Source organism: Mesorhizobium sp. M1295, from assembly GCF_040318135.1.
Lineage (GTDB): Bacteria > Pseudomonadota > Alphaproteobacteria > Rhizobiales > Rhizobiaceae > Mesorhizobium.
The window spans coordinates 1-113,956 of sequence record NZ_JAMYLU010000001.1 but is presented as its reverse complement, the minus strand read 5'-3'; the positions used below and the strand labels follow the sequence as shown (position 1 = coordinate 113,956).

Below are 113,956 nucleotides of genomic sequence, written 5' to 3'. Positions count from 1 at the left end.
CGCTGATCGACCTGCCGTTTTCGGTCTCCCCGGTCATTTCCGGCCTGGTCTATGTACTCCTCTTCGGCGCGCAAGGCCTGCTCGGTGCCTGGCTCAAGGCGCATGGCATCGTCATCCTGTTTGCCGTGCCGGGCATCGTGCTGGCCACCATCTTCGTCACCTTCCCCTTCGTCGCCCGCGAATTGATCCCGCTGATGCAGGAGCAGGGCAATGGCGACGAGGAGGCGGCCCTGTCGCTCGGCGCCAATGGCTGGCAGGCGTTCTGGTACGTGACGTTGCCTAACGTCAAATGGGGATTGCTCTACGGCGTACTGTTGTGCAATGCCCGCGCCATGGGTGAGTTCGGCGCGGTCTCGGTGGTGTCCGGCCACATACGCGGGTTGACCAACACCATGCCGCTGCATGTCGAAATCCTTTATAACGAGTACAATGCCGCCGCCGCCTTTGCCGTCGCTTCGCTGCTTGCCGGCCTGGCGCTCGTCACACTGGTCTTGAAAACACTTCTCGAGATGCGCTACGGCGCCGAGATCGCCGCGACGCGCGGACACTGACAAAATGCATGTCGCCCAAAAGTGGGAACCGGTTTTGGGATAACGACATGCATCAACTACAAAAGGGATTTGTATGGAAGTTCGCGTTGCCAACGTGCGCAAGGAGTTTGAGCGGTTTCCGGCCCTTCACGACGTTTCGCTCGACATCAAGTCGGGTGAGTTGATCGCGTTGCTGGGGCCATCCGGTTCCGGCAAGACGACGCTGCTCAGGCTGATTGCCGGGTTGGAGCGGCCGACCCGCGGAAAGATCTTCTTCGGCGAAGAGGATGCCTCGCAAAAGTCGATCCAGGAGCGCAATGTCGGCTTCGTCTTTCAGCATTACGCGCTGTTTCGCCATATGACGGTCGCCGACAATATCGGCTTCGGACTCAAGGTCCGGCACGGGCCGTCACGCCCGTCGGCGAAGGAAATCCGCCGCCGCGCCTCGGAACTCCTCAACCTCGTTCAGCTTTCCGGTCTGGAAAAACGCTATCCGGCGCAGCTTTCGGGCGGCCAGCGCCAGCGCGTGGCGCTGGCCCGCGCCATGGCGATCGAACCGGCCGTGCTTTTGCTCGACGAGCCGTTCGGCGCGCTCGATGCCCAGGTGCGCCGCGAACTGCGCCGCTGGCTGCGCGACATCCACGACGCCACCGGCCACACCACGGTCTTCGTCACCCATGACCAGGAAGAGGCGCTGGAGCTTGCCGACCGCGTCGTGGTGATGAGCCAGGGCCGCATCGAGCAGGTTGGCACCGCCGACGAGATCTACGACACGCCGAACTCGCCCTTCGTCTATGGCTTCATCGGCGAATCGAGCTCGATCCCGGTCAAGGTCGAGGACGGCCAGGTCTGGATCGCCGACCGGCCGATCGGGCTTTCCGCGCCGCACGCACCGCAAGGTGAAGCGACGCTGTTCTTCCGCCCGCACGACGTCGATCTGGTGGAAGAATGCAACGGCTGCATCGCCGGCACGGTTGTCGCCAGCCGCCGCGTCGCCGGCACCAGGCGGGTCGAGCTCGAAATCGGCGGCGAACGCCAGCGGGTCGAGATCGAGTTGCCAGTCGACCATCCGGCGGCGCAGAAAAGCCGGGTGGCTTTCAGGCCGCGGCGCTGGAAGCTTTTTCCGGCTGCTTGATCCTCTTTTAGGCGCTACACCAGCCAGTTCTCGACCTTCAGGCCTTTGATCCGGTTGAACTCGCCGGTGTTGGCGGTCACCAGGGTAGTTCCCAGTGCATAGGCGTGGGCAGCAATAAAAAGGTCGTTTTGGCCGATGGTCTGGCCCCTGCCTTCCAGCTCTGCGCGAATCGCGCCGTACTCGGCATCTACCGGCACATCGAGCGGCAAGACAGGAATCTCAGCCAGCAATTCCTCGACCTTCTTGAGCAACTTGGCCGACTCTTTCCTGGCGCAGCCATATCGCAGTTCCGAGGCGACCACGATGCTGGTACACACGGCGGCGTCTCCCACGCGCAGGGCGGCGGCGGCGGCTTTCCCGGCCGGATTTCGGATCATGTCGCTGATAATGTTCGTGTCCAGCATGAACCGCATCAAAAAAATTCCTCGGATTTGACAGGCATATCCTCGACTTCGGGAAAGTCCTCCTCGGAACCGGGGGGCGGCTCTTTCGCCCATTGCGCGAGCAGCGCCGTGAGGCCGGGTTTGCGAACCGGCTCGATGATCAGGCGGTCGCCTTCACGACTGATCAAGACCTTTTCGCCGGGAAGTTCGAACTCGACAGGAATGCGCACCGCCTGACTGCGATTGTTACGAAACAGCTTCGCCTCTTTCGGCGGGGTTGTTGAATGGCGGCGTTGAGGCATGACGATAGCTCCTTGTATATACCATTTGTATATGCCAGACCGCGCGGCGATGCAATCGCCATCGCGTTGGCCGGCCGGGAACCATCGTGCACGCCGACGGCATCGGCACCGCTGCCAAGCTGCCCGGAAGACTCTGCCTGAAAGAAAAAACTAGAAATCCTCCACAGCGGGAATATTTCTTCTATCGACAACGTGGAGCGGCCGCTCTGCCTGCCTCGTCGCGCACAATGCCTTGCCGCTATAGTCCGGCAATAAGCGCACGCATTGGAGCCTTGTTTTCATGAAGCGATTTTTGCTTGGCGTCGCCACATTGGCCGGCCTGTTCCTCGCATCCTCCCAAGCCTGGTCGGCCGACAAATTGCTGAACGCTTCTTACGATGTCGGCCGCGAGCTGTTTGCGCAGGTCAACAAGGCGTTCGTCGCCGGCCACCCAGGCGTCACCATCGATCAGTCGCATGCCGGGACGTCTGCGCAGGCACGTGCCATCGCCGAGGGCCTCGGCGCCGATGTGGTCACCTTCAACCAGGTCCTCGACATCGACTTCCTGGTCAGGAAGGGTCTCATCTCCGCGGATTGGCAGAAAGATTTTCCCGACAACGCCTCGCCCTTCTATTCGCTGCCCTCCTTCCTGGTGCGCGCCGGCAATCCGAAGCACATCAAGGATTGGAACGATCTCGTGCGCGACGACGTCCAGGTGATCTTCCCCAATCCGAAAACCTCCGGCAATGCCCGGTACACCTACCTTGCGGCCACCGCCTACGCCAAGGAAGCCTTCAAGGGCGACGACGCCAAGGTGAAGGAATTCGTCACCAAGCTGTTCAACAACGTACCGATCTTCGACAGCGGCGGACGCGCCGCGACCACCACTTTCGTGCAGCGCGAGATCGGCGACGTGCTGATCACCTTTGAGTCGGAAACGCGCGGCGTCCGCAAGGAGTATGGCGAGGACAAATTCGAGCAGGTGACGCCCTCGGTCAGCCTTTTGGCCGAGTTTCCGGTGGCGATCGTCGACACGATCGCCGACGAGCATGGCACGCGCGACCTCGCCAAGACCTATCTCGACTTCCTTTATACGCTGGAGGGCCAGGACATCGCCGCCCGCAACGGCCTGCGGACCCGCGACGCGACGGTCGCCGCCAAGTACAAGGCTGAGTTTCCCGATGTCCGCCTATTGACGGTGCAGGATGTCTTTGGCGGCTGGGCCAAGGTCCAGGCCGAGCATTTCGCCGCTGGCGGCCTGCTCGACCAGACTTACGGCAGCCGCTGACGTCTGCAACCTCGTGAACTGATTGAAAGCGGGCGTTTGCCGGCTTTCTTCATTTGCTCGCCGAAAACGTGGCCTCCGCCCGTTCCGGACGCCCGCCCTCCAAAACGTTACGAAGAATCAACGCGTTTGCGCGCAATATGTCTTCGGGCGGCCTGTCTGCGCGAACGGCATCGCACGGCCAAACCGTCATTATTTGCACACAAACAGCCGCCAGATGCGGGTGGTTGGGGCTTAATGGGTTGACTCGGGCATGCTTACCAAAAAAGGCAAATACGGCCTCAAGGCTCTCGTGCATCTGTCCGGCCTGCCGGTCGGCCAGCTCGCATTCGTCAACGACATTGCGGTCGCCAACAACATCCCCAAGAAATTCCTGGATGCCATCCTGGGCGAGTTGCGCAATGCCGGCTTCGTCCAGAGCCGCAAGGGCAAGGAAGGCGGTTACCGCCTCGCCCGTCCCGCTTCCGAAATCAAGATCGGCCATGTCGTGCGTGTCCTCGACGGGCCGCTGGCGCCGATCCCTTGCGCCAGCCGCACACAATACCAGCGCTGCGAGGATTGCGACGAGGCGACCTGCCAGGTCCGGCACATGATGCTGGAGGTGCGTCAGGCGATCGCAGAGGTGCTGGACAACCGCAGCCTCGCCGCCATGCGCGACGCCGACAATGACGATTTCCCGGTCGAGCTGACGTCGCAGATTTAAATCTAGCATCAGGCCGGGCGCTTCACCGCCCCTAGCGGCGAGCGTGCCACTACCGGCGTCGACTGGATGATCGCCGTATTGGTCATCGCATGGGGAATGATCCGGTCGATCACCCGCTCGAGCTCGGCGACCGAGCCGACATGCGCCAGCGCGATGAAACAGTCTTCGCCGGTGACCCGGTCGCATTGGGCGATTTCCGGCAGGTCGCGGATGATTTCGGCCACGACGGCGAGTTGCCCCGGCACCGGCCTGATGCGCAGCCATGCCGACAGCTTCATGCCGAGCGCGGCCGGATTAATCCGCACCGTATAGGCCTCGATCACGCCGCTTTCCTGCAGCCGCTTGATGCGCTCGGCGACGCTCGGCGCCGACAGGCCGACTGAGCGCGCCAGTTCGGCAATACTGGTGCGCGCATCCTCCTCCAGCAGGCGCAGGATTTTTAGATCCGCCGGATCCAGATCGGTATTTTCATTTCGAAGGCGTTTCAGCGGAATACTCCTTGCTTTCGAAAAGGGAATAGCCGCAATGCCCGGCCATCATCCATATCAACGGCAAAAATCGCCTGCGATACTGACCCCATGGAAGATCGGACGCAAGCCCCAGCAGCAAGTCCGGCACTCGCCGGCCCGGCTTTTACCTTGGCAAGCTCGGTGCCGCCCCATCTGTGGTTCGGCGTCAGCGCCGTGTTCCACTATCTCGGCCCCGCTTTCGCAGTCCTGCTTTTCTCGCATGTCGGCGTGCTCGGCATGGCGTGGCTGCGCATCGCCACCGCGGCACTGGTCTTTGCCCCGCTGACCCGACCATGGGCGGTCTTCGCCCGCGCCGATCGCTCGACGCGGTTGTTGCTTGTGGGTTTCGGCGTCTGCCTTGGGGTGATGAATTGCTCGTTTTACCTGGCGCTCGACCGGCTGCCGATCTCGCTGGTAGCGGCGATCGAATTCGTCGGCACCATCGGCGTCGCGCTTGTCGGCCTCAGAAGCCCGCGCAATCTCGCCGCCCTTGCAATCGCCGTCGCCGGCACCTTGCTGCTCATCGACGTCAAATGGTCGAGCGATCCTGTCGGCCTGTTCTGGGCCTTCCTCAATGGCGCGCTGTTCGTCTTCTATATCGTGCTCGGCCACCGCGTCGCGCGCGCCGACGCTGGCGATGGCATCGCCGGGCTGGGTGCCGCCATGGCGGTCGCCCTTCTCGTCGTTCTGCCGATCGGTCTTGCCGATGCGCTGCCGGCGTTCTCGACGCCGCCGCTGCTGCTTGCGGCGGTCGGTGTCGGCATCTGCTCGTCGGTCATTCCCTATATTTGCGACCAGCTTGCCATGTCGCGGCTGCCGCGCTCCAGTTTCGCGCTGATGCTGTCATTGCTTCCGGTTACCGCGACGTTTATCGGCGTCATCGTGCTGCGGCAGGTGCCGAGCCTCACTGACTGCCTCGGCATCGCGCTGGTGGTGGCCGGCGTCGCCCTTCACAAACCGGCGCTGGCGCCCGCCTGATCAGGCCAACTTCTCCTTGAGGAAAGCGATCGTCCGCCCCCAGGCGAGGTCAGCCGCCTTCTTGTCGTAACGGGCCGCCGATGTGTCGTTGTTGAAGGCATGGTTGGCGCCTTCATAGACATAGACCGAATATTCGATATGGGCCGCGTCGAGTTCCTTCTTGAAGGCGTCGATGCCGGCATTGGTGCGGGTGTCGAGCCCGGCATAATGCAGCATGAGCGGCGCCTTGATCTTCGGCACGTCCTCGGCCTTCGGCTGCATGCCGTAATAGGCAACGGCGGCTGCAAGATCCGGCGCGTTGACGGCCAGCATGTTCACCGTGCCGCCGCCCCAGCAGAAGCCGACGGCGCCGACCTTGCCGTTGCCGTCCTTGTGGCCTTTGAGGTAGGCGACCGTTGCGACGGCATTGGTGGCGACCTGTGCTGGATCGAGCTGGGAAAACAGGTCACGTGCCCTGTTTTCATCGGCCGGCGTGCCGCCGAGCGGTGTCATGAAGTCCGGGGCAAGCGCCACGAACCCCTCCAGCGCCACGCGCCGCGCCACGTCGCGAATATGCGGGTTGAGCCCCCGGTTTTCGTGCACGACGATGACCGTGCCCAGCCTGCCGGTCTGACCCGCCGGCTTGACCAGATAACCCTTCATCTCGCCGCCGCTGCCTGGATAGCTGATGTCCTCGCCTTTCACGCGCGGATCGTTTTCCGCGACGATTGCCGCCTGGGCCGAATTCGCCGCCAGCAGCGGCGCGATCGCGGCCGCTGCCGCACCCGACCCGGCAAGCCTGGTCAACTGCTCCATGAAGCGCCGCCGGTCGAGCGTCAGATGCGTGTATTCATCATAGGCATCGATCATCGCCTGGGTAATGACAGGCTTGGCGGGGCCGGCAGGTGTTGTCATGGCGCGCTCCTAGGTCTTCGGCCCCCGGCAGCAACATAGGGTCGAAGCCTGGCTGGTCCAGTCACGGCTGAGTGAGGGCTGCCATAAGTCTCTGCACGATGGCCTTGATGCCGCGTTGGTCCAGCAGGCCGAGACAGCCGCCGGCCCGCAGCTGACCAACGAGGTACTTGCATCGGTACCCGACCTGAAAGGGCATCTCGGGCTCTGAGGAACTTCTCTATTTCGGCAGCGTATAGGCCATCACATAATCGCCCGGCTTGGTGCCGACCGAGCCGTGGCCGCCGGCAACGATGACGACGAACTGGCGTCCGTCGGCTACCGTGTAGGTCATCGGTGTCGACTGCCCGCCGGCAGGCAGCCGCGCCTGCCAGAGCTGTTTGCCGGTCGTCAGGTCATAAGCGCGCACATAGTCGTCGACCGCCGCACCGAGAAAGGCGACGCCGCCGGCAGTGATCATCGGCCCGCCAATGCCCGGCACGCCGACCTTGAACGGCAGCGGCAGCGGCGTCATGTCGTAGACGGTGCCGTTGCGATGCTTGTAGACGATCTTGCCGGTCCGAAGGTCGGCGCCGGCCACATAGCCCCACGGAGGCGCCTGGCAGGGAATGCCGAGCGGCGACAGGAATGGCTTCAATATCACTGCGTAAGGCGCACCGTCATTGCGGTTCAGGCCTTGTTCGCTGCCCTTGGTATCGCCCGGCGGCGGCACGTCGGCGCGCGGCACCAATTTGGAGATGAACGCCAGGTATGTCGGCATGCCGAACATCACCTGCCGGACCGGATCGACTGCCACGCCGCCCCAGTTGAAGGTGCCGAAATTGCCAGGATAGATCAGCGAGCCTTGCAGCGACGGCGGCGTATAGCGGCCCTCATACCGCAGCTTCCGAAGCTCGATCCGGCAGGCCAGCTGGTCGAACATGGTGATGCCCCACATATCCGCGCCGGTCAGTGGCTTCGGACTGAAGCTGAGGTCCGAGACCGGCTGCGTCGGCGAGGTATGGTCGCCTTCGATCGCGCCGCCCGGCGCCGGCACTTCCTTGACCGGAACGATCGGCTCGCCGCTGCGCCGGTCGAGCACATAGAGGTCGCCCTGCTTGGTCGGCCCGACCAGCGCCGGCACCACACCACTGGCCGTGGTTATGTCGACCAGCGTCGGCTGCGCCGGCACGTCCATGTCCCAGAGATCGTGATGCACGGTCTGCCGCACCCAGCGCAATTGTCCGGTGTTGAGATCGAGCGCGGTGATCGAGGAAGAGAATTTCTCGTCATTGGCGCTGCGTCCGGCGCCGAGCTGGTCCGGCGTCTTGTTGCCGAGCGGCACATAGAGCAGGCCGAGCTTCTCGTCGGCGCTCGCCGTCGACCACATATTGGGCGAGTTGTTGGTGTAGGTCTGGCCCGGCGGCAGCGGCGTCGTCTGGTCCGGATTGCCGGAATCCCAATTCCATAACAGCGCGCCGGTGTCGGCATCGTAGGCACGGATGACCCCGGACGGCTCCTGCGTCGAATAATTGTCGTTGACCGCGCCGCCGACGATGATCTTGTTGGCGACGATCAGCGGCGCGGAAGTCGAATAGTAATAGCCCGGCTTCGGATATGGCATGTTGGCGAGCAGGTTCAGCGTGCCGCCCTCGGCAAATGTCGGACAGACCTGGCCATTCGCCGCGTCGAGCGCGATCAGCCGGGCGTCCGATGTCGGCAGATAGATGCGCGTGGCGCAGGGCTGGCCGGCGGCGATCTTGGCATCGGCATAGTAAGCCACGCCGCGGCAGGTCTGGTGCTGGCGGTCCTTGTTGAGCTTGACCTGCGGATCGAAACGCCATTTCTCCTTGCCGCTCGCGGCATCGATGGCGATGGCGAAATTATGCGGCGTGCAGATGTAGAGCGTGTCGGCGATTTTCAGCGGCGTCACCTGATAGGTCGTCTCGCCGATGTCGTCGGGCCCTTTCACGTCGCCGGTGCGATAGGTCCAGGCCGGCTGCAGATTGGCAACGTTTTCGGGGGTGATCTGGTCGAGCGGCGAATAGCGCTGGCCATATTGCGTGCGACCGTAATAGTGCCATTCGCCGGCCGGCACATTGCCGCCGAGTTCGGCCGTCGGCGTCACCTTGTCGGTGTTGAGTTGGCCGGCAATATCCTTTGGGTCCGTCGTCATCGAATAACCGGCGACGCCGAGCGATGCCAGCACCGCGAGGATCAGCGGCGCTCGTCCGTCGGGACCGGTAAGCCCGCGCCGCGCCCATGGCGTCAATAGCCACAGCGCGACAAGCACGATGATGCCGCCGCGCGGGCCGAGCTCCCACCAGTCGAAGCCGGTTTCCCAGACAGCCCAGGCGAGCGTGCCGAGCACGATCGCCGCGTAGAGCCACAGCGCCGTGGATCTGCGCCTGTAGAGCAGCCAGGCAGCGATCAGGAAAGCTATGCCGGCGATGACGTAATACCAGCTGCCGCCCAGCGTCACGAGCCAGATGCCGCCGCCGCCAAGCGCCAGGCCGATGAGGAAAAGGATCAGGGAGGTGATGACCACAGCCAAGACGGTGCTCCTTCGACTGGTGCGCTCCGCGACGCGTCCATGGGCAACCCCGCATTGCGTGCCTGCCCCCACGCAACTTTCTCCGGCCCGCTTCCCCTGTCAAGCAAGCTCGGCGTTTTACGGCGTCGACCCACGGCAAGCTCGGCGTTTTGGTTAGCGGACCCATTCAGATTGTGAGTCTACCGACTGGACAGAGAACAAAACGGAGACACTTCTGGCCTTTCGCTGCCGAATCACTACATTCGGGGAGAGATGTCCGGCTTTTCGGAAGACATGCCCTTTTTTGACGAACCGAACGCGCGGCCCGTGGCCCCGTCGGGCATCGCCGCGCGCGCCATGGCTGCCCGCAGCAATCAAAACAACGCGCCCGATTATCTCAACGGCCTCAACCCCGAGCAGCGGCTGGCGGTGGAAACCACCGAAGGCCCGGTGCTGGTGCTGGCCGGCGCCGGCACCGGCAAGACGCGCGTCTTGACCACCCGCATCGCCCACATCCTTGCCACCGGCAAGGCCTTCCCTTCGCAGATCCTCGCCGTCACCTTCACCAACAAGGCGGCGCGCGAGATGAAGCAGCGCATCGGCCTGTTGATCGGCGAAGGCAATGTCGAGGGCATGCCGTGGCTCGGCACCTTCCACTCGATTGGCGTGAAGCTGCTGCGCCGACATGCCGAGCTGGCCGGGCTCAAATCCGACTTCACCATTCTCGACACCGACGATGTCGTGCGGCTGATCAAACAGCTCATCCAGGCGGAAGGGCTGGACGACAAGCGCTGGCCGGCCAAGCAGTTCGCCCAGATGATCGACGGCTGGAAGAACAAGGGCCTCGGTCCCGCCGACATCCCCGAGGGCGATGCCCGTGCCTTCGCCAACGGCAAGGGCCGCGAACTCTACAAGGCCTATCAGGAGCGGCTGCAGACGCTGAATGCCTGTGACTTCGGCGATCTCCTATGTCACCCGATCCGCATCTTCCGCGCCAATCCGGACGTGCTGAAGGAATACCACAAGCGCTTCCGCTACATCCTCGTCGACGAGTACCAGGACACCAACACCGCACAGTACATGTGGCTGCGCCTGCTGGCCCAGCGGCCTCAAGGCAAGCCAATCTCCCCCCTCGCGGGGGAGATTGGGCGCTCTTCGGCCGAAGGCCGCAAGCCCGACCGGGCGTCGGCCGGCCAGGCCGCCCCCGCGGAGGCCAGCGAGCGAAGCTCGCGCGCGGCCGTGAGCGAAAGCAAAGTTAACATCTGCTGCGTCGGCGACGACGACCAGTCGATCTATGGCTGGCGCGGCGCCGAAGTCGACAACATCCTGCGCTTCGACAAGGATTTCCCCGGCGCCACCATCATCCGGCTGGAGCGCAACTACCGCTCGACCGCGCACATCCTCGGCACCGCCTCGCATCTCATCGCCCACAATGAGGGCCGCTTCGGCAAGACGCTGTTTACCGAGAAGATCGCCGAGGACGACGAGAAGGTGCATGTCCACGCCGCCTGGGATTCCGAGGAGGAGGCCCGCGCCGTCGGCGAGACCATCGAGGCCTACCAGCGCCAGAAGCACAATTTGAACGATATGGCGATTCTCGTCCGCGCGTCTTTCCAGATGCGCGAATTCGAGGACCGCTTCGTCACGCTCGGCCTCAACTACCGCGTCATCGGCGGCCCGCGCTTCTATGAGCGGCTCGAGATCCGCGACGCGCTGGCCTTCTTCCGCGTCGTCGCGCAAGGCGCCGACGACCTCGCTTTCGAGCGCATCGTCAACGTGCCGAAGCGCGGGCTTGGCGAGGCCACCATCCGCCAGATCCATGATACCGCCCGCGCCCTTCGCATCCCGATGCTGGAGGCGGCGGCAAAACTCGCCGAGAGCGACGAGCTGAAGCCGAAGCCGCGCGCCGCACTTCGCGAGGTCGCCGCCAATTTCGAACGCTGGCAGAAGGCTCTGGAAACCACCCCGCATACCGAGCTCGCCGAGACCATTTTGGAGGAGAGCGGCTACACCGACATGTGGAAGAACGACCGCTCGGTGGAAGCGCCCGGCCGGCTCGAGAACTTGAAAGAACTGATCCGCTCCATGGAGGAGTACGAATCGCTGCGCTCCTTCCTCGAACATGTCGCACTCGTCATGGACGCCGAGCAGAACGCCGAGCTCGACGCCGTCAACATCATGACGCTGCATTCGGCCAAGGGCCTCGAATTCGAGACCGTCTTTCTGCCTGGCTGGGAGGAGGGCCTGTTCCCGCATCAGCGCGCACTCGACGAGGGCGGCCGCTCCGGCCTGGAGGAAGAGCGCCGCCTTGCCTATGTCGGGCTGACCCGCGCCAAGAAGAACCTGCATTTGTGGTTCGTCTCCAACCGCCGCATCCATGGCCTCTGGCAATCGACTATCCCGTCGCGCTTTCTCGACGAACTGCCGGAAGCCCATGTCGAGGTCGCCGAAAGCGGCAACTCCTATGGCGGTTACGGCAACGCCTATGGCGGTGGTTCTTTCGCCTCCGGTCGTGGTGGCCAAGGGGCAGGAAGACAGAACCCCTACGGGGCGTCGCGCTTCGACAACATTGGCGGCAATTCCGGCGCCGAGAAATCCGGCGCTTTCTCCAACACCTATGCGACGCCGGGCTGGCAGCGCGCTCAAGCGAACCGCACCGAGGCGACCGACCGCAATTGGGGCACGCGCTCCGGTCACCAGGTCGAGCGCATCGGCTATGGCGAAACCGACTCGGGCTACGGTGCCGGCCGCACCTCGATCAAGGGCCGCACCATCGACGGCGAGCTGGTCGCCAAATCCGTCGCCGACACGCCCTCCCCCTTCAGCGTTGGCGACCGCGTCTTCCACCAGAAATTCGGCAACGGCAACATCTCGGCCATCGAAGGCAACAAGCTGACCATCGACTTCGACAAGGCCGGCCAGAAACGCGTGCTGGACGGGTTTGTCACGGGGGTTTGAGGCCGCCGGTCACCGATACCGCGCTTGGTTCCACTTATGGCCGAGCAGCGACAGGATAATGATCAGCCCGTTGAAGAACTGGACGTAGAAGCCGCTCAGTCCCGCCGCGACGACGCCGGTCTGGATGAAGGACACCGTAACCGCGCCGATCGCGCCGCCGACGACGGTGCCGATGCCGCCCCAGGTCGGCGTGCCTCCGACGAACACCGATGCCAGCACCGGCAGCAGGTATCCGTCGCCCGCCGTCGGCCACCAGGTGAAGTTGATCATTACCGAGAACGTGCCGGCGATCGCCGCGCCGATACCGACGAAGACGAACACTTTCACCCTGACGCGCTTGACATCGATGCCCATCTGCTGGGCGCTGTCGGGATTGTCGCCGACCACCTTGACCTGGGCACCGAAGCGATGGCGGTTGTAGAGCAGCGCCGACAGCACGACGAAGGCGATGGCCCAGAATATCTGCACCGGGATGCCGTAAAGCTGGCTGGAGAAGATCTTGTAGGCCCAGCTGTCGGCAAGGCCGGTCAGCGCGGTCGACCTGCCCTCGTTGATGATCTGGATCAGGCCGCGCAGCAGGAAATTCATGCCGAGCGTGGCGATCAGCGACGACAGCCCGCCATAGACGACCAGCGAGCCGACCAGGAAGCCGAGCAGCATGCCGGTGACGATTGCGGCGGCGATGCCGAGGAACGGGTCGTAGCCGGCCTGCACGACCAGCGCGAACACCCATGAGGCAAAGCCCATCGTCGCCGGAAACGACAGGTCGATCTCGCCACAGGTGACGACGAAGACCAGCGGCACCACCACGAACAACGCCACCGGCAGCGTGGTCAGCACGGAACTGTAAAGATACCAGGTGGTGAAGACCGTCGGATTAGCGATCATGAACACCGCCATCATAACGATGAACACGGCCAACGTGCCGAGTGCGGCGCGGTTGTCGAGGATGAACCCGCGCAGCCAATTGTCGGACGGGTGTCTCCACTCTTTCCCGGCGGTTTCGCCATGCGTGGTGCCGAGGGGGCTCTGCAGATCGGGTTCCATGGTCTTGCTCATCGTGCCGCCCTCTCCGTATCGCCCGCGTCGTGCAATCCCGGCAATCCGCTGGGGTGGGCGACGTCTTCCATGAAATTGATCAGATCCTCGGCCGACTTGACCTCGCTCCGGTCGGCGGTGAGCGCGACCTTTCCGCGGTCCAGCACCACGAAGCGATCGGCGATGTCGAAGACGTGGTGGATGTTGTGGCCGATGAACAGGATCGAGCGTCCGCTCGCCCGCACCTGGCGCACGAAGTGGAAGACCTTGGCGGTCTCGGTCAGCGATAGCGCGGTCGTCGGTTCGTCGAGGACTATCAGCTCCGCCTTCTTATAGATGGCCCGCGCGATCGCCACGCCCTGGCGTTCGCCGCCCGAGAGCTGGCCGACGATCGACTGTGGCGTGAACACTTTCGAGGTGAAGCCGATCTCGCGCATCAGCCGGCTCGCCTCCGCGATCTCCTTGTTGACCTTCAGCCAGCCAAGCCAGCCGGTGAGTTCGCGGCCCATGAAGATATTGCGCACGATCGTCTGCTGCACGGCGAGCGCCCGGTCCTGGAACACCGTTTCGATGCCGGCGTCGCGCGAGCGCGCAGGGTTCCATCCGGTCACCGGCTTGCCGCGGACGAGAATCTCGCCGCTGGTCGGCTTGACCACGCCAGACAGGATCTTGATCAGCGTCGACTTGCCGGCGCCATTATCGCCGATCAGGCCGACCACCTCGCCGCGATCGACGCTAAGATTGACCCCACCCAGCGCATAGACCTGGCCATAGGACTTGCTGATGTCGCGCAGTTCTATGATGCGTTCGGCCATGGCGATCCTCGCTTGATTTTCGCGTGCCGGCCTTTTCGCCGGCGGTCCCGCCGGCCGGGCTCGATCCCGGCCGACGGCTTGGGAGGTCAGCGCAGCGCCTGCTTGGCGAGCTCGGCGACGATCTCGTAATTCTGTGGCGTGACGAAACCGGCGCCGGTGTCGACGTTCATCGGCGCCAGACCCAGCACCACTTGCTGGCAGAGGCTGAGGATCGGCAGATATCCCTGCAGGAACGGCTGCTGGTCGGCCGTCAGTTGCACCCAGCCGCCCTTGAAGCCCTCGACGATCTGCGGGCTGGTGTCGAAGCCGAAGTTGAAGATATCGCCCGGCTTCCTGCCCGCCGCCTGCATGTAAGTCGGTACGTTGCCCAGCATCTGCCCGCCGGGATAGCCAACCGCCTTGACGTCGGGATTGTTGAGCAGTGCCGCGGTGATCACCGGAATGGCCAGATTGGGGTCGGAAGCCCATTCGCCGCTTGGCGGCGAGGAGAGCTGTATGACCTCGACGCCCGCTTCCTTGAGGGCAGCGACAGTGCCGCGCTCGCGCGCGCCGCGGCTCTCGTTTTCGAACGGGCCGATCATGATCGCCTTGTCGCCGGCCTTGAGCCCGGCCAGCTTGACCGCCTCGGCGCCGAGCGCGCGGCCCTGCTGCTCCTGCTGGGCGCCGACATAGCCGCCGCCGAACGCCGCCGTGACCGTCGGCACCGGCACGTTCTGGTACATCATCTTGATACCGTCCTTGTGTGCCTGTTCGGCCAGCGGCATGATCGAAGCGTCGCCGGGGTGGCCCATCATGGCGATGCCTTGGGGCTTGACCGCGACAGCCTCGCGCAACTGCTGCACCATCTTCTCGACATCCCACTGGGAAAAGATGTAGTCGACCTTCGGCCCGAGATCGGCCGCCGCCTGCTTGGCACCATTATAGACGATCGTGCCGAAGGCATCGCCCTCCGCCCCGCCGACGAAGAAACGGATATGGACATCCTTGCACCACTGGGCATCGAGCGCCTGCGCCGGCAAGGTCGAGAGTGCGGCGGCGAGCGCCATCGCGGCCGCCGCGACGGTCGAGCGCAGAACTGTCCTTCTCATCGTAATGCTCATGCACTTATCCTCCCTTTGTTCCCTCGCTAACCGAGGGGTTTCGACGATCGCTTCGGCAAGGCGCCGCAATCTTTCCCTGGCCGGCACCTCCCGCCGGCCGAGTTCTCACACCGGGTTCGGCAGGTAGCTCGCGCCTCCCCGGCATTGTTGGAGATAATCCAGCGCACGCGCCTGGCCGGTGATCTCGAGATCGCCGCGATAGACCGGGTCGTGCCAGCCCTCGATGTCGATGGCGCCCTTGTAGCCGGCCAGCCGCAGCTCGCTGATCACCCTTGTCCAGTCGCTGTCGCCGAAGCCCGGCGTGCGCATCTGGACGAACGGCAGGCGACCGAACACGCCATGTTCGCGGATCACGTCCCAGCGCACCGTCGCGTCCTTGCCATGGACGTGGAAGATGCGCGGCGCCCATTTGCGGATCTGCGGGATCGGATCGATCAGGTAGACCAGCTGGTGGCAGGGCTCCCACTCCAGGCCGAGATTGTCGTCCGGCAACTCGTTGAACATCAACTCCCAGGCGTCCGGATTGTGGGCGATGTTCCAGTCGCCGCTGGCCCAGTTGCCGTCCATGGCGCAGTTCTCGAACGCGATGCGCACGCCCTTGTCGGCGGCGCGCCTGGCCAAGGGTCCCCAGACCTCGCGGAAACGCGGCAGGCTGTCGGGCAGCGGCTTGCCGCGAATGCGGCCGGTAAAGCCGCTGACCATATTGGTGCCGAACAGATGGGCGTCGTCGATGATCGTTTCCCACGCCTGGAGCACGCCGCGATCGATCTCGCCGCTCTCCAGCGGATTGCCGAACACGCCGATCGACGAGACGATGACATCGGCATCGCCGATCGCCTCGCGGATCTCGCCCGCCAGCCGCGGAATGTCCTTGCCGCCCAGCGTCTGCCAGAAGAACGGCTGGATGCTCTCGAAGCCGAGCGGCAGGATCTGCCTGACATAGGCGGCCGGGTCGTCGAGATTGGCCCGCACCATTGTGCCGATCCTGATGTCGAGCAGCGGGTTTGGCATCATGATCCTTCCTGTGCAGCGATGGCGACCCGGCGCCCGGTCTCGGCGCTCTCGATCGCAGCGAAAACCATGGCCAGGCTCTTGATGTTGTCGGCGCCGCGCGTCTCCGGCTCGGTGCCGGTTTCGACGGCGCGGACGAAATCCTGGATGATGCCGAGATGGCCGCCGACGCGATCGGCCGGGTCGAGCGGCGGCACGGCGATCGGTTCGGTGCGGTCGAACAGGCCTTCACGGACCGGCCGCACGACTTCCGCCTTCAGCCCATCCTCGCCGTCCCAGACAATGCTGCCGCGCTCGGCGACAATACGCCATGTACTGTCCCAACTGGTACGGAAGCCGGCCGCGCACCAGCTGCCGGCATAGGTGAACAGCTTGCCGCCGCCGAGGTCGAAGCTTGCGGTTGCCGACGACCCTTGCCGATACCAGGAATTGGCCGGCTCCCACTCCTGGCAATGGACACCGGCCGGCTCGCCGGCCACCATGTAGCGGGCGGCATCGAATGTGTGGATCGCCATATCGAGCAGCAGCACATGGCGCATCTCTTCGCGAAAACCGCCGAAATGCGGCGCAACGAAGAAATCGGCGTGGATGCTGGTCGCAGCACCAATGACGCCGGAAGCGAGAAAGCGCCGGATGCGCCTGACATTGGCGACATAGCGGCGGTTCTGCACGACGGCATGGATGCGCCCGGCGCTGCGGGCGGCCTCGACAATGGCACGCGCATTGCCCGGGCTGTCGGCCAGCGGCTTTTCGGTCAAGAGGTGGCAATGATGGGCAAAGGCGGAAAACGCGACCTCGCGGCGGGCGGCGGGAACCACCACGTCGAATACCGCGTCGGGCCTGGTCTGGTCGAGCACGGCGTCGAGGTCGGTTCCGATGACAGCGCCGGAAAGCTCGTATTCGCGCGCCCTCGCCCGCGCCCTTTCGGCGTCGATATCAACCAGGCCTACAATGGCGAGCCCGTCGATCTGCCTGGCCGCATCGAGCCAGGCCTTGCTCATCGCTCCGCAGCCGACCAGGACGACATTGATCATCCAGTGTTCCTCCCTCTCGGCCCCCTCCAGACCGATCCTCACGGCATTCACGGCAGGGCCGTGAATGTTTTTCCGTAAACGTTTACGAGAACACACCCGATGGCGTAGAATGTCAATTGGCCGGTTGCGAAAAATCGTGGTGTCGGCTTGGCCCGGAGAGCAGCCGGTGCTAGCCAAGCAAGGGGGAGAACTGTCCTTTGGCGTCCAGCATTCACGACCTTGCGCGTCACCTGAACATTTCGATCGGCACGGTGTCGCGCGCGCTCAACGGTCGCGCCGACGTCAATGCCGACACACGCCAGCGCGTGCTCGATGCGGCCAAGAAACTGAACTATTCACCGAACCAGTCCGGCCGCAGCCTGCGGCGCGGCGCCACCCATTCGATCGCCTTCATGCTGCAGCCGCATCCGGGCGACCAGGAGTATGGCGAGCCGTTCTTCATTCCATTCCTGACCGGGCTGCAGGCCAAGCTCGCCGAAAGCGGGCTCGACCTGATCGTGGTGATGGGCGCGCCAGGCGACTATCAGCAGGAGCGCCTGCGCCGTGTCGTCGAGACCCGCCGGGCCGATGCCGTGGTGCTGGCCTGGACGCGGCGCGAAGACGAGCGCATCGACTATTTGACCCAGGCCGGTTTCCCGTTCGCGACGCTCGGCCGCAGCCGTTCCGGCGGCGATGCCTACCCCTCGCTCGACCTCGACTTCGAAAAAGCCGGAGCTGACGCCGTCGATCGTCTCGTCGCGCGCGGCCACCGGCGCATCGCCGCCATCCGCCCGTCGCTCGACCTCAATTTCGGCTATCTGTTCCTCGCCGGCTATCGCAAGGCGTTGCGGCGGCACGGCATCGAATTCGACCCCGAGTTGATCGCCGACGGCTTCATCAACGAGGCCGGCGGCTACGCGGTGACACCGAAGGTCATGCGCTCCAAGGACCCGCCGAGCGCCATCATCTTCAACAACGACGCGATGGCGCTTGGCGGCTGCAAGGCTCTGGCCGAGGCGGGAATCAAGCCCGGCCACGACATCGCGGTGATCGTCATCGTCGACACGCCGCTCTGCCGCTATTTTTCGCCGGCGCTGACCGGCTTCCGCCCGGCGCTGGAGCCGATGGGCGAGCGGCTGGCCGAAATGCTGCTGGCATCGATTCCGGCCTTCGCCGGCACCGAAGGCGCCCGCATCATCCGCGAAGTCTGGCCGCTGGAGCTTATCGCGCGCGACAGCGATTGAGCGCGGCGGTCACCGAGCAGGTTCAGATTGATCAAGGCCCGCCGCGCTCGCGCTCCGGCGTTGCAACCAGCAAGGCCGCTGCGGCATTGGCGGCGGCAAGTGCCGCCTCGACAGGCTGCCCACGCGCAAGCCCCGCCGCGAAGGCGCCAACGAATTCGTCGCCGGCACCGTGGGTGCTGATGACCTTCACCGGCATCGCAGGCAAGGCGAACGCCTGGCCGTCGCGGTCGCGATAGGCGACCCCCTCCCCGCCGGCGGTGACGATGGCAGCCGGGTAGGAGCCGACGAGCATACCGGCCGCATTCGCAGCACCCTCGAGCGTGTCGACGACCGGAACACCGGCCAGGAATTCCGCCTCGATGGCGTTGACGATGACGATGTCGGTGAGCGCGATCAGCTCGGCGGACAGTTTCCGGGCGGGTGCGGCGTTGAGGAGGACGCGGCCGCCTTGCGCCTTCACCGCCCGCGCCGCGGCGATATTGGCGGCTTCCGGCACCTCGTTTTGCAGCAGCAGCACCGCCGTTTGCGCGATCAGCTCGGCCGCCTCCGCAATGTCCTTTTCGCTGAGAGTGAGGTTGCTGCCCGAGACGATCACCGCGCCATAGTCGCCGCTGTCGTCGAAAATCGCTACGCTCATGCCCGAGCCGGCGCCGGAAGCCTCCCGCACGGAGCGCCGGTCAACGCCCCAGCGATCGAGATTGTCGAGAAGCGTGCGGCCGAAATCGTCATCGCCGACAGCTCCGATCATTGCCGCACGCACGCCGGCCCGCGCTGCCGATACCGCCTGGTTGCCGCCCTTGCCACCGCATTTTGGATGCCAGGCATGACCGGTCACCGTTTCGCCCTTGCGTGGGCGATCGGGGGCTTCGACCATGATGTCGTAATGCAGGCTGCCGAATACGGTGACCAGCGGCGGGGAAGCCGTCATGTGCCCTTGACTTTCACGAGCCGCTGCCTTTCATGAGTTCTTGTCTTTCCGTTTCGACGTCACCGCGGACATGGTGCGGCCGAGATTGCGCTCCGCCGCCTGGTAGTCGCGTTGCGCCACCGCGACGAACAGCGCGTCGAGGATGTTGAGCTGGGCAATGCGCGCCGCGGCGTTCTCACCCATCAACGGCGAGCCTTGCGCGGTCGAGCAGAGCACGATGTCGGCGACGGCTGCCAATGGCGAGTTATCGTAGTTGGTGATGGCCAGCGTGCGTGCGCCGCTTTTGCGCGCAAGCTGTATAGCGTCGATGACGGCGCTGGTGTTGCCGGAATGCGAAAAGCCGACGGCGATGTCGTCGGCGCCGAGCAGCGAGGCCGACATCAGCATCATGTGCGAATCGTCGTAAACGGAGGTGCGGATGCCGATGCGCAGGAATTTGTGCGAGACATCGCGTGCGATCTGCGCCGAACCGCCGACGCCGTAGAAATCGCGGTTCCTGGCGCGGTAAAGCAGATCGGCGGCGCGGTCGAAATCGTCCATGTCGAGGATGGCGAGCGTCTCCTCCAGCGCCTGGATGGAGGTGCGGAACACCTTCTGCACGATTTCCGCCGAACTGTCGTCCACCGACAGTTCCTGATGCATCTCGGCGGTCGGCAGGCGGCTGTATTCATAGACCGCCGTGCGAAAGTCACGATAGCCGGAAAAACCCAGCTTCTTCGCGATCTTGACCACCATCGCCTCTGAGACGCCGGCCTCCTCTGCGATCTGCTTGAGCGGGATAGTCTCGTCGAAGCCGCGCCTGCCGAAGACGGTTTCCACCACCTTCGCCTCGAGCGGCGTCAGATGCGGCATCATCATGCGGATGCGCGGCCCTACTGCTTTCAGATCCAGCCCGGTCAATGTCATCCACGTCCCCTCGTCACGCGATCGATAAGCATCGCGGCGAGGATTATAAGGCCAGTTGCCAGGAGCTGATAGAAGGACTGCACGTTCATCAGCGTCAGGCCATTGCGCATGCTGCCAAGGATGACGGCACCCAGGATTGTGCCGACGACGCTGCCCTTGCCGCCCATCAGCGAGGCACCGCCGATCGCCGCCGCTGCTATGGCGTCGAGCTCCCAGAGATTGCCGAGAATGGGTTCGGCCGCACCCAACCGGCCGATCAGGATCTGTGCGGCAAGCGCCGCCAGCAGGCCCGAGATCATATACGCGGCGATCTTGGTGCGGGCGATCGGCACGCCGGCTATATAGGCCGCTTCCTCATTGCCGCCGACGGCGAGCAGATATTCGCCGAACGGCGTCTTCTTGAGGATGATCCAGGCAATCAGCGCGACCACGGCCACGATAATGACCGCCAACGGCAATCCGAACAGCGAGCCATTGAAGATGGCACGGAAGCCGGCAGGCAGGCCGAGCACCGGATTGCCGCCGGTATAGATCAGCGCCAGCGCCCGGTAGGTGCTGAGCGTTCCCAGCGTGACGATGAAGGGCTGCAGCCCGACATAGGCGACCAGCACGCCGTTGAGCAGGCCGCAGGCGAGGCCGATGGCAAAGCCGGCGGCGATGGCCAGAGGAAACGGCACGCCGGCAACCAGCATCGAGGCCGAGATGACGGCCGAAAGGGCTGCCGTCGGCCCGACGGACAGGTCGATGCCGCCCGAGATGATGACCAGCGTCATGCCCAACGCCAGGCAGGCATTGATGCTCGACTGCTGCAGGATGTTGATCAAATTGCGCTCGGCAAAGAAGCCGGGGACCAGCGCCCCGAAGACAGCGAGGATCACCACCAGGCCGATCAGCGTGCCAGCGTCGCGCACCGAAAACCGGTGCAGGAAATCTGCGCTTGGGCGCGCTGCTGTGTGTTGGGTTATATCGGTCATCCGCTGGTCCTGTCCGTTATGCACCGGCCCGACGGCCTTGCGCCTTGCCGGCCTCAATCTCCGTTTGGGGTATGGCGTGCGCGGCGATCGCCTGTTCGCTGAGACTTGCGCGGCCCAGTTCGGCGGCGACCGTGCCGTCACGCATGACCAGCACCCGGTCGGCGAGCCGGATCACCTCGGGCAACTCGGACGAAACGACGATTACCGAATGGCCTTCGGCGGCGAGCTCCTCGATCAGGTGGTAGATCTCCGCCTTGGCGCCGACATCGATGCCGCGCGTCGGCTCGTCGAACAGAAGGATCCGCGTTCCCGCCGCCAGCCAGCGGCCGATGATCGCCTTCTGCTGGTTGCCGCCGCTGAATAGGCGGATCGGCCGGTCGAGCAGGAACGGTCTGAGATTGACGCGTTTCATCTTCTCGGCTGCCACGCGCTTCAGCCGGCGGTGGTCGATGACGCCGCGCGGCGCGAACACGCCCATCGACGCCAGCGCCATGTTGCTGGAGATCGACCGCAACGGCACGATGCCTTCGCGCTTGCGCTCCTCCGGCACAAGGCCGATGCCGGCGGCGATGCCGTCGCGCGGACTGGAAAGTTTTATCGCCTTGCCGTCGATCTCCATTGTGCCTGATGACGCCCGGTCGGCGCCGGCCAGCAATCGCAGCAGCTCGGTGCGGCCCGAGCCGACCAGGCCGGCAATGCCCAGCACCTCGCCGCGATGCAGGTCGAACGAAACGTCACGGACCTTGGTCGCCGAGGCGAGGCCACGCACGCTCAGCCTGATCTCGCCGGAAGCATGCGAGCGGTGTTGTTCCTGCGCAAGCTCGCGGCCGACCATCATCGAAACGACGGCCTTTTCCGACACCTGCGCGAGATCAACGGTTTCCACCACGGCGCCGTCGCGCATGATGGTGGCGCGCTGGCAGATGCCGAACACCTCGTCCAGCTTGTGCGAGACGTAAACGACGGCGACACCGTCGCGCGCCAGACCGGCAATGACTTCCGCCAGCCGTTCGAACTCGCTAGGCGTGAGGCTCGATGTCGGCTCGTCCATCGCCACGATCCTGGCGCGGTCGAGCAGCGCCCGGGCAATCTCGACGATTTGCCGCTGCGCCACCTTCAGGCTGCCAAGCGGGGCTGCCGGGTCGATGGTCGGATCGATGGCGGCGAGGGCTTCCGCAGCGCGGCGTTCCTGCTCGCGCCGGTCGACGAAGACGCCGCCGCGCATCAGCGGATGGCCCAGGAACATGTTCTGGGCAACGCTGAGACGTGGCACCTGCTGTAATTCCTGATGGATCATCGCGACGCCCGCGGCGCGTGCCTGGACCGGGTTGTTCAGCGTCACCGGCCTGCCGTCGATGAGCACGCTTCCCGCTGTCGGCCGGTAGACGCCTGACAGGATGCGCAGCAGCGTCGACTTGCCGGCGCCGTTCTCGCCAAGCAGGCCATGGATTTCGCCGGCGCCGACCGAAAAGGACACGTCGCTCAGCGCCCGCACGGCCGGAAACAGCTTGGAAATGCTATCGAACTGCAGCCGGGCTGACATTGCTTCGGTTCTCCAGGCAAGGTGCCAACCCAAGGCCGGCACCCGCCGCCCTGCTCTATTGGCCTGCTGCCGCGTCCTCGAGCAGTGCCTTGCGCACGGCGTCGCCGCCGCCGGAGTAACGGTCGGCATTGTCCTTGGTGATCAGCGCCTGCGGCGTGGCGACGACGCGCGGCAGCTTCTGCCCGGCCACCAGCCGCAGCGCCGATTCCAGCGCCACCTCGCCAGTCAGCACCGGGAAGCTGTCGACGGTACCGGTCAGCTCGCCGGCCCGGATCGAGGCATAAGCGTCGGAAATCCCGTCGGTGCCGAAGACGGCCACCTTGTCCTGCAGACCGGCCGCCTTGACCGCTTCGACGATGCCCAGCGGCATGCCGTCATTATTGGCATAGAAGCCGATCAGGTCGGGGTGCTGCTGCAGGATGTTGGTGGCCGCGTCGTAGGAGGTCTGGCGATCCCAGTTGCCCGGCACGCTGGCGACGACCTCGAACTTGCCGGTTTCAGTAATTGTGGTCTTGAAGCCGTCGGTGCGCTGGACGGCGGCGTAGACGCCAGCCTGGCCTTCGACGATGGCAACCTTGCCGCCATCCGGCCGGTTCTTGATGAACCATTTGGCGACACGCACGCCATTGTCGCGCTGGACATTGCCGACATAGTACTCGGCCTGCGGGATGACCGCGTCATTGACGTTGACCACCGGCACGTTGGCGGCCCTGGCCTGTTCCATGATCGGCTGCAAATTGGAGTCGGTCTGCGGTGAAACGAGCAGCACGTTGTAGCCTTGCGTGACCAGGCCTTCGGCGATGGTGAGCTGGCCGAGCTGGTCGCCCTCGCTCTGCGCCGCCTGGTAGACGACGGGCACGCCGATGCGGTCGCCGAACGACTTGTAGCCCTCACCCAGCGAGCGCCAGTATTCGTTGGTCAGCGTCTTGGAGACCGCACCCGCCTTGGTGCCCTCGGGCAGCTTGGGGAAAGCCCCGAACTTGGCCTCGAGCTGCGACCAGTCGATGCGATCCTTCTCGGTGTCGGAATTGAGCGGCGCGAGATCCGCGGAAAACACCGAGCCGATGGACAGCGTCATCAGGGCAGCGGTAGCGGTGACGAGCAGAAATTTCATGGTCTTTCCTCCCTTGTTGAAAAACGGTGATGGCGCCGGCCTCAGCTGTCCGGCCCGAGCATGGCTTCCTGGATGATGGCCTGCGACGCGACCGCGTCCTGACGATCGACGGCGGCTGACAGGCGGTTGTCCTTTTCCAGCCGCTCGACGACGCGCAGCATGCGCTTGACGGTGGCGATGTTGACTTCGCATTCGTGGACGGGATCGAGCCCGGTCATGTCGGGGAACGTGTCGAAGTAGATGGCCCCGGCATAGCCGTCGCGGCGGATCTGCCTGAGCAGCTCGATCGTCTGCAGCGTGTGCACGGCACCGACCATCAGGCCGTCGTCGCGCTTGGCGTAGCCGTCGTTGAGGTGCACGCCGAGCAGCTTGCTGTGCCGTGCTATGAGGGCGGCAGCGAAAGCCGGCTGCTCGTCGGCATAGAGCACGTGAGCGAAATCGAGCGTCACGCCGAGATTGGGCAGGCCGATCTCGCGGATCGCCAGCAATGTCGTCGCCGCATCGGGCATCAGGCTGTAGGAGCGCGGCTCGTTGGGTTTGTATTCAAGGCTAATCTGGCAGCCCGGATCATGCGCCGCTACTTCACGAATGCCATCGATTTCGTGCTGCCAGAGTGTTGCGTAGTCAGCCTGGAAGGCGTAGTCGAAGCCATCCTGCCCGAGCCACAATGTCATCAGGCTGGCGCCGGCCTCGCGCGCGGCGTCGATGCCGGCCTTGGTCAGGTCGATGGCCTCGCGGCGAACGGAAGGATCCGGATTGGTGAAGGCGCCGAGCTTGAAGGCCGGATTAGAGTAGTAGCGCATGGCGAAGCCATTGATGGAAAGCCCGAGATCGCTGAGTTTGCGCGCCATTTCCGCAGGTTTTTCATCGACATGGTCGGGGAAGTTGAGGTCGAGATCGGTCAATTCCGCAACCTTCGCCGCACGTGCCGCCATTTGCAGCATGGACGGTTTACCAACAAGATCAGGCCACTCGGCCTGTGGCCGCGAGGCAAAGGAATTGAGGCGGGTGGCGAAACGACAGACTGTCATCGGTGACCTTTCATTGTCATAACTTCACCCAAGAATGGTTATTTGTAAAGTTGTTAATTGCTCTTTCGATAGCAACGATTCGCCATGCACAGGCCAGTTGCGACCACACGAGGCCAGGCAAGCGCAGCACTGTCACGCAAGTATCATGTTCGCGTCCTAGATCGCTTCTCCGAAGGCTTTCGCGGCATTCTCGATGCGACGCGGCGCTTTTCAGATCCCGGCAGCTTTGTCTCAAAGAGGATATCCATGAAAAACCTGCACCGAACCGCGCCCCTCGCTGTCGCGCTCGCGATGTTCACCGCCTTGAGTCCGGCCTTGGCAGAAAACGCCGCGACCGTCGGCGGCGCCAACTTCGTCAACAAGGGCCTGGTCGGCGTCGGCCGCATCCCGGCCAGCCAGAAAGACAGGTTCGGCGAGACGTTTGGCTCCGGCTCGGGCATGGCGATTGACGCTGCCGGCTGGACGCATGGCGCCGATGGCTACAAGGGCTCGCTGTGGCTGCTGCCGGACCGCGGCTACAATGTCGTCGGCACCACCGATTACCGTCCGCGCCTCAACACGATCGCCCTCGAGTTCGCCCCGATCGCGCCGGGTGCAGTGCCAGCCGCCGGCCAGGAACAGTCGGGCCTCAAGGCAACGCTAGCCGACACCATGCTTTTGACCGACGACAAGGGCATCGATGCAACCGGCCTAGATCCGCTCAACGGCGTGCGCGCAGCGACCGACGACATGCCGATCCTGCCCGAAGCCAACGGCAAGCTCGCGCTCGATAACGAGGCGATCGTGCGGCTGCCCGACGGCACCATGTTCATCTCGGACGAATATGGTCCGAACATCTACCACTTCTCCGCCGATGGGCGTCTGATGTCGGCAACGCAGCCACCGGCGGCGCTTGTCCCGATGCGTCATGGAACGCCGAACTTCGCGTCCAACAATCCGGGACCTGGCGCGGCAGACCCAGATCCGAAGGATCCCGAAACCGGCCGCCAGAACAACCAGGGCCTCGAAGGCATGGCACTGACGCCCGACGGCAAGTTCCTGATCGCGGTGCTGCAATCGGCCCCCAGGCAGGATGGCGGCGATTCCGCTTCGACGCGCCAGAACACGCGCGCGCTGGTCTACGATGCCTCGGATCCGGCCCAACTCAAGCTTGCGCATGAATATGTTGTGCCGCTGCCGGTGTTCAGCGATGCCAAGGGCAAGACCAAGATTGCCGCGCAGAGCGAAATCGTGGCTCTGTCGGACAAGACCTTCCTGATGCTGGCGCGCGACAGCGGCAACGGCCAGGGGGTGAAGGGCGACACCTCGCTCCATCGCGAGATCAGCGTCGTCGATGTGTCGGCGGCAACCGACATCGCCGGCACCGAGTTCGACAAGGACAAGCCGGTTGCGCCCAAAGGTGAGCTCGATCCCTCGGTGACGCCGGCCAAGCTGACGCCGTTCATCGACATCAACGACAAGACCGAGCTCGGCCGCTTCGGGCTGCACAATGGCGCGCCCAATGACCGCAACAACCTTTCGGAGAAGTGGGAGGCGATGTCGGTGGTGAGCGTCCGCGATCCAACACGGCCCGACGACTATTTCCTGTTCGTCGCCAACGACAATGACTTTCTCACCCAGGACGGCTTCCAGGTCGGCGCGGCCTACAAGGCCGAAGATGGCGCCGATGTCGACACGATGTTCCTGGTCTATCAGGTCACGCTTCCAGGCCTCGCCGGGAAGTAGCGACACCCCCAGGCAGGCGGACGCGCCGAACGCGTCCGCCTGCCTGGCACGATCGAACGGTCGGGCCCTTCAGTTGCGGCTCGCGGGCACAAGGATTGTGTTCTAGTGGGTTTGCAAAACCTAAGACTGACGATCCGTCGAAGGCACTTACCTCAACATCTCCGCGTCCTTTGGCACGCCCGCATCGATCGGCTCGGCCGTCCTGTCCGACACGGCGGCGATCTTCCCGGCGGCCGACAGGTTCGGGCGCACGAAGACCGGCGCGACGCCGTCGACGCGGCTGTAGAGGTCGATAATGTCCTGATTCATGAAGCGCACACAGCCGGAGGAAGCGTTCTTCCCGATGGAATCCCACTCCGGCGTGCCGTGCAGCCGGTACATCGTGTCCTTGCCGTCGCGGAAGAGATATAGCGCGCGTGCGCCCAGCGGGCTGTGCGGGCCGGGCGGCATGCCGTCCTTGTATTTCGCCAGTTCCGGCCGGCGCTGGATCATCTCCGGCGGCGGCGTCCAGACCGGCCACTTCTTCCTCGCCTGAACCACAGCGCTGCCGGTCCATCCGAAACCGGCCTTGCCGAGGCTGACGCCATAGCGAATTGCCTTGCCGCCGTCGCGCACCAGATAGAGGAAGTGCTCGGAGGTATCGACGACGATCGTGCCGGGTTTTTCTCCGGTCGGATCGGACACGATTTGGCGCACGAATTTCGGATCGACCTTGGCTACCGGGATTGCCGGCAGTTGATAGCCCTCGTCGACGCGCGCCGCATACATACTTGCGGCATCGCCGAAAGCCGGATCGCTTGGCGCCGCGGTCACTGGCGGCGCCGCTACGTCCGTCGTGGTGCACGCCGAAAGAGCCACGGAGGCCGCGCCCAAAGCGGATGCACCAAGAAACGCACGCCGGTTCAGGCGCTCAAAAAACAGCGGAATATCGGACATGAACCCCCAGCTTGCCCATGAGATCCAGGAAAGATGCGGCCCCACGCGTGCAGGATCAATATACGATTCCGGAAGCTTTGAGAACATGATTGGATCAAGGCACGCCAGGCGGAATTCGCAACGCTGCGTCGACCTGTCTCGTTAAATCGGCAATCATTGCGGACCGGACTCAAGATAAGCCTTCGCCGAGTTGCCTGCCATGGACGACAAGATGCCCGCACGCCGGCGGACCAGCGACCTCACCAGTGGACCTATCCCGCGTACATTGCTGCTGTTCGCCCTGCCGGTGCTCGGCTCCAATGTTCTGCAGTCGCTCAACGGCTCAATCAATGCCGTCTGGGTCGGTCGTTTCCTCGGCGAAGCGGCGCTGACCGCCACGTCCAATGCCAACCTCGTGCTGTTTCTCATCCTCGGCACCGTCTTCGGCATCGGCATGGCGGCGACCATCCTGGTCGCGCAATCGGTCGGCGCCCGCGATCTGCCCGAAGCCCGCCGCATCGTCGGCACCAGCGCCACCTTCTTCTTCCTTGTCTCGGTGGTGTTCGCGGTCTGCGGCTGGATCTGGGTCGATACAATCCTCAATGCGCTCGGCACGCCGGCCGATGCGTTGCCGCTGGCGCGCTCCTATCTGCGTATCATTTTTCTCGCCGTACCGATGATGAACCTGCTGTCCTTCGTCATGACGGTGCTGCGCGGCGCCGGCGATTCGCGCACGCCTTTCCTATTCATGGCGCTGGCCGTCGTGCTCGACGTCATTTTGAACCCGTTGCTTATTCTCGGCATCGGCCCGTTCCCCGAACTCGGCATCGCCGGCTCGGCCACCTCGACGCTGATCGGCCAGACGGTAAGCGTGCTTGCCATCCTGATCGTGCTTTATGCGCGCAAGCACCCGCTGCGGCTGGCCGGCGCCAATCTTGCTCTGCTGCGGCCGGACCCGGCGCTGCTGCGCATTGTCGTCTTCAAGGGCGTGCCGATGGGCCTGCAGATGATCGTCGTCTCGTCCGCGGCGCTGACTGTGATGGGCATGGTCAATGCCTACGGCTCGCAGGTCGCGGCTGCCTACGGCATAGCCGCCCAGCTCTGGACCTATATCCAGATGCCGGCGCTCGCCATCGGCGCCGCGGTCTCGTCCATGGCGGCGCAAAATGTCGGCGCCGGGCGCTGGGACCGGATCGGCCGCATCGCCGCGTCCGGCGTCGGCTTCAACCTTGTGCTTACCGGCGTGCTTGTCGCGCTGCTGTTCGTATTCGATCGCGCGGTGCTCAGCCTCTTCCTCAGCAGCGACAGTGCAGCGATCGACATCGCCACTCACATCAACAAGGTCGCATCCTGGTCCTTCATCCTGTTCGGCATCACCATCGTGCTCTTCGCCACTGTGCGTGCCACGGGCGCGGTGATGCCGCCGCTGATCATCCTGGTGATCTCGGTACTTCTGGTGCGCACCAGCTTCGCCTATTTCTTTCGAAGTGCGATCGGTGAGGAAGCGTTGTGGTGGAGCTTTCCGGCCGGCTCGATAACCTCGCTCGTGCTGGCCACGGCCTATTATCGCTTCGGCGGTTGGCGCAGCGTGCACATGATCGAGAGCCGGCCGGCTGCCGGCGAACCGCCGGATACCGGCCTCGGCGTGCCGCGCCAGCGCGCGCATCTTTCGCCCGAGACGCCGAACGGCTGAAAGGCCGGCTCAGCGCGCGTATTTCGCGCCAAACCCGAGCGCCACCAGGGAAAAGACGACAATCATGCCGGCAAAGGCCAGGCTCGCCACGGTCGCGCTTGCCACGGTCGACAGGATGCCGATGCCGATGACCGGCAGCGCGTTGCCGCAAAAACAGCAGATGAAGAAGGCCGAGACCACTTCGGCGCGCCGGTCCGCCGGCGCGATCTCGTTCACCACTTGCAAGCCGCCGCGATAGCCGAGCGCTGCCGACACGCCACACAGAGCACTTGCGGCGACCATGATGGCCATCGAGGCGAAGACCTGCGCCGCAACGATCAGTGCGACGCTGGGGATCATCAGCGCAAGTGCCGCAAACATCGCGGCCCGGCTCGAAAGACGCGTCGTCGCCACAATGGTGCCGGCCGCCACGATCGACAATTCAAAGAACAGAGCGCCGGCTACCGCATGGTTGGCTACCTGCAGTTGCTGCGCCAGGACGCTCGGCGCGAGTGCCGCATAAAAGCCGACGAGCGCCATCGCGCCAAAGCCGGTCACCGCCGGCGCAACAAAATTTGCGCGGATGTCATCAGGCACGGAAAGCCGCGGCCGCATCGAGACGTCAGCCAGTTTTCCCGGCCGCGAAACGGTTTCCTGCGTACGCCAGATCAGCAGGGTTACGATCGCTAGCATCGCCAGGTGGACGACGAATATCAGCCTGAGCGGCCAAGGTGCGTATTCTGCGAGCAACCCGGCCCCCAGCGCACCAAGGCCGAGGCCGAGAAAATTGGTGCTGGTGGCAATCGTCGCCGCCTGTGACTTGTCGTTGGCCGAGAGCAATTCGGCGAGCCAGGCCGTCCCAGTCCCGGCGCCGACGCCAATTCCCAATCCGCTCAAAATCCGGGCGATGTCGAGCCACGCGACATTTTCTGCGAACAGGAAAAACACCGCGCTGACGACGGCCACCGCCATCCCCGCCAATGCCATTGGACGGCGCCCGATAACATCGGACACACGCCCTAACATCAGAAGCGCTGCCAGATTGCCGATGACATAGACGGCGTAGACCAGCGTCAAAGTGATCTGTGAGAAGCCAAAGACCTGCTTGTAGATGATGTAAAGCGGCGTCAGCGCCGTGCTGCCGGCGAAAAGAGCCGCGATCATGGCAGCCACGGCAGCCGCTGCGGCGCTGCCGCCGAGTTCGTGATCGCGCGTCATGACTTGAGCGTGAGCTGTCATTTTTTCGACCTTTTGCTGTTCGGGATCTGACACCAAACGCCTTTTTCGCGTCAGCCGTTCCCCCTTCCCGACTTGCTCCTGACAAGTTTGGCAGCTTTGCCGATGGCGCTGAGCGAGATCCTCTTTTAACCTCAGAGGATTGTCAGGAGATTCATGGGCAAGGGACGGGTCGAGGCATTCACCGATGGCGTGGTCGCCATCATCATCACCATCATGGTGCTGGAATTGAAGGTGCCGCATGGCGAGGATTTTTCCGCGCTGGCACCACTCTGGCCGATATTCCTCAGCTATGTGCTGTCCTTTATCAATGTCGGCATCTACTGGAACAATTTGCACAACATGTTCCATACCGTGCAGCGGGTTGACGGCCGCGTGCTGTGGGCGAACCTCAACCTGCTGTTCTGGCTATCGCTGATGCCGGCGACGACAGCCTTCATGGGTGAGAACCATTTCGCGCCCGTGCCGGTCGCCGTCTATGGCGTCGACCTGGCGCTCTGCGCCATCGGCTTCAACATCCTCACCATGGCCCTGCATCGACTGCACAGCAGCGAAACCCTTTTCGCCAGGGCATTGGGCAATGACCTCAAGGGAAAGATCTCGCTGGCCCTCTATATCGCCGCCGTCGCACTGACCTTCGTCAATCACTGGATCGGTGTCTCGATCTATGTCCTGGTAGCGCTGATCTGGTTAGTGCCGGACAGGCGCTTCGAGCGGCTAATCGAGAAATAGACAGACCATGATCCCGAACCGAAGGACCGCGTCAGCGAAAAGAGGATGCCGGTTTTCGGAAAAGATCATGGTCCAACGAGAAGATAGAGCCCATCCCGAATTTTATCGGGATGGAACAGGCTCTAGCCTCGCATTTCCTTCAGCTTTTCCGCTACCGAGGCGGCAAGGTCGGCGTAGCGCTCCTCCAGCCGCTCGGCCGCCTTGATCACTGAAAAATCATGGCCGAACTTTTCCAGCGCCATACGCAGCTTTTCGACGAACTCCGCCTGTTTTTCGAGCGCCGAAAAAAGCGTTTTCACTTGCGCTTCGCTGATGTCGGGATTGGCAAGCATTTGCGGCACTTCGCGGCTCATCTGGTCGCCGGTTGCGGTCTGTTCTTTCAGGATCTCGATCCAGTCGGTCAATCGTCAGTCTCCTTTTTCGATATCAGCATGCGCAGCGCCCGCCGACGCGGTCAACCCGAAGATACCGGCATCGGCTTGCGCGAGCCTCGTTCCGCGCTAAGTTCGCCGCGGCCAGAACAGGAGAAAATCATGACCACCAACGCCGAGATCCAGACCGCCCTGCCCGCACTTGCCTCCGGTAATGTCGCCGTCATCACCGGCGCGGCCAGCGGCATCGGCCTTGCCGCGGCCAAACGGCTAGCGGCGATGGGCATGAAGATCGTGCTGGCCGACATCGGCGGCGCACGCCTCGATGAGGCCCGACACGCCGTCGCCGCCATCGCCGGCGAGAGCGCCGTGCTTGCTGTTGCAACTGACGTCTCGAAAGCCGACGAGCTCGACCGACTGGCCGAACGGACATTCGGCGCCTTCGGCGACGTCTCGCTGCTGATGAACAATGCCGGCGTCGGCAACAACCCCGGCAAGCCCTGGGAGAACCGCGAGGCCTGGAAGCAGTTGCTGGACATCAATTTCTGGGGTGTCATCCATGGCGTCGAGGCCTTTGCGCCGCGCATGCTGGCGGCGGGAAAGCCGGGTCTGATCGTCAACACCGGCTCCAAGCAAGGCATCACCACGCCGCCCGGCAACCTCGCCTACAACGTCTCCAAGGCTGGCGTGAAGACCTATACCGAGGGCCTTGCACACGCGCTGCGCAACGAGCCCGGCGCCAATGTCGCGGCGCATTTGCTCATTCCCGGGTTTACCTTTACCGGCCTGACCGAAGGTGCGACCGAAAAGCCGGCCGGCGCCTGGACCGGCGAGCAGGTCATCGACTTCATGCTGGCCTCGGTGCTGCGTGGCGATTTCTACATCCTGTGTCCCGATAACGAGGCGACCCGGTCCATGGACGAAAAGCGCATGGCTTGGGCGATTGGCGACATCATCGAGAACCGCCCTGCCCTGTCGCGCTGGCACCCGGACTACAAGGAAGCCTTTGCAGCATTCATGAAATGATCCGGCGAACGTCGCGCAGGAACCCGGACAACAGGCTCCCTCACGCCGAAGCGTGCTTCTTCGCGTTGCGCTTCTTGGCCACGGCTTTGGGTGCGGCCATGTCGGCAACCTGTTCGTCGTGCCGCTTCGCCGCGCGTTCACATTTGGCCCGGATTTCCTCGACTTCGGATTCGGTCAGGTGCTCGATGCCGATAAAGGTATTCTTGGCTTTGCTGACGCGGATCAACTCGTCGAGCTTGGCCTGGATCGCTGCACTGTCGCGGTTCTGGGTGTTCTGGATGAGAAACACCATCAGGAAGGTGACGATCGTGGTGCCGGTATTGATGACGAGCTGCCACGTGTCGGAAAAGCCGAAGACCGGACCGCTTGCCGCCCAGACCACAATGATCAGGAAACAGACGGCAAACGTCGGCGGCAGACCGGCAAGATGGGCGATATGGTTGGCGATCCTGGTGAACAGCTTTTCGATCATGGCAGGGAGAAACAATCGGCAACTGCTTCGAGTTCCCTGCGAGGAGGAATTCACGGTCAAACAGCGCACGCGCCGCGCTCGCAACGATCAGGCGGCGTCGTTTTCCCAGCGGTCGAGGAAAGCCTCGATAGGCAAGGCCTGCATGTCGGGGACTGCCCTGGCCAGTTTCTCGACCGGCCAGTCCCACCAGGCAAGACGTTCGATCCGTGCCGCAGTTTCCGCGCTGAAGCGCTGGTACAATGGCCTGGCCGGAACGCCGGCGACGATTGCATAGGCCGGCACGTCGCGCGTCACCACCGCGTTGGCACCGACGATCGCGCCGTTGCCGATCACTATGCCAGGCATGATCACCGCGCCATGGCCGATCCAGACATCATGGCCGATGCTGACGGCTTTCGCCCGCCGTCGGTTGCGGAACGCCTGATCGACACCCAGCCAGCGGAAGTACTCGTTGGGCCGGTAGCTGATCTTGTGTTGCGTCAGCCGCTCGACCGGATGTTCCAGCGCATTGATGCGGCTGTTGGCGGCAATCGAGCAGAATTTGCCGATCGTCGTATAGATCGCTTCAGCGTGGCGCTCGAAGTAGGAGAAATCGCCGACCGTCACCTCGCGTAGGATGACCCGCTCGCCGATCGACGCATAGCGTCCAAGCTTGCACGCCTTCAGCTCCGCCGTCGGATGGATGCGCGGCTCGGGATCTTTCAGGACAAGGTGTTCGGGACGGTCCATGCGCGCGCTTTACGCCGGCACGCATAGTCTCGCAAGCCGAGTGCAGCGCCGCGCATCCGTTTGGATGCGCCAAGGACCCTGTAGCACCTTCAGTCTCTATTTCGGCTTGCCGCTGGTCCACACCACGTTCTGGCCGTAGAGCGGCACGGTGGTGACCGACATTTTTGCCGAGCCATCCTGCACCTGGCGCGAATGCGAGAGGTAGATCAGCGTCTCGTTGGCCTTGTCGTAGATCCGGTTCACCACCTGCTTTTTCCAGATCAGGATGATGCCTTGCTTGAACACCTCCTCGCCGGCCTCGCTCATGTCGATATCGCCAATGGTGATCGGCCCGGTCTGGCGGCAGGAGATCGAAGAATCGGACGGGTCCTCGAACCAGTTGCCTTTCTGCAGGCGGTCGATCATGCCACGGTCGAAATAGGAGACGTGGCAGGTCACGCCCTCGACCTTCGGATCCTTGATCGCCTCGACGATGATGTCGTTGCCGAGCCAATCGACGCCGACCTTGCCGACTTCCTCGGCGACGGCCGCGCCGGCACCAATGACCAGGCATGCGGCCAACGCGCCGCCAATCAATTTTCGCAAAGAGGCCTCCTGCGGTTCGAATTTTGCCGACCTCAGGTGGGACGAACGGCAGCGCTTTGCAAGCAGATCGCCTTCCCACTGGATTGCCGGTTGCGGCAACGCGACATCTTTGCGTCGGCGCGACCGAACCGCTAAGAGTGTTCGCCAAGCCAGGGCCTTCACGGCGCCAATATGGCGGCCGATGGAAATCACGACGGACTTTCACTGATGATGCGTTCAATTCTGGTCGGCATTCTGCTCTTGATGGCCGCAGGCATCGGCTGGCTCACCTTCGACTGGTACCGCGGACATTATGGCGGCGAGCCGTTCGGAGCGCCGTTTACGCTGGTCGACCAGAAGGGCGCGCCGGTCACCGAAGCCGCCTTTCGCGGCCACCCCAGCGTCGTCTTCTTCGGCTTCACGCATTGTCCGGAAGTCTGCCCGACCACGCTTTTCGAGTTGGCCGGCTGGCTGAAGACGATGGGCGACGACGGCAAGAACCTGCGCGCCTATTTCGTTACGGTCGACCCGGAGCGCGACACGCCCGAAATCATGAACACCTATGTCAGCAATTTCTCCGATCGCATCCTCGGCATCACCGGCGATCCCGACAAGGTCCACGCCATGGCCAAGTCCTTCGGTATCTACTGGAAGAAAGTCGACACGAACGACGGCGACTACACGATGGACCACACCGCTTCGGTGCTGCTGCTCAATGCCAAGGGCGATTTCGCCGGCACCATTGCCTATGGCGAAAGCCCGGACGCCGCCATCGCCAAGCTCAAACGGCTGGTGGCGGAAGGTTGACATATCCGGTAATGACGCAGACGCGTTTGTATTTCACCGCGGGCAAGATCGAGGCTGATCGCATCTTCGCGGCGCTCGGTGCGGCGTTCGACGATGAGGGCCTGCCGGTTGCGGTGCTCGAGGTCGACGAGGACCGCGACATCCACGAAGTATCGCTCTATGCGGACGACAACGTCGATGCGGTCGAGGCGCGGCTTAGGGACATCCTTGCCGGACTGTCGCTGTCGAAATCGATAGAGCGCGAAGCGCTGCCCGACATCGACTGGGTGGCGCGCTCGCTGGAGGGGTTGAAGCCGGTGCGGGCCGGGCGCTTCTTCGTCCATGGCGCGCATGACCGCAGGAAGCGCCACAGCGGTGAGCTCGCCATCGAGATCGAGGCCGGCCTTGCCTTCGGCACCGGCCATCACGGCACCACCGCCGGCTGCCTCGAAATGCTGGAGCAGGTCATAGAGCGCGAGCATCCGCGCAACGCGCTCGACCTTGGCACCGGCAGCGCGGTGCTCGCCATCGCGGTGGCCAAGCTCGCTCATATTCCAGTGCTGGCGACCGACATCGACCCGGTCGCCGTCAAGGTGGCCGCCGCCAATGCGCGGCTGAACCATGTCAAGGCGCTCATTGAAACGGTGGCTGCACCCGGTTTTCATCATCCGATCTTTGCCGCGCGTGCGCCCTTCGACCTGATAATTGCCAATATATTGGCGCGGCCGCTGATGCGGCTGGCGCCGCAAATGGCCGGGCATATCGCGCGCGGTGGCTCGATCGTTTTGTCAGGCATTCTCGAGCGCCAGCGCGACGCGGTGATCGCGGCCTATGTCGGCCAGAAATTCCGGCACGTCCGCACCTTGCACCGCGAAGGCTGGGTGACGATCCATCTCAAGCGCTGAGGCGCCGCGCCTTCAACGCATCCGCTCGGACCTAGCGAGAGTTCGCCGCTTTCTTCAGCTCTTCGCGATCGTAGCCGTGAGCTTTCAGCGTTTCGTCATCAAAGCCAAGCAAAACGCCGCTCACATACCGGCTCGCTTCGCGCTGGCGAGCTTCGATCAGCGCGTTCACAGCGCTTCTGAAAAATCCGCGTCTGGCTGAAATCGTGGACATGATGGTCTCCTTTGCAGGCAATAAGACACGTTCCTCCACGCTAAGAAGGTAAGCCTTGCTGACGCTTTTTGAAATCGCCGATTCTGCATGGCCTCCATGCGCAAAAAGAGGCTGTCGCGACCAGGCATGATCGTTCCGAAAATCGATTCCGATTTTCGAGGTCATGCGCTACGGTCGCGCCAGCATTCGAGGAGAGCCCACATGTTCCAGACCTTCGATTCCGCCGGCGATCCGGCCGTTGGCAAGCCGCGCGTGGCAATGCTACGCCAATGGTTGGCGGCGAATGGGCTGGACGGCTTCATCGTGCCCCGCGCCGATGAGCACCAGGGCGAATATGTCGCCGACCGCTCGGCACGGCTGAAATGGCTGACCGGCTTCAGCGGCTCGGCCGGCGTCGCCATTGTGCTTGGCAAGCGCGCCGCCATGTTTGTCGACGGGCGCTACACGCTGCAGGTGCGCCAGGAGGTTGATCTCGACATCTTTTCGATCGAGAGCCTTGTCGACAACCCGCCGGCCAACTGGATCAAGGACAATCTCGGCAAGGGCGTGCGGTTGGGCTTCGATCCATGGCTGCATACGATCAGCGACGTCAAGGCGCTGAGGGCCTCGGCCGTCAAGTCCGGCGCGATACTGGTGCCGCTCGAACAAAATCCGATCGACGCCATTTGGCAGGACCAGCCCGGGCCGCCACTGGCGCCGGTCGAGATCCACCCGATCGGCTTTGCCGGCGAACTGGCCAAGGACAAGTTGGTCCGGCTGGCGGCAGCCATCGAGAAGGAGGGCGCCACCCATGCCGTATTGACCGACCCCTCCTCCATCGCCTGGGCCTTCGACATCCGTGGTGGCGACGTGCCGCACACACCGCTGGCGCTCGGCTTTGCCGTGCTCGCCGCCGACGGATCGCATCTGCTTTTCATGGACCAGCGCAAGTTCTCACGCACCGTCGCAGCCTATCTGACGCAGCTCGCCGAATTGCACGAACCCGGTGAATTCGAAACAGCGATCGTCACCCTGGCCAAGGGCGGTGCAAAAATCGCGCTGGACCCCGCTCTGGCGGCGGAGAAGCTCAGCATGCTGGTCGAGGACAATGGCGGCACCGTCACTGCCGCACCGGATCCGGCCCGCATCCCACGCGCAACGAAGAACAAAGCCGAGATCGCCGGCGCCCGCGCCGCGCATCGCCGTGACGGAGCCGCCGTCGCCAAGCTGCTGTGCTGGCTCGACCGTCAGGAACCCGGCACGCTCGACGAGATCACCGTTGTCACCAGGCTCGAGGAGACGCGCCGGCAAACCGGCGACGAAACACAGATGCCGCTGCGCGACGTCTCGTTCGACACAATCTCCGGCGCTGGTCCCAACGGCGCCATCATGCACTATCGCGTCTCCCGCGCCACCAATCGCAAACTGGAGCATGGCGAGCTGTTCCTGCTCGATTCCGGCGGACAGTACCAGGACGGCACCACCGACATCACCCGCACAGTGCCGATTGGCGCGCCGACGGAAGAGATGCGCGAGCGCTTCACGCTGGTGCTGAAAGGCATGATCGGCATCTCCATGCTGCGCTTTCCACTGGGCACGCGCGGCTCCGAACTCGATGCCGTAGCGCGCCTGGCGCTATGGAGACACGGCTGCGATTTCGCCCATGGCACCGGGCACGGTGTCGGCTCCTATCTTGCCGTACATGAGGGCCCGCAGCGTATCGCCAAGACCGGCACCGAAAAGTTGCTGGCCGGCATGATCGTCTCCAATGAGCCCGGCTATTACAAGGAAGGTTCTTACGGCATCCGCATCGAAAATCTCGTCCTGGTCACTCCGGCTGAGATGGTCGAAGGCGGTGACATCGCCATGCATGGCTTCGAGACGCTGACGCTGGCGCCGATCGACAAGCGGCTGATCCGGTCGGATCTGTTGACGCGTGACGAGTTGCATTGGCTCGACGAATACCACGCGCGGGTGCTGGCCGAGATCGGACCGATGCTCGACGGCGAGACGCTGGCCTGGCTGGAAAAGGCAACCGCCCCGCTGCCGCACGACTTCAAGCAATAGCGGCGGCGGCAACGCCGGTTGACAGGCTTTGCTCCGCAAGCAGTTCTTGCAAAGCCGTGACGTTGGGAGAACCGGCTCCCTTGCGCCAGAACAACACCGTGACGGCGTTGTCTTCGTCAGAGGGCAGTTCGTGCAGCTTTAGCCAGCGGCTCTCCGGGAAACCCGAAAGCACACTTTTCGGCATCAGCGCTATGCCCATGCCAGCCACCACGCAACTAAGGATGGCATGGTATGAACCAAGCTCGATGGTTTTCTCGGCCATGAACCCTCTGCGCGCGTACCATTGTTCCAGCCGCTTGCGGTGCGGGCAGCCGTGCTCGAAGGCTATCATGGTTTTGGGCATGTCCAGGCGGTCGTCGATCGAAACGCGCGATGCCGCCGAGACAATGATCAGCTGCTCCTGGAATGCGGGCAGCTTTTCGAACGGAGCGTCGGCGATGGGCTCGGCGGCGAACGCCGCATCGAGCTCGCCGGCAAGCATGGCGGTCGCGAGAACCTGAGGATTGCCGGTGCGCAACTGGATTTCCACTTCGGGATAACGTGCGTGATAGTCGGCGAGCAGACTTGGAAGCCGGGCCGCGGCGGTGCTCTCCATGGCACCTAGGCGAAGCGTTCCGCGCGGGCGTGGATCGAGCATCGCCGTTCGCGCCTCCTCTGCAAGCGCCAGCAGCCGATCCGCATAGCCGATCAATTTGTGACCGGCGGGCGATACGTGCAGGCGCTTGCCCTCCCGGATAAACAGCTGCACGCCGAGATCCTCCTCGAGCTGCCGGATGCGTGTGGTCACGTTCGATTGCACTCGAAACAGTTTTTCCGCTGCCCTGGTGATTCCGCCCTCGCGCACCACCGTGCGGAAGATGCGCAGATCGGCCAAATCCATACATCTCTCCTGGAGAACGTAACGATCTTAATTATTCATTTTAGCTGATTAGCCCTTTCCCGTAAATCGTCGGTGTAGCTGCCTATCAACACGGCAAACCAGGGGGAGATGGAAATGTCGCCCGAGCCCTTCGGCATCCAGCCGATCGATCTAAGCGCATTGACGCCAAAGCAACGTGAAGCGCTCTATAGCGGCGCCGTGCGGCGCGCCCACCAGGAGAGAGCGGAGGCGATCCGGCTGAGCCTGTCGCAGGTCGCGTCGATATTCAAGAAACCTGCTGGCTGGGCAGGAGCTATTGTTTCGTTCGCTGGGCTTATGGGCGCTGCGGCGAAGCGTACGATCAGAAGTGGTGATTTTCGCAATGGCGGTGGGTCGGCTATCGACCGGACCGCAGCATCACCCTGAGTGCGAAGCCGACCTGGCTTGTGCTGCCCAACAACTGCGTGACCGACATCACACAGACGACGCCAATCTGCAGGGGATTGACCGCAGCCTTACTGCTGCCAACCGGCTTTCTTCAACAGATCCGCCATCTGGTCTGCCCAATGTGGATTGCGCAGCCTGAGCGGCGCCAAGGCATCGCCTGTAGGGTTCTCCATCTCCCGCATCAGTTCGACGCAAGATCTTGCCTCCGGCAGACGGCCAAGCGAGACGTAGCAGCAGGCGAGTGTTTCATGGGTGGGTCGCCACGTGGGACCGACCTTGCGAGCCTCAATCGCCGCGACGAGCCCCTCGTTTGCCTGCCCCGCAAATAGATAAGCGAGCGCCAGGACATTAAACCAGACGAAGTTCTGCGGATCGTACCGGTTCAACATAAGGCCGTGTTCGAGCGGCGCTATCGCTTCGGATGCGCTGCCGCGGAAAAGCTGCCCCATTCCCATAGCCAGATGACCAAGAGCGAAACTTGGGCTGATCTCGATCGCTCTTTCCGCAGCAAGAACGGCTTGTTCCTGCGCATTGGCATAGATGCTGCAGATGGCGAGCGCATAATGCGAATAGGGATTTTTCTCGTCGAGCCGAACCGCCTTCAGGGCTGCATCCAGGCCTTCTCGGATATCCTGTGCCGGCTTGTCGCTTCAGCCGTAAGCGACGATGCCGGGGCTCACCCGACCGAGCCAGAGATGGGCCTCTGCGAGTTCAGGATCGAGCTTGCACGCCAGCCGAAATAACTCGCGGCCACGCAAGTGAGTTTGACGGCCGACGTGGTGAAAATGCCAGGTACCTTGCCGCACCAGGTCCCAGGCCGTCGCATTTCCGCTGTTGCGTCCAACGGCTGGGAGCGACTCCGTCTTGAGCAGTTCGGGTTCGATCGCACCAGCCACCCGCTCGGCTATGGCATCCTGGACGGCGAACGCCTCCGTCAGTTCCATCTCGTATCGTTCGGCCCAGATCTGATTGGCCGAGGCGGCATCGACCAGTTGCGTCGAGACCCGGATCTGCTGGCCGGACCGGCGCACACTTCCTTCCAAGACATAACGGGCGCCAAGCTCGCGGGCCACCTGTTTGGAGTCGACCGACTTGTCCTTATAGACGAAGCTGGAATTGCGCCCGATCACCCGGAACCATCGGAACCTCGTCAGCGCGGTGATGATGTCCTCGGTGATGCCGTCAGCCAGATAGGCCTGTTCCCTGTCGCCGCTGACATTGGCGAACGGCAACACCGCAATGGACGCCCTTTCGGAGAGACCCGCCAGTTGGCTCGGAAGCGCATCGTCTGCAGCGGGGTCAAGCACATGAACACTGCCGGCGAAGCGATATCCGGTGCGGGGGACGGTGGCGATCCATTCGCTGCCGTCCGGCTGCGGGCCGAGTAGCTTGCGCAGGGCGGCAATCTGCACCGAAAGATTTGCTTTCCTCGACGACGGCATCGGACCAGGCGGCCTCCATGAGGGCCGTCCTGCTCAGCGCCTGCGTCGGTGCCTCCACCAGGGCCTGAAGCAACGACAAGCCTTTTTGCCCGACCGCAACTGGCTTGCCCTCGCGAACAAGCGTCCCGCGCAGCAGGTCGAGCACGAACGGCCCGAACGCGAAGCGTCGCGGTGCTGAAGCATCTCGCTTTCCGGCTTCGGAAGAATTCGGAACTTTTCGCCTCCTGTTAAGGACTTCGGACGGGGGACTGATCATTCTGGCCGTCCTTCGCACAGACTAACACAAATGGAGGTTCAAGATGATGATGTTGAAACAGCCGGCCGCAATGGACAGTGCTGCGCCCAGCGAGGGAAAGGCTTTGGTTGTTAGGGGCGGCGAGGCTTATCGGGCCGAACAGGGGTCGGACTATCTGCCGGGAATAAGTGCTGAGACCGTCGGAGCGAAGGCCCTTTGGCTGGGCGTCGCCTCAATCCCGCCGGGCAAGCGGACCAAAGCCCATGTCCATGCGCGCCACGAAACAGCATTTTGTATGCTGAGCGGAGACGAGTTGGAGATGTGGAGCGGGGACGAACTGCAGTTTCGCGACCTCGTGCATCCCGGCGACTATCTCTACATTCCCGCCAACGTGCTTCACGTTGCCGTGAACCGGGCAAGCACGCCGGCCACCTTTATTGGCGCCCGCAACGAACCGACCGCACAGGAGAGTGTCATTCTCTTCCCGAAGATGGACGGCAAAATACCATAGAGCGGCGATCTGGCAGGAAGACAGGCGTACTCCGTCGGTCCACTACCCGACGAGCTGCCGCGCAAGGATCAGCACGGCAGCACCCGCCAGGAACATCGCCATCAGCCCGCCGCGCAGCGAGACCAGGCCGGCAACAATCAAGGCTGCCCATTCCGCCGGTCCGGCGCTGAGCGCCGCCGGCGCCACCAGCGTGGTCAGCACCGCCGCCGGCACGGCGCTGAGCCCGGCCTCGACGCGCGGATGGATCTGGTCGAAGCGTGAGATCACCAGATGACCGCCGATGCGGGTCAGATAGGTCGCGATCGAAGCGGCGACGATGATCCACAAGGTCGTGCTCATGGCCGTGTCTCCACGCCGCTGTGGCGGGGCGGCAGGATGACGGCGAGCAGCACGCCGGCCAGCGCACCTATGGAGACATGCCAGGGCGAGCCGACGGTTTTGTACGCAATGATGGAGGCGGCAGCGCTGGCGATGACCACCGGCAGCCACAGCGGCCGCTTGCGGAAGCTCATGACCAGGCCGAGAAAATAGATCGGCAGCAGGAAGTCGATGCCCAGCACATGGGTGTCGGGAATAAGCTTGCCGAACATCGCGCCGAGCGCGCTTTCGATGACCCAGAACACATAGACCGGCAGCCCAAGCCCCATATACCAGGTAAACCCGACGGTTTCGCCGGCCTCCGCCTTGCGCTCGGCCATCGCGAACTGCGGATCAGTGAGCACGAAATAGCCTATCGCCTGCTGGATCAGTGGCCAATGCGCGATGCGCCGGCCGATACCGGCCGAATAGAGCACGTGGCGAAAATTCACCGCGAAGATCGACAGCACGATCAGCCACGGCGCGACATGCTGGCCGAACAGCTCGATGCCGACCATCTGGCTGGCGCCGCCGAACACCGTTGCGCTCATCAGGAACGCTTCGAGCACGGAAAACCCGTTGTCGACTGCGAGCGCCCCGAACAGCAATGCAAACGGCGCCGATGCCACCACGACGGGCATGCTGAGCCGCACGCCGTCCCAGAAATCGCTTTTCGCACTGTTTTCGGAGATTGCTTCCGCCGACATCAATCGCTCCTCGGGACGGTCGTATGTAGGGAGGGCCGCCCTGCTTGTCACACCAATTCGCTTGAGGCAAATGATCAGCGGAAGTGATGGCTGAGGCGCGCGGCAAGGCGCTCCAGTGCCCAGTGGATAAAAATCAGACGCTTGGCACTTGGGAGGGCATATCCGTTTGCGCCCATCGGTCCTTGCCAAAAGTGGCGGCCACAGACCCAAGGCCAGAGGTGCTTCCCCAGAGGTGGTTGCAATGAGCGAATTTTTCATCGATCCAAAATTCGGCCGCCTGGCCTTCGGCGCCGATCCCGGCAGCTATCACGCAACGCGGCCTGGCTATCCTGATTGGGTATTCGAAATTCTATGTGAACGGTGCCGTCTCGCGCATGGCACGGCGACGTTCGAGATTGGCGCAGGTACAGGAACTGCTACGCGCCGCTTACTCGAACTGGGCGCGAGCCCGATGCTCGCCATCGAGCCGGATTCTCGCCTCGCGACTTTTCTTTGCGAGACTATTCAGGACAAGGCGCTCTCGGTGAGCGTCTCTGCGTTTGAGGATGCCGTCCTTGAGAAGGCCGATTTTGATCTCGGCGTCAGCGCCACTGCCTTTCATTGGCTGGATGAGGACACGGCGCTGGTCAAGGTCGCCGAGCTGCTTCGGCCGGGCGGCTGGTGGGCAATGGTCTGGAATGTATTCGGCGACAACAGTCGCCCCGATCCCTTTCATGATGCGACGAAGGCACTGCTTGAAGGGCCTTCGAGCCCTTCGGCGGGCTCAAATGGTATTCCGTTCGCCCTTGATGCCGAGGCCCGCGTGGCGGCGCTGGAGCGAACCGGCGCGTTCGATGCCATCGAACATCGGACAAGTGTCTGGTCGCTCGTCCTCGATCCTGACCAGACGGTCGCCCTCTATGCCACTTTTCCAATATCAACATTCCGCAGCGACCGCGAAGCAATCCTGGCGGAGCTGGGTCGCATCGTCCGCGACGAGTTCCAAGGCTCCATAACCCGCAACATGACCACCAGCCTCTACACTGCGCGGCGCATTTGACTGTCTGATTTATCCGCTAGCGCGGCGAAGCCTTGCCTTCGATCGCCCTGCCCCAGTCGAGCAGCGGTTTTGCCCGCATGACGAAGTCGACGAGTTCGTCGACCAATCCAGCTCCATAAATATCCGCCGGCTCGACTGCGTGCCGGACGGCAAAATGCCGATTGCGGATCGCGGCAGCGAGATCGGGCTCGGCGATATGCTCGAAGCCGCGCGGCGTGCGCTTCATGCAGCCGTCCGGGTCGAGCTCGAGGCCGTTCTTCTTCAGCGCCGCGACGAGGGTGCGGAATTCAGCCGGCCGCTTCGCGATCGCGTTGCGCAGCGCCAGCAATAGCTCCGGTCCGGGCTGCCACCAGGCAACGGCGGCAAAGCAGCGATCGAGCCCGATATGGACGTAAAACACGCCCTGTTCCATCTTGGTGCCGTCAGGCGAAAGGATCGCCGACAAATGCCGGTTATAAGGCCGTTTGTCCTTGGCGAAACGCACATCGCGATTAATCCGGAACAGCGACTTCTTGCGGTCGCCGCGCAGGCCGAGCCCCGCGGCCGTGAAGCGCTCGGAGAGCGTTTCGACCAGATCGCCGAAGGGGTCGCGCAGATCCCGTTCGAAAAGGTCGCGGTTTTCCAAAAACCACTCCCGGCTCTGATGAAAATCCAGCGCCTTGAGGAAGGGAATGGCCTTTTGCCCAAAACCGTTGAACGCAGCCGCCATCACGCGCCCTTGCCGATCCGCTGCAACCAGGTGTCCTCGTCGATCACCTCGATGCCGAATTTGGTCGCGTCCTTCAGCTTGGAACCGGCGCCCGGCCCCGCTACCAGGAGATCGGTCTTCGCAGAAACCGAGCCGGCGACCTTCGCGCCGAGACGTTCGGCCATCGCCTTGGCCTCGGGGCGCGTCATCTTTTCCAGCGTGCCTGTAAACACGATTGTCTTGCCGGCGACCGCACTATCGGCTGAGACGTTCACGATGTATGGCTTCGGGTGGACCTGTGTGAGCAGCGCTTCAAGCACGGCGTCGTTGCGTTCATTGCCGAAGAAATCGCGAAGCGCACCTATCACCGTATCGCCGATGCCGTTGATCGAAGGAAAAACGGTGTGTGGATCGGCTGCCGCTGCTGTCTCCTTGCCAATGCGGATCAACTCCTCGATCGTCGAGAAGGTTCGGGCAAGCACAGCGGCCGTCGTTTCGCCGATATGGCGGATGCCCAGCGCAAAGATGAAGCGATCGAGTTCCGGTTCGCGGCGAGCGTCGATGGCAGCGAAGAGCTTGTCGAGGCCGTCGTAGTTGCGTTCCTCGACACTGCGTACATTCTTGCGCGTCTTGCCCGACGCGGCCTCACGCTGCCTGGCCTGCTCTTCCCGCCGCTCGGCCAGCGCCTTGGTAACGGCGGGACGACGATCCCTGAGCGTAAAGATATCGGCGGCTGTCTTGATCAACCCGGCGTTGAAGAACAGATCTATGTTTTCAGCGCCCAGGCCTTCGATATCCATGGCGCCGCGTGACACGAAATGGCGCAATCCTTCCACGGCCTGCGCAGGGCAGATCAGTTCGCCGGTGCAGCGGCGGCGGGAATCCTCCTTGCCGGTCTTCTCGTTGATCTCGCGCGTTGCGGGTGAGCCGCAGATCGGACATTTGTGCGGGAATTCGTAGGGCACGGCATCTGGCGGACGCTTATCGGCTACGACGCTGACGATCTGCGGAATGACGTCCCCTGCCCGCTGGATGACCACTGTGTCGCCGATACGCACGTCATAGCCGTCGCGGATCGGCTGGCCGTTGCTGTCCAGACCCTTGATGTAATCTTCGTTGTGAAGCGTGACGTTTTCGACCACGACGCCGCCGACCGTGACGGGTGCAAGCCGGGCAACGGGCGCCAGCGTACCGGTACGGCCCACCTGAATGTCGATCCTGAGCACGGTTGTCATCGCCTGTTCGGCCGGAAATTTGTGGGCGATGGCCCAGCGCGGTTCGCCAGTGACGAAACCCCATCTGCGCTGCAATTCCAGCTGATCGACCTTGTAGACGACGCCGTCGATGTCGTAGCCCAGTGATGAGCGCTGGGTCTCGATCAGGTGATAATGCGCGACCAGTTCCTCGACCGATCTTGCCCGGACCATCAGCGGGCTGACCTTGAATCCCCACTCCGCGAATTTCTGCACGGAATCGTATTGGGTCGGAGCCGGATCCTTTGTGGTAAAGCCCCAGGCGTAGGCAAAGAACTTGAGGTTGCGGCTGGCGGTAACGGACGGGTCTTTCTGACGGAGCGACCCGGCCGCGGTATTGCGCGGATTGACGTAGTCCTGGCCGCCGAGCGCCGCCGACCGCTGCTTCAACGCCTCGAATTCCGCGTAGGTCATATAGACCTCACCGCGTATTTCGATGACCTCGGGCCAGCCCGATCCATTCAAGGTCTTGGGAATGTCGGCGATGGTCCTCAGATTGGCGGTGATGTCCTCGCCAACGGCGCCGTCGCCGCGCGTTGCTCCCTGCACGAACACACCACCTTCATAACGCAGCGAAGCCGACAGCCCGTCGATCTTCGGCTCAGCTGTGAAGGCGATGTCCAGATCCTTGTCGCGATCAAAGAACCGCCGGCCACGTACAATGAAATCGGTGACGTCCTGGTCGGTATAGGCCTTGGCGAGGCTGAGCATCGGCACCGCATGACGCACCTTGGCAAAGCCTTCCGCCGGCGGTGCGCCGACCCTGCGTGAGGGCGAATCCTCGCGCACCAAAGCGGGGAAGCGCTGTTCGATGGCGAGGTTGCGCCGCGTCAGCGCGTCATATTCCGCGTCCGTGATTATCGGCGCGTCCTCGCCATGGTAGCGCCGGTCGTGCTCGGCGATCTCCTGCGCCAACCGCTTCAACTCGCTTGCCGCCTCGCTTTCGCTGAGCGAATCGACTGGTTTTTCGTCCATACACTGCTCCCTCCACGGTGGCGCGACACAATAGAACAGGATTCTCTCATGAGGGAGAGATCAGACACGGAAATCATTCCTGAACAGCAGGATGGAGCCAGACCCTGACTCAGGTCACGAGCGCCGGAAACGAACTCGTCTAGAGCAATTCCAGGAAAAGTGTGAAACGGTTTTCCGTCCGGAATTGCGCAAAACAAAGAGGTAGAGCGGTTCGGCGTGATGAACCGCTCTACGCTGCCGCGATGTTCTCCCGCAGCAAGCGCTCGGCCGCCGCGCGCGCCTCGTCGGTGATGGTGGCGCCGGCGAGCATGCGCGCGATCTCCTCCTGCCGCGCCGCCCGGTCCATCTCGGCGATGCCGGTCGACACCCGGTCGGCCCCGCCTGACTTGGAGATCAGGAAATGCGTCGCGGCGCGCGCCGCCACTTGCGGCGCGTGCGTGACCGAAAGCACCTGCACGCGCTTTGCCAGCCGCGCCAGCCGCTGGCCGATGGCGTCGGCAACCGCGCCGCCTACCCCGGTGTCGATTTCGTCGAAGACCAGGGTCGGCGCCGAGCCGCGATCGGCCAGCGCCACCTTGAGTGCCAGCAGAAAGCGCGAAAGCTCGCCGCCGGAAGCGACCTTCATCATTGGGCCGGGCCGGGTGCCGGGGTTGGTGCGCACCCAGAACTCGACCTGGTCGATGCCTTCTTCCATGCGGCTCCCGGCATCGCTTGCGATCTCGACGATGAACTCAGCCCGTTCGAGCTTCAGCGCCGGCAGTTCGGCCATTACCGCCTTGGTCAGCCCTGCGGCCGCCGCATGGCGAAGCGACGACAGCTGGGCCGCCGTAATGTCATAGGCCTGACGCGCAGCTGCAGCCTGTCTCTCCAGCGCATGCAGGCGCTCTTCGCCAGCGTCGAGATCGGTAAGGTCGGCCGCCATGGTGTCGCGCAGTTGCGCCAGATCGTCGACAGCGACGCTGTGCTTGCGCGAGGCGGCACGCAGCGCAAACAGCCGCTCCTCGGCCTTCTCCAGCCGCTGCGGATCATATTCAGTGGCGCGAAGTGCTGCTTCCACGCCCGACTGCGCCGCGTCGAGCGACAGCATCGCCTCGTCGAGCGATTTGACGACCTCTTCAAGCAAGCCGGGCGCTTCCGTCACCTTGCGCTGCAGCCGCCTGAGCAGGCTGGCCAACTGCGGCAAGGGTGAGGACGGGCCCGAGAGCACATCCTGCGCATCGTGGATTTCCGAGGCGATCTTTTCGGCACGCATCATCGAGGCGCGCAGTTCGGCGAGCTCGGTCTCTTCACCCGGTTGCGGATCGAGCCTGGTCAATTCGGCGACCGCCGCACGCAGATAATCGGCCTCGCGGGAAGCCGCCTCGACTTTGGCCCGGTGCCGTGAAAATTCCTGCTCGCAGGCGCGCCAGTGCCGCCACGCCTCGCCTGTTGCACGCGCGGCGCCCAGATGACCGCCGAAGCTGTCCAGCAATTCCCGATGCGCACCGGGATCGACCAAAGCGCGCTCGTCGTGCTGGCCGTGGATCTCGACCAGCGCATGGCCGACGTCGCGCATCAGCGTCACGCTGGACGGCTGGTCGTTGACGAAAACGCGCGTGCGGCCGTCCGCCGTCTGGACGCGGCGCAGGATGATGTCGCCGTCGTCCTCGATGGCGTTCTCGGCGAGCAGCATACGGGCCGGGTGGTTGCGCGGCACGTCGAACACAGCGATGACCTGGCCTTGTGCCGCGCCATGCCGCACCAGCGAGGCGTCGCCGCGGGCGCCAAGCGCCAGCGACAAGGCGTCGAGCAGGATGGACTTTCCGGCGCCGGTTTCGCCGGTCAGCACCGAAAGGCCGGACGAGAAGTCGATGTCCAGCTTCTCGATCAGAACGATATCGCGGATCGACAGCCTGGAGAGCATGGTGACGCGCCGCTCAGGCGCCGGTGATCAGCTTCCCGGCCTTGGAGATCCACGATCCGGCATTCTCGCGCGGCTCGAGCCCACCACTCTGCAGGAGCTTATAGGAGTCCTTGTACCACTGGCTGTCGGGATAGTTGGTGCCGAGCACGGCCGCGGCGGTCTGCGCTTCCGACGTCAGCCCCATCGCGTAGTAGCTCTCGGTCAGACGCGCCAGCGCCTCCTCGACATGGCGTGTGTTGGAATAGTTCTCCACCACGTTGCGGAATCGTTTGACGGCTGCGATGTACTCGCGGCGCTCGAGATAATAGCGGCCGATCTGCATCTCTTTGCCGGCGAGCTGATCGTTGGCGAAGCGGATCTTCTCCTTGGCGTCGTCGGCATATTCGGACGTGGGCCAGCGCGTCACCAGGTCCTGCATCGTCTGCACGGTAAGACGCGCTTCCTTCTGGTCCTGGGTGACGTCCTTGATCTGGCGGTAGTAGCTCAGCCCGATAATATATTGGGCATAGGCTGCATCGTCGGTCGACGGGTAAAGGGTCAGGTAGCGCTTGGCCGAACCGATCGCCTCGTCGTAATTGCCCTGACGGTAGTCGGCAAAGGCGCCCATCACCATCGATTTGCGGGCGAATTCCGAATACGGATGCTGGCGGTCGACGGCATCGAATTTGCGGCTTGCCTCCTGCAGGCGCCCGGCATTCAGATTGGCGAGACCCTGATTATAGAGCACGTCGGCCGGCTCGGTCTGATCGACATAGGTCGATAGATCGACGTCCTTCTCGGACGACATGCAGGCCGACAGAAACAGCGATGGAACGACGACCGAAAGCGCCAGGAAAACAGCCCGCCGCGGCGCCTTCGATTGACCAACTCGCTTGAAAAACATGATTGGATTCCGCCCTTTCGGCGTCATTTCAGTCGACGGCAGCAGCCATAAACCATAACCGCCTTGCCCGGCAACGCTATCCCCGGCCAATCGCACATTTTTGTGGCGGTTTGGCGCCACCTGGAAAGCTGTGCGATTTGGCCGGCCAGTGATGCATCCTTGCAACACAGCTGATCGCAATAAGAGCCGCAAAAACGTTAAGAATCAGATCATCCAGGGCGCAAAGAGGGGGGCATTGACAGCGCTCATCTCGGCGGCACGGCCGCGCTCGCGGCGCGTCGTCTCGACGATCTCGAAAGCCGAACGGTCGGACAAGAGACGGCGCAGCGCCGCGGCGTTCAGCCTGTGGCCACCACGATAGGAGCGGAAGCAGCCGATAAACCGGGCACCGGCGAGCGCCAGGTCGCCCATTGCATCCATCGTCTTGTGCCGCGCGAACTCGTTGGGATAGCGCAGGCCTCCCATGTTGATCACGCGGTTGTCATCGCCGATCACCAGCGAGTTCTCCAGCGAGGAGCCGAGCGCGTAGCCAGCTGCCCATAGCCGCTCGACGTCCTTCATGAACCCGAAAGTGCGGGCCCGCGCGACGTCGCGGCGGAAAATGTCGGCATTCATATCGGATGCGAAAAGCTGGCGGCCGATCGCCGGGCTTTCGAAATCGATCTCGATCTCGAAGCGCGTGCCATCATAGGGCCTGAACTCCGCCCAGCAGGCGCCGTTCTCGATGCGAACCGGCTTGACCACCCTGATGTAGCGACGCTTGACCGGCAGCGTTTCGATGCCTGCCTGGTCCATGGCCTCGATGAACATGACCGCGCTGCCGTCGAGGATAGGCACCTCACGGCCGTCGATTTCAATGACGAGATTGTCGATCCCAAGCCCAAAGAGCGTCGCCATCAGATGCTCGACCGTGGCAATGTGCTCGCCTTGCGGATCGCCAAGCATGGTGCAGAGGTCGGTGGCACCGACCTCGGAAACGAGCGCGCGAAATTCGTGGCTTCCGCTTGCATTCGAAAGCTGGAAGACGATACCCGTATCGGCATCTGCCGGCAGGAAATGGACGGTGACCGGATTGCCGCTATGGACGCCGATACCAGTCAGCGTCGCACGCGATTTAAGTGTCGTCTGATAGTCGTGCAAAACAATCCCCATAGCCCGTACTGCCTAGGTCCGCTTCATCTGCCCTGAGGGCGCGGCTCTTGATTGATCGGCAGGCAGGGCCACTTCCCCGAGACTCCCAGCAAACCGACTTTGGTCGGTGGCGAAGATAATGGTCCCACAGGGAGACTCCAAATCACGGTTTCTTACTCTTTGTAACTGCGGTCCAGCGCGGGATTGCCCCATAAGTCCTTGTTTTAAAATCGCTTTTAATATTAACAGGCGAACAGTTTCCTGCTCGCCTGTTAACAACTGTTACGAACCGTCAACAGATCAATTGGCCTGCCGGCGCAGGAAGGCGGGAATCTCCAGCTGATCGTCTTCCTGGACAGCCCGGCTCTGCGGCGTCAGTCGGCCCTGCTCGTCCAGCTGGCCGCGGCGCGGCGCGTAAAGCTGCGGATCCTGGCTGGCTAGGCGGCGCACTTCCGCCGGCGCCTGGCGCAGTTTCGGTTCGCGCGGCTGCGCCGGCTGCAGCCGTGCAGGTTCCTCTTCGCGGCGGGTTAGGCCGTTGGTCAGGCGCTTGAGCAAGCCCATCGGGCCGCTGTTCTCGTGGTCGGCCGGGCGGGCCTTGGCTTCCACTTCAGCCTTCACCTGCGGCGGGAAATCCTCTACCCGCGGCATGCGCTGGGGTGCCGCGGCAATCGGCTGCGGCATTTCACGATGCGGAGCCGGCTGCATCGCTTGCTGAACCACTGGCTGCATCATCGGCTGCGGCTGAGCGGGAGGCGCCTGGAAGATCTTGCTCTGCGGACGGAAGTCTTCCGAATGCGCGACCGGTGCCGGGCGGGCCTGCGCCATCGCTGCCGCATTCGCCTCGGCGAGCTGAATGGCCTCGGCGACCGGATCGGCAGCACGTGGTTCATAGATCGGCTGCTGGACAGGCGCCGGGCGCATTTCCGTGACCTGAGCCGCCGGGCGGCTGACCGGCTTCGGCGGAGCCGTGCGGATGGCGATCGGCGCTGCAGCGATTTCGGCCGCCGATTTGTCGATGCCGGTGGCGACCACCGACACGCGGATAACGCCTTCGAGTTCCTCATCGAAGGTGGCGCCCAGAATGATGTTGGCGTCCTGGTCGACCTCTTCGCGAATGCGGGTTGCGGCCTCGTCGACTTCGAACAGTGTCAGGTCGCGGCCGCCGGTGATCGAGATCAGCAGGCCCTTGGCGCCCTTCATCGAGGTCTCGTCGAGCAGCGGGTTGGCGATGGCGGCTTCCGCGGCGGCCATTGCGCGGCCCTCGCCCGAAGCCTCGCCGGTTCCCATCATCGCCTTGCCCATTTCGCGCATGACCGAGCGGACGTCGGCGAAGTCGAGATTGATCAGGCCTTCCTTGACCATCAGGTCGGTGATGCAGGCGACACCCGAATAGAGCACCTGGTCGGCCATGGCGAAGGCGTCGGCGAAGGTCGTCTTGTCATTGGCCAGCCGGAACAGGTTCTGGTTGGGAATGACGATCAGCGTATCGACACATTTCTGCAGTTCCTCGATACCCATGTCGGCCGTCTTCATGCGGCGCTGGCCTTCGAAGTGGAACGGCTTGGTGACGACGCCGACGGTAAGGATGCCCTTTTCGCGGGCAGCGCGCGCGACCACGGGCGCCGCCCCGGTGCCGGTGCCGCCGCCCATGCCGGCGGTAACGAAGCACATATGCGTGTTCGAGAGATGATCGATGATCTCGTCGATGCACTCTTCCGCCGCCGCGCGCCCGACTTCAGGCTGCGATCCGGCGCCGAGACCCTCGGTGACATGCGCACCGAGCTGGATCAGCCGCTCGGCCTTCGACATCGTCAGTGCCTGCGCGTCGGTGTTGGCCACCACGAACTCGACGCCGCGCAAGCCGGCGGTGATCATGTTGTTGACGGCATTGCCGCCGCCGCCGCCGACACCAAACACGGTGATGCGCGGCTTGAGCTCGGTGATGTCCGGCTTCTGCAGATTGATGGTCATTGTCTTCGTCCTTTGCCTTTCCCGCCGCTTCGCCGCCGCGGCCGCCTATGGGGCTGTCCCCGTCAAATTAAAAACTGTCTCTCAACCACTGACTCATTCGATGCAGTTTTCCGCCTGTTCCGGTCATCCGAAGACCGGAAATTCCCTTCGCCGGGCGGCTCTCGAAGCTCGCCATCTGCGGGTAGATCAGAAGTCCGACCGGGGTCGAGAAAGCCGGCCCCTTGGCCGCCTCGGGCAGGCCTGCCACGCCGAGCGGGCGGCCAATGCGCACATTGCGGCCGAGAATGCGGCGTGCGGCTTCGGGCAGGCCGGCAAGCTGGCTGGCGCCGCCGGTCAGCACCACCCGCTTGCCGACGGCATTGCCGTAGCCGGACTTGTTCAGCCGGTCGCGCAGCAGTTCCAGCGTCTCGTCGATGCGGGCGCGGATGATGCGCGTCATCACCGAGCGCGGGATCTGCAACGGCACCTCGCCGTCTTCGCCGATCGGATGGATCGAGACCAGGTCGCGGTCGTCGGCGCTTCCTGGCAGCGCCGAGCCATGCATCACTTTCAGCCTTTCAGCGGCATCGAGCGAGGTCGACAGGCCCTTGGCCATATCCAGCGTGACGTGGTTGCCGCCAATCGCGATGGCGTCGCCGTGGACGAACTTGCCTTCCGAAAATACCGAGATCGTCGTCGTGCCGCCGCCCATGTCGATGCAGGCCGCGCCCATTTCGAGCTCGTCGTCGACCAGGGCGGCTAGCCCGCTGGCATAGGGTGTCGCCACCATGCGCTCGACCGAGAGATGCGAGCGGTTGATGCAGAGCTCCAGATTGCGCAGAGGCGCCGCGTCGCCTGTCAGCACGTGCATGTCGACGCCAAGCTGGTCGCCAACCATGCCGCGCGGATCGCGCACACCGCGCTCGGCATCCAGCGAAAAGGCCACGGGAAGCGAATGGATCACCTCGCGCTCAGCCCGCAGCGCCTGCTTGGCGCCGGCGGCAAGCACGCGTTTGATGTCGGCCTCGTCTGCTTCATGACCGCCGAGATTGATGGTGGCCGAAAAAGCCTCGCTCTTCAGCCGGCCGGCGGTCATGTTGACGATCAGCGAATCGACCGTCAGTCCCGCCATGCGTTCGGCGGCGTCGACGGCAAGACGGATGGCGTGCTCGGCACGGTCGAGATCGATGACGACGCCCGATTTCACGCCTTGCGATTTCTGGTGGCCGATGCCGATCACCTGGATGCGATGCGAGCGTCCGCGCAGCAGCTTGCCATCGTCGCGCGGCTTGAGCTTGGCCACCACGCAGCAGACCTTGCTGGAACCGACATCCAGCACCGTCAGGATGCCGGACCGGCGCGACGAGGCATCGCTGTTGCCGCCAAGCCAGCTCATATCTTCGTCTCCGGCTTGCGCTTCAGCATCTTGGGCTTTTCGTTAAGCGCAGCCTCGCGCTGCGTCGCCGCTTCCGGCGTCAACTGGACGACCAGACGGTCGGAAAGGCGCATGTCGACGGCTGCGATGTCGCGCGTCAAAAGCCCGTTCTCGTGGTCCATCCTGACCAGGTCGGCAATCGCCTGGTCCTCACCGTCTTCGGGAAGCTTGACGGTGATGCCATTCTCAAGCTTGAGATCCCAGCGCCGTTCGCCGATGCGGATATAGCCTTTGATCCGCGCGGCAAGCTCCGGATAATTCTTGATCCTGGCCAGGAAATCCGGCGCCTTGGCCGGTGCGCCGGTGCCGATGATCAGCGGCAGCAATATCTGCTTGCCGCCGGAGAACGGCGCGATCACGGTGCCGGATTTCTCGATGACCGAAAGCGCGCTCCCTTGCTGCCACAGCGCGAACGGCTCGCGCTCCTCGACGCGCACTTCCAGCGTATGCGGGTAGACTTTGCGCACTGCCGCGGCTTCGACCCAGGGCAGCGTGGTGATGCGTTCGCGCGCAGCTTCGGCATCGAAGCCGATCAGCGAGGTCCAGCCGTCGAGTTCCAGCCTGTCGAGAATATCGATCTCGGAGGTTTCGCGGTTGCCGACGACCTTGACCTGGTCGACGGCAAAACCGGTGCGGGCGGTGACACTCTGGACGATGGCGTCGGCATGCCCGCCGAGATAGGCGCCATAGGCGCTGCTCGAAATAAGCAGTGCCGCCGACAGGATGGCAGCGCAATAGGGCGGCGCTTCGAAATCGCCCTCGCCGAGGCGCGCCAGCACACGCACCGGCCGGCGGAGCAGGCGTGGCAGCACGAAATGGTCGAACGACAACGGCATGCCGAACAGCACCGGCCCGGCCGCGCCCTTCCCCTTGCCCTGTCCCCACTTCAACGCAGACACGAAGCGTCCTCCACCATCCAACTCAACAAATCGCCGAACGAGTGTCCCGCTTGCGCGGCGATTTCCGGCACCAAAGACGTCGGCGTCATACCCGGCTGGGTGTTGACCTCGAGCCAGACAATTTCACCGTTTTCGGAGTGACGATCGTCATAACGGAAGTCCGACCGGGAAACGCCCCGACAGCCGATAGCTTGGTGAGCCTTGAGCGTCAGTGTCTGTATTTTTTGGTAAATATTCGGTGAAAGTTTTGCCGGGCATTCGTGTTTTGATCCGCCCGCGACGTATTTTGAATCATAGTCGTAGAAGGAATGGCCGGTCGGGATGATCTCGCAGACACCGAGCGCCACATCGCCCATCACCGCGCACGTCAATTCTCGCCCGTGCACATAACGCTCGACCATCACCGTATCGCCATATCTCCACTCGGACGAGCCGATGATCTGCGGTGGATGCGACTGGCCTTCATGCACGATGACGACGCCGAAGCTCGATCCTTCGTTGACCGGCTTGACCACATAGGGCGGCTTCATCGGGTGCTTGTTCTGGATGGCGAAGCGATTGGCCACCTTCGATTCCGCTACCGGAATGCCGGCCGCCTTGGCGACCTTCTTGGCCTGTTCCTTGTTCATCGCGAGCGCCGAGGCAAGCACGCCGGAATGGGTGTACGGAATGGCCAGATACTCGAGGATGCCCTGGATGGTGCCGTCCTCGCCGAAGGGGCCGTGCAGCGCGTTGAAGACGACGTCGGGCTTGAGCTCGACGAGCACCGAGCTGATGTCGCGCGAGACGTCGACCCGGGTGACCTGGTAGCCCTCCCCCTCGAGTGTATCGGCGCAGGCTTTGCCCGACGACAGGGACACGGGCCGCTCGGACGAGAATCCCCCCAGAAGGACGGCCACGTGCTTGCTTGTCATTCCCCGTCATTTCCTCTCACAGCAGGCCTGCACCATCGTGCATGGCCCGAAAAGCATCGCGCGCACTCAACTACGCCGAGCAGCTTTGCTCCCGTGTTTCCGCAACATTGAGTCCGAGTCTCCCGGCAGGTTGCCCCCCCAGACGGAAACGCGAGTAACGCGTCGAAACGACTCAAATCAGGAAACGCTTCAGGGCAGAGAATCAGAGAGTTGATTCGCTGGCAAGTGCTTACGATTCCGATGGATTCACTTTCCGCAAAAACGGCAGCAAAATGTGAATTCATGAGGTCCGGAGGCAACGGTCTTCGGCTTGCGCTAAAGCAGCTGCCCGAGAAATTCCTGGACGGCATGGCCCGGCCGAAAATTGCCGATGCGCTTGATCTCCCACTGCAGCCGGATGCCCGATCTTTCGAGCACGCGCGCACGCACCGTCTCACCGAGATATTCAAGCTCGTAGCCTGTGGCGGTCCCGGTGTTGATCATGAAGTTGCAATGCATCGGCGACATCTGTGCCCCGCCGACCATCAGGCCGCGGCAGCCGGCCTTGTCGATTTCCTTCCAGGCCGAGGTGCCCTCGGGATTCTTGAAGGTCGAGCCACCGGTCTTTTCGCGGATCGGCTGCACGGTCTCGCGATGGTTCTGGACAGCATCCATCGCGGCCTTGATCGCCGCCTTGTCCTCCGGAACGCCTTCGAACAGCGCCGACGTGAAGATCAGCCCGGACGGCGCAGCTGAATGGCGATAGGCATAGCCCATGTCGGCGTTGCTCAGCACATGCACATTGCCCTTGCGGTCGAGCGCCCGCACCTCGACCACGCGCTCGCGCGTCTCGACACCGTTGGCGCCGGCGTTCATCCTCAGCGCTCCGCCGATGGCGCCGGGAATGCCGTGGTAGAAATGAAAGCCGCCGATGCCGGCCTCGTAGGCAACGGCCGCAACGCGCTTGTCGGGTGTCGCGGCCCCCGCCTTGATCGTGGTCGGCGCTATCACTTCGGTCTCGCCAAAGCCTTTGGCCGAAAGCCGGATGACGAAGCCCGCAATGCCGCCGTCACGGACAAGCAGGTTTGAGCCGACGCCGACGATGGTCAGCGGTATTTCCTCGGGCACCGCCTTCAGGAACGCGGCAAGATCGTCCTCGTCGGCCGGCTGGAACAATGCCTCCGCGAGCCCGCCGGCTCGAAACCAGGTGATCTTGTCCATCTCGGCATTGGGCGTGATGCGGCCGCGCAATCCGGCAAGCCGGTCGCCAAGCTTGTCGATCAACGCCTGGCCGCGCATCATGAGATAGTCCCGCCGAGTTCTTTGGGCAGCGCATAGGCCCATTGGGTGATGTTGCCAGCGCCGAGGAAGACGACGAAATCGCCCGGCTTCGCCACCTCGCGCACGATCGGCGCAATCGCCGCCGGACCTTCGATGTAGCGTGCGTCGCGATGGCCGCCGGAGCGGATGCGCGACACCAGTGCGTCGGACGTAACGCCGTCGATCGGTTCCTCGCCGGCCGCATAGACGGGCGCCACCATTACCGTATCGGCGTCGTTGAAGCAGACGGAAAACTCGTCGAACAGATCGCGCAGCCGAGTGAAGCGATGCGGTTGGGTAACGGCGATGATGCGGCCCTTGGTGGCGCTGCGCGCCGCCTTCAGTACCGCCGTGATCTCGACCGGATGATGACCGTAATCGTCGAACACATCGACACCGTTCCACGAACCGGTATGGGTGAAACGCCGCTTGACGCCGGCGAAGGACGACAGGCCCTTCTTGATCGCCTCGGCCGAAAGGCCGAGCTCATGCGCGACGGCAATCGCCGCCGTCGCATTGGAAACGTTGTGGCGTCCGGGCATCGGCAGCCGCAGACCGGCAATCGTTATCTGGCCGTGCGTCTTGCGGTCGCGGATCACCACGTCGAATTCCGAGGTTGGGCCGTCCATGCGGTGATTGGTGAAGCGCACGTCGGCCTGCGCATTTTCGCCATAGGTGATGACGCGCCGGTCCTCGATGCGGCCGACCAGCGCCTGCACCTCGGGATGGTCGGTGCACATCACGCCAAAGCCGTAGAACGGCACGTTCTCGACGAACTGGCGAAACGCCTCGCGCACTTTGTCGAAGGAGCCGTAATGGTCGAGATGTTCGGGGTCGATATTGGTGACGACGGCAATCTCGGCCGGCAGCTTGAGGAAGGTGCCGTCGCTCTCGTCGGCCTCGACCACCATCCATTCGCCGTCGCCCATGCGGGCATTGGTGCCATAGGCATTGATGATGCCGCCATTGATCACCGTCGGGTCGAGCCCGCCGGCATCGAGTAGCGTCGCCACCATCGAAGTCGTCGTTGTCTTGCCGTGCGTGCCGCCGATCGCGACCGCCTGCCGGAAGCGCATCAGCTCGGCTAGCATTTCGGCGCGCCGCACGATCGGCAGCAACTTCTCTCTCGCCGCCTTCAGCTCCGGGTTGGATTTCTTGATTGCGGTGGAGACGACGACCACTTCGGCCTCGCCGAGGTTCTCGGCCTGGTGGCCGACGAAGCATTCGATGCCCTTGTCGCGCAGCCGCTGCACATTGGCGCTGTCGGCCTGATCGGATCCCTGCACCTTGTAGCCGAGATTGTGCAGCACCTCGGCGATGCCGCTCATGCCGATGCCGCCAATGCCGATGAAATGCACGAGGCCGATCGTCTGTGGCATCTTCATCAATGCGTCTCCTTCCTGAATTCCGAAACGGATTTCCTGGACGCAATAGCCTCTGTCAGATCGGCGAGCAACCGCGCGGCATCCGGTTTACCGGACGATTTCGCCGCCGCAGCCATTGTCGCCGCCCTGCCTGGATCATCCATTAGCCCGCCGACAAGCGCAGCGATCCGCTCCGCCGAAAGCGTGGACTGCGGATGCACCTCGGCGCCACCCGCTGCGGCAAGGGCGGCCGCATTCGCCGCCTGGTCGTGGTCGAGCGCGTGCGGATAAGGGACCAGCAGCGCCGGCCTGCCGATCACCGCGATTTCCGATACGGTCGACGCGCCGGAGCGCGACATCACCAGATGCGCCGCCGCGAGCCGCGCCGCCATGTCGGTGAAGAAGGGCGACACCTCGGCCTCGATGCCAAGCGCGGCATAGGCGGCTTCCACCCGCGCCACATCGTCGGCGCGGGCCTGCTGCGTGATCGCCAGTCGCCTACGCTGTGCATCGGAAAACCGGGCGATCGCCGCCGGCACCGCATCGGAAAAGAATTGCGCGCCCTGGCTGCCGCCAAACACCAGAAACCGGAACGGCTCTTCGCCGGCCGATGCAGCATAGGGTGTATTCGCTGCTTCCAACACTTGCGGCCTGACCGGATTGCCGGTGGTCACCGTCTTGGCGCCAGTGGCACTGATGTCTTCCGGCAGGAACCCGCCGGCAACGGCGTCGACGCGGCCGGCGAGCGCCCGATTGGCGCGGCCCATCACCGCATTCTGCTCGTGGATCAGCGTCGGCACCTTGCGCCGGGTCGCCGCGTAAAGCGGCGGCAGTGTCGGATAGCCGCCGAAGCCGACCACTATGGCGGGCTTGATGCTGGCGATGACGGCCGACGCCTGCCGCACCCCGCGCCAGATTTTCCAAAACGCGGCGAGCATGGCAAAAGGATTCTTCGAGCCCATCGTCGCCGACTGGATCGGATGGATGGCGGTCGCCGGGAACTGCCCGGCAAAGCGCTCGGCGCGGTCGTCGGTGGCCAGATGTACCGCCCAGCCGCGCGCCTTGAGCTCATGTGCCAGCGCCTCGGCCGGGAACAGATGTCCGCCCGTTCCGCCAGCAGCTAGAAGGATGACCCCCTTCGCCATCTCACTCCGCCGGCATCGCACGCGGCGACGGCATGAAGCCCAGCTGCTTGCGCTTTTCCGGGCGCTTGCGCGTCAGCGCCAGCACCATGCCCATCGAGATGGCGATCGCGATCTGGGAGGAACCGCCATAGGAGATGAACGGCAGCGTCATGCCCTTGGCCGGCATCAGTTGCAGATTGACGGCCATGTTGATGACCGACTGCAGGCCGAAGACGGTGACCAGGCCGCCAACCGCGTAGCGCGTGAAATCGTCCTGCTCCTTGAGTGCCGTGTTGAGGCCGCGCAGCACGATGAAGCCGAAGATGGACATGATGAAGAAACACATGATCAGCCCGAATTCCTCGCCAGCGACCGAGAAGACGAAATCGGCATGGCTGTCGGGGATGACCCGCTTGACGGTGCCCTCGCCCGGCCCGACGCCGAACCAGCCGCCATTGATCAGCGCCTCGCGGCCCATGTCGACCTGGAACGTGTCGCCCTCGCCGGTCATGAAGCGGTCGATGCGGCCGGCAACGTGCGGGAACACCGCATAGGCGGCGAACACGCCGCCGACGCCGGCAGCACCCAGCGCGACGATCCACAGCCACGGCAGCCCGGCCATGAAGAACATCACCCCCCAGGTGCCGAGCACCAGCATGGTCTGCCCCAGGTCAGGCTGCGCCACTAGCAGCGAGATGACCAGCGCAAGCAGCAACATGGCGAACAGATTGCCCGGAATGTCGGGCTGGCGCTTGTGCTCGGCGAACAGCCAGGCGCAGATGATGACGAAGCCCGGTTTCAGGAACTCGGACGGCTGTATCGACAGGCCGGCAAGCGATACCCAGCGCCGCGCGCCTTTCACCTCGACGCCGATATAGAGCACCGCCACCATCAAAAACAGCGTGATGCACAGCATGACCAGCGCCATGCGCCGGATCTGCCTGGATTCAAGGAACGAGACGGCAAGCATCACTCCAAGTGCCGGAATGGTGAAGATGATCTGGCGTGTGGCGAAGTGGAAACTGTCTAGTCCGATGCGTTCGGCCACCGCCGGGCTTGCGGCGAAGGACAAAACGATGCCGAGGCCCATCAGCGACAGGAACGCCGCCAGGAACCAGCGATCGATCGTCCACCACCAGGTCGCCACGGGGCTTTTGTCGAGACGGCTTTGCATTATCGTGTCCCTCCGATGGGCTTCACGCCATCAATGGCGGTTGCGGCTTGCCTGAACGCCTCACCGCGGACTTCGAAATTCTTGAACTGGTCGAAACTGGCGCAGGCCGGCGACAGCAGCACCACCGCCTCGCCGCTACTATCCTTGGCCGCATCGCGGGCGGCGTGTTCGACCGCCGCAGCCAACGTGCCTGATATCTCGTAGGGCACCGCTTCGCCCAGCGTCGCCGAAAAGGCCGGTGCGGCTTCGCCGATCAGATAGGCCTTGGCGATACGCGGGAAGAAGCCGCGCAACGGCTCGATGCCACCCTCTTTCGGCAGACCTCCGGCAATCCAGTAGATACGCGCAAAGCTCGACAGCGCCGGTGCCGCGGCATCGGCATTGGTCGCCTTGGAATCGTTGACGAACAGCACATGCCCTTTGCGGCCGACCTGCTCCATGCGGTGCGCCAGCCCCGGGAAACTCTCCAGTCCGGATTGGATCTCGCCGAGCTCGAGCCCGACCTTGAGGCAGGCGGCGGCGGCGGCCAGCGCATTCTGCGCGTTGTGCTGGCCGCGCAACGAGCCGATGCCTTCGAGAAAGGCGACCCGGCTGTAGCGGCCGTGCACGGCTTCCATCAGGTTGGTGCCTTCGGCGAAATAGCCGTCGGTCAGCGGCAGGCGCTTGGAGATGCGAATGATCTGCCGGCCCGCTCGCTCCAGCCGGTCGGCGATCTGGGCGCACCAGGAATCGTCGACACCGATGATTGCCGTCTCGCTGCCGGCCACCAGCCGCTCCTTGATCGAGGCGTAGTGTTGCATCGTGCCATGGCGATCGAGATGGTCCGGCGTCAGGTTGAGCAGGATGCCGGCCGTCGGATTGATCGAAGGGGCAAGATCGATCTGATAGGACGAGCACTCAACCACATAGTGCCGCTCGGGCTGCGGCGGATCGAGCGTCATCACCGCGCGGCCGATATTGCCGCCCATCTGCGTGTCGCGCCCGGCCGATTTGAGGATGTGCGCCGTCAATGCCGTGGTCGTCGACTTGCCGTTGGTGCCGGTGATGGCGATGAAGGCTGCTGCCGGCGCCCGCGCCGTCCGCTCGCGGCAGAAAAGCTCGATATCGCCGATGATCTCCACGCCTGAGCCCCGCGCGAGCTCGACGGTCCAGTGTGGCTTGGGATGCGTCAGCGGCACGCCGGGCGACAGCACGAAGGCGGAAAACCTCGCCCAGTCCGCGCCGCGCAGGTCTGCGGTGGCGATGCCGACCGCGCCGGCCTTGGCAACGCTGTCGGGATTGTCGTCCCAGGCGAGGACGTCCGCGCCGCCCTCGATCAGCGCGCGCGCCGTGGCAATCCCCGAGCCGCCGAGCCCGAAGAGCGAAACGCGCTTGCCTGAAAAGGATGCGGCGGGGATCAAGCGGCCTCCTATCTGAGCTTCAGGGTCGACAGCCCGACCAGCGCCAGAATGACGGCGATAATCCAGAAGCGGATCACCACCTGGCTTTCGGTCCAGCCGAGCTTTTCGAAATGATGGTGGATCGGCGCCATCAGAAAGACGCGCTTGCCGGTCATCTTGAAATAGCCGACCTGGATGATGACCGAGAATATCTCGACGACGAACAGGCCGCCGACGATGACCAGCACGATCTCGTGCTTGGTCGCCACCGCGACCGTGCCGATCAGCCCACCCAGCGCCAGCGAGCCGGTATCGCCCATGAAGATTGCCGCTGGCGGCGCATTGAACCACAGGAAACCGAGACCGGCACCGATCACCGCTCCGAGGACCACGGCAAGCTCACCGGTGCCGGGAACGAAATGGATCTGCAGATATTCAGCGAACACCGCATTGCCGGAGAGATAGGCGATGACGCCGAAGGACGCCGCCGCGATCATGATCGGCACGATCGCCAGCCCGTCGAGGCCGTCGGTCAGGTTCACCGCATTGCCGGCGCCGACGATGACGAAGCACGAGAACGGGATGAAAAACCAGCCGAGATTGACGAGAAACTCCTTGGCGAAAGGGAATGTCAACGATGACGAGAACGGCACCTGGCCGTTATGCATGATCACCCAGGCGGCGATGCCGGCAATGACGAATTCGAGCCCGAGCCGCGCCTTGCCGGAAAAGCCGAGATGCGATTGCTTCGTCACCTTGAGATAATCGTCGTAGAAGCCGATCGAGCCGAACCCCAGCGTCACCAGCAGCACCACCCAGACGTAGATGCTCGACAGGTTCGCCCACAGCAGCGACGAACCGACGATGCCGGACAGGATCATCAGTCCGCCCATTGTCGGCGTTCCCGCCTTCTTGAAATGCGTCTGCGGCCCGTCGGCGCGGATCGGCTGGCCCTTGCCTTGCCGCAGCCTCAGCGAATTGATGATGGTCGGTCCGAAGATGAACACGATCAGCGCCGCTGTGATCAGCGCTCCGCCGGTGCGGAAAGTTATGTAGCGGAAGACGTTGAAGACCGAGATCTTGTCCGCAAATTCGACGAGCAGTGTTAGCATGCGCTTGCGTCCCCGGACCGATCCTAGGTCTGTCTGCTGGTTGTGGCTTCCGCCGGAAACTTGCCGAGCAACGCCTCGACCAGCTTTGAAAAGCCTATGCCCTTCGACGATTTGATCATGACCACGTCGCCGGGCTTCAATTCCGACAGAAGCACCGGTTTCAGATCTTCCGCGCCGGCGCGGTATTCCGTCTTGATCTCGCCCGGCAGCACGTCGGCCAGCGCCCGCATTTCCGGGCCGCCGAGGAAAACCGTGCGCGTATCGGTGCCGACGATCAGGTCGGCAAGCGCGGCATGCAATTTCGCCGAATGGCTGCCGAGCTCGAGCATGTCGCCAAGCACGGCAATGCGCCTGCCCTCGCCCGACACCGGTGTGGTGTTGAGCAGTGCCATTGCAGCGGTCATCGACGCCGGATTGGCGTTGTAGCTCTCGTCGATCAGTGTGATCGGCCCCTTGGGATGGCGCAACACATAGCGTTTGCCGCGTCCGCGTTCGGGCGAAAGATCGGCCAGCGCCTGCGCAACCCTGGTGACGTCGGCGCCGACCAGATGCGCGGCACCCAGCACGGCCAGCACATTCTGCACCATATGGCGGCCCGGCGCGCCGATCCTGGCGACAATCTCGTGTCCGCCAATCTTGGCGGCTATCACGGAGTGATCGGCATTGAGCTCGCATTTGATCAGTTTGAAGGTCGCCCGTGCATTCTCGCCGAACCCGTAGACATGCTCGACGCCCGCTTCTTTCGCCATCTTCTCCAGCAGCTTCCAGCGCTGGTCGTCGCGGTTGAGAAGGGCGGCGCCACCGGGCTCCAGTCCCTCGAAAACCTCTGCCTTGGCCTTGGCGATCTCGTCCAGGTTGCGGAAGAAGCCGAGATGAGCGGCCGCGATCAGCGTAATGATGGCGACATGCGGCCGGACCATTTTGACGAGGGGCCGGATCTCGTCCGGATGGTTCATGCCGATCTCGAAGACGGCATAGTCGCAATCCTGCGGCATGCGCGCCAGTGTCAGCGGCACGCCCCAGTGATTGTTGAACGACTGAGCCGATGCATGCACCGTACCGACCGCGGACAGAGCGTGGCGCAGTGCTTCCTTGGTGGTGGTTTTGCCCGCCGAACCGGTCACGGCAATCACCCTCGCCTTCGAGCGTGCGCGCGCCGCAACGCCGAGCTTTTCCAGCGCGACGAGCACGTCCTCCACGACGATCATCGGTGCCGTCAGCCGCCCCAGCGACGGCAGCTTGCCCTCGGCGACGACAAGCACGCCGGCGCCCGCCTTGATGGCGGCGGTGACGAAATCATGGCCGTCCATCACCTCGCCCTTGATGGCGAAGAAGGCGTCTCCCGGCTGCAGGCTGCGGCTGTCGATGGAAATGCCGGCGATGCCTTCAGGCATCGGACCGAGCGGCCGGCCATCCATGGCGGCAACCAGCGCCTCGGAGGTCCACAGATAGCTCACGCCGCTTGCTCCCTGAGCGCCGAGCGAACTTCCTCATGATCGGAAAAATGCAGCGTCTCGGTGCCGATGGTCTGGCCTTCCTCATGGCCCTTGCCGGCCACGATCAGCGTGTCGCCAGCGTGAAGCATCCCGACTGCCTCGTGGATGGCCTTGCGCCGGTCGCCGATCTCGATGGCGCCAGGTGCGGCCTCCAGGATCGCGGCGCGGATCGTCTCGGGAACTTCCGAGCGGGGATTGTCGTCGGTGACGATGACGACATCGGCCAGCCTTGTGGCGATCTCGCCCATGATCGGCCGCTTGCCCCGGTCACGGTCGCCGCCGCAACCGAATACGACGATGACGCGGCCGGTGGTAAAGGGACGCACCGAAGCCAGCACGTTTTCCAGCGCGTCCGGCTTGTGCGCGTAGTCGACATAGACCGGTGCGCCATTGGCGGCCGTCCCAACGAGGTCGAGCCGCCCCGGCGCACCCTTCAATTTCTCTAGCGCCATCAACGCCTTGGCAACAGATGTTCCAGTCGAAATGGCGAGGCCCGCCGACACCAGCGCATTGGCGATCTGGAAGTCGCCCGCCAACGGCAGGTCGACTTCATGGAGAACGCCGTCAACTTCGACCTCGGCGCGTTGGCGGTGGCGCTCGTGCTCGACCCGCTTCAGCCGCAGGAAATCGCCGTGGCGGCCGACCGTCAGCACGTTCAGTCCCGCTGCCCGCGCCGCCTTGATTGTCGGCTCCGACCACGGGTCGTCGGCAAAGATGACGGCCGGCGCGCCCTTCGGCAGCAGCGCATCGAACAGACGCAATTTGGCGCGATGATAGTCCTCGACCGTCGGATGATAGTCCATATGGTCGCGGCCGAGATTGGTGAAGCCGCCGGCCGCAAGCCTGACGCCATCGAGCCGGCGCTGGTCGAGGCCATGGCTGGACGCTTCCATCGAGGCGTGGGTGACGCCGGCCTCCGCCAACTCCTTGAGCAGCCTGTGCAGTGCCACCGGATCCGGCGTGGTCAGCGAGCCATATTCATTGCGGCCCGGCGCCACCACGCCGGTCGTGCCGATCGAAGCGGCGACCAAACCCGCCTGCTCCCATATCTGTCGGGTGAATGCGGCGACGGAGGTCTTGCCGCTGGTGCCGGTCACCGCGACCATGGTTTGCGGTTGCTTGCCGAAAATACGGGCAGCACTCAGCGCCAGCGCAAGGCGCGGATCGTCTACGACAAGAACCGGAACTGGCAGCCCGGCGACCGCACTGCCCTTGCCGACAACAATCGCGGCAGCGCCGCGGCTCGCGGCATCGGCGGCATAGGCTGCGCCATCCGCCTTGGAGCCGGTGAGCGCGAAAAAGACAACACCCGGTGTTACCTGGCGGGAGTCCGACGAAATCCCTGTAACCTCCATGTCGAAGGAAGCTGTCCCCTCGACAGGCAGGATACCGGCTAGATTTTTCAGCTTCATCGAACCCCGTTCATCGCAACAAAATAGCGCGCAGTTGCCGGCGCGCCCCAAGAATCACTGATAGGAAACCAGCGTTGCACCATTTTCATGGCTGAAATCTGGCTTCACGCCAAGCATGGAAGCCGCACGTCGGATGATGTTTGCAGCCATGATGCCCGCATTCGAGGCAGCCGTGGCACCCATGCCGGGCTTTTCCGGCTTCGGTTCGTCGGCGATCGTAAGCACTATGTATTGCGGATCGTCCATTGGGAAAGCCGCAACGAAAGCGTTGAAATTCTTTTCCTTCGAGTAGCGGCCGTTGACGACCTTCTCCGCCGTTCCCGTCTTGCCGCCCACCCGGTATCCTGGCACCCGGGCATTGCGGCCGGATCCCTTTTCGGCATTGAGGGCATAGAGATAGCGCATGCCCTCGACGGTCTTGTCGCTGACCACTTTCTTGGCCACCGCCATCGCCTGCTCCTGGGTGCGCGGCAGGAAGGTCGGGTCCATCAGATAGCCGCCATTCATCAGCGCGGCGCAGCCGACCGCCGTCTGCAGCGGGGTCGTCGACACGCCGTGGCCGAAGGCGATGGTAATCGAATTGACCTGCTTCCAGACCTTGGGCTCGGTCGGCCGGGCGACTTCCGGCAGTTCGGTCTGCATCTTCTCGAGGATTCCCAGGCGATGCAGGAATTCGCGGTGTCCGTCAATGCCAACCGCTTCGGCTTCCTTGGCAGAGCCGATATTGGATGAGTAGATGAACACTTCCGGCACCGACAGCACCCGGCCCTTGCCATGGAAATCATGGATGGTCTGATGGCCGATCCTGATCGGGCGCGATGCGTCGAAGCGGCTTTGCAGCGTTATCTTGCCGGAATCGAGCGCCATGGCGGTGGTGAAGCTCTTGAAGGTCGACCCCATTTCGTACAGGCCGGCGGACATACGGTTGAGCCGGTCCTTGTCCTGCGCGTTATAGGGGTTGTTCGGATCGAAATCTGGAACCGACGCCATCGCCAGCACCTCACCGGTCTTGACGTTGAGCACGACGGCACCCGCCGCGATCGCATGGTACTTTTCCATGCCGGTGGCGACCTCGTCACGTACGATATGCTGGACGCGCAGATCGATCGAGAGCTGGACCGGCTTCAAATCCTTGGCCACCGCCAGGCCCGACGCCTGAAGATCGCTCAAGCCCTGTTCGTCGATGTATTTCTCCATGCCGGAGATGCCCTGATTGTCGATGTTGGTGAGGCCGACAATGTAGGACGAGGTTTCGCCGGCCGGATAGAACCGGCGCTTTTCGGTGCGGAAGCCGAAGCCGGGGATGCCGAGCTGCATGATATCGGCCTGCTGCTTCGGCGTCAGTTGCCGCTGCAGCCAGACGAAGCCGGCGCCGCTCTTCAGCTTGTTGTATGTCTGCTCGTAGTCGATCTCGGGAAGCACCGTCGACAGCTTTTCGATCGCCTCGTCGGCATCGACGATGCGGCGCGGTTCGGCAAACAGCGACGCCGTCTTGATGTCGGTCGCCAGCACTTCGCCATTACGGTCGACGATGTCGGGCCGCGATGCCGTCACCCGGCTCTGCGGCCCGCCCGACAGGTCGGGGTTCTGGAAACCCAGATAGACCAGCCGCCCGGCAATGGTCGAATAGATACCGAAGAACACCGCCATCGTCATGACAATGCGGGTCCTGCCCTTGCCACCGGTTGCCTTGCGGGCACCTTCGACCACGATCGATCCGCCCGCGCCGGGCTTCGAACCGCGCTTCAGCAGCCTGCCAACCTGTGGAAATCTGGCGGCCATTGGAAATCCGGTGATCATTGGACGATGCCTCCGGTCACCACCGGATCCTTGCCGCCAATATCAGCCATGCCGCCCAGCCGCTGCGATGAAAGGTCCTCGATGTTGACGGGTTTGGCCGGCAGATCGTCCAGCCCGACGATCTGGCGCGCATTGACCGGCTCGAGTCCGAGTTGCGATTTGTAGATTTCGGTGAGCTTCTGCAGGCGCGACGGCTGGGTAAGCAGGCTCCAGTCCGCCTTGAGCAGGTCGATCGTGTCCTCTTCATAACGGATCTGCGCCTGGATCTTGTGCACTGCCGCCAGTTGCTCCTCGGCCTCGCGCTTGGTCTTGTAGGTCAAGGCAGCCGCCGAAACCATGACGGCGATCAGGACTATGTCGCTGGTACGAAACACGTGTTCACCTCTCTCCCGGTCGATCGGCACCGGGAAGCTTTGGGCCAGGCAGTTTTGGCAGGCCGAAAATCGAAAAATCACCAGCGCGCGCCGGCGCCTCTGTACGGATCGCAGCGCGCAGCCTTGCCGAGCGCGCCCGCGGATTGGCCGAAATCTCGGCATCGCCAGGCGTCACGCCGCTGCCCTTCTTGGTGAAGGTGGCGGTGCGCGCCTGCGCCTCGGGCAGGTGCCGCGATCCGGTCGCTGAATCAGCTCTGTCGGCGATAAAGCGCTTGACCATGCGGTCCTCCAACGAATGGAAGGTCACCACGGCAAGCCGCCCGCCCGGTTTCAGCACGCGCTCGGCGGCAAACAGCGCCTTTGCCAGCTCGCCGAGCTCGTCGTTGACGAAGATGCGCAGCGCCTGGAAAACCCGGGTGGCTGGATGGATCTTGTCTTTCGGCGCGCGGCCGATATGCGTCTCGATGGCATCGGCAAGGTCGAGCGTGCGCTCAAAGGGGCGTTTTTCGCGACGGCTCTCGATCATACGGGCGATGCGCCCAGCATGGCGTTCTTCGCCGAGAAAACCGAAGATGCGGGCAAGATCGCCCACCTTGAAAGTGTTGACGACGTCGGCGGCGCTCAGGCCCGCCTGCGCCATGCGCATGTCGAGCGGTCCATCGGCGCGGAATGAAAAGCCGCGCTCCGGCTGGTCGATCTGCATGGAGGAGATGCCGATGTCGAGCACGACGCCATCGGCACTTTCAACCTGCTCGTCGAGCGTTGAGAACGGTGCCTGGACAAGCCTGAGCCTGCCGCCGGACTGCTGTTCAAGGGTCCGCCCCGCCGCGATCGCATCCGGATCGCGGTCGATGGCGACGACCGAGGCTCCGCTTGCCAGAATGGCCTTCGTGTAGCCGCCAGCACCGAACGTGCCGTCGACGAGCACCTCGCCTTTTGTCGGCGCCAGCGCCTCCAGAACTTCGGCAAGGAGGACCGGAATGTGACGGGCTGGTCCGCCAACGGCATGAACTTCATCGCCGTCGCCCGCCATCATTCCGGCCGCTCCCCGGGCTTCGTCCCCTGCCGAAGCTGCAAAAGCCGGGCGCGAGCTTCCGTCCCATAGGCGCTGAGCCGTCCCGGCTCCCAGATCTGAAAGAAATTGCCGCGGCCAACGAAGGCCACTTCCGCTGAAATGCCCGTATGCTCGCGAATGAAATCGCTCATCGTGATACGGCCGTCCTGGTCGAGCTTCAGAAACGTTCCATCGCCATGGCAGAAGAACGACATGTCGTCCGCCGCCTGCAGGAACGGGTCTTCCTGCGCGATGCGCTGCTCGTAGCGATCGAGCAGGTCGAGCCCACCGACATCCATCGCCGGGCGATCCAGGCAGCGTAGCGCATAAAGTTCCGAATAGCCGCGTTTCTGCACAACGGCACGGAAATGCGCCGGCACGGACACCCGTCCCTTCGCATCGATCCTGTTCACCGCGTTCGACAGAAACCGGTCCATTACGCCTTACGGCCGCTTGCGCCGCCGCACCCCTCTGCATCTTCCTGTCCGCGCCGCCCCGGCCCGGTCGCCGTCCAAAACCCACTTCATTATGACGGGCGAACGCAGGCAAACGCGCAGCCGCCGCGGCTGCCCGATTGGCGTACGCTTCACCCTGACACGGAACGAAGGCTTGAGTATCGGAATGGGATATCATGGGGTGTTATGGGCGTCAACGGGAACAGTCTTCAAAACGCGCCTGCCACGACTGGGGAGAGCAGCTTTGACGGCACTCCGGTCTTTATCCTCCATTAAGCCTAACGAAGGGTTTAGAGCCGTGTGGTCCAACCGGACGCGGCTTGCTGCGGATCGTTGCCGCGCATAGCCTCGGCATCTCCTTTTCCGGTCAGTAACGAGGTTTGAAGCCATGTCTGAAACAGCCAAGTCGCGCGCCGCGGCACTTCCTCATCTGCGTCGCGCCGGGCTGGCCAAGGGCGACCCAATTCCCTTGCCCTTGACCATGGCCGCCATTTTCCACGCGCCGGGTGACGCCACCGGCTACGATCAATATGGCCGCTTCAGCAATCCGACCTGGGATGCAGTCGAGCACATGCTGGCGCATCTGGAAGACGCCCCATGCGTCGCCTTTCCCTCGGGAATGGCTGCCATCTCGGCGGTGTTTTTCGGCCTGCTCAAAGCCGGCGACCGTATCCTGCTGCCGTCCGACGGCTACCATACGACGAGAGCGTTGGCAGACCGTTTCCTGAAGTCCTTCGGCGTCGCGTACGATGTCCGGCCGACATCGAGCTTCCTCGACGGCGGCTTTGACGGATACCGGCTTGCCTTCGTCGAAACGCCCGCCAATCCAGGACTGGACATATGCGACATCGCAGCCGTCGCCGAAGCCGTGCACAAAGCGGGTGCGATGCTTGTGGTCGACAACACGACGATGACGCCTTTCGGCCAGCGCCCGCTCGATCTCGGCGCCGATATCGTCATTGCTGCCGACACCAAGGCGCCGAACGGCCATTCCGATGTGCTGTTCGGCCATGTCGCCAGCCGCAACGCAGATATTATCTCGAGGGTGACCGACTGGCGCGAGACGTCGGGCGCCATCCCCGGGCCGTTCGAGGCATGGCTGGTACATCGCGGCCTCGAAACGCTGGACGTGCGCTTCGACCGCATGTGCGCTTCCGCCGAAATGATAGCGCGACGGCTGAAAGACCATCGCGCAATCAGCGGCTTGCGCTTTCCGGGACTGGAGAGCGACCCATCACACAATCTTGCCCGCGCCCAGATGGAGCGCTTCGGATTTCTCATCTCGTTCGTGCTCGCCTCGGAGGACAAGGCCGAGGATTTCATCAACAACTGCGCGTTGATGCAGGCAGCGACATCGTTCGGCGGCGTACACACTTCGGCCGAACGGCGATCAAAAAGGGGAGATGCCGTTCCGCCCGGCTTCGTTCGCTTGTCGATCGGCTGCGAGCCGGTGGAAGAGCTTTGGCAGGCGATCGAGACGTCGCTAGACCGCATCGGCACCTGAGCAGCGCGACTACGAATTCAGATCGCCGGCGTCGATCTTGCGCCGGCCGTGGAGAACGCGAACGATTTCGATCGCCTCTTCGCGGACACGATACAAAGTGAGGTATTCGCCGACGATCAGGTGACGGATGCCGGGCGCAATGTCTTCGCGCGGTGCACCTGAGAAGGGATGCAGGGTCAGCAAATCCACCGCCTTTGCAAGAGATCCACGAGGCGAACCGCCGCATTTGGATTCTGTTCGGCAATGTAGTCGACGATGGCTTCGAGGTCGATCGATGCCTGAGGAAGCAGGCGATATTTCACTCCTCAAGGCCTTTGGCCTCGGCCATTTTCAGATATTTGGCGCGCAGCCGTTCCATGATTGGCGGCCCGTCCAGCGCCGGTCCGCTGTCGATCCCCTCCTGCGCCATCTTGCGCAATTCCTCGACCGTGTAGCCGAGCAGGTCGCGCCTGTCCTTCCATTGCCTCAGTGCGTCGCGGATCACCTCGCTCGCCGAGGCATATTCGCCGGCGGCGACCACGTCGTCGACTGCCGCGGCCAACTCCGGCGACAGCGTGATGCTACGTTTATCGACCTGTCCCATGACGCGCTCCTGAATATCGTCATCAACTGGTACGATTTAATCGCACCATTTTCAAGGAATGTCGCGCTCGATTGCGGGTCGAAAAGTGAATCAACGGCTGCGCCCGAAGACGTAACCTGCTGATATCAGGAGATTTCCTTTTATCGGGGAAACTGCCAGCTGGCCTGTAAGCCGGGTTCTGTATGGCCCTCGCCCCTTACGGGGCGAGAACGTGGCGGCCATTCATCTTGGGCGCATGTTGCCATGCGCCTCACGCAACCTACCCGGACGGTGAGCCGGAAACAGCCCTCGAGGGTTTCCCCTCGCACCGCCCCTATTCGGTCTTGCTCCCGGTGGGGTTTACCGTGCCGCTCCTGTTGCCAGTCGCGCGGTGGGCTCTTACCCCACCCTTTCACCCTTGCCACGATTAGATCGTGGCGGTTTGCTTTCTGTGGCACTTTCCCTGGGGTCGCCCCCGCCGGCCATTAACCGGCACCGTGTCTCCATGGAGCCCGGACTTTCCTCACCCGCAGCCTTTCGGCTTCGCGGGTGCGGCCGCCCGGCCAGCTGGCAAGGCGTATAAAGGGGTTCAGGCCCGAAAACGCAAACGAAAAAGCAAGTTATCGCTTGTCAGGCGGGCGCTCCAAGTGCTGCCAGTTGCACCTTGACCTTGCCGCAATAGGCTGCGGACACCGGGTTCATCCGTGTGGCGCCGTGGCCGGCATTGTATTTCAGGATCGTGCCGCAGGTCGTGCCGCCGCCGAGATCCCGCGCCATGGCAAGGTACTTCATGCCGTATTTGATGTTGGTATCGGGATCGTAGAGACCCTGAACCGAACCGCTATAGCCCATCATTCTTGCCGTCGCCGGCTTGATCTGCATCAGGCCGATCTCGCCGGCGCTGCCGACCTGGTTCGGCTGGTAGTTGCTCTCGATCTTGATGACGGCATTGGCGAGCGATACCGGCACGCCGTAGCTGGCGGCATATCGCGCAATGATCGCCGAATACTGTCCGCTGCCGCCGACAACCGCCGCCTGGGGCGCTGGCCTGCTCTTCGGAGCGACTGACGCTGTTGCCATACGGTCGATGCGTTTGCGATTACGCTTCACATGCTGTTTGGAGATTGTCTTTCTCGCAGCGGTTGGCCTTTTCGCGGAGACTGGCTTTTTCGTTCTTACCGCGGCCGCTTTTTCCACTTTTGCGGTGGTGGTCTTCTCTACTTTTGCACCACCTTTCGGCATGGCGGTTTTGCCGGCTGCGGCACTGAAGCCTTGATCGACCCGCTGGCTCAGCGGCGCGCTGTTCGCCGCGCTGAAGGCAAAAGTCATTACGCCGGCAGCAATGGCTGCCGTTAAAACGGTCAATTTCTGCATGTGATCCTGTTCTGTTTGATCTGCACAAAGAACTTCGCGCAGATACCCTCAATCAACATCGGAACATCTGGGGATAGAGATCCGACAATCTGTACGGATCGCCTTTGACGACGGAATTGGCGCCAAAGAAGGCGGCGCAAGTCACTTTAGGTAACAGATTGTAACTTTTAATCTGGGAAAAGATTATTTGAGAGAGGCTATCCTTGCGGAAGCGAGCAGCCTTTCCAGCGTGCGGATCGTCGATCCGTCAGCCATGCCATCGACCAGGCGCTGCCGGAAATGCCGCTGAAATGCCTCGACCACGATTTCGGTCTGCCGGTCGAAAGCGCCGGTGATCTCGACGCCATAACCATAGAGCGACAGCATCGACTGCAGCGCCTCGACCTCGGCGCCGGTATCATCTGGCTTCAGTACGGCGCCGCGCCGGATCGGTGCGGCCGGCACAACATGGCCGACACCGGCGGCAAACAAGGCTTTCCATGGAAATTTCTCGCCCGGATCGACCTTGCGCCCCGGTGCCACGTCGGAATGGGCGAGCACCCGCTGCGCCAGAATGGAATGGCGCTCGACGATGCCGGCGCACAGGCCGATCACCGCGTCGATCTGCGGTTTTGGAAAATTGCGATAGCCGAGAGTATGCCCCGGATTGACGATCTCGATGCCGATCGAACAGGAGTTGATGTCGCTCTGTCCGAACCACGAGCTCTTGCCGGCATGCCAGGCGCGATCGCTTTCCCTTACCATCTGAACAATGCGGCCGTCCTCATGGACCAGATAGTGCGACGAGACCTCGCTTGCCGGATCGCACAACCATGCCTCGGCGCCGACGCCGGTCGCCATGCCGGTATAGTGCAGCACAATCATATCGGGTCTAAGCGTGCCGCGCCGTGGTCCGAAATTCGGCGATACCCTGACCTCGGCGCCCGGCTCGTCGGGCGGAAAGCCGCTCATGCGTGCCGCAGGCCTCGCTCGATCATCTCATAGGCCGCGTTGATCGCCGCCAGCCTGGTCGTCGCGATCTTGATGAATTCCTGCGGCAGGCCGCGTGCGATCAGCCGGTCCGGATGATTGTCGGAGACCAGCTTGCGGTAGCGCCTGCGGACCTCCTCGAACGGCTTCCCACGCTCGATGCCGAGCACAACATAAGGATCGGCGGCGCCCAGATCCACATGCCGCGCCAGGATGCTCTGGTAGTGCGCCTCATCGATGCGGAAGATCTCGGCGATGCGATGCAGGAATTGGCGCTCGCGCTCATGCACCAGCCCGTCGGCCTTGGCGATGTGGAACAGCCCGTCGAGTATGTCCTCCAGCATCAGGCAATTCGAATGGCCCGAACCGCAAAGCTGCGCCATCCGCTCGGCATAGGTCTCGAAACCGGCAATGTCGCGTTTGGCCAAATCGTAGAGCCGCGCCACATTGCGCCTCTGTTCCTTCGGCACCTCGAATATTTCCTGGAAGGCGCGCACCTCGTCTTGCGTGACGATGCCGTCTGCCTTGGCCATCTTGGCCGACAGGGCGATCATCGCCACCGAGAAGGCGACGCGCCGGCGCAGATCGGCATCGCCGGAGAAAACCGTGCGCACGGCTTCGACCACTTCGGCGACGCCTGACGACGCTGAAGATGAAACGCGTGTGACGAAATCGCCGAGGCGGTCCCAAATCGACATGAGGGTTTCATAGGGCCAACCGCCCATCGCTATCAAGCCAAGACAGTGCCGCAGGGGCTGGCCCAATCGATTTGGCGGAATGCCTGAGGCAGCTGGCGCTAGCGCTCACCCATGGAAAATCCGCAGACGGCAGCCTCGGCGCGCAAACGGCGAGCCTAGCGATTGGCGCCTTGGGTCGTCGTTTCAGCGCCAGCGTCGGCGCACTCGGCCGCAAGGCGCGGGTATCGTAAGCAGCAGAAAGGCCGGCGTGTGAGGCCGGCCTCCCTTGGTTGTCACCTCAATTACTGCGCAGGGGCAGCCGGCGCAGGAGCGGGGGCCGGGGCCGGCTCGGCAGGTTTGTTAGCGTCAGGAGCAGCCGGCTTCATCGTCTGGTCGGATGCCGGCGGGTTGGTGCTCTGCGTCGTAGTGTTGTCAGTGCCGCTATCGCTGCAGGCCGCAACGCCAAGCAAGGCAAGCGCCGAGACCGACGCAAGAATGAGTTTCTTCATGATATCTCTCCTCTAATCACGCCACCGTTACCGGCGACGATCGAGGACACAATGCATCAGGTCATGATGAGTTTCGTAACGTTGCGTTTCCGCGTGTAACATCAAGCGCTTGGCCGTACAAAGCGTTGAGCACTAACAGGATGCGTAAAGTGAAAATGCCGGAGGCGCTGCCATGACCGCAAGATGGGATTTCTGGATCGACCGCGGCGGTACCTTCACCGACATCATCGGCCGGGACCCGGAAGGCGGGCTGCATCCCAGGAAACTCCTTTCGGAAAATCCCGAAGCCTATGCCGACGCTGCCATCCAGGGCATTCGCGAACTGCTCGGCGTCCAGCCCGGCGCCCCAATCCCCTCCGCTCTGATCGGCGACGTCAAAATGGGCACCACGGTTGCCACCAATGCGCTTCTCGAGCGCAAGGGCGACCGCGTGCTGCTGCTCATCACCAAGGGCTTCCGCGATGCGCTGAGGATTGCCTATCAGGCCAGGCCCGATATCTTTGCCAAGCAGATCATCCTTCCCGAACAGCTCTACGAGCACGTCATCGAGATAGACGAACGCGTGCGCGCCGACGGTCGTGTCGAACGCCTGCTCGACATCGCCTCCGTGCGTCCTGCCATCGAACAGGCCAAGGCTGACGGTATCGATGCGGTCGCGATCGTCTTCATGCATGCCTGGAAACATCCCGATCACGAAAAGGCGGTCGCCAAAGTCTGTCGAAAACTCGGATTCTCGCAGGTCTCGGTCAGCCACGAGGTCTCGCCGCTGATCAAGCTGGTCGGCCGCGGCGACACCACGGTGGTCGACGCGTATCTGTCGCCGATCCTGGCAAGGTATGTGCAAAGGGTTGCGGCGGAACTGGGTGCCGCGCCAATCTCCCCCCTTGTGGGGGAGATGTCGGCGAAGCCGACAGAGGGGGGCGCTGTCCCGCCAACATCTCAGTCTGTCACGCCCCCCTCTGCCCTGCCCCCTTTGCCGCCACTTGGCATCTCCCCCACAACGGGGGAGATTGGCCAATCCCCCCGCCTTATGTTCATGATGTCGTCGGGCGGCCTCACCGCCGCCGACATGTTCCAGGGCAAGGATGCGCTGTTGTCCGGCCCGGCCGGCGGCGTCGTCGGCATGGTCGAGACGGCAAAACTCGCCGGTTTCGGCAAAGTCATCGGCTTCGACATGGGCGGCACCTCCACCGATGTCGCCCACTATGATGGCGACTACGAGCGCGCCTTCGACACCGAGGTCGCCGGCGTGCGCATCCGCGCGCCGATGATGCGCATCCACACCGTCGCCGCCGGCGGCGGCTCGATCCTGCACTATGAGGCCGGCCGCTTTCGCGCCGGGCCGGATTCGGCCGGCGCCAATCCCGGCCCGGCCGCCTACCGGCGCGGCGGTCCGCTTGCGGTCACCGACGCCAATGTCATGCTGGGAAAGCTGCAGCCCGACTTCTTTCCGGCCATTTTTGGGCCGGGCCAGGACGAACCGCTCGACGTGCGGACAGTTCGCGAGACGTTCACCGCACTTGCCGCCGAAATCGGCGACGGCCGCTCGCCGGAAGCCGTTGCCGAAGGGTTCGTCACCATCGCCGTCGAAAACATGGCCAATGCCATCAAGAAGATTTCGGTGCAGCGCGGCTACGACGTCACCGAATACCTGCTGAATTGTTTCGGCGGCGCCGGCGGCCAGCACGCTTGCCTCGTCGCCGATGCGCTCGGCATGGAGGCTGTGCTGATCCATCCCTTTTCCGGCCTGCTCTCGGCATACGGCATCGGCCTGTCCTCGGTGTTTGCGTCACGCCAGCAGGCGCTGCTGAAGCCGCTGGCGGACGATTCCGGGCCGGCGATCAACGAGCTCATCGCAACGCTGCGCAAAGCCGTCATCGACGAACTCGCCGCGCAAGGCATCACCGAAGACGCGGTCGCCTCGAAGCCGGTGCTGCAGATCCGCTATGACGGCACCGATACCGCGCTGCCTGTGAACTTTGGGCACGGCTCGATTGCGCAGGCCAAGGCGGACTTCGAACTGGCGCACAAGGCGCAGTTCGGCTTCGTCTATGACGACAAGCCGATGATCGTCGAATCGGTCGGCGTCGAAGGTACCGATACCGGCAGCACCGGCCGCGACGAAAGCGATTCATTTCTTGAACACAAGGCCGCAAGTCCTTCCGGGACGCGGAAAATTTTCGTCGACGGCATCTGGCGCGACGCTGGCATCTTCCCTCGCGAAACGCTGAAGCCCGGTAACAAGATCGCCGGCCCCGCTTTGATCATCGAGCCGAACCAGACCATCGTCGTCGAGCCCGGCTGGCAGGCCGAGATCACCGCCAAGGACCATGTACTGATGCGCCGCATCGAGAAGAAGCACCGGCAGGCCGCACTCGGCACCGAAGCCGATCCGGTGATGCTGGAGGTCTTCAACAATCTGTTCATGTCGATCGCCGAGCAGATGGGCGTAACGCTGCAGAACACCGCCTATTCGGTCAATATCAAGGAGCGGCTCGACTTCTCCTGTGCCGTTTTCGACCGGAATGGCGCGCTGGTCGCCAACGCGCCGCATATGCCGGTGCATCTCGGCTCGATGGACCGCTCGGTGGAGACCATCATCCGGCTCAATTCCGGCGACATTCACCCCGGCGACGTCTTTGCCCTGAACGCCCCTTACAATGGCGGCACGCATCTGCCTGATATCACCGTGGTGACACCGGTGTTTTCCCTCCCCCTCGAGGGGAGGGTGGCCGCGAAGCGGCCGGGTGGGGTCCTCTCAGAAGGCACCACAAATGCGTCGAGCACTGCCGCAACGACCCCCTCCGGCGGCTTCGCCGCCACCTCCCCCTCGAGGGGGGAGGAGATCCTCTTCTACGTAGCCTCGCGTGGCCACCATGCCGACATCGGCGGCACCGCGCCCGGCTCGATGACGCCGCTTGCCACTACCGTCGATGAGGAAGGTGTGCTGTTTGACAATTTCCGCATCGTCGATCGCGGCAGGTTCCGCGAGAAGGACCTGGAGACGCTGCTGACCGACCACCCCTACCCGGCGCGCAATCCGCACCAGAACATCGCCGACCTCAAGGCGCAGATCGCCGCGAACGAAAAGGGCGTCGCCGAGCTGCGCAAGATGGTCGCGCATTTCGGCCTTGGCGTCGTCGAAGCCTATATGGGCCATGTCCAGGACAATGCCGCCGAAAGCGTGCGTCGCGTAGTGGAGCGGCTGCCCGACAGTTCCGAATACGAATATCCGACCGACACCGGCCAAATGATCAAGGTGAAGATATCGGTCGACCGGCACAAGCGCGAAGCGACCGTCGACTTCACCGGCACGTCGCCAGTGATGAAGAACAATTTCAACGCGCCAGAGCCGGTCGCCCGTGCCGCGGTGCTTTATGCCTTCCGCGTCATGGTCGAAGACAACATCCCGATGAATGCCGGATGTCTGCGGCCGATCAACATCGTCATTCCCGACGGCTCGATGCTGAAGCCCGCCTATCCCGCGGCAGTCGTCGCCGGCAATGTCGAGACCTCGCAGCACGTCACCAACGCGCTGTTCGGCGCGATGAGGGCAATGGCCAATGCGCAAGGCACGATGAATAATCTCACCTTCGGCAACAAGCAGTACCAGTATTATGAGACGATCTGCTCCGGTTCGCCGGCCGGCCGCATGAACGACGGCCGCGGCTTTCACGGCACCTCCGGCGTCCACACCCACATGACCAATTCGCGCCTGACCGATCCGGAAGTGCTGGAACTGCGTTTCCCGGTATTGCTCGAAGATTTCCATATCCGCGAAGGTTCCGGCGGCAAAGGCAAATGGAATGCCGGCGACGGCACCAAGCGCACCATCCGCTTCCTCGAAAAAATGGAATGCGCGATCCTGTCCTCGCATCGCAACCGCCCGCCGCAAGGCCTGGACGGCGGCGGCGATGGCGAGGTTGGCTCGACCAAGATCCGCCGCAAGGATGGCCGCGTCGAGGTCCTGAAGGCCTGCGATCAGACCATCCTCGACGCCGGCGAGGCAGTCATCGTGACGACGCCGACGCCTGGTGGATTTGGCAAGGCCTGAACTCGCGTCAACAGGCTGTCACCGGCCTGTCATGACCCTGCGCTACCCGCTTGCGGCAAAGCAAACGGGGAATCGCCTTGCCATGACGGACATTTCTGGAGAACTGGTTTTTCGCCGCGGCAAGGAAGTTGGCAAAGCCGTCTACCAGAACCGCCCGCTGTCGAAAGCCGGCATCTCCGAGCGCTTGTTCGCCTTCCTGTTCTCCGGCCTTGTCTACCCGCAGATCTGGGAAGACCCCGAAATCGACATGGACGCGATGCAGCTCGGCAAGGGTCACCGCATCGTCACCATTGCCTCGGGCGGCTGCAACATCCTCGCCTATCTCACCCGGTCGCCGGAAAGGATCGATGCCGTCGACCTCAACACCGCCCACATCGCGCTGAACCGTATGAAGCTCGAAGCCGTCCGTCACCTGCCGTCGCAGGGCGACCTGTTCCGTTTCTTCGGCGCGGCTGAGACCGGGCACAATTCGCAGGCCTACGACCGCTTCATCGCACCGCATCTCGACCCGGTCAGCCGCCATTATTGGGAGCGCCGCAGCTGGCGCGGCCGTCGCCGCATCGCTGTCTTCGACCGCAATTTCTACCAGACCGGCCTGCTTGGCCTGTTCATCGCCATGGGCCATCGCACCGCAAAATTCTTCGGCGTCGACCCGGCCGACATCATGGACGCCAAGAGCATCGCCGATCAGCGCCGCTTCTTCGACGAAGAGCTGGCGCCGGTCTTCGAAAAACCGCTGCTGAAATGGGCGACTTCGCGAAAAGCTTCGCTGTTCGGCCTCGGCATTCCGCCGGCCCAGTACGATTCGCTGATCACCTCGGGTGACGGCACCATGGCCAGCGTGCTCAAGGCGCGGCTGGAAAAGCTCGCCTGCGATTTTCCGCTGAAGACCAACTATTTCGCCTGGCAGGCTTTTGCCCGCCGCTATCCCAATCCCGGCGAGGCCGCCCTGCCCGCCTATCTCGAAAAGCGCAACTACAAGACGATCCGCAACAATGTCGATCGCGTGGCAATCCACCATGCCAATCTGATCGAGTTCCTTGCCGGCAAGGATGCCGGTTCGGTCGACCGCTTCGTGCTGCTCGACGCACAGGACTGGATGACGGACGACCAGCTCAACGGGTTGTGGGCCGAGATCACCCGAACCGCCTCCACCGGCGCCCGCGTCATCTTCCGCACCGCAGCGGAACCCAGCCTGCTGCCCGGCCGCGTCTCGAATTCGCTGCTCGACCAGTGGCGCTACGAGAACGACGCCTCGCGCGAGTTTTCGGCGCGCGACCGCTCGGCGATCTATGGCGGCTTTCATCTCTACGTGAAGCAGGGCGCATGAGCACGACCGAGTTGCCGGCCAGCCATGCCGAGCTGATGGACGGCGTTTACCGCTGGCAGCGTCATATCTACGACCTGACCCGCAAATATTATTTGCTCGGTCGCGACCGGCTTATCGCCGGCCTGGATGTGCCGGCCGGCGGCACCGTGCTCGAGCTCGGCTGCGGCACCGGCCGCAACATCATCCTTGCCGCCCGCCGCTATCCCGGCGCGCGCTTCTTCGGCCTCGATATTTCGGCCGAGATGCTGGAGACGGCCACCGCCGCCCTTGCCCGCGAAGGCCTCTCCGGCCGCGTCACGCTGGCGCGCGGCGATGCCACGGATTTCGACGCAAAGGCGCTGTTCGGCGTCGAAAATTTCGACCGCGTCTTTGTCTCGTATTCGCTGTCGATGATCCCCGGCTGGGAGAAGACGGTATCCGCGGCTCTTGCTGCCCTGTCATCTGGCGGCTCGCTGCATATCGTCGATTTCGGCCAGCAGGAGGCCCTGCCCCGCTGGTTCCGCACGCTGCTGCGCGGCTGGCTGAAAAAATTCCATGTCGAGCCACGTCAATCGCTGCGCGCGGTTCTGGATTCGGAATCTGCAAGAACCGGTGCAAGCTTCCGTTTCCAAGCGCTTTATCGCGGCTATGCGTGGCTCGCTGTGATCGGCCTAGGTCGATAGCCAGGGTGTGTTGAGATTCAGGTCAGGCCGAGTCGAAAACGGTGGGCTCCGAGAACCGGCGCGGGGTGTACTTTTGGGTACGTGAGCACCGGCCTACGCCGGCCGTAGCCTTAACTGCCACGACCGCTCATGAGTGCTTTGGCCGGCGAAGGCCGGAAGCGCAGGAAACCGCCGTTTGCAGGCCGGTATCACCTGAATATCGATACAGCCTAATGCAGCGCCTTGACCAGCGCCGCCACCATTACCTGCGGCCGGTAGCCGAGCCTGGCCGGCGTCAGCCCGAGCCGCACCACAACCAGCTGCTCGGAGGGAATGATGGCGACCGTTTGCCCATCATGCCCCTCCATCCAGTAGGTGTCCTTGGGCAGGCCGGCGGCAATGCCGGCGCCGGGATTTTCCTCGTCGCCCGGCCCTTCGATCCATAATTGCCCCTTGCCGTAGACCTTCGAGGCAGTTGCCGGTTCCCGCATCCAGTCGACGAAGCCGGCGGGCAGGATCGCCTTGCCGTTCCAGACGCCACCCTGCAGCAGGAATTGGCCGAAGCGCGCCCAGTCGCGTGCCGTGGCATAGAGATAGGACGAGCCGACGAAGGTGCCGTGCTCGTCGGCCTCTAGCACCGCGCTCCGCATGCCGAGCGGATCGAACAGCGCGACCCTCGGCCACGCCAGCGCCTTGTCCTTGTCGCCGATCGCGTCCTGCCACAATCGGGACAGCATCACCGCCGTGCCGCTCGAATAGGAAAACACCTTGCCGACCTCGCCGGTCAGCGGCTTGGATCCGGCAAAGCCTGCCATGTCCGGTTCGAGATAGAGCATGCGCGTCACATCGGCGACGTCGCCATAATCCTCGTTGAATTCCAGTCCGCTCGACATTGCCATCATGTCGGCGAGGCTGATCACGGCACGGCCATCTGCTTGCCAGGGTCGAAACAGGCCCTGGTTGGTGATCGCCAGCTTGCCGTCCTTCATCAGCGTGCCGACGATCGCCGCATTCACCGTCTTGGTCATTGACCAGCCCAGTAGCGGGGTCTTTTCGGAAAAGCCGTCGCCATAGCGCTCTGCGACGATGCGGCCGTTCTTGACCACCACCACCGCCCGCATGCCAGCACCGGTCAATGCCGGATCGTCGAGGATTGCCGTGACCTCGGGATCCTGCGAGGCATCGGCCTTGTCGCCCTCCGGCCAGATCGCATCGGGCAGCGGCGCCGGCGTCGGTGCAACTCCCGCGACAGCCTTGGCGGCGGCAATATCGCTGTCGGGAACCGAGGCGCAGCCGAGCCCGTCGCGGGCGACCGCGACACTCTTGCCGAGCCCGCCGAACAGGCCCGCCGAAACCGTTCCCTTCTCCTTGTCCACCGACACTCTCATCAGCTTCAGCAGCGGATGGCCCGGCGCCTGCACATCGACGGCGAGCACGTCGTCGGCGTCTCGCCCTGCGATGAAGACGTTCGAACAGACGATCTTGGCCGAATAGCCGGAACCGACGCGGATCAGTTCCGGCGGCGCGAAATACAGCCAGCCGGCGAGCATCGCAGCGGCCAGCACAGCCAGGCCCAGCAGCCATTTGACGAACTTCAGAAGGATCTGCATTTTTTTCGAATTCCCCCCGAGCGCGATCTATGTCATCGATTTGCCGCCATTGTTTCGGCAAAATCGCGGCTCTTGTCGAGCGCCGTCAACCGAATATCAACCATGATCGGCGATCACGAGGGACTGGGCGATTCTGTGGGGTGATCGTCCGGCTGGGCTTGCATGCATGTGTCCCAAACTGCGCAACGGTTTGGGAATGCATGAAACGAAGATCCAGGCGCTTCGCGTAAGTCAGTTTCAAACGCGTCGCGCCCGGTCGAGGGGCCACCCGCGGAAAGACCCATCAGCGGCCGGCTGAAACCGGCTCGGGAAGTAGCGATGCGCCGTTTCGCGGTCCTCATCACGCTGATGCTGCTTGGTGCCTGCTCGACGGTCGATGATCTGACGCCATCGCTGTCGTCGTCCAGCGCCCCGACGGTTGCGGTACGCGCGCCCCGTTTTGCCGATTCCGACCCGCATGAATGGGATAGCGGCGCACCGTGGAGCTACGCCGTCCACGGCACCGACGTCTCCAAATACCAGACATCGATCGACTGGCCGGCGGCCAGGGCCAGCGGCATCTCCTTTGCCTTTATCAAGGCTACCGAAGGCGGAGACCGGTTCGATGAAGCTTTCAACGAGCATTGGAGCCGCACGAAGGCCTCGGGTATCCCCCGTGCCGCCTATCATTTCTTCTACTTTTGCACGCCGGCCGCTACCCAGGCGCGCTGGTTCATCCAGAACGTGCCCAAAGACAGTTCGGCGATGCCGCCCGTTCTCGACATGGAATGGAACCCGAAATCGCCGACCTGCAAGCTGCGGCCAGATTCCGCCACGGTACGCAGCGAGATGAGCACATTCCTCAAAATCGTCGAAAAACACTACGGCAAGAAGCCGATCATCTACACGTCGGTCGACTTCTTCGAAGATAATGGTCTATCGGGTTTCCGGGCCTACCCCTACTGGCTGCGCTCCGTCGCCGGGCACCCGCGCCAGAAATACGGCAGCCATCCATTCACCTTCTGGCAGTATACCGGAACGGGCGTCGTGCCGGGCATGGCCGGAAACGCCGACATCAACGTCTTCAACGGCTCCGAAGCCGCCTGGAAGAAGTGGTTGCGGCAGAACACCCGTTGACACCAGGCCTGCCGCCTGCTTTTCGACACAGCCAATGACGAATACCCGCAACCGCTGGTAATCTTCTCGGAAGGATGGCGATGCGATCGCGCTTTGGAATTCTCGCGGCGCTGCTCCTGACCGCCGTGCCGGCCGCGGCACAGCAATGCGGCGGCGATTTCGAGGCATGGAAGCAGGGCGTGGCGGCGGAGGCCAGGGCGGCCGGCGTCGGCGCTGCCGGCCTTGATGCGCTGGAAAACGCCACCCTCGATGAGAAGGCGCTGGCACGCGACCGCGCCCAGGGCGTCTTCACCCAGACCTTCATCGAATTCTCGAACCGCATGATCTCGTCGCATCGACTGAAGCAAGGCGCGGCCAATCTGCAAAAATATGCCGAGATCTTTGCCCGCGCCGATCGCGAATTCGGCGTCCAGGCGCCGGTCATCGCTGCTTTCTGGGCCCTGGAAACCGATTTTGGCGCCGTGCAAGGCGATTTCCACACACTGAACGCACTGGTCAGCCTCTCGCATGACTGCCGCCGCCCGCAGTTGTTCCGGCCGCAGATCGTGCCGCTGCTGATGCTGATCGATCGCGGCGTGGTGCCGGCCGACGTGACCGGTGCCTGGGCCGGCGAGATCGGCCAGACGCAGATGTTGCCTTCCGACTATCTCGGCCACGGCGTGGACGGCGACGGCAATGGCCTGGTCGACCTGCGCGGCAGCGCGCCTGATGTGATCATGAGCACGGCCAGCAAGATCCAGTCGCGCGGCTGGAAGCGCGACCAGCCCTGGATCGAGGAAGTCCGTGTGCCCGACGATTTGCCGTGGGAGCAGACGGGACGCACCAACAAGCTGCCGTTGATGCAATGGACCCAGTGGGGCGTTACCAGGCCCGACGGTACGCCGCTTCTCGACAACGGCCTGAAGGCCGGCCTGGCGCTGCCCATGGGTCGCAAGGGGCCAGCCTTCCTGACCTACGACAATTTCGACGTCTATCTCGAGTGGAACCAATCCTTCACCTATGCCCTGACCGCGGCAAATCTTGCCGCCCGGCTGGGGGGCGCGCCGCGATTCGATCCGCGCAACCCGGAACCCGGCCTCAACGGCGACCAGATGAAGGCGCTACAGACCAAGCTCGAGGCGAAAGGCTATGACGTCGGCACCGTCGACGGCATTTTAGGCACCAACACCCGCGAAGCGATCCGCAAGGAGCAGATGCGGCTGGGCCTGCCGGTCGACGGCTGGCCGACGCTCGAGCTGCTGGCGGGGCTGTGAGGGCGGTGAATGGTGAATGGTGAATGGTGAATGGTGAAAAGAATAGCACCGGAGCCGCACTGAACACCAGAGCTACTACTATTCACTATTCACTATTCACATCACCGCCTGGCAAGCAAGAAATCGATGAAGGCTCGCAGCGGCGCGGGAACCTGCCGGGAACTTGCGTGATATAGATAAAAACCCGGAAATCTCGGCGACCAGGCTTCGAGAAAGCGGATGAGCTTTCCCGCTTCGATCCACGGCCGGACCTGGTATTCCAGCATGTACGCCACGCCGACCCCATCCAGAACCGCCCCGATCATCAGGTCCGTATCGTTGACCGTCAGGCCACCGCTGACGGCCACTTCCAGGGCACGTTGGCCTCGGGCGAACTCCCACCGGTAGAGATTGCCGCCGCTCGGCCACTGGAAATTGATGCACTGGTGCTGATGCAGGTCCGCGGGGTGACGGGGTATCGGGTGATGCTGCAGATACCTCGGCGCCGCCACTGCAGCCATCTCGAGCTCCTCGCTGAGCTTCACAGCCACCATATCCTTGTGCAGCCGCTCACCCAGTCTGATTCCAGCATCGAAGCGGCCCTCGACGATGTCGGTGAGCATGTCGTCGACAATGATTGTGAGGGCGATATCGGGATAGGCGCGGCGGAAATCGCCGAGGATCGGCGCGATGAAACGCGTGGCGGCGATGCGCGGAACATTGATGCGCAGCGAGCCTGCTGGCCGGCCGCGTGATGCATGCGCGTCCGCGACGGCGCCTTCCAGTTCGCCGAATGCCGGTGCGATGCGGGCAAACAGCTTCTCGCCCTCAGCGGTCGGCGACATGCTGCGCGTGGTGCGGTTAAGCAGGCGGACACCGAGACGCTCTTCCAGCCCACGTATCGTCTGGCTGAGTGCTGGAGGCGAAATCCTGAGCTTGGCCGCGGCGCGGACAAAGCTTCCCTCTTCGATGATTGCTGCAAATGCCGTGAGTTCGGAAAACTCGCTTCCTCGCATTATGTACCTCAGGCTTAACAAGTCAGTTAGATAATAGGCTATTCTCTGAGCAATAGCATGCCCCTAGCTTTTCCCCGGAACGCCGCTCGATCGAGGCGGCCGTAGCCAGACGAAGGAACAGCCATGCATCGTCCACTCGAAGGCAAGACCGCACTTGTGACCGGCAGCTCGCGCGGCATCGGACGCGCCATCGCCGAGGGGCTCGCGGCCAAGGGTGCTGCCGTGGTCGTCAACTATGTCGGCAACGAGAAAGCAGCCAGGGAAGTCGTTGCCGCCATTGAAGGGATTGGCGGAAAAGCCGTCGCCATCCAGGCGGACGTCTCCAGCATCCCCGACATTCGCAAGTTGTTCGACGAAACCGAACGGCAGATGGGGCCGATTGACATCGTCGTAGCCAATGTCGGCGTCGCCGTCATAAAGCCGCTCGTCGAGGCCACCGAAGCGGACTTCGATCATGTGTTCGGGGCCAATGCCAAGGGCACCTTCTTCACGCTTCAGGAAGCGGCGCGCCGCGTTCGCGACGGTGGCCGCATCATTGCCGTCTCCACCGGTGGAACGAAGATGTTCTTCACGCACACGGCGCTTTATCTCGGCAGTAAGGGAGCCGTCGAGCAGTTCGTCCGCGTCCTCTCGCGCGAACTCGGCCCGCGCGCCGTTACCGTGAATGCGCTTTCGCCAGGCTTCACCGACACCGACCTGCTTCCGGAGCGGGACCGGGCCGTGGCCGCCGGCATGTCGCCCTTCGGCCGGATCGGAGGGCCGCGCGACGTCGCCGATGTCGCGGTTTTCCTGGCTTCGGACGAAGCTCGCTGGCTGACCGGCGAGAACATCCAGGCCGGCGGCGGAGTAGCCTGACTGAATGGTGAATGGTGAATGGTGAATGGTGAATGGTGAATGGTGAATGGTGAATGGTGAATGGTGAATGGTGAATGGTGAATGGTGAAAAGAACAACACCTGAGCCGCGCAGAGCACAAGAGCTACTACTATTCACTATTCACTATTCACTATTCACTATTCACTAATCCGCCATCGTCTCGAGGCTGGCGAACCCTTGCGGCGCGTCGCCTTCGTCGAATGGCGTTGCCACCTCGACGAAGGTGTCGGGATAGAAGCCGTTGAACCGTGTCCTGAGCGACAGCGAGTAGGCGCCGATATGGCCGATCTCTATCCAGTCGCCGGTATCGACGGTTTCGGGCAGCCAGAACGGCCGCGACAATATATCGACGGAATCGCAGGTCGCGCCGCAGACCTTGAAGGGCACGATGGTCTTGTCCTCGCCATTGCGCGAGCGGATCGCCGGATCGGGGATGAAGCGCGCCGGCAGCGTGATCTTGCCGGTCCATGAATCCGACAGCGACGCCCAGATGCCGTCATTGATGTAGAGCCTTTTGCCCTTGCGCAGCAGCACGCGCACGATCAGCGACAGGCAGCGCGCCACGATCACCCGGCCGGGCTCGGCCACCAGCGGCATCTGGTCGAATTGGTACTCCTGGAGGTCGCCCGATAATCGCGACATGATCTGGCCGAGCGACGGCATCTCCGGCTTGCGGCTGTTCGGGTCATGGCCATATTCGGCCGGAAAGCCGCCGCCGACATCGAGCCCGGCAATGTCGAAACCGACGCGGTTGCGCACCCAGTCGGCCGAAGCCAGCGCCCGCTCATAGGTGTCGGGATCCTCGATCTGGCTGCCGACGTGAAAGCACAGCCCGACCTTGTAGCCGGTTCGGTTCAGCCGTTCGGCGAGTTCCACCGCATTGGCCGGTCCGGCGCCGAACTTCTTCGACAGTTCGTAGGCCGCCGAGCCTTTCGTCTGGATGCGCACGAACACGGTGATCGCGCCCGGATCGATGTCGAGCGCCCGCACCACCCTGGTCAGCTTGGTGATCTCGTCCTCATGGTCGAGCGAAATGACGCGGATGGCGTATTTCTCCAGCGCCAGCCTGATGTCCGACTGCGCCTTCACCGGGTGCATGTAGAGCATCTCGGCGTCGGGCGAGACGGCGCGCACGGCGGCGAATTCGCCGGGCGAGGCCACATCGAAGGCGCTGACGCCGGCCTCGACCAGCGCGTTGAGCACGATCTGCTCGCCATTGGTCTTGACCGCATAGGCGGTCTTGCCGGGAAACATGCCCATGAACTGTTTGGCGTCCGCCTTCAGCACCTGCGGGCGGAAGCAATAGATCGGATCGTCCGGGCGCAGCGCCAGCGCTGCCTCGCGGGCATTTTCGAATCGCTGCATGGACGAATCCCTTGACTGAGGCTGCGCACAATTAATCCAAGCTAGCGGCTAATGAAAACAATTCTATGTCTCGCCGCCCCGGCTTCGCGGCGCTACGCCTTTCTGTACGCCGGTTATGGGCGAGCTAGGCCATCGCTCAGGTTTCGGGTGGCCCTTGCGGCCGGATCGGGTATGGCGTGAACAGACGCCTGAAGAGCAAGGCATCTCGTCTGGGAGGACGACCAATGGCGATAGCTGCCACCACCTCGATGCGCGGGCCGATGGTGCTCAAGGACTGGGCGCAGCTTCTGCTGCTCGGCGCCATCTGGGGCGGTTCGTTCTTCTTTGCCCGCATTGCGGTGGCGGAACTTCCTCCGCTGGTGCTGGTGCTGTTCCGCGTCACCATCGCGGCGGCGGCACTTCAGCTCTATCTTGCGGTTCGCGGCCCATCCTTTCGCCTCGCTTTGCCGCATGCCGGCCTGTTCTTCCTGCTGGCGCTCGCCAACAATGTCATCCCTTTCTCGCTGATCTTTGCCGGCCAGACCGAGCTTGGCGCCGGCGTCGCCTCGGTGCTCAATTCGACGACGCCGTTCTGGACGCTGATCCTCGCCAACGCCCTGACCAGCGACGAAAAGCTGTCCTGGAACAAGCTTGCCGGCATCGCCCTCGGTATCGCGGGAACGGCGGTGATGATCGGTCCCGGCCTCGTCGCCGGGCTCGGCGGCCCGGTCTGGGCGAAATTCGCGCTCATCGGAGCGTCACTATCCTATGCGATTGCGCTGATGATTGCCCGCCGCTTCAAGGGTGTGCCGTCACCGGTCATTGCCACCGGACAATTGACTTGCTCGACCATCATCATGATCCCGGTCGTTCTGTTCACCTACGGGACCGCCAATCTGTTTTCGGCTTCGCCGCCGGTCTGGGCGGCGGTGCTGGCGCTGGCGCTGCTGTCGACCGCGTTCGCCTATATCCTCTATTTCAACCTTGTCGCCTCGGCCGGCGCCACCAACGCCTCGCTGGTCACGCTCATCGTGCCGGCCAGTGCCATCCTGCTCGGCTTCCTGTTCCTGGGCGAGCGGCTCGAACTGTTCGAATTGGGCGGCATGGCGCTGATTGCGCTTGGCCTCGTCACCATCGACGGTCGCCTGTTCGGGCGGCGTTAGAGATGGCGCTATATGGGCGTGATCGCCGGAACAGATGAACCCTGCCATTCCAGACGCCAGATACCGCCTTGCCGGAGATTCTGAACGAGATCTGGATGGAAGGCGGCAAGGCAGGTCCCGCCAACATGTCTCACGGAAGGATAGACAAAACCGGTCGCGGGGTCTTGCTTGCGGAGTTGCTTCGCCAGCGCCTGCCCGGCAGGATAGGCTAAGGCAGTATCCGGATCGAGCACCGGGTCCTTGCTGAACTCAGCGCCGCGCAGATCGTGAAACGAGCCTATGAAGTCGGCAACGAGCTCCGCATAGTCGGTAACGTTTTCGAACCGTTCGATCGCAGCAAGCTCGCGCGTCAGATGAAACGAGACCTCGCCGAGCGCGGTTTCCGCATCGAACGCACAGTACCAGACGCCCCTGGCATCATCGTTGAAACGATTGCCGCCCGGACGGGTGTAAGCGAACGCCGCATTGATGAAGGTGTAGCCCGGCCTCCCGAAGACCAGTTCGCGCGGATCGAGGTCGGGCAATCCCCCTTGCTGCGCCTGAAGACGGCCGCTGGTGGCTCCTTCAAGCTCCGCAAGGTCCTCCATATCTCCATGATTCCTGGCCAACGGCATCAGGACCGGCTCCTTGAGCCTGCCTGTCGAAATCAGCCGGATCGTGTCGCGCTGGGAAATGTCGGCGCGCGGCGGGATCTGCATTCAAAGTCCGCCACGCAAAGCGTCGATGTGTTGGCGAACCTGCAGCAGCTTCGGAATGCCGCCCTCGATCATCACGTCCAGGGGGCGCCGGCCACCATACAGAGGTCCTTTGTTCGGCAACCGCACCCATTCATCGGCAAGCGCTTCGGAAAACAGAAGCCGCAGTCCCTTGAAGATGCCGATCAGGGCGCTGATGCGTGTCAGCGAATCCTGGGAGAGAACGCCCTCCCACTCGCCTTTCTTCATACGGAACCAGGTTCTCTCCGATACGTCGCCGATCAAGGTGCATATCTCGGTGCTGGTCAGATGCCAGATGTCTGCGAGCCTGACGATGCCGGCAACAGCCGCTGGCGTGAGCCGCGCCCGTGCCGAGGCATCCGCCAGATTTGCCGGCAAAGCCTGATTTGCAGGATCGCGAACCGCATAAGCGACACTCATTCCAACCTCCATCACTTGGCAGACAATATACTGCCAATTGGCAGGATATGCAAGTCCCGGCTATCCTCACAACGCGCTGCTGGTTGCCCCATCGCATTCGTATGGCGTGCAGCACCCGGTTGGACATGCAAAGGACGCTCTGACGCTCCGAACCTTCAGTCGGTCCGAAAATCGAATCCGATTTCTGGAGCGGTAGCGCTGCCATTCTCGTTACTGCCCCGGCTTTGCCACAGATTATTCACAGGTCCCGAGCCGGCTTTTGACAAAGAGTTTCAATGCCTAACGGCAAACGGCAGGTCGCAAATTCCACAATCTCGTCGCATTGCAGCAAAGTTTCTGCTTGCCTGTGGCACAAATGACCCTAGACTCTCGCCATAGCTCTTTAAGAGGAGGCTATGACATGGGACTGACGAGGCCGATCAACGCATTGATGATTTGTGCTGCGTTTGCATTCATCGGCGCCCTCATTATGGGCGTCCTTCCATAAGGCCGCTAAGCGGGGGAAGACCAGCACCGAATACTACAACCATTGAAAGGGCCGGGCATTTTGCCCGGCCTTTTGCATTCCCCCGATCTTTGACATTTCGCATTACGCCGCGGCCGATCCAGCTGCCTCGACTTCGTGCGACCTGATGCCGATCATGTGGCAGATGGCAAAGACCAGATCGGCCCGGTTCATCGTGTAGAAGTGGAAATCGCCGACGCCGCGCTCGACAAGGTCCAGCACCTGCTCGGCCGCAACCGCGGACGCCACCAGCGCATGCGTTTGCGGGTCGTTCTGCAGCCCATCGAAGCGCTCGGCCAGCCATGCCGGCACCAAGGCGCCGCAACGCGCCGAGAAGTTGGCGACCTGGGTGAAATTGTGCACCGGCAATATGCCCGGCACGATCGGTATGTAGATGCCGGCCCGCCGTGCCCGCTCGACATAGCGTTCATAAAGATCGTTGTCGAAGAAGAACTGGGTGATCGCCCGCGTCGCTCCATTGTCGGCCTTGCGCTTCAGCATGTCGAAGTCGGTGGCGAAATCCGGGCTTTCCGGATGCTTTTCCGGATAGGCCGAGACCGATATGTCGAAATCGCCGGCGCCCTTCAACGCGTCGACCAGCTCGGCGCCATTGGCATAGCCTTCCGGATGCGGCCGGTAGGCCGCGCCGACGCCCTCGGCCGGATCGCCGCGCAGGGCGACGAAACGCTTGACGCCCATATCGGCGAACTCTCGGATCACCGCATCGACCTCGTGACGCGCCGCATCGACGCAAGTCATGTGCGCCGCCGGCGTCAGCGTCGTTTCGTTGAGGATGCGCTTGACGGTGCGGGCCGTGCGCTCGCGGGTCGAACCACCGGCGCCATAGGTGACTGAAACGAATTTCGGCTTGAGCGGCTCCAGCCGGGTGACCGTATCCCACAGCCTTGCTTCCATCTCGTCGTTTTTAGGCGGAAAGAACTCGAACGAAACCCTGACCTTGTCGCCGATGTCGGGGCGGCGGGAGAAGCGGAACTGGTTCATCAGGCGGTTTCCCCTATCGGATACGCATTGGCCGGTTGTCTGTCGTTGGAAGGCTCGGCAATCAGCATGCGCCGATCGCGGCCGAGCCAGAGTTTGACGGTGAGCTTGGCCTCATTGCCGCCGCGAGGCTCGAATTCCTGGCTGTCCTCAAGGTCGAGGCCGGCCTCGGAAAACCAGTCGCCGATTTGCCGGTCGGAGAAGCCGAGACGCATATGCGCGTGCTCGTCGCGCAAAAACTCCAGCGTGTGCGGCGCGAAATCGACGATCACCAGCCGGCCGGCCGGGCGCAACAGCCGTGCCGCCTCGCGGACGGCGCGGGCAGGATCGTCGAGATAATGCAGCACCTGATGGATGGTAACGAGATCGAAGGCGTCGCGTTCGACCGGCGGCGCAAAAATGTCGCCCTGCCGCACCTGCGCATTCGAAACGCCGGCCTTGTCGAGATTGGCGCGCGCCACCGTCAGCATCTCGCGCGACATGTCGATGCCGACACCGCGCCGATAGAGCGGCGAAAATATCTCGAGCAGCCGTCCGGTGCCGGTGCCGAGATCGAGCATCGACTGGAACGGCCGCTTGCCGACGAGCTTAACGAGTGCTGCTTCGACCGCGCGGTCCGGCACGTGCAGCGAGCGGATGTGGTCCCAGCTTGCGGCGTTGACCGAGAAATATTCGGCAGCCCGGTCCTGCCGCTTGCGCTTGACCGCGGCCAGCCGTTCGAGATCACGCTCGACCTGCGGATCGGCGCCGCGGATGCCGGAGACCAGCCTGAGCACGAAATCGCGCGACGCGTCGGAATCCGAAAGCCGGAAGAAGGCCCACGAGCCCTCCTGGTAGCGGCCGATCAGCCCGGCCTCCAGCAGCAATTTCAAATGGCGCGAGACGCGCGGCTGCGACTGGCCGAGGATTTCGGTGAGATCGGAAACGGTCAGATCGCCGCGCGACAGCAGCGCCAATATACGCAGCCGGCTGGATTCGGCTGCCGCCTTCAATGTATCTACCATCGTGTCGAGAGCGACATGCATGCGAGCATTCTCTTTGAAAAGATATAAACATATGTTTATGTCGATTTTGATAGGCTTGCAAGCGCTATGTCGCTTCCGGACAAGAAAATGACGCATGCGTGGCGGATCGCGCAAAGCCGCAAGCATCGAGGCGAGAACCATGTTCGAAACGCGCAGCGGCGAAAAGCTTCTGGAAACCGACCCGGAAACGATGCCGCCGGATGGCCATGTCGTCTTCATCGGCCGCATCGCTTCGCCTTGGACGACACGGGAGACTTGCCCCAAAAACATGAGGGCCGCGCGGGAGACGGGACAGCCGGCGCACTTGGTCATCGACCCGCTCTACCGGGATGGCCTGCTTGGGCTGGAACGCGCCAGCCACGTGATTATCCTGTCCTGGCTGCACCATGCGCCGCGGCAACTGATTGTCCAGAAACCCCGCCATGCAGTTGAACCGAAGGGCGTCTTTTCGCTGCGCTCCCCTGCCCGGCCGAACCCAATTGGGCTGCATGTCGCCAGGCTGGTTGCTGTCGACATCGATATCGGCCGCATCGATCTCGACGCCATCGACGTGCTCGACGGCACGCCGGTCATCGACATCAAGCCTTATTTCGCTTCGACCGATGCCTTCGCCGAGGCGACCATGGCCGGGCGGGACGAGTCACCCAGACCGGATGAGCAGTGAGCGCCCCGACCGGCCGCCGCCGCGCTATCGCCAAGGCGCTGACAGCGCTCCTGCCGCTGGCGCCCTATGCCGACATGGAAAAGATCCGTGCCGATGCCGGCGCCGTGCATATGAAGACCTTGCCACCGAGCATTGCCGTATGGCTGGCGACAATAGCCCACATCCGCCATATGCACACCGACTACGAAAAGCTGCTGGCCGAAGGCTATGACCGCGATTCCGCGCGCTTCTTCGTCATCGAACAGACCAACATCGTGCTCACCCGCTGGCGCGCCACCCGCTTGCTCGACGATGGCGATGAGGCATAGAGCGATGCAAGCACACGCGTCGAGTTCTACGCTCTTCACCATTGTGATTGGCGAAATCCAGGGATGACAGCCAATCTCGAAAGTTGCAGGACTGAACGAGGCGCTAAACTAGCGTGCCAGCAAGCTCAAGGCAGTCGCGACGATGTCGGCGACCGGACGCGTGCCATCCAAGGTTATTGCCGCCTCGTCCGTCGCTGGCGCCTCCAGCGTGGCGAACTGGCTGTCGACCAGGCTTGCCGGCATGAAGTGGCCCTTGCGATTGCCGACGCGCCGCATCGCCGTTGCCGGGTCGATCTCCAAATAGACGAAAACGATATCCGGGCAAAAGCCGCGCAGGCGATCGCGATAGCTGCGCTTCAGCGCCGAGCAGGCGGCGACCACACCTTGCCCGCTTGCGATCGACGCGGCCATGCGCTGGCCGATCGCGTCGAGCCAGCCCTCGCGCAGCGCGTCGGTAAGCGGTTGTCCGCTCGCCATGCGCGCGACGTTTTGGGGCGGATGCAGCCTGTCGCCTTCGATAAAGAGGGCGCCCAATGCCGCTGCAAGCGCTTCGCCGACGACCGACTTGCCGCAGCCGGCAACGCCCATCACCACGATGGCGGGTATCGTTCGAACAGTGCTCGCCGGCTTATATGCCACGTCTTTCCCGGTCATGCAGGTCAGCGGCTTGCCGGCGCGCGGCCATAGAGCAGCAGCATGGCGACGATGACGACGCCGTAGATGATCTGCCGCCCCGCCTCCGGCATCTGCATGACGGAAAGGATGGATTGCAGGAGCGTGATCAGGATGACGCCGGCGACGGTACCGAGATACGAGCCCCGTCCGCCGAGGATCGAGGTGCCGCCGAGCACCACGGCAGCGATCGACGGCAGCAGATAGGCATCGCCCATCGACTGTGCCGCCTTGGAGGCATAGCCGGCCAACAGCACGCCGCCGAAGGCCGAGAGCCCGCCCGAAACCGCAAAGGCGATCATCACCACGCGCCGTGTGTCGATGCCGGAAAGATAGGCGGCACGCTCGCGGTTGCCGATGCCGTAGACAGTGCGGCCGAAGCCGGTGCGGGTCAGCACGAACACCATTGCGGCGCCGATCAGCGCCCAGATGAGAACTGCGTTCGGCACGCCAGGAACGGCAAAGCCGGTCGCCAGATAGCGCATCGCACCGGTTGCCGAATCCTGCGGCGAGAAACCGCCCGTATAGACCACCATCAGCCCCTGCGCGACCGCGTTGGTGGCGAGCGTGATGATCATCGAGGGAATGCGCAGATAGGCGACGCCAATGCCGTTGACGATGCCGATCAGGACACCGCAGAAGATGCCGAACGGAATGGCAAGCGCCACGCCGACAGGGCCGTACGCGGCTGCGGCACAGGCCATCATGGCGCCGACCGCCACCGACCATGGCACCGACAGGTCGATCTGGCCGAGCAGGATGACCAGCATCATGCCGGTGGCGATGACGCCGAGAAACGAGGCCACCTTGAGCTGCTGCAACAGGTATTCAGGCGACAGGAAGCTGCGCGAATAGAGGCTGCCGAGGAAAAGCAGCAGCACGATACAAGCGAACGCCGTCAGCACCGCCGGGTCGGCGCGGCGGAGGAATTTCGGCATGCGGCCGGCGAGACCACTCACAGTCGTTTCGCTCACAGGAACCACTCCAGCCGGTTGCGGACCCGGAACAGGGCGAAGGCGCCGAGGCTGACCGCGATCAGCAGGATGACGCCCTGGAACAGAGGCTGCCAGAGCGGATCGAAATCGAAGACGAACAGCAGGTCGCCGATGGTGCGGAAGGCAAGCGCGCCGAAGATCGCGCCGATGGCGCTGCCCTTGCCGCCGAACAGCGACACGCCGCCAAGCACGACCGCGGCGATTGAAAACAGCGTATAGGCGTTGCCGCTCGCATAGGCCGCATCGCCGGTATAGGTGAAGAACGTCAGGAACAGCCCGCCGATCGCGGCAAGCAGCCCGGCAAGCGCATAGGCGGCGAACTTTCCACGCCGGATCGGCACGCCGGACATGTAGGCCGCCATCTCCGAGGAGCCGGCTGCATAAGCGGCGCGGCCGAGCACCGACCGGCTGAACGGCACCCAGACGACAAGCACGACCGCCACCAGCGCCACCAGGCTCGCCGGCACAATACCAAACAGGCGCCCGGTCAGCGCGTCGGCGAGCCCCTCATTGACCGAGCCGCCCGGAAACGGCCGCAGCAGCAGCGCGATGCCGAAATAGACCGCGCCGGTGGCGATGGTGGCGACGATCGGCTGCAGGCGCCCATAGATAACGATGGCGCCGTTGATTGCCCCGCACAGCAGCCCGGTGCCGAGCACGGCGATGACGCCGAAGGCGGTCTCGATGCCGGTGCCGACGACCAGCCACGACGCCAGGCAGTTGGTCAGCGTGAAGATCATGCCGACGGAGAGGTCGATGCCGGCGGTGATCACCACCAGCGTCTGCGCCATGGCGACGAAGGCGAGCAGCACGCCCTTGTTCGAAGCCGTCTGTACGACGTTGGCGGTGAAGCCCGCCGGATGGTTCGAGGTGTAGATGACGAACATGACGACGAAGATGCCGAACGCCAGCAGCGTTCCGCGCTGTTCGGCAAGCCAGTAGCGCCAATCCTTCACGCGTCCGCTCCTTGCTTTGGCATCTCTTCGTGAATGTTGAGCGCGCTGGCGATCAGCGCCCGCTCGGTGATTTCGGCGCCGACCAGTTCACGCTTCACCGCCCCGTCATAGAGCACCAGCACCCGGTCGCAGCAGCCGATCAGCTCGTCATAGTCGGTCGAATAGAACAGAATTGCCGCGCCCTGGTCGGCAAGCTTGCGCATCAACTGGTAAAGCTCCTGCTTGGTCCCGACATCGATGCCGCGTGTCGGGTCGTTGAGCAGGATGATCCGCGGCTGCCGCATCAGCCATTTGGCGATGACGACCTTCTGCTGGTTGCCGCCGGACAGCGCGCCGACCGGAATGTCGAGGCCGGCCGTCTTGATCGCCAGAAGACCGACCATGTCGTCGATCAGCCGCTGCTCGGCGGCGCGATCGATGATGCCGGCCCTGGACAGCCGGTCAAGGGCGGCGAAGGAGAGGTTTTCGCGCACCGTCATCGGCAGCATCAAGCCTTCGGTCTTGCGGTCCTCCGGGATCAGCGCCATGCCGATCCGGTCATCGCGCGCGGCGGCCGGGCTGGCGATCGCCACCGGCCTGCCGTCGATCAGGATTTGGCCCGACAGGCCGCGCAGCACACCGAAGAAGGCGAGCAGCAATTCGCGCTGGCCCTGGCCGTCGAGGCCGCCAAGCCCTACCACCTCGCCCGCCCCGACCGACAGCGAGACATCGTGCAGCCGATCCGTCCATGACAGGCTGCGCGCCTCGAGAACCGGCGCGGCTGTAGCAGCCGCCCGCGCGGGCTTGGGCGGAAAGATGTGGCTGTATTCGCGCCCGATCATCAGTTCGACGACCTCATTGTCGCTCTTGGTGCCGGCCGCATAGCTGGCGACATTGCGGCCATTGCGGAACACCGTGCACTGGTCGGCCAGCTCGGCGATCTCGTTCATGCGGTGCGATATGTAGAGCAGCGCCAGCCCTTCCGAACGCAACCGCTTCAACACGGCAAAAACCCTGGCGACGTCAGCGGCGGTCAGAGCCGAGGTCGCCTCGTCGAGGATCAGGATGCGTGGCTTGCGCGCCAGTGCCTTGGCGATCTCGACCATCTGCCTTCTTGAAAGAGGAAGATCCTTGACCAGCGCCAGTGGATGGATATCGGAGGCGCCGGCGCGAGCCAGGGCTTCTTCCGCAACGCGGCGCTGTGCCTTGCGGTCGATCATGCCGAAACGCTTGGGCGGATCGGAAATGGCGATGTTGTCAGCCACGCTGAGTTCGGGGACAAGCGACAGTTCCTGGAAGATGCACACGATGCCGGCCTGGTTGGCGGCGGCCGGCGAAGCGAAGGTCACTTCGCTTCCGTCCAGCATCATGCGGCCTTCGTCGGGCGCGACGACCCCCGCCATGACCTTGATCAGCGTCGATTTGCCGGCGCCGTTCTCGCCGAGAATGGCGTGGATGCTGCCTGGAGTGACCGACAGCTCGGCCTTTTCCAGCGCCCGCACGCCGCCATAGCGCTTGGATATGCCTTCCATGCGGAAGAGCGGAACCGCACCGTCCATCGGCCCTCCCCAGGCGCTTGGCAATCAGGATGTCGAGCGCCGACGCCGCGGGATTTCCCGCGGCGTCGGGCTGTTGGAGCTTACTGGTTTTCCTTGCTCTGGCCCATGATTTCCTGCGCCGTGAAATTGATGCCGCAGGTCGGGAAGGAATTGCCGACGAAGAAATTGTCGGACTGGTCGGGGAAGTAATCCTGGCCTGCCTTGAAGTTCGGATCCTCGACGATCGCCAGCGGCAGCTTGACCGCTTGCGGCACGACCTGGCCTTCAAGTGCCGCAATCGCTGTCTTGATGGCAACCGCAACCTGAGCCGGGCCGGTACCGGCCGACGAGCATTTCAGGCCGTCAGCGGCGAACTTGGCGCAGAATTTGCGGAAGCCATTCTCCGTCTCGCCGCCGAACGGCACGAACGGATGCTTGGCATCGATCATCGCCTGCACGATGCCGGTATCGCCGCCCTGCCCGGTAACGCCGTCGAAGGGACCATTGGTGGCAATGGCGTCGGCCGAAGCCTTTTGCGCAACGCCGTCATCCCATTTGCCGACGACCTCGGTGACATCCCACTTCTTGCCGGACGCGTCGAGAACCTCGTGGATGCCGTTGTGACGGTCGGTGTCGACGGACGTGCCGGCGACGCCGCGCACTTCCAGCACCTTGCCGCCGTTCGGCACGTGCTTGACCAGCCAGTTGCCCCACAATTCGCCAAGGCCTTTCTGGTCGACATTGACGTTGATGGCATCCTTGGTGTCGAGGATGTTGTCGAAAGCGACCAGCACGACGCCGGCTTCCTTGGCCCGCTTGATGACAGGGCCGAATGCGGTCGGATTCTGAGCGTTGACGACAATCGCGTCATAGCCGGAATCGATGAAATTGTTGATTGCCGAAATCTGGGCCGGCACGTCTTCGCCGGTCGAGACCACCTTGAATTCCTTGAGCTTGGCTGCGACCTCCGGCTGCGCTGCATAGGCCTTCGCCGTCTGCACCATCTGGATGCGCCACGTGTTGGCGATGTAGCCGTTGGCCAGAGCGATGCGGTATGGGCCGTCTTTTTTGGGGAACTTGAAGAACTGCGTATCGGCCGACCAGGGTGCGAAGCACTCAGGCTCGGCCGATGGCCCCTTGACGATTTCAGGCTCGGCGATCGCCGACGAGCTCAGCATGACAAAAGCAGTGGCGGCAACGATACCGCCAACGAGTGACTTGATCATCGATATTCCTCCCAGTTGCAGTTTGTTTGTTGTTACGTCGATGAATTTGCGCGTTCCCGGCCCGGCACCTCCCGCCATACCCGTTGCGCGTTCAGGTGACCGAATGCCGACCCGATTTCCTCCTTTATTGCCCGGCTAATCCCGTAAAAAACTATCATATTATACATAAATCATATTATACATAATAAACAAGCATGAGCTGTCGCTTATGTATAATAAACAGATTCCACTCTTCGAGGCGAAATCCCGCCTATGAAAAGTGGTAGCGCTACCATGACGTTATGTAAAGCGCCATTTACATTGCGTTGAAGCTCGCTTCAGCGCGCCGTGCTCTCACGCCGCTTGAGTTCGAAGCCGAGGTCGACGACCCGCTGCTCCGGCCTGTTGCCCTCGATAGCCGCAAGCGCCATGGCGACAGCCCGCCGGCCGATCTCGTAGCGATAGGTCCGAACGCTGGTCACCGACGGGAAAGCAACCTCCATCATGTCGAGATCGTTGAAGCCGACGATGCCGATCGTCTTCGGCACGGCGATCGAAGCGCGATGACATTCGAACAGCACGCCAAGCGCGATATCGTCATTGTTGCAGAATACCGCGTCGAAGCTCGGCACCTTGGCCAGCGCGTCGCGGAACAATTCGCGGCCGAGGGTGACGCTGGAGGGCACCGGCGTCGTGGTCGTGAGCCTCGGATCGAACAAGCCGGCCGCCTCCATCGCCGCGCGATAGCCGGCAAGCCGCCGCTGCGAACGCGGATCCATGCGCGCGCCGATGAAGCCGATCCGGCGATAGCCGGCCTCGATCAGATGTTCCGCAGCCGCCTTGCCGCCCTGGAAATGTGAGAAACCGACCATCATGTCGACCGGATCGAGCCCGGTCTCCATCACCTGCACCACCGGACAGCCAGCCGTTTCCAGCAGTTTTCGCGAGGCCGGCGTCTGGTCGATGCCGGCCACGATCAGCGCGGCCGGGCGTTGCGGGCCAAACACCTGCAGCAGCCGCTCTTCCTCGAGGCCGGAATAGTGGGTGTTGCCGAGCTGGATGCGGAAAGGGCCGTCCGACAGGCTGTCGTAGATGCCGCGCACCACTTCGGCAAAGACGTTGTTGGTAAGCGACGGTACCAGGACGCCAAACACCTCGGCGCGCGCCGAAGCCAGCGCCCGCGCGTTCGGGTCGGGCACATAGCCGAGCTCGTTCACCGCAGACTCGATCTGGCGGCGCAGATCTTCCGAGACACGCCCCGGCTCACGCAAGGCGCGCGATACGGTAATGGCGCCGACGCCGGCCTTGCGGGCGACGTCGGCGATGGTCGGGCGGCCGCCGCCGCGGCGCGAGCGCGGCTTGATCACTATACTCGTCCCGACGCCGGGCAACCGCCCAGACGCGACCGTGAGACGATGTTCAGGGTCTTTGCCACTGCTGCCTTGCCAACCCGTTGCCACACCTTGTCTGGCGTCGCGCAGCCTTCGGCTATTGTCAAGCGACGGCCGGAGAGACTGTGCCCGTATCGCCGTGCTTCAGGCCGTCACAGCAGCGCTGCGGCGGGCCTTCCACAGCAGCAGCGCCATGGCCAAAATGTTCAGCAGGTTCCAGGCAATGCCGTTGAGGAACGCGGCGGCATACGAACCGGTCAAATCGTAGATCCAGCCCGACATCCAGCCGCCGATTGCCATGCCGAAGATGGTCGCCATCATGACGATGCCGACGCGCTGGCCAGCCTCTTTGGCAGGCATATATTCGCGCACGATGATCGCATAACAGGGCACGATGCCGCCCTGCGACAGGCCGAAGACCAGCGAGACGACATAGAGCGAGGCAAGCCCGTCGAACGGGATGTAGAACAACAGCGACAGGCATTGCAGCACCGAGCCGATCAGCAGGGTTTTCACGCCGCCGATGCGATCGGCAAGGAAGCCCGAGCCAAGCCGGCTGACGACGCCCGCCGCCAGCATGATCGACAGCATATCGGCGCCATGCGCCACGCCGTAGCCGAGATCCATGCAGTAGGCGACGATATGGACTTGCGGCATCGACATCGCCACGCAGCAGCCGAGTCCGGCGACGATGAGCAGCGCCTGCAAGGCCGCCGGCGACAGCGAGATCGGCTGGACCACGCGGCTGCCCGGCGATCCGGGAGCCGCGTGGGGCGGTGCGCCGCGCCGGAGCAGCAGGATCAGCGGCACCATGGTGACCAGGCAGACGACGCCGATCGCGGCATAGGTGAAGCGCCAGCCTTCGGTCTGCATGACATAGGGCATCGCCGTCGGCCAGATCGCTCCGGCGAGATAGTTGCCGGACGCGGCAGCCGTCACCGCAACGCCGCGGCGCCGGTTGAACCAGTGCGAGATGTCGGCAATCAGCGGCCCGAAGATCGCCGACGAGCCGACGCCGATCAACAGGCCCTGGACGAGGGTGAACTGCAGGATCGAACTGGTCAGCGACGCCAGCAGGAAGCCGGCGCCAAGTGTAATCGCGGCAATCAGCGCCGGAACCCAATACCCCACGCGGTCGATGGCGCGGCCGAACAGCACATTGCCGGCGGCAAAGCCGACCATGGTCGCAGTATAGGGCATCGAGGCAGCGGCGCGATCGACGCCGAATTCTGCCTGCACGGCGGGCAGCACCACGACCACCGCCCACATGCCGACCCCGCCTATGGTTGCCAGCAGCATCGAGACGCCGAGCCGTATCCAGGCATAGGCACTGTCGATGCCGGAACTTGCTGCCTGGTTTGAGACGATGGGGGTCAAGAACGTTTCCTGTCCGCAGTTCTTAAATCGGCGGTTCTGACCACTATCAGCGCATTCGCATCGCGGAGCAGCGCCACGACGGGCCAATCCGTGGCTCCAGGGATGCGGGCCGAAGTGGAACAGTGGCGCACCATAGGGCGTTTTCTTTTCGAACGAGCTTGTGGAAGGAGTTTGCCATGACCGCGCAACGGAAATGGTCTGCCGACGTCACCGAGCATAGCGACGCGCTGGATCTCGAGGAGCACATCTTCGAATCCCACGATCCGAGGAAGATCGCCGCCTCGCTGAGGCGGTCGGCCGAGCACAGCGACCGGCGCAAGGCGGGGCCGTTTCAATCCGCCATGTCGATGCTGAATTTCTACATCAACCGCGCCGGCAAGAACCTGCCGGCGGCGCAGAAGAAAGTGCTGGAGGACGCAAAGGACGAACTGCGCGTCCTTTTTGGCCGCCCAAAGGAAGACTAGAATCGGTCACTATTGATTGGTTCTGCCAAATCAGGCTGAACTGGACCTAGTGACAGGGCCTCTTTGTCGCCAGTCTGCAGGCTGGCTTGCATTCGCAAGCCTGCAAAAGCCTGGCGTCATGACGGTCAAGATCGGCATCAATCCCATCACCTGGAGCAATGACGACGTCCCGGCGCTTGGCGGCGACACGCCGCTGCAGACCTGCCTGTCCGAAACCGCACAGGCCGGTTATCGCGGCACCGAGCTCGGCGGGAAATTTCCGCGCCAGGCTGAGGTGCTTGGGCCGCTCCTGTCCTCCTATGGCCTGGAACTCGTCTCCGGCTGGTATGATGGCCGCATCCTCGACCGCACGGTCGAAGAGGAATTCGCGGCGATTACCCCGCATCTGGCGTTGCTGCGCGACCTCGGCGCCAAGATCGTCGTCTACGCCGACACCTCGCGCGGTCGCCATGACGGCATTTTCGCACCGATCTCCGAGCGTCCGCGCCTCGGCGACGGCGACTGGCGGGCCTATGGCGAGAAACTGACCGCCCTCGCCACCCGCATGGCCGCATTCGGGGTCGGCATGGCCTTCCACCACCACATGGGCACCATCGTCGAGACGGACGATGAAGTCGACAGGCTGATGGCGGCGACGGGGCACAGCGTCGGACTGTTGTTCGATACTGGCCACTGCCTGTTTTCGGGCGGCGACCCGCAATCGCTGTTGCAGCGGCATCTCGATCGTATCGTGCATTTCCATTGCAAGGATGTTCGCAGGGCGGTGCTGGAAAAGGCACGCCGCGAGGACATGAGCTTCATGGCGGCGGTAGTGGACGGCATTTTTACCGTGCCCGGCGATGGCTCGGTCGATTTCCTGTCATTGCTGAAACCCCTCGCCGCGCGCGGCTATGAAGGTTGGATCGTTGTCGAGGCTGAGCAGGATCCGGCCAAGGCGCATCCGCTGACCTATGCCAGCAAGGGCTATTTCTCGCTGCTCGCCACCGCCCGGCAGGCCGGCTTCGAAGTGGCGACGCGGCAGGCAAACTGACCGGCCCGCATTGCGAGCCGGAGGAACATAATGGGCGCGCGCCTCGATGGGGTTAGCGACGCGAATGCGCCCGGCGATCCGCGCCGCCTTGCTCCCTGCGCGGCGCGGATCGCAGAATCCCGGCTCTGGATTTCAAACCCCGACGTTCGAGCTTGAGGCCGGCCGGAAGCCGTGCCTTGATGCAACCGAGGAGGAGCGACATGGCTTTCGAAGCTGCGCTTGGCATGGAACGGCTTTGCACCATCCGGGAGATTGCCGAGAAGGCGGAACTTGGCGCCGCCACCGTTCATCGCGCGCTGAAGAACAGCCGCGAGGTCCACCCCGAAACCAGGCGACTGGTGCTTGATACCGTCTGTCGGCTCAACGAGGAAAAGATCGCCCGCGCCGCCCGGTTCGTCGGGGGATAGTGCCTTGGCCGACCACATGCGCCTTTCCCTCGACATCATGTCGGTCGACCGCGCTTCGGAAGAACCGATGCATCGTCAGATCTACGCCGCCTTGCGACGCTTCATCCTTGACGGCCAAATCCCGCAGAACACGCTGCTGCCGTCGACGCGCTCGCTGGCCGAAGATCTGAAGGTCGGGCGCAACACGGTCATCGCCGCCTATGACCAGCTCCTCGCCGAAGGTTTTATCGAGGCGCGTGCCGGATCGGGCACCTGGGTAGCGCCGATCCAGCAGAACCGCCCCTTGGCATCTCTGCGCGCCGGACTGGCAGCGCCGCAAAAACTGTCGCGGCGCGGCCAGACCATCGTCAACGGCCCGCAACCGCCGCGTAATGCCGGCGTCATCAATTTCCATCCCGGCGTGCCTGAAACGGCGTCGTTTCCATTCACCATCTGGTCAAGCCTTCTGGTGCGCAATGCACGCAGCCGCGACGAGAGCCTGCTTGGTTATCTCTCCTTTGCCGGCCACCCCGGCCTGCGTCAGGCCATTGCCTCGACCATCGGCCTGTCGCGCGGCATCAGCTGCACCGCCGACCAGGTGATCATCGTCACCGGTGCGCAGGCAGCGCTCGATCTCGTCTCGCGCGTGCTGATGGACGAAGGCGACCATGTCTGGATGGAGGAGCCCGGCTATCTCGGCGCCAAGAGCGCCTTTCTCGCCAGCGGCGCCAGGCTGGCACCGTTGAAGGTCGACCGGCGTGGCTGGCATCTTGCCGATCCGGAGCTGCCGCCGCCGCGGCTGATCTATGTGACGCCATCCTGCCAATGGCCGTTCGGCACCATCATGCGCATCGAGGAGCGATTGCAGTTGCTCGACATCGCCGAACGCAACGGCGCCTGGATCGTCGAGGATGACTATGACGGCGAATACCGGTTCCGCGGCCGGCCGGTGCCGGCGCTGCGCGGGCTCGATCATGCCGACCGCGTCGTCTATATCGGCAGCTTCGGCAAGACGCTGATCCCGGCGCTGCGCATCGGCTATCTGATCGTGCCGCGCGAACTGTCGGTGCCGTTCGACCGGGCGGTGAGCATCACCGGCCAGTTCGCGCCGCTGATCCTGCAGGCAACGGTCAACGATTTCATCACGCAGGGCTATTTCGCCACGCACCTCAAACGCATGCGCCGGCTCTACGCGCGCCGGCAGGCGAACTTCGTCAAGCTGTGCCAGGAGCATCTGGCGGAATGGCTGACCGTCACGGAAAACGATTCCGGCATGCAGCTGCTGGCGAGCTTCGTCAGGCCCTACAAGGACAGCGACGTGGTCGCCGCCGCCGTCAAGGAGGGGCTCGACGTCCAGGGCATCTCGATCAACTACCATTCCACAGAACCCGAGCACGGCCTGCTGCTCGGCTATGCGGCAATGGACGAACGCCAGATCCTGCGCGCGGTGCTGGCGCTGCGCGCCGCGTTCCTAAGGTTGGACAGAAGCTAGAGCCAGGCTTCCCCAATCCGGGCTTTCCGGCGCCGGCGCATGTTGCCTGGCAAGATCGGGAATCCCTAGGATCCCGGCTAGCGACGCCGATGCAGCCAAGGCAGCGCCCGCTTCGCTCTCTTGGGGCGAAGAGATCGCCCCCATGGATCAGCCGCGCGCGCTTACCCTACTGCTTGATCTCGGGTTCGACGAGCTTCGCCAGATTTCGCAGCGACTCCTGCCAGCCGAGATAGCAGGCCTCAACCGGGATGGCGTCTGGAATACCGGCCTGCGTGATATTCACATCGGTGCCGACCGACACTTTCTTCAATGTCACGGTCACCTCGATCTCGCCGGGCAGGTTGGGGTCGTCGAACCGGTCGGTGTAGCGCAGCTGCTCATTGGGCACGAGCTCGACATATTCGCCGCCGAACGAGTGGCTGTCGCCGGTGGTGAAGTTGCGGAAGGACATTTTGAACGTACCGCCGACTTTCGCCTCGAAGTGATGAACCGTGCAGGTGAAGCCGTTCGGCGGCAGCCATTTCGCAAGTGCATCCGCTTCGAGGAACGCGCGGTAGACTTTCTCCGGGCTGGTTGTCAGAACGCGGTGCAGACGTACGGTGCCGGGCATATCGTTAATCCTCCGTGTTGGTGATCGATGCCCCTAGGACGAGCGGGAGCCCGGCCTATCCGACACGGGCCTGCGGATTTTTTGACGACCGGCTATGCCGGCCGGAATCCTCGCCCGGCCGCCGGACAAGGAACTCGGCCGCAGGGTAGCAAACCGCGTCGGAACTGGTCTAGTTCACACTGTCGAACTTCTGCAGATCAACCGGTGCCGCTTTGCGCAATTCGACATCATCCAGCGAAGCATTTTCCAGCGCCACCCGCGCCGCCGCGTCGATGTTGTGGATCATGTCCTGAATATCGGTATCGTCATGCGCCGGGTTCATGGCGATCATCACCGTGCGATTGAGGATGTCGAGCGAGCGCTTGCCGAGGTCGTCGGCGTAATCCAGCCGCAGGTCCTGGTTCTCGGGCAATGCATAAGGATTGAGCGCCGGATGATGCGCCCCTTCATGCATCAGCACCTGGTCCCACTGGGTGAAATTGTGACGGCCGGTCTTGCCGGCAACGACGCTCGGAATGGTCTTCGAAAAAGTCTGCGCCGCCTGCTCGCTCGGCAGTAGGTACATCACCTGTGCGGCGCAATCGTCGTCCGGGCTGTTCATCGGCGACGGTGTCAGACCGAGATTGCCGAGATGGCGGGTGCCGGCCAGCACCATCTTCTTCTCGGCGCGCATCGCCTCGATGATGCCGTCCAGTCGATCGAGTTGGACGTTGAGCATCGCTCCCATCAGTTCGGAAGCACGCGCGCCGATGCCGGCGAAGGGTTTGATGCTGTCGCTTCTGCCCTGCCAGTAGAAATGGCAAGGGTCGATGGCGCAGCGCGCCCGCTCCGCCACTTTCGGGTCGCTGGTGGCAATGCCGCCGCCCTCGCCCGAGGTCATGTTCTTGAAGTAGTTGAAGGAATAGGCGCCGGCATGGCCGATCGAGCCGAGCTTGCGGCCCTCATAGCCGCCGCCGATGCCTTGGCAGACATCCTCGAGCACCAGCAAGCCGCGCTTGGCAGCAATGTCCATGATCGCATTCATGTTGCAGGCCGCGCCCCACATATGCACCGGGATGACCGCCCTGGTGCGCGGCCCGATGGCATCGCGCAAGGCGACGGGATCGATGGTCAGGCTCTCGTCGATGTCGACGATGACGGGAATGGCCCCGACCGACAGCACCGCGGTCGCTGTCGCCATATAGGTGTGCGCGGGCACCAGGACCTCGTCCCCCGGACCGATGCCGAGCCCGATCAGGCCGGCCGCGAGCCCATAGGTGCCGCTGGCGGCCAGTGCGAAATGCTCGACGCCAAGATGCTGCGCATAGCGGGCCTCGAAGCGGTCGCATTCGCTGTCCTTGCCGTAACGAAACAGCGCGCCCGAGCGGATCACCCTGGCAATGGCTTCGATTTCCTCTTCGCCGGCGGTGTACATGGCAGGCCTCCAAGTTACTTGGTAGTTTGGGTCACTTGGTAATGTGGGTCGCTTGATGGTGTGGACAGCTGTAGGCTTGTCGGCACAGTTTGGAAGAACCACTCCGCCGCTATTCGACCAAGCCATCTGCGCCCGGAAGACGGTTCCTATGAGTGGTTTTGAACCCTGATTGGGGAAATCGGCAGCTAAGTGTCTCAGCCGGCAGGCAAATCGTACCCATCCGAATTCGCCAAAGTGGCCCTGTCGGAAAGCCAGCTTTCGGCGTTCCATTCCGGCCAGTTGGGCAAACGGTTGGTTCCATGAAATACGGGACACACTTTGGAAGACCCTCGAGACCGGCGCGCCGGCGGAAAGGCCGACATTCGTGAACGCCGCCGGCTCCAGCAAACGGATCGTGCTCCACGAGGACGATGTCGGCATGTGCCACGGCGCCAACAGCGCCTTTCTCGAATTGAACGGGCTAGGTGTCTGCAGTTCCGGCGCGGTGATGGTGCCGTGCCCGTGGTTCCTCGAAATGGCCGAAAGCGCCGCAGCCAACCCTGGCCTTGACCTTGGCGTCCACCTGACGCTGAACAGCGAGAAACAGCACTACAAATGGCGGCCGCTGACCGCGCCGTCGCGGGCGGCCGGCCTGACCGACGAGTTCGGCTTCTTATGGCCCGACGTGGCGACCACGCGCCGCAAGGCGGTGCCGCAGGCGGTCGAGGCCGAGCTTCGCGCCCAGATCGACACCGCCTATCGCGCCGGCATCGACGTCACCCACCTCGACGCGCATATGGGCGCAGCATTGTCGCCCGAATTTTGCGACATCTACATCAAGCTCGGGCTCGAATATCAGCTGCCCGTGCTGCTGACCAAGACCCTGTCCGCTTATTCCCCCAACGACAATCTGGTCGGCGTCACCGAGGAGGCGTTCCAGCGCGGCGTGGCGCTGGCCCGCGCCGGCGGCTTTGCCATTTTCGACGCCGCCATCCAGACGACCTGGGGCCGGCCGCGCTCCAGGCCGATCGAGCCCGTTTACAAAGCGCTCATCGAGGGTGTGCGCGAGGGCCTGACTTTCTTTTGCCTGCATTGCAACGCGCCCGGTGAACTCGAGCTGATCGAGCCGCGCTCCGCCTATATCCGCACCGAAGAGTACGAGCTGTTCTGCGACCAGGGCTTTCGCGACTGGCTCGCCGCACAGCCGATCGATGTCATCGGCATGAAGCCGTTGCGCGAGGAGCTTCGCGCAGCACTCTCGGCCGGGCGATCGTCAACATCAGCCCGCGGCAACAACGCGGGCGAACAGCGATTGACGTCGGCAAAGGCCCGCAAAGCGGCCACCCGATCCGCGACGTGAGCCGATCGTCGCGGCCGGAAAACGGCGCCAGAGGGATTGGAACTGCAACGACAAATGGGAGAATAAGATGAAAACTCTTCTGAAAGCGGCATTGGGCGCCTTCGTCACGGCGGGCCTGATGACAGGCATTGCATATGCCGCGGGCCTCAAGGATCCGAAGGACGTCCACATCACGTTCGTCGTGCATGGGTCGGCGTCCGATCCCTATTGGTCGGTGGTCAAGCGCGGCGTCGATGACGCGGCCGCCCTCACCGGCGCCAAGGTCGAATATTACGCGCCGCAGGTCTTCGACGTGGTCGAGCAGGCCCGGCTTCTGGACGCCGCCATCGCCACCAAGCCGGACGGCATCGCGGTCTCCATCGCCGACGCCAATGCACTCGGCAAATCCGTCAAATCCGGGCTTGCCGCCAATATTCCGATGGTGGTTCTGGATTCCGGCGAGAAGGAAGGCGCCGAGCTCGGCACCACGCTCTATGTCGGCACCGTTTCCGAATATGATTCCGGCAAGAAGGCCGGCGAGCGGCTGGCCAAGGAAGGCACGCTCAAGGTCGTCTGCATCAACCACGAGGTCGGCAATGTCAGCCTCGACCAGCGCTGCCAGGGCCTCAATGACGGGCTGAAGCCATCCGGCGGCGGCACCGAGGTTCTGGCCGTGGCGCCAGATCCGGCCGACATCCAGCGCCGCACCGAAGCCTATCTGTCGGCGCATCCCGACACCCAAGCCGTCTTTGCGCTTGGTGCCACCGCCGCCAATCCGCTGATCCCGATGTTCCGCGACAAGGAACTGTTCGGCAAGCTCAAGCTCTACACTTTCGACATCAGCCCGGAGGTCCTCGACTCTGTCGTCGCCGGCGAAATGGGCTTCGGTATGGATGCCCAGCAATATCTGATGGGCTATCTGCCGGTGATCTATCTGGTCGAGCAGGCGACGCACGGCTTCTGGCCGCAGAACAACGCCTATACCGGGCCGCTGTTCATCGACTCGCCAGAAAAAGCCAAGGCGATCCTGGCCCTCGCCAAAGAGGGCATCCGCTAGGCCAGCACTCCGACGGAACGGGAGAATGCGCCAGGCGCTCTCCCGATCCGTTCGAAGATTGCGAATTGAGCGATTGGAGAGCCTAATGGCGGTCGTGGAAGACAAGGCGATACCTCCGGGCGAACTGAAGGCGACCGACCGCTTCGGCATGACGTCGAAGCGGGCCGCCGGCGCCGACGAGCGGCTGGCCAGCACCGGCAAGCTGACCCAGTGGCTGCGCCGGCCGGAAGCCGGTGCTGCCGGCGGGCTGCTTGCGACGATCATCATCTTTGCGCTGCTGCCGGGCGCGGCGAACCTCTATTCGCTGCAGGGGTCGATGACCTTCCTGACGCTGTCGGCGGAGCTCGGCATCGTCGCCACCGCAGCAGCACTTCTCATCATCGCCGGCGAGTTCGACCTTTCGGTCGGCTCCATGGTCGGCTTTGCCGGTGTCGTCATCGGGCTGACGGTGAAATACTGGGGCCTGCCGCTATGGGGCGGCATCGCCTGTGCCTTCGCCGTTGCCATCCTCACCGGCTATCTCAACGGCCTGATCGTGGTGAAGACGCGCCTGCCCTCCTTCATCGTCACGCTCGCCACGCTCTATATCCTGCGCGGACTGTCGATCGGCATCACCCGCGCCGTCACCGGCCGCACCCAAATTCCCTACATCCTCGAAAGCGTACCGGACCCGGCGACGGCCGGCATTTTCAACGGCCATCTGCTCACCGGCCTGTTCCACTGGATGGGCGCGCAAGGCTGGATCGGCACCCGCAGCGACGGCATTCCCTTCGTCGCCGGCATTCCGATGTCGATCGTCTGGTGGCTTGGCCTGACGGCGCTGGCCGGCTACGTGCTCACCCAGACGAAATACGGCAACTGGATCTTCGCCACCGGTGGCGACCTGATCGCAGCTCGCAACGTCGGCGTGCCGGTCGATCGCGTCAAGATCAGCCTGTTCGTCTACACCGCTTGCGCGGCGACGCTGCTTGCCATCATCCAGGTGATGGAGGCGGGCTCCGCCGACACCACGCGCGGCCTGCTCAAGGAGTTCGAGGCGATCATCGCCGCCGTCATCGGCGGCGTGCTGCTCACCGGCGGCTACGGCACAGTCTATGGTGTGCTGTTCGGCGCGCTGATCTTCGGGCTGGTGCAGATGGGCATCTTCTACACCGGCATCGACACCGACTGGTTCAAGGTCTTCCTCGGCATCGTCATCCTGATGGCCGTGCTGGTCAACAACTACATCAGGGTGAAGGCGCTCGGCCGCGGAGGTGGCAAATGACCGAGCCGGCCCAAATGAGCGAACCGGCCCAAATGACCGAACCCGCAATGGAACTGCGCGGCGTCAGCGTCAATTTCGGCTCGGTGCGCGCGCTCCAGGACATCGACATCAAGGTCTATCCGGGCGAGGTCCACTGCCTGCTCGGCGACAACGGCGCCGGCAAGTCGACGCTGATCAAGGTTCTGTCCGGCGTCTACCGGCCGAGCAAAGGCGAAATCCTGGTCGACGGCAAGACGGTCACCTTCCGCAGCCCGCGCGACGCGCAGGAGCTCGGCGTGGCAACGGTGTTCCAGGACCTCGGCATGATCTCGCTGATGTCGATCACCCGCAACTTCTTCCTCGGCCGCGAACCGACCAAAAGCAGCCTGCCCTTCTCGCGCATCGACAAGGAGCGCGCCAACACTATCGCCAGGCAGGCAATGGCCGATATCGGCATCGATGTGCGCGACCCGACGCAAGCCGTCGGCACGCTGTCGGGCGGCGAGCGCCAGTCGGTGGCGATCGCCCGCGCCGTGCATTTTGGCGCGCGCGTGCTGATCCTTGACGAGCCGACCTCGGCACTCGGCGTCCACCAGGCGGCGATGGTGCTGAAGTTCATCATCGAAGCACGCATGCGGGGCCTGGCCGTGATCTTCATCAGCCACAACATCCACCATGCCTATCCGGTCGGCGACACCTTCACGCTGCTCAACCGCGGCCGCAATCGCGGTACCTACGCCAAATCGGACATCTCGCGCGACGAGGTCATCTCGATCATGTCGGGTGGCGAGGATCTGAAGGCGGTCGAGGCGGAGATTGCCGGCCTGCTCGCCCAGATCGGCAACCGGCCGCCTGCGGCGGCTTGAGCTGACAATCGGACATCGCGGGGATGATGGCATGAGCAGGTTACGCGTCGGGGTCGTCGGCGCCGGCATGATCTCGCAGGTCGAGCATATTCCCAATCTGCTGCGCCTCGGTGAATTGTTCGAGCTGGTCGGCGTCGCCGACCCCTCCAGGATTTCACGGCAGTTCGTCACTGACACCCATGGCATCGCCAATTTCGAAACGATCGACCAGCTCTTCGACCAGCGCCTCGACGCGGTAGTGATCGGCTCGCCGGACCCATTGCATCACGAACAGGTGCTGGCGGCGCTGGCGCGCGGCCTGCATGTCTTTTGCGAAAAGCCGCTCTGCTATTCCCTGGCGGAAATCGCCGAGATCGTCGCCGCGCGCGATGCCGCCAGGAAAATCATGCAAGTCGGCTACATGAAGCGCTTCGATCCGAGCTACCGGCTGGCGCTCGCTTCGCTGCCGGGGACATCGAGCACGCTGCGCTCGGTCTCGGTGGAAGTGAACGATCCCGACGCCTGGCCGTTCATCGCCCACCTGCCCTACAGGCGCGGCACCGATATCCCGAAGGACATGGTCGCCGCTGTCGCCGCCAAGCAGAAGCGCCAGGTCGAACAAGCCATTGGCGTGCCTTTCACTGATCTCGCTTTCCGTGGATTTACCGGCGCTTACAGCTCGGCCTTGATTCACGATGTCAATGCCGTTCACGGCCTGCTCGATGCGCTCGGCGTGCCGGACGGCGAGATCGTCGGCGCGCAGATCTTTGCCAATGGCGACGGCGGCCAGGGCGCCGTCAAGCTGCTGGACGGACAGGCGCTGTGGACCATGACCCATCTTACCGTACCTAAGCTCGCCGACTACAAGGAGCGGATCACGCTGTTCTTCGACGATGCCAGCCTGGAGCTCGAATTCCCCTCGCCCTGGCTCAACCATCATCCGACCCGGCTGACGGTGACGACCTCGCACGGTCACACGCTGTCGAAGAAAGATTTGCGCGCCGGCTACGCGGAAGCCTTCGTCGAGGAGATGCGTGGCTTCTGGGCGGCGATCGTCAATGGCGACCCCGTCGTCAATCCGCCCGAACACGCCGCCCGCGATCAGGCCTTGCTGCTCGGGCTGACCCGGCGGCATCTCGCGACCGGACCGTTCGACTGAGCACTCAAACCGGGAGCCGAACGGCGGCTACCTGGACTTGATGACGCCGTCGGTATTGGCCAGCAGCTTGCGCACTGCATTGCGTGCCGCGTCCGGCCGCTGCAGGCGGATGCTCTTCTCGATTGCCTCATGCAGCCTCTGCGCATGCTGCAAATCGTCGAGTTCCCGGGTCGTAAAAGCGAACAGGTGATCGAGCGCCGATTCGATCAGCACGCCGAGCGGCACCAGCAGATCGTTGCCCGAGGCGCGCAGGATGGCGAGGTGGAACC

The 113,956-nt window shown here is 63.4% G+C and carries 108 protein-coding genes and 1 other RNA gene (1 of these 109 cut by a window edge); 36 read left to right on the top strand and 73 right to left on the bottom strand.

What is annotated here, in order from left to right; genetic code table 11:
- On the top strand, positions 1-551 hold the 3' portion of the coding sequence (gene cysW, locus NKH29_RS00545; protein WP_023720881.1) for a sulfate ABC transporter permease subunit CysW. The gene continues 334 nt to the left of window position 1, outside the view; only the last 551 of its 885 coding nucleotides appear in the window; its start codon lies off the left edge, out of view; its stop codon occupies positions 549-551.
- 73 nt (positions 552-624) lie between these two features.
- On the top strand, positions 625-1,665 hold the full coding sequence (locus NKH29_RS00540) for a sulfate/molybdate ABC transporter ATP-binding protein (protein ID WP_352482922.1): 1,041 nt from the start codon (positions 625-627) through the stop codon (positions 1,663-1,665).
- A gap of 14 nt (positions 1,666-1,679) precedes the next feature.
- Here NKH29_RS00540 and NKH29_RS00535 read toward each other — a convergent pair whose 3' ends face one another.
- Together NKH29_RS00535 and NKH29_RS00530 are read right to left on the bottom strand one after the other, a co-directional pair.
- A complete protein-coding gene (locus tag NKH29_RS00535; RefSeq protein WP_023721147.1) occupies positions 1,680-2,078 on the bottom strand; it encodes a type II toxin-antitoxin system VapC family toxin in 399 nt (132 codons plus the stop codon).
- Positions 2,078-2,350, bottom strand: a complete 273-nt coding sequence (locus NKH29_RS00530; protein ID WP_023721148.1) for an AbrB/MazE/SpoVT family DNA-binding domain-containing protein — start codon at positions 2,348-2,350, stop codon at positions 2,078-2,080. The genes NKH29_RS00535 and NKH29_RS00530 overlap by 1 nt, the downstream gene beginning before the upstream one ends.
- 280 nt (positions 2,351-2,630) lie before the next feature.
- On the opposite strand from NKH29_RS00530, the gene NKH29_RS00525 reads away from it, so the two are divergent.
- Positions 2,631-3,617: a sulfate ABC transporter substrate-binding protein gene (locus NKH29_RS00525; protein ID WP_352482918.1), complete on the top strand. Its 987-nt coding sequence runs from the start codon at positions 2,631-2,633 to the stop codon at positions 3,615-3,617.
- Between the two features lie 250 nt (positions 3,618-3,867).
- The gene (locus NKH29_RS00520; RefSeq protein ID WP_006202816.1) at positions 3,868-4,317 is read left to right on the top strand and encodes an RrF2 family transcriptional regulator; all 450 of its coding nucleotides are present in this window, start codon (positions 3,868-3,870) and stop codon (positions 4,315-4,317) included.
- A gap of 8 nt (positions 4,318-4,325) precedes the next feature.
- Here NKH29_RS00520 and NKH29_RS00515 read toward each other — a convergent pair whose 3' ends face one another.
- A complete protein-coding gene (locus NKH29_RS00515) occupies positions 4,326-4,805 on the bottom strand; it encodes an Lrp/AsnC family transcriptional regulator (RefSeq protein WP_352483074.1) in 480 nt (159 codons plus the stop codon).
- Between the two features lie 90 nt (positions 4,806-4,895).
- Here NKH29_RS00515 and NKH29_RS00510 point away from each other — a divergent pair, with 90 nt between their 5' ends.
- Positions 4,896-5,804 (top strand): EamA family transporter, encoded by a 909-nt coding sequence (locus NKH29_RS00510; RefSeq protein WP_352482917.1) that lies wholly within the window; start codon positions 4,896-4,898, stop codon positions 5,802-5,804.
- On the opposite strand, the gene NKH29_RS00505 is transcribed toward NKH29_RS00510, so the two are convergent.
- Both NKH29_RS00505 and NKH29_RS00500 read right to left on the bottom strand, forming a co-directional pair.
- The gene (locus NKH29_RS00505; protein ID WP_352788511.1) at positions 5,805-6,698 is read right to left on the bottom strand and encodes a dienelactone hydrolase family protein; all 894 of its coding nucleotides are present in this window, start codon (positions 6,696-6,698) and stop codon (positions 5,805-5,807) included.
- A 217-nt stretch (positions 6,699-6,915) separates the two neighbouring features.
- Positions 6,916-9,228, bottom strand: coding sequence for a glucose/quinate/shikimate family membrane-bound PQQ-dependent dehydrogenase (locus NKH29_RS00500; protein WP_352495137.1), 2,313 nt, complete (start codon positions 9,226-9,228; stop codon positions 6,916-6,918).
- A gap of 252 nt (positions 9,229-9,480) precedes the next feature.
- Here NKH29_RS00500 and NKH29_RS00495 point away from each other — a divergent pair, with 252 nt between their 5' ends.
- Positions 9,481-12,165 (top strand): ATP-dependent helicase, encoded by a 2,685-nt coding sequence (locus NKH29_RS00495; RefSeq protein ID WP_352639759.1) that lies wholly within the window; start codon positions 9,481-9,483, stop codon positions 12,163-12,165.
- 9 nt (positions 12,166-12,174) lie between these two features.
- Here the strand turns inward: NKH29_RS00495 and NKH29_RS00490 are convergent, their stop codons facing one another.
- The 5 genes from NKH29_RS00490 to NKH29_RS00470 all read right to left on the bottom strand — a co-directional run bounded on the left by NKH29_RS00490 (position 12,175) and on the right by NKH29_RS00470 (position 17,163).
- Complete coding sequence (locus NKH29_RS00490; RefSeq protein ID WP_352589930.1) at positions 12,175-13,224, bottom strand: ABC transporter permease; 1,050 nt, start codon at positions 13,222-13,224, stop codon at positions 12,175-12,177.
- Entirely contained in the window at positions 13,221-14,018 is a 798-nt protein-coding gene (locus tag NKH29_RS00485) for an ATP-binding cassette domain-containing protein (protein ID WP_352589927.1), read from the bottom strand. Before NKH29_RS00485 ends, NKH29_RS00490 begins: the two co-directional genes overlap by 4 nt.
- An 86-nt stretch (positions 14,019-14,104) precedes the next feature.
- Positions 14,105-15,118: a substrate-binding domain-containing protein gene (locus NKH29_RS00480; RefSeq protein ID WP_352589924.1), complete on the bottom strand. Its 1,014-nt coding sequence runs from the start codon at positions 15,116-15,118 to the stop codon at positions 14,105-14,107.
- A gap of 105 nt (positions 15,119-15,223) precedes the next feature.
- Positions 15,224-16,132 (bottom strand): sugar phosphate isomerase/epimerase family protein, encoded by a 909-nt coding sequence (locus NKH29_RS00475; RefSeq protein WP_352998793.1) that lies wholly within the window; start codon positions 16,130-16,132, stop codon positions 15,224-15,226.
- Positions 16,129-17,163, bottom strand: coding sequence for a Gfo/Idh/MocA family protein (locus tag NKH29_RS00470; protein WP_352482907.1), 1,035 nt, complete (start codon positions 17,161-17,163; stop codon positions 16,129-16,131). The genes NKH29_RS00475 and NKH29_RS00470 overlap by 4 nt, the downstream gene beginning before the upstream one ends.
- A 197-nt stretch (positions 17,164-17,360) precedes the next feature.
- Between NKH29_RS00470 and NKH29_RS00465 the strand changes: the two genes are divergently transcribed.
- Positions 17,361-18,386: a LacI family DNA-binding transcriptional regulator gene (locus NKH29_RS00465; protein WP_352589918.1), complete on the top strand. Its 1,026-nt coding sequence runs from the start codon at positions 17,361-17,363 to the stop codon at positions 18,384-18,386.
- Positions 18,387-18,417: 31 nt separating this feature from the next.
- On the opposite strand, the gene NKH29_RS00460 is transcribed toward NKH29_RS00465, so the two are convergent.
- From NKH29_RS00460 to NKH29_RS00435, 6 genes are read right to left on the bottom strand one after another with little or no spacing between them, the layout of a single operon-like run.
- Positions 18,418-19,314 carry a ribokinase gene (locus NKH29_RS00460; RefSeq protein WP_352857849.1) on the bottom strand — a complete coding sequence of 299 codons (897 nt, stop codon included), beginning with the start codon at positions 19,312-19,314 and terminating at the stop codon, positions 18,418-18,420.
- A 30-nt stretch (positions 19,315-19,344) separates the two neighbouring features.
- Complete coding sequence (locus tag NKH29_RS00455) at positions 19,345-20,220, bottom strand: MurR/RpiR family transcriptional regulator (RefSeq protein WP_023721163.1); 876 nt, start codon at positions 20,218-20,220, stop codon at positions 19,345-19,347.
- A complete protein-coding gene (locus NKH29_RS00450; protein WP_352855203.1) occupies positions 20,217-21,194 on the bottom strand; it encodes an ABC transporter permease in 978 nt (325 codons plus the stop codon). Before NKH29_RS00450 ends, NKH29_RS00455 begins: the two co-directional genes overlap by 4 nt.
- Before the next feature lie 16 nt (positions 21,195-21,210).
- Complete coding sequence (locus NKH29_RS00445; protein ID WP_352998790.1) at positions 21,211-22,737, bottom strand: sugar ABC transporter ATP-binding protein; 1,527 nt, start codon at positions 22,735-22,737, stop codon at positions 21,211-21,213.
- A 55-nt stretch (positions 22,738-22,792) separates the two neighbouring features.
- Positions 22,793-23,851: a sugar ABC transporter substrate-binding protein gene (locus NKH29_RS00440; RefSeq protein WP_352998789.1), complete on the bottom strand. Its 1,059-nt coding sequence runs from the start codon at positions 23,849-23,851 to the stop codon at positions 22,793-22,795.
- A gap of 41 nt (positions 23,852-23,892) precedes the next feature.
- Complete coding sequence (locus NKH29_RS00435) at positions 23,893-24,882, bottom strand: TIM barrel protein (protein WP_352482898.1); 990 nt, start codon at positions 24,880-24,882, stop codon at positions 23,893-23,895.
- Positions 24,883-25,128: 246 nt separating this feature from the next.
- Here NKH29_RS00435 and NKH29_RS00430 point away from each other — a divergent pair, with 246 nt between their 5' ends.
- Entirely contained in the window at positions 25,129-26,607 is a 1,479-nt protein-coding gene (locus NKH29_RS00430; RefSeq protein ID WP_352998787.1) for an esterase-like activity of phytase family protein, read from the top strand.
- A gap of 147 nt (positions 26,608-26,754) precedes the next feature.
- Here the strand turns inward: NKH29_RS00430 and NKH29_RS00425 are convergent, their stop codons facing one another.
- Positions 26,755-27,543 carry a L,D-transpeptidase gene (locus NKH29_RS00425; RefSeq protein WP_352481524.1) on the bottom strand — a complete coding sequence of 263 codons (789 nt, stop codon included), beginning with the start codon at positions 27,541-27,543 and terminating at the stop codon, positions 26,755-26,757.
- A 199-nt stretch (positions 27,544-27,742) separates the two neighbouring features.
- Between NKH29_RS00425 and NKH29_RS00420 the strand changes: the two genes are divergently transcribed.
- The gene (locus NKH29_RS00420) at positions 27,743-29,215 is read left to right on the top strand and encodes an MATE family efflux transporter (protein ID WP_352481525.1); all 1,473 of its coding nucleotides are present in this window, start codon (positions 27,743-27,745) and stop codon (positions 29,213-29,215) included.
- A 9-nt stretch (positions 29,216-29,224) separates the two neighbouring features.
- On the opposite strand, the gene NKH29_RS00415 is transcribed toward NKH29_RS00420, so the two are convergent.
- Entirely contained in the window at positions 29,225-30,433 is a 1,209-nt protein-coding gene (locus tag NKH29_RS00415) for an MFS transporter (protein WP_352998785.1), read from the bottom strand.
- 153 nt (positions 30,434-30,586) lie between these two features.
- Here NKH29_RS00415 and NKH29_RS00410 point away from each other — a divergent pair, with 153 nt between their 5' ends.
- Complete coding sequence (locus NKH29_RS00410; RefSeq protein WP_023721173.1) at positions 30,587-31,162, top strand: TMEM175 family protein; 576 nt, start codon at positions 30,587-30,589, stop codon at positions 31,160-31,162.
- Positions 31,163-31,284: 122 nt separating this feature from the next.
- Here NKH29_RS00410 and NKH29_RS00405 read toward each other — a convergent pair whose 3' ends face one another.
- Positions 31,285-31,566: a hypothetical protein gene (locus tag NKH29_RS00405; protein ID WP_023721174.1), complete on the bottom strand. Its 282-nt coding sequence runs from the start codon at positions 31,564-31,566 to the stop codon at positions 31,285-31,287.
- 129 nt (positions 31,567-31,695) lie between these two features.
- On the opposite strand from NKH29_RS00405, the gene NKH29_RS00400 reads away from it, so the two are divergent.
- Positions 31,696-32,559 carry an SDR family NAD(P)-dependent oxidoreductase gene (locus tag NKH29_RS00400; RefSeq protein ID WP_023721175.1) on the top strand — a complete coding sequence of 288 codons (864 nt, stop codon included), beginning with the start codon at positions 31,696-31,698 and terminating at the stop codon, positions 32,557-32,559.
- A gap of 40 nt (positions 32,560-32,599) precedes the next feature.
- Here the strand turns inward: NKH29_RS00400 and NKH29_RS00395 are convergent, their stop codons facing one another.
- The 3 genes from NKH29_RS00395 to NKH29_RS00385 form a co-directional block, all read right to left on the bottom strand.
- On the bottom strand, positions 32,600-33,031 hold the full coding sequence (locus NKH29_RS00395; protein WP_031194582.1) for a low affinity iron permease family protein: 432 nt from the start codon (positions 33,029-33,031) through the stop codon (positions 32,600-32,602).
- Positions 33,032-33,118: 87 nt separating this feature from the next.
- On the bottom strand, positions 33,119-33,760 hold the full coding sequence (locus NKH29_RS00390; RefSeq protein WP_352481528.1) for a DapH/DapD/GlmU-related protein: 642 nt from the start codon (positions 33,758-33,760) through the stop codon (positions 33,119-33,121).
- A 96-nt stretch (positions 33,761-33,856) separates the two neighbouring features.
- A complete protein-coding gene (locus NKH29_RS00385) occupies positions 33,857-34,345 on the bottom strand; it encodes a CreA family protein (protein WP_352998784.1) in 489 nt (162 codons plus the stop codon).
- Positions 34,346-34,552: 207 nt separating this feature from the next.
- On the opposite strand from NKH29_RS00385, the gene NKH29_RS00380 reads away from it, so the two are divergent.
- Entirely contained in the window at positions 34,553-35,131 is a 579-nt protein-coding gene (locus NKH29_RS00380) for an SCO family protein (protein WP_023721179.1), read from the top strand.
- 11 nt (positions 35,132-35,142) lie between these two features.
- Positions 35,143-36,015 (top strand): 50S ribosomal protein L11 methyltransferase, encoded by an 873-nt coding sequence (locus tag NKH29_RS00375; protein WP_023721180.1) that lies wholly within the window; start codon positions 35,143-35,145, stop codon positions 36,013-36,015.
- Between the two features lie 31 nt (positions 36,016-36,046).
- Here NKH29_RS00375 and NKH29_RS00370 read toward each other — a convergent pair whose 3' ends face one another.
- Positions 36,047-36,391, bottom strand: a complete 345-nt coding sequence (locus tag NKH29_RS00370; protein WP_352998782.1) for a hypothetical protein — start codon at positions 36,389-36,391, stop codon at positions 36,047-36,049.
- 36 nt (positions 36,392-36,427) lie between these two features.
- Between NKH29_RS00370 and NKH29_RS00365 the strand changes: the two genes are divergently transcribed.
- Positions 36,428-38,272 carry an aminopeptidase P family protein gene (locus NKH29_RS00365; protein WP_023721182.1) on the top strand — a complete coding sequence of 615 codons (1,845 nt, stop codon included), beginning with the start codon at positions 36,428-36,430 and terminating at the stop codon, positions 38,270-38,272.
- Here NKH29_RS00365 and NKH29_RS00360 read toward each other — a convergent pair.
- Positions 38,262-39,146, bottom strand: a complete 885-nt coding sequence (locus NKH29_RS00360) for a LysR family transcriptional regulator (RefSeq protein WP_352998780.1) — start codon at positions 39,144-39,146, stop codon at positions 38,262-38,264. The two genes, NKH29_RS00365 and NKH29_RS00360, sit on opposite strands and share 11 nt — an antisense overlap.
- A gap of 120 nt (positions 39,147-39,266) precedes the next feature.
- On the opposite strand from NKH29_RS00360, the gene NKH29_RS00355 reads away from it, so the two are divergent.
- Positions 39,267-39,557, top strand: a complete 291-nt coding sequence (locus NKH29_RS00355; protein ID WP_352998778.1) for a hypothetical protein — start codon at positions 39,267-39,269, stop codon at positions 39,555-39,557.
- Positions 39,558-39,646: 89 nt separating this feature from the next.
- Here NKH29_RS00355 and NKH29_RS00350 read toward each other — a convergent pair whose 3' ends face one another.
- The gene (locus NKH29_RS00350; protein ID WP_352998777.1) at positions 39,647-40,027 is read right to left on the bottom strand and encodes a tetratricopeptide repeat protein; all 381 of its coding nucleotides are present in this window, start codon (positions 40,025-40,027) and stop codon (positions 39,647-39,649) included.
- A 201-nt stretch (positions 40,028-40,228) separates the two neighbouring features.
- Positions 40,229-40,990, bottom strand: a complete 762-nt coding sequence (locus tag NKH29_RS00345; protein ID WP_352998775.1) for a hypothetical protein — start codon at positions 40,988-40,990, stop codon at positions 40,229-40,231.
- Positions 40,991-41,319: 329 nt separating this feature from the next.
- On the opposite strand from NKH29_RS00345, the gene NKH29_RS00340 reads away from it, so the two are divergent.
- On the top strand, positions 41,320-41,766 hold the full coding sequence (locus tag NKH29_RS00340; protein WP_502911182.1) for a cupin domain-containing protein: 447 nt from the start codon (positions 41,320-41,322) through the stop codon (positions 41,764-41,766).
- Between the two features lie 42 nt (positions 41,767-41,808).
- On the opposite strand, the gene NKH29_RS00335 is transcribed toward NKH29_RS00340, so the two are convergent.
- Both NKH29_RS00335 and NKH29_RS00330 read right to left on the bottom strand, forming a co-directional pair.
- On the bottom strand, positions 41,809-42,105 hold the full coding sequence (locus tag NKH29_RS00335; protein ID WP_352699262.1) for an AzlD family protein: 297 nt from the start codon (positions 42,103-42,105) through the stop codon (positions 41,809-41,811).
- Complete coding sequence (locus NKH29_RS00330) at positions 42,102-42,830, bottom strand: AzlC family ABC transporter permease (RefSeq protein ID WP_023721188.1); 729 nt, start codon at positions 42,828-42,830, stop codon at positions 42,102-42,104. The genes NKH29_RS00335 and NKH29_RS00330 overlap by 4 nt, the downstream gene beginning before the upstream one ends.
- Positions 42,831-43,071: 241 nt before the next feature.
- Here NKH29_RS00330 and NKH29_RS00325 point away from each other — a divergent pair, with 241 nt between their 5' ends.
- Positions 43,072-43,869 (top strand): class I SAM-dependent methyltransferase, encoded by a 798-nt coding sequence (locus tag NKH29_RS00325; RefSeq protein WP_352788540.1) that lies wholly within the window; start codon positions 43,072-43,074, stop codon positions 43,867-43,869.
- A 16-nt stretch (positions 43,870-43,885) separates the two neighbouring features.
- Here the strand turns inward: NKH29_RS00325 and NKH29_RS00320 are convergent, their stop codons facing one another.
- From NKH29_RS00320 to mraZ, 21 genes are all read right to left on the bottom strand, one after another.
- Positions 43,886-44,578, bottom strand: coding sequence for a DUF2461 domain-containing protein (locus NKH29_RS00320; protein WP_023721190.1), 693 nt, complete (start codon positions 44,576-44,578; stop codon positions 43,886-43,888).
- On the bottom strand, positions 44,578-46,785 hold the full coding sequence (gene ligA / locus NKH29_RS00315; RefSeq protein ID WP_352639778.1) for an NAD-dependent DNA ligase LigA: 2,208 nt from the start codon (positions 46,783-46,785) through the stop codon (positions 44,578-44,580). The genes NKH29_RS00320 and ligA overlap by 1 nt, the downstream gene beginning before the upstream one ends.
- A gap of 229 nt (positions 46,786-47,014) precedes the next feature.
- Entirely contained in the window at positions 47,015-48,688 is a 1,674-nt protein-coding gene (gene recN, locus NKH29_RS00310; RefSeq protein ID WP_352495123.1) for a DNA repair protein RecN, read from the bottom strand.
- 13 nt (positions 48,689-48,701) lie between these two features.
- Positions 48,702-49,571, bottom strand: coding sequence for an outer membrane protein assembly factor BamD (locus tag NKH29_RS00305; protein WP_352456160.1), 870 nt, complete (start codon positions 49,569-49,571; stop codon positions 48,702-48,704).
- Positions 49,572-49,775: 204 nt separating this feature from the next.
- Complete coding sequence (lpxC, locus tag NKH29_RS00300) at positions 49,776-50,723, bottom strand: UDP-3-O-acyl-N-acetylglucosamine deacetylase (protein ID WP_352481535.1); 948 nt, start codon at positions 50,721-50,723, stop codon at positions 49,776-49,778.
- A gap of 279 nt (positions 50,724-51,002) precedes the next feature.
- The gene (gene ftsZ, locus NKH29_RS00295) at positions 51,003-52,673 is read right to left on the bottom strand and encodes a cell division protein FtsZ (RefSeq protein ID WP_023721195.1); all 1,671 of its coding nucleotides are present in this window, start codon (positions 52,671-52,673) and stop codon (positions 51,003-51,005) included.
- A 67-nt stretch (positions 52,674-52,740) separates the two neighbouring features.
- Entirely contained in the window at positions 52,741-54,048 is a 1,308-nt protein-coding gene (gene ftsA, locus NKH29_RS00290) for a cell division protein FtsA (RefSeq protein WP_023721196.1), read from the bottom strand.
- Positions 54,045-54,986: a cell division protein FtsQ/DivIB gene (locus NKH29_RS00285; protein WP_023721197.1), complete on the bottom strand. Its 942-nt coding sequence runs from the start codon at positions 54,984-54,986 to the stop codon at positions 54,045-54,047. The genes ftsA and NKH29_RS00285 overlap by 4 nt, the downstream gene beginning before the upstream one ends.
- The gene (locus NKH29_RS00280; protein WP_023721198.1) at positions 54,974-55,900 is read right to left on the bottom strand and encodes a D-alanine--D-alanine ligase; all 927 of its coding nucleotides are present in this window, start codon (positions 55,898-55,900) and stop codon (positions 54,974-54,976) included. Before NKH29_RS00280 ends, NKH29_RS00285 begins: the two co-directional genes overlap by 13 nt.
- Positions 55,901-56,215: 315 nt before the next feature.
- Entirely contained in the window at positions 56,216-57,181 is a 966-nt protein-coding gene (gene murB, locus NKH29_RS00275) for a UDP-N-acetylmuramate dehydrogenase (protein WP_031194586.1), read from the bottom strand.
- Positions 57,178-58,584, bottom strand: coding sequence for a UDP-N-acetylmuramate--L-alanine ligase (gene murC / locus NKH29_RS00270; RefSeq protein ID WP_023721200.1), 1,407 nt, complete (start codon positions 58,582-58,584; stop codon positions 57,178-57,180). Before murC ends, murB begins: the two co-directional genes overlap by 4 nt.
- Positions 58,584-59,708, bottom strand: a complete 1,125-nt coding sequence (murG, locus tag NKH29_RS00265; RefSeq protein WP_023721201.1) for an undecaprenyldiphospho-muramoylpentapeptide beta-N-acetylglucosaminyltransferase — start codon at positions 59,706-59,708, stop codon at positions 58,584-58,586. The genes murC and murG overlap by 1 nt, the downstream gene beginning before the upstream one ends.
- 1 nt (position 59,709) lies before the next feature.
- On the bottom strand, positions 59,710-60,861 hold the full coding sequence (ftsW, locus tag NKH29_RS00260; RefSeq protein ID WP_023721202.1) for a putative lipid II flippase FtsW: 1,152 nt from the start codon (positions 60,859-60,861) through the stop codon (positions 59,710-59,712).
- Positions 60,861-62,261: a UDP-N-acetylmuramoyl-L-alanine--D-glutamate ligase gene (gene murD / locus NKH29_RS00255; protein ID WP_023721203.1), complete on the bottom strand. Its 1,401-nt coding sequence runs from the start codon at positions 62,259-62,261 to the stop codon at positions 60,861-60,863. Before murD ends, ftsW begins: the two co-directional genes overlap by 1 nt.
- Positions 62,262-62,269: 8 nt before the next feature.
- The gene (mraY, locus tag NKH29_RS00250; RefSeq protein WP_023721204.1) at positions 62,270-63,352 is read right to left on the bottom strand and encodes a phospho-N-acetylmuramoyl-pentapeptide-transferase; all 1,083 of its coding nucleotides are present in this window, start codon (positions 63,350-63,352) and stop codon (positions 62,270-62,272) included.
- Positions 63,353-63,375: 23 nt separating this feature from the next.
- Positions 63,376-64,809 (bottom strand): UDP-N-acetylmuramoylalanyl-D-glutamyl-2,6-diaminopimelate--D-alanyl-D-alanine ligase, encoded by a 1,434-nt coding sequence (locus NKH29_RS00245; RefSeq protein WP_023721205.1) that lies wholly within the window; start codon positions 64,807-64,809, stop codon positions 63,376-63,378.
- The gene (locus tag NKH29_RS00240) at positions 64,806-66,260 is read right to left on the bottom strand and encodes a UDP-N-acetylmuramoyl-L-alanyl-D-glutamate--2,6-diaminopimelate ligase (protein WP_023721206.1); all 1,455 of its coding nucleotides are present in this window, start codon (positions 66,258-66,260) and stop codon (positions 64,806-64,808) included. Before NKH29_RS00240 ends, NKH29_RS00245 begins: the two co-directional genes overlap by 4 nt.
- Before the next feature lie 54 nt (positions 66,261-66,314).
- Entirely contained in the window at positions 66,315-68,042 is a 1,728-nt protein-coding gene (locus tag NKH29_RS00235) for a peptidoglycan D,D-transpeptidase FtsI family protein (protein ID WP_352481539.1), read from the bottom strand.
- Between the two features lie 14 nt (positions 68,043-68,056).
- Entirely contained in the window at positions 68,057-68,434 is a 378-nt protein-coding gene (gene ftsL, locus NKH29_RS00230; RefSeq protein WP_023676771.1) for a cell division protein FtsL, read from the bottom strand.
- Positions 68,435-68,438: 4 nt separating this feature from the next.
- Positions 68,439-69,470, bottom strand: coding sequence for a 16S rRNA (cytosine(1402)-N(4))-methyltransferase RsmH (gene rsmH / locus NKH29_RS00225; protein WP_023721208.1), 1,032 nt, complete (start codon positions 69,468-69,470; stop codon positions 68,439-68,441).
- Entirely contained in the window at positions 69,467-69,925 is a 459-nt protein-coding gene (gene mraZ, locus NKH29_RS00220; RefSeq protein ID WP_352481541.1) for a division/cell wall cluster transcriptional repressor MraZ, read from the bottom strand. The genes rsmH and mraZ overlap by 4 nt, the downstream gene beginning before the upstream one ends.
- Before the next feature lie 406 nt (positions 69,926-70,331).
- On the opposite strand from mraZ, the gene NKH29_RS00215 reads away from it, so the two are divergent.
- Positions 70,332-71,447, top strand: a complete 1,116-nt coding sequence (locus tag NKH29_RS00215; protein ID WP_352495118.1) for a cystathionine gamma-lyase — start codon at positions 70,332-70,334, stop codon at positions 71,445-71,447.
- Between the two features lie 9 nt (positions 71,448-71,456).
- Here the strand turns inward: NKH29_RS00215 and NKH29_RS00210 are convergent, their stop codons facing one another.
- The 7 genes from NKH29_RS00210 to NKH29_RS00180 all read right to left on the bottom strand — a co-directional run bounded on the left by NKH29_RS00210 (position 71,457) and on the right by NKH29_RS00180 (position 75,538).
- Complete coding sequence (locus NKH29_RS00210) at positions 71,457-71,636, bottom strand: type II toxin-antitoxin system RelE/ParE family toxin (protein WP_245278673.1); 180 nt, start codon at positions 71,634-71,636, stop codon at positions 71,457-71,459.
- A 109-nt stretch (positions 71,637-71,745) separates the two neighbouring features.
- Complete coding sequence (locus NKH29_RS00205; protein WP_352481543.1) at positions 71,746-72,030, bottom strand: type II toxin-antitoxin system ParD family antitoxin; 285 nt, start codon at positions 72,028-72,030, stop codon at positions 71,746-71,748.
- A gap of 151 nt (positions 72,031-72,181) precedes the next feature.
- Positions 72,182-72,580: RNase P RNA component class A (gene rnpB, locus NKH29_RS00200), an RNA gene on the bottom strand.
- Between the two features lie 59 nt (positions 72,581-72,639).
- A complete protein-coding gene (locus NKH29_RS00195) occupies positions 72,640-73,383 on the bottom strand; it encodes a lytic transglycosylase domain-containing protein (RefSeq protein ID WP_352788566.1) in 744 nt (247 codons plus the stop codon).
- Positions 73,384-73,566: 183 nt separating this feature from the next.
- Positions 73,567-74,334, bottom strand: a complete 768-nt coding sequence (locus tag NKH29_RS00190; RefSeq protein ID WP_352998772.1) for an N-acetylmuramoyl-L-alanine amidase — start codon at positions 74,332-74,334, stop codon at positions 73,567-73,569.
- The gene (locus NKH29_RS00185) at positions 74,331-75,050 is read right to left on the bottom strand and encodes a J domain-containing protein (protein WP_023721214.1); all 720 of its coding nucleotides are present in this window, start codon (positions 75,048-75,050) and stop codon (positions 74,331-74,333) included. Before NKH29_RS00185 ends, NKH29_RS00190 begins: the two co-directional genes overlap by 4 nt.
- Positions 75,051-75,331: 281 nt before the next feature.
- A complete protein-coding gene (locus NKH29_RS00180) occupies positions 75,332-75,538 on the bottom strand; it encodes a hypothetical protein (protein WP_023721215.1) in 207 nt (68 codons plus the stop codon).
- Positions 75,539-75,710: 172 nt separating this feature from the next.
- Here NKH29_RS00180 and NKH29_RS00175 point away from each other — a divergent pair, with 172 nt between their 5' ends.
- From NKH29_RS00175 to NKH29_RS00165, 3 genes are read left to right on the top strand one after another with little or no spacing between them, the layout of a single operon-like run.
- On the top strand, positions 75,711-79,592 hold the full coding sequence (locus NKH29_RS00175) for a hydantoinase B/oxoprolinase family protein (RefSeq protein WP_352998770.1): 3,882 nt from the start codon (positions 75,711-75,713) through the stop codon (positions 79,590-79,592).
- Between the two features lie 31 nt (positions 79,593-79,623).
- On the top strand, positions 79,624-80,922 hold the full coding sequence (locus tag NKH29_RS00170; RefSeq protein ID WP_031194591.1) for a BtaA family protein: 1,299 nt from the start codon (positions 79,624-79,626) through the stop codon (positions 80,920-80,922).
- Positions 80,919-81,584, top strand: coding sequence for a class I SAM-dependent methyltransferase (locus NKH29_RS00165; protein WP_023721217.1), 666 nt, complete (start codon positions 80,919-80,921; stop codon positions 81,582-81,584). Before NKH29_RS00170 ends, NKH29_RS00165 begins: the two co-directional genes overlap by 4 nt.
- Before the next feature lie 209 nt (positions 81,585-81,793).
- On the opposite strand, the gene NKH29_RS00160 is transcribed toward NKH29_RS00165, so the two are convergent.
- Positions 81,794-83,173, bottom strand: coding sequence for a serine hydrolase domain-containing protein (locus NKH29_RS00160; protein WP_023721218.1), 1,380 nt, complete (start codon positions 83,171-83,173; stop codon positions 81,794-81,796).
- Between the two features lie 318 nt (positions 83,174-83,491).
- On the opposite strand from NKH29_RS00160, the gene NKH29_RS00155 reads away from it, so the two are divergent.
- Positions 83,492-84,289 (top strand): glycoside hydrolase family 25 protein, encoded by a 798-nt coding sequence (locus NKH29_RS00155; RefSeq protein ID WP_023721219.1) that lies wholly within the window; start codon positions 83,492-83,494, stop codon positions 84,287-84,289.
- A gap of 80 nt (positions 84,290-84,369) precedes the next feature.
- Positions 84,370-85,542, top strand: a complete 1,173-nt coding sequence (locus NKH29_RS00150; protein ID WP_023721220.1) for a lytic murein transglycosylase — start codon at positions 84,370-84,372, stop codon at positions 85,540-85,542.
- 101 nt (positions 85,543-85,643) lie between these two features.
- Here NKH29_RS00150 and NKH29_RS00145 read toward each other — a convergent pair whose 3' ends face one another.
- Positions 85,644-86,537: a LysR family transcriptional regulator gene (locus tag NKH29_RS00145; RefSeq protein WP_023721221.1), complete on the bottom strand. Its 894-nt coding sequence runs from the start codon at positions 86,535-86,537 to the stop codon at positions 85,644-85,646.
- A 123-nt stretch (positions 86,538-86,660) separates the two neighbouring features.
- Between NKH29_RS00145 and NKH29_RS00140 the strand changes: the two genes are divergently transcribed.
- Entirely contained in the window at positions 86,661-87,392 is a 732-nt protein-coding gene (locus tag NKH29_RS00140) for an SDR family oxidoreductase (RefSeq protein ID WP_023721222.1), read from the top strand.
- Positions 87,393-87,556: 164 nt separating this feature from the next.
- Here NKH29_RS00140 and NKH29_RS00135 read toward each other — a convergent pair whose 3' ends face one another.
- Positions 87,557-88,777, bottom strand: coding sequence for an alanine racemase (locus tag NKH29_RS00135; protein ID WP_023721223.1), 1,221 nt, complete (start codon positions 88,775-88,777; stop codon positions 87,557-87,559).
- A 224-nt stretch (positions 88,778-89,001) separates the two neighbouring features.
- Between NKH29_RS00135 and NKH29_RS00130 the strand changes: the two genes are divergently transcribed.
- Positions 89,002-89,919: a DMT family transporter gene (locus tag NKH29_RS00130; RefSeq protein ID WP_352998767.1), complete on the top strand. Its 918-nt coding sequence runs from the start codon at positions 89,002-89,004 to the stop codon at positions 89,917-89,919.
- Between the two features lie 8 nt (positions 89,920-89,927).
- Here the strand turns inward: NKH29_RS00130 and NKH29_RS00125 are convergent, their stop codons facing one another.
- The 4 genes from NKH29_RS00125 to NKH29_RS00110 all read right to left on the bottom strand — a co-directional run bounded on the left by NKH29_RS00125 (position 89,928) and on the right by NKH29_RS00110 (position 93,584).
- Positions 89,928-90,506 (bottom strand): RES family NAD+ phosphorylase, encoded by a 579-nt coding sequence (locus tag NKH29_RS00125; protein ID WP_352589847.1) that lies wholly within the window; start codon positions 90,504-90,506, stop codon positions 89,928-89,930.
- A 111-nt stretch (positions 90,507-90,617) separates the two neighbouring features.
- On the bottom strand, positions 90,618-91,055 hold the full coding sequence (locus NKH29_RS00120; protein WP_023676794.1) for an MbcA/ParS/Xre antitoxin family protein: 438 nt from the start codon (positions 91,053-91,055) through the stop codon (positions 90,618-90,620).
- Positions 91,056-91,644: 589 nt separating this feature from the next.
- Positions 91,645-92,562, bottom strand: coding sequence for a methylenetetrahydrofolate reductase [NAD(P)H] (metF, locus tag NKH29_RS00115; protein ID WP_023676795.1), 918 nt, complete (start codon positions 92,560-92,562; stop codon positions 91,645-91,647).
- Complete coding sequence (locus tag NKH29_RS00110; protein WP_352998765.1) at positions 92,562-93,584, bottom strand: ArsR/SmtB family transcription factor; 1,023 nt, start codon at positions 93,582-93,584, stop codon at positions 92,562-92,564. Before NKH29_RS00110 ends, metF begins: the two co-directional genes overlap by 1 nt.
- Positions 93,585-93,723: 139 nt before the next feature.
- Between NKH29_RS00110 and tsaA the strand changes: the two genes are divergently transcribed.
- Positions 93,724-94,248, top strand: coding sequence for a tRNA (N6-threonylcarbamoyladenosine(37)-N6)-methyltransferase TrmO (gene tsaA, locus NKH29_RS00105; protein WP_352998764.1), 525 nt, complete (start codon positions 93,724-93,726; stop codon positions 94,246-94,248).
- A complete protein-coding gene (locus tag NKH29_RS00100; RefSeq protein WP_352481556.1) occupies positions 94,245-94,556 on the top strand; it encodes a DUF2293 domain-containing protein in 312 nt (103 codons plus the stop codon). Before tsaA ends, NKH29_RS00100 begins: the two co-directional genes overlap by 4 nt.
- 108 nt (positions 94,557-94,664) lie before the next feature.
- Here NKH29_RS00100 and NKH29_RS00095 read toward each other — a convergent pair whose 3' ends face one another.
- The 7 genes from NKH29_RS00095 to NKH29_RS00065 all read right to left on the bottom strand — a co-directional run bounded on the left by NKH29_RS00095 (position 94,665) and on the right by NKH29_RS00065 (position 102,669).
- Positions 94,665-95,210, bottom strand: a complete 546-nt coding sequence (locus tag NKH29_RS00095; RefSeq protein WP_352998762.1) for a gluconokinase — start codon at positions 95,208-95,210, stop codon at positions 94,665-94,667.
- A 5-nt stretch (positions 95,211-95,215) separates the two neighbouring features.
- Entirely contained in the window at positions 95,216-96,202 is a 987-nt protein-coding gene (locus NKH29_RS00090; RefSeq protein WP_352495779.1) for an ABC transporter permease, read from the bottom strand.
- Positions 96,199-97,179: an ABC transporter permease gene (locus NKH29_RS00085; protein WP_023721232.1), complete on the bottom strand. Its 981-nt coding sequence runs from the start codon at positions 97,177-97,179 to the stop codon at positions 96,199-96,201. The genes NKH29_RS00090 and NKH29_RS00085 overlap by 4 nt, the downstream gene beginning before the upstream one ends.
- A complete protein-coding gene (locus tag NKH29_RS00080; RefSeq protein ID WP_352481559.1) occupies positions 97,176-98,717 on the bottom strand; it encodes a sugar ABC transporter ATP-binding protein in 1,542 nt (513 codons plus the stop codon). Before NKH29_RS00080 ends, NKH29_RS00085 begins: the two co-directional genes overlap by 4 nt.
- Before the next feature lie 80 nt (positions 98,718-98,797).
- Complete coding sequence (locus tag NKH29_RS00075; protein WP_352589840.1) at positions 98,798-99,922, bottom strand: sugar ABC transporter substrate-binding protein; 1,125 nt, start codon at positions 99,920-99,922, stop codon at positions 98,798-98,800.
- 317 nt (positions 99,923-100,239) lie between these two features.
- Positions 100,240-101,268 (bottom strand): HTH-type transcriptional regulator GntR, encoded by a 1,029-nt coding sequence (gene gntR / locus NKH29_RS00070; protein WP_352998760.1) that lies wholly within the window; start codon positions 101,266-101,268, stop codon positions 100,240-100,242.
- A gap of 168 nt (positions 101,269-101,436) precedes the next feature.
- The gene (locus NKH29_RS00065; RefSeq protein WP_352998758.1) at positions 101,437-102,669 is read right to left on the bottom strand and encodes an MFS transporter; all 1,233 of its coding nucleotides are present in this window, start codon (positions 102,667-102,669) and stop codon (positions 101,437-101,439) included.
- A 176-nt stretch (positions 102,670-102,845) separates the two neighbouring features.
- On the opposite strand from NKH29_RS00065, the gene NKH29_RS00060 reads away from it, so the two are divergent.
- The 4 genes from NKH29_RS00060 (at position 102,846) to mocR (ending at position 106,041) form a co-directional block, all read left to right on the top strand.
- Positions 102,846-103,133, top strand: a complete 288-nt coding sequence (locus NKH29_RS00060; RefSeq protein ID WP_352481563.1) for a DUF3175 domain-containing protein — start codon at positions 102,846-102,848, stop codon at positions 103,131-103,133.
- 118 nt (positions 103,134-103,251) lie between these two features.
- Positions 103,252-104,163, top strand: coding sequence for a myo-inosose-2 dehydratase (gene iolE, locus NKH29_RS00055; RefSeq protein ID WP_352481564.1), 912 nt, complete (start codon positions 103,252-103,254; stop codon positions 104,161-104,163).
- A gap of 200 nt (positions 104,164-104,363) precedes the next feature.
- Complete coding sequence (locus tag NKH29_RS00050) at positions 104,364-104,570, top strand: LacI family DNA-binding transcriptional regulator (protein WP_023721239.1); 207 nt, start codon at positions 104,364-104,366, stop codon at positions 104,568-104,570.
- 4 nt (positions 104,571-104,574) lie between these two features.
- Positions 104,575-106,041, top strand: coding sequence for a rhizopine catabolism transcriptional regulator MocR (gene mocR, locus NKH29_RS00045; RefSeq protein WP_352908844.1), 1,467 nt, complete (start codon positions 104,575-104,577; stop codon positions 106,039-106,041).
- A gap of 166 nt (positions 106,042-106,207) precedes the next feature.
- On the opposite strand, the gene NKH29_RS00040 is transcribed toward mocR, so the two are convergent.
- Positions 106,208-106,651 (bottom strand): SRPBCC family protein, encoded by a 444-nt coding sequence (locus NKH29_RS00040; protein ID WP_352495776.1) that lies wholly within the window; start codon positions 106,649-106,651, stop codon positions 106,208-106,210.
- A gap of 169 nt (positions 106,652-106,820) precedes the next feature.
- A complete protein-coding gene (locus NKH29_RS00035) occupies positions 106,821-108,065 on the bottom strand; it encodes a DegT/DnrJ/EryC1/StrS family aminotransferase (protein ID WP_352641197.1) in 1,245 nt (414 codons plus the stop codon).
- 364 nt (positions 108,066-108,429) lie between these two features.
- On the opposite strand from NKH29_RS00035, the gene NKH29_RS00030 reads away from it, so the two are divergent.
- From NKH29_RS00030 to NKH29_RS00010, 5 genes are all read left to right on the top strand, one after another.
- Positions 108,430-109,404: a polysaccharide deacetylase family protein gene (locus NKH29_RS00030; RefSeq protein ID WP_352844544.1), complete on the top strand. Its 975-nt coding sequence runs from the start codon at positions 108,430-108,432 to the stop codon at positions 109,402-109,404.
- A 67-nt stretch (positions 109,405-109,471) separates the two neighbouring features.
- Entirely contained in the window at positions 109,472-110,440 is a 969-nt protein-coding gene (locus NKH29_RS00025) for a rhizopine catabolism ABC transporter substrate-binding protein (RefSeq protein ID WP_023721243.1), read from the top strand.
- A 148-nt stretch (positions 110,441-110,588) separates the two neighbouring features.
- A complete protein-coding gene (locus NKH29_RS00020; protein ID WP_352998968.1) occupies positions 110,589-111,704 on the top strand; it encodes an ABC transporter permease in 1,116 nt (371 codons plus the stop codon).
- 32 nt (positions 111,705-111,736) lie between these two features.
- On the top strand, positions 111,737-112,549 hold the full coding sequence (locus NKH29_RS00015) for an ATP-binding cassette domain-containing protein (protein ID WP_352481568.1): 813 nt from the start codon (positions 111,737-111,739) through the stop codon (positions 112,547-112,549).
- Positions 112,550-112,580: 31 nt separating this feature from the next.
- Positions 112,581-113,687 (top strand): Gfo/Idh/MocA family protein, encoded by a 1,107-nt coding sequence (locus tag NKH29_RS00010; RefSeq protein WP_352641203.1) that lies wholly within the window; start codon positions 112,581-112,583, stop codon positions 113,685-113,687.
- Positions 113,688-113,714: 27 nt separating this feature from the next.
- On the opposite strand, the gene NKH29_RS00005 is transcribed toward NKH29_RS00010, so the two are convergent.
- A partial coding sequence (locus tag NKH29_RS00005; protein WP_352998755.1) for an FCD domain-containing protein occupies positions 113,715-113,956 on the bottom strand: 242 nt, incomplete at its 5' end.

Coding starts and splice junctions, on each gene's coding strand:
- NKH29_RS00540 (WP_352482922.1), top strand. CDS start 625: ATGGAAGTTCGCGTTGCCAACGTGCGCAAGGAGTTTGAGCGGTTTCCG.
- NKH29_RS00535 (WP_023721147.1), bottom strand. CDS start 2,078: ATGCGGTTCATGCTGGACACGAACATTATCAGCGACATGATCCGAAAT.
- NKH29_RS00530 (WP_023721148.1), bottom strand. CDS start 2,350: ATGCCTCAACGCCGCCATTCAACAACCCCGCCGAAAGAGGCGAAGCTG.
- NKH29_RS00525 (WP_352482918.1), top strand. CDS start 2,631: ATGAAGCGATTTTTGCTTGGCGTCGCCACATTGGCCGGCCTGTTCCTC.
- NKH29_RS00520 (WP_006202816.1), top strand. CDS start 3,868: ATGCTTACCAAAAAAGGCAAATACGGCCTCAAGGCTCTCGTGCATCTG.
- NKH29_RS00510 (WP_352482917.1), top strand. CDS start 4,896: ATGGAAGATCGGACGCAAGCCCCAGCAGCAAGTCCGGCACTCGCCGGC.
- NKH29_RS00505 (WP_352788511.1), bottom strand. CDS start 6,698: ATGACAACACCTGCCGGCCCCGCCAAGCCTGTCATTACCCAGGCGATG.
- NKH29_RS00495 (WP_352639759.1), top strand. CDS start 9,481: ATGTCCGGCTTTTCGGAAGACATGCCCTTTTTTGACGAACCGAACGCG.
- NKH29_RS00490 (WP_352589930.1), bottom strand. CDS start 13,224: ATGAGCAAGACCATGGAACCCGATCTGCAGAGCCCCCTCGGCACCACG.
- NKH29_RS00485 (WP_352589927.1), bottom strand. CDS start 14,018: ATGGCCGAACGCATCATAGAACTGCGCGACATCAGCAAGTCCTATGGC.
- NKH29_RS00480 (WP_352589924.1), bottom strand. CDS start 15,118: ATGAGCATTACGATGAGAAGGACAGTTCTGCGCTCGACCGTCGCGGCG.
- NKH29_RS00475 (WP_352998793.1), bottom strand. CDS start 16,132: ATGATGCCAAACCCGCTGCTCGACATCAGGATCGGCACAATGGTGCGG.
- NKH29_RS00470 (WP_352482907.1), bottom strand. CDS start 17,163: ATGATCAATGTCGTCCTGGTCGGCTGCGGAGCGATGAGCAAGGCCTGG.
- NKH29_RS00460 (WP_352857849.1), bottom strand. CDS start 19,314: ATGACGGCTTCCCCGCCGCTGGTCACCGTATTCGGCAGCCTGCATTAC.
- NKH29_RS00455 (WP_023721163.1), bottom strand. CDS start 20,220: ATGACATTGACCGGGCTGGATCTGAAAGCAGTAGGGCCGCGCATCCGC.
- NKH29_RS00450 (WP_352855203.1), bottom strand. CDS start 21,194: ATGACCGATATAACCCAACACACAGCAGCGCGCCCAAGCGCAGATTTC.
- NKH29_RS00445 (WP_352998790.1), bottom strand. CDS start 22,737: ATGTCAGCCCGGCTGCAGTTCGATAGCATTTCCAAGCTGTTTCCGGCC.
- NKH29_RS00440 (WP_352998789.1), bottom strand. CDS start 23,851: ATGAAATTTCTGCTCGTCACCGCTACCGCTGCCCTGATGACGCTGTCC.
- NKH29_RS00435 (WP_352482898.1), bottom strand. CDS start 24,882: ATGACAGTCTGTCGTTTCGCCACCCGCCTCAATTCCTTTGCCTCGCGG.
- NKH29_RS00430 (WP_352998787.1), top strand. CDS start 25,129: ATGAAAAACCTGCACCGAACCGCGCCCCTCGCTGTCGCGCTCGCGATG.
- NKH29_RS00425 (WP_352481524.1), bottom strand. CDS start 27,543: ATGTCCGATATTCCGCTGTTTTTTGAGCGCCTGAACCGGCGTGCGTTT.
- NKH29_RS00420 (WP_352481525.1), top strand. CDS start 27,743: ATGGACGACAAGATGCCCGCACGCCGGCGGACCAGCGACCTCACCAGT.
- NKH29_RS00415 (WP_352998785.1), bottom strand. CDS start 30,433: ATGACAGCTCACGCTCAAGTCATGACGCGCGATCACGAACTCGGCGGC.
- NKH29_RS00410 (WP_023721173.1), top strand. CDS start 30,587: ATGGGCAAGGGACGGGTCGAGGCATTCACCGATGGCGTGGTCGCCATC.
- NKH29_RS00400 (WP_023721175.1), top strand. CDS start 31,696: ATGACCACCAACGCCGAGATCCAGACCGCCCTGCCCGCACTTGCCTCC.
- NKH29_RS00395 (WP_031194582.1), bottom strand. CDS start 33,031: ATGATCGAAAAGCTGTTCACCAGGATCGCCAACCATATCGCCCATCTT.
- NKH29_RS00390 (WP_352481528.1), bottom strand. CDS start 33,760: ATGGACCGTCCCGAACACCTTGTCCTGAAAGATCCCGAGCCGCGCATC.
- NKH29_RS00380 (WP_023721179.1), top strand. CDS start 34,553: ATGATGCGTTCAATTCTGGTCGGCATTCTGCTCTTGATGGCCGCAGGC.
- NKH29_RS00375 (WP_023721180.1), top strand. CDS start 35,143: ATGACGCAGACGCGTTTGTATTTCACCGCGGGCAAGATCGAGGCTGAT.
- NKH29_RS00370 (WP_352998782.1), bottom strand. CDS start 36,391: ATGACCTCGAAAATCGGAATCGATTTTCGGAACGATCATGCCTGGTCG.
- NKH29_RS00365 (WP_023721182.1), top strand. CDS start 36,428: ATGTTCCAGACCTTCGATTCCGCCGGCGATCCGGCCGTTGGCAAGCCG.
- NKH29_RS00355 (WP_352998778.1), top strand. CDS start 39,267: ATGTCGCCCGAGCCCTTCGGCATCCAGCCGATCGATCTAAGCGCATTG.
- NKH29_RS00350 (WP_352998777.1), bottom strand. CDS start 40,027: ATGGGGCAGCTTTTCCGCGGCAGCGCATCCGAAGCGATAGCGCCGCTC.
- NKH29_RS00340 (WP_502911182.1), top strand. CDS start 41,320: ATGATGATGTTGAAACAGCCGGCCGCAATGGACAGTGCTGCGCCCAGC.
- NKH29_RS00335 (WP_352699262.1), bottom strand. CDS start 42,105: ATGAGCACGACCTTGTGGATCATCGTCGCCGCTTCGATCGCGACCTAT.
- NKH29_RS00330 (WP_023721188.1), bottom strand. CDS start 42,830: ATGTCGGCGGAAGCAATCTCCGAAAACAGTGCGAAAAGCGATTTCTGG.
- NKH29_RS00325 (WP_352788540.1), top strand. CDS start 43,072: ATGAGCGAATTTTTCATCGATCCAAAATTCGGCCGCCTGGCCTTCGGC.
- NKH29_RS00320 (WP_023721190.1), bottom strand. CDS start 44,578: ATGGCGGCTGCGTTCAACGGTTTTGGGCAAAAGGCCATTCCCTTCCTC.
- ligA (WP_352639778.1), bottom strand. CDS start 46,785: ATGGACGAAAAACCAGTCGATTCGCTCAGCGAAAGCGAGGCGGCAAGC.
- recN (WP_352495123.1), bottom strand. CDS start 48,688: ATGCTCTCCAGGCTGTCGATCCGCGATATCGTTCTGATCGAGAAGCTG.
- NKH29_RS00305 (WP_352456160.1), bottom strand. CDS start 49,571: ATGTTTTTCAAGCGAGTTGGTCAATCGAAGGCGCCGCGGCGGGCTGTT.
- lpxC (WP_352481535.1), bottom strand. CDS start 50,723: ATGGGGATTGTTTTGCACGACTATCAGACGACACTTAAATCGCGTGCG.
- ftsZ (WP_023721195.1), bottom strand. CDS start 52,673: ATGACCATCAATCTGCAGAAGCCGGACATCACCGAGCTCAAGCCGCGC.
- ftsA (WP_023721196.1), bottom strand. CDS start 54,048: ATGAGCTGGCTTGGCGGCAACAGCGATGCCTCGTCGCGCCGGTCCGGC.
- NKH29_RS00280 (WP_023721198.1), bottom strand. CDS start 55,900: ATGACAAGCAAGCACGTGGCCGTCCTTCTGGGGGGATTCTCGTCCGAG.
- murB (WP_031194586.1), bottom strand. CDS start 57,181: ATGATGCGCGGCCAGGCGTTGATCGACAAGCTTGGCGACCGGCTTGCC.
- murC (WP_023721200.1), bottom strand. CDS start 58,584: ATGAAGATGCCACAGACGATCGGCCTCGTGCATTTCATCGGCATTGGC.
- murG (WP_023721201.1), bottom strand. CDS start 59,708: ATGGCGAAGGGGGTCATCCTTCTAGCTGCTGGCGGAACGGGCGGACAT.
- ftsW (WP_023721202.1), bottom strand. CDS start 60,861: ATGCAAAGCCGTCTCGACAAAAGCCCCGTGGCGACCTGGTGGTGGACG.
- mraY (WP_023721204.1), bottom strand. CDS start 63,352: ATGCTAACACTGCTCGTCGAATTTGCGGACAAGATCTCGGTCTTCAAC.
- NKH29_RS00240 (WP_023721206.1), bottom strand. CDS start 66,260: ATGAAGCTGAAAAATCTAGCCGGTATCCTGCCTGTCGAGGGGACAGCT.
- NKH29_RS00235 (WP_352481539.1), bottom strand. CDS start 68,042: ATGGCCGCCAGATTTCCACAGGTTGGCAGGCTGCTGAAGCGCGGTTCG.
- rsmH (WP_023721208.1), bottom strand. CDS start 69,470: ATGATGGCGGGCGACGGCGATGAAGTTCATGCCGTTGGCGGACCAGCC.
- mraZ (WP_352481541.1), bottom strand. CDS start 69,925: ATGGACCGGTTTCTGTCGAACGCGGTGAACAGGATCGATGCGAAGGGA.
- NKH29_RS00215 (WP_352495118.1), top strand. CDS start 70,332: ATGTCTGAAACAGCCAAGTCGCGCGCCGCGGCACTTCCTCATCTGCGT.
- NKH29_RS00205 (WP_352481543.1), bottom strand. CDS start 72,030: ATGGGACAGGTCGATAAACGTAGCATCACGCTGTCGCCGGAGTTGGCC.
- NKH29_RS00195 (WP_352788566.1), bottom strand. CDS start 73,383: ATGCAGAAATTGACCGTTTTAACGGCAGCCATTGCTGCCGGCGTAATG.
- NKH29_RS00190 (WP_352998772.1), bottom strand. CDS start 74,334: ATGAGCGGCTTTCCGCCCGACGAGCCGGGCGCCGAGGTCAGGGTATCG.
- NKH29_RS00185 (WP_023721214.1), bottom strand. CDS start 75,050: ATGTCGATTTGGGACCGCCTCGGCGATTTCGTCACACGCGTTTCATCT.
- NKH29_RS00180 (WP_023721215.1), bottom strand. CDS start 75,538: ATGAAGAAACTCATTCTTGCGTCGGTCTCGGCGCTTGCCTTGCTTGGC.
- NKH29_RS00175 (WP_352998770.1), top strand. CDS start 75,711: ATGACCGCAAGATGGGATTTCTGGATCGACCGCGGCGGTACCTTCACC.
- NKH29_RS00170 (WP_031194591.1), top strand. CDS start 79,624: ATGACCCTGCGCTACCCGCTTGCGGCAAAGCAAACGGGGAATCGCCTT.
- NKH29_RS00165 (WP_023721217.1), top strand. CDS start 80,919: ATGAGCACGACCGAGTTGCCGGCCAGCCATGCCGAGCTGATGGACGGC.
- NKH29_RS00160 (WP_023721218.1), bottom strand. CDS start 83,173: ATGCAGATCCTTCTGAAGTTCGTCAAATGGCTGCTGGGCCTGGCTGTG.
- NKH29_RS00155 (WP_023721219.1), top strand. CDS start 83,492: ATGCGCCGTTTCGCGGTCCTCATCACGCTGATGCTGCTTGGTGCCTGC.
- NKH29_RS00150 (WP_023721220.1), top strand. CDS start 84,370: ATGCGATCGCGCTTTGGAATTCTCGCGGCGCTGCTCCTGACCGCCGTG.
- NKH29_RS00145 (WP_023721221.1), bottom strand. CDS start 86,537: ATGCGAGGAAGCGAGTTTTCCGAACTCACGGCATTTGCAGCAATCATC.
- NKH29_RS00140 (WP_023721222.1), top strand. CDS start 86,661: ATGCATCGTCCACTCGAAGGCAAGACCGCACTTGTGACCGGCAGCTCG.
- NKH29_RS00135 (WP_023721223.1), bottom strand. CDS start 88,777: ATGCAGCGATTCGAAAATGCCCGCGAGGCAGCGCTGGCGCTGCGCCCG.
- NKH29_RS00130 (WP_352998767.1), top strand. CDS start 89,002: ATGGCGATAGCTGCCACCACCTCGATGCGCGGGCCGATGGTGCTCAAG.
- NKH29_RS00125 (WP_352589847.1), bottom strand. CDS start 90,506: ATGGAGGACCTTGCGGAGCTTGAAGGAGCCACCAGCGGCCGTCTTCAG.
- NKH29_RS00120 (WP_023676794.1), bottom strand. CDS start 91,055: ATGAGTGTCGCTTATGCGGTTCGCGATCCTGCAAATCAGGCTTTGCCG.
- metF (WP_023676795.1), bottom strand. CDS start 92,562: ATGAACCAGTTCCGCTTCTCCCGCCGCCCCGACATCGGCGACAAGGTC.
- NKH29_RS00110 (WP_352998765.1), bottom strand. CDS start 93,584: ATGCATGTCGCTCTCGACACGATGGTAGATACATTGAAGGCGGCAGCC.
- tsaA (WP_352998764.1), top strand. CDS start 93,724: ATGTTCGAAACGCGCAGCGGCGAAAAGCTTCTGGAAACCGACCCGGAA.
- NKH29_RS00095 (WP_352998762.1), bottom strand. CDS start 95,210: ATGACCGGGAAAGACGTGGCATATAAGCCGGCGAGCACTGTTCGAACG.
- NKH29_RS00080 (WP_352481559.1), bottom strand. CDS start 98,717: ATGGACGGTGCGGTTCCGCTCTTCCGCATGGAAGGCATATCCAAGCGC.
- NKH29_RS00075 (WP_352589840.1), bottom strand. CDS start 99,922: ATGATCAAGTCACTCGTTGGCGGTATCGTTGCCGCCACTGCTTTTGTC.
- NKH29_RS00060 (WP_352481563.1), top strand. CDS start 102,846: ATGACCGCGCAACGGAAATGGTCTGCCGACGTCACCGAGCATAGCGAC.
- iolE (WP_352481564.1), top strand. CDS start 103,252: ATGACGGTCAAGATCGGCATCAATCCCATCACCTGGAGCAATGACGAC.
- NKH29_RS00050 (WP_023721239.1), top strand. CDS start 104,364: ATGGCTTTCGAAGCTGCGCTTGGCATGGAACGGCTTTGCACCATCCGG.
- NKH29_RS00040 (WP_352495776.1), bottom strand. CDS start 106,651: ATGCCCGGCACCGTACGTCTGCACCGCGTTCTGACAACCAGCCCGGAG.
- NKH29_RS00035 (WP_352641197.1), bottom strand. CDS start 108,065: ATGTACACCGCCGGCGAAGAGGAAATCGAAGCCATTGCCAGGGTGATC.
- NKH29_RS00025 (WP_023721243.1), top strand. CDS start 109,472: ATGAAAACTCTTCTGAAAGCGGCATTGGGCGCCTTCGTCACGGCGGGC.
- NKH29_RS00020 (WP_352998968.1), top strand. CDS start 110,589: ATGACGTCGAAGCGGGCCGCCGGCGCCGACGAGCGGCTGGCCAGCACC.
- NKH29_RS00015 (WP_352481568.1), top strand. CDS start 111,737: ATGACCGAACCCGCAATGGAACTGCGCGGCGTCAGCGTCAATTTCGGC.
- NKH29_RS00010 (WP_352641203.1), top strand. CDS start 112,581: ATGAGCAGGTTACGCGTCGGGGTCGTCGGCGCCGGCATGATCTCGCAG.